The organism is Microbispora triticiradicis, assembly GCF_005864065.1.
GTDB lineage: Bacteria > Actinomycetota > Actinomycetes > Streptosporangiales > Streptosporangiaceae > Microbispora > Microbispora triticiradicis.
This window is the reverse complement of the sequence record NZ_VANP01000001.1, coordinates 675,252-787,140: the sequence shown is the minus strand read 5'-3', so window position 1 is coordinate 787,140 and position 111,889 is coordinate 675,252. Positions and strand designations below refer to the sequence as shown.

General features: G+C 69.3%; 116 protein-coding genes, 1 tRNA gene and 1 pseudogene (2 of these 118 only partly in view). 60 read left to right on the top strand and 58 right to left on the bottom strand.

The annotated features are described in order from the left end of the window. The 4 genes in view from FED44_RS03810 to FED44_RS03795 are tightly spaced (at most 46 nt apart) and all read right to left on the bottom strand, a layout consistent with a single transcriptional unit that may run on beyond the window. Positions 1–1,952 carry the 5' portion of a penicillin acylase family protein gene (locus FED44_RS03810; RefSeq protein ID WP_138459745.1) on the bottom strand. Its footprint begins 550 nt before the window's first position, so the window shows 1,952 of its 2,502 coding nt (coding positions 1–1,952); its start codon is at positions 1,950–1,952; its stop codon lies off the left edge, out of view. Beyond that, positions 1,949–2,788, bottom strand: coding sequence for an ABC transporter ATP-binding protein (locus FED44_RS03805; protein WP_244301690.1), 840 nt, complete (start codon positions 2,786–2,788; stop codon positions 1,949–1,951). Before FED44_RS03805 ends, FED44_RS03810 begins: the two co-directional genes overlap by 4 nt. A gap of 28 nt (positions 2,789–2,816) precedes the next feature. Further along, entirely contained in the window at positions 2,817–3,860 is a 1,044-nt protein-coding gene (locus FED44_RS03800) for a FecCD family ABC transporter permease (RefSeq protein WP_244301689.1), read from the bottom strand. A 46-nt stretch (positions 3,861–3,906) separates the two neighbouring features. Continuing rightward, positions 3,907–4,959, bottom strand: a complete 1,053-nt coding sequence (locus FED44_RS03795) for a FecCD family ABC transporter permease (protein ID WP_244301688.1) — start codon at positions 4,957–4,959, stop codon at positions 3,907–3,909. 252 nt (positions 4,960–5,211) lie between these two features. Between FED44_RS03795 and FED44_RS03790 the strand changes: the two genes are divergently transcribed. The 5 genes from FED44_RS03790 (at position 5,212) to FED44_RS03770 (ending at position 11,499) form a co-directional block, all read left to right on the top strand. Beyond that, positions 5,212–6,141, top strand: coding sequence for an ABC transporter substrate-binding protein (locus tag FED44_RS03790; protein ID WP_244301687.1), 930 nt, complete (start codon positions 5,212–5,214; stop codon positions 6,139–6,141). 84 nt (positions 6,142–6,225) lie between these two features. Next, positions 6,226–7,710, top strand: coding sequence for a pyridoxal phosphate-dependent decarboxylase family protein (locus FED44_RS03785; protein WP_208758811.1), 1,485 nt, complete (start codon positions 6,226–6,228; stop codon positions 7,708–7,710). Positions 7,711–7,727: 17 nt separating this feature from the next. Beyond that, positions 7,728–9,023 carry a lysine N(6)-hydroxylase/L-ornithine N(5)-oxygenase family protein gene (locus FED44_RS03780; protein WP_111697452.1) on the top strand — a complete coding sequence of 432 codons (1,296 nt, stop codon included), beginning with the start codon at positions 7,728–7,730 and terminating at the stop codon, positions 9,021–9,023. Beyond that, positions 9,020–9,613: a GNAT family N-acetyltransferase gene (locus FED44_RS03775; RefSeq protein WP_111697453.1), complete on the top strand. Its 594-nt coding sequence runs from the start codon at positions 9,020–9,022 to the stop codon at positions 9,611–9,613. Before FED44_RS03780 ends, FED44_RS03775 begins: the two co-directional genes overlap by 4 nt. Continuing rightward, on the top strand, positions 9,610–11,499 hold the full coding sequence (locus tag FED44_RS03770; RefSeq protein ID WP_138459744.1) for an IucA/IucC family protein: 1,890 nt from the start codon (positions 9,610–9,612) through the stop codon (positions 11,497–11,499). The genes FED44_RS03775 and FED44_RS03770 overlap by 4 nt, the downstream gene beginning before the upstream one ends. 41 nt (positions 11,500–11,540) lie before the next feature. Here FED44_RS03770 and FED44_RS03765 read toward each other — a convergent pair whose 3' ends face one another. From FED44_RS03765 to FED44_RS03750, 4 genes are all read right to left on the bottom strand, one after another. Further along, complete coding sequence (locus FED44_RS03765; protein WP_111697455.1) at positions 11,541–11,825, bottom strand: DUF1540 domain-containing protein; 285 nt, start codon at positions 11,823–11,825, stop codon at positions 11,541–11,543. Positions 11,826–11,939: 114 nt separating this feature from the next. Then, positions 11,940–12,566 (bottom strand): GAF domain-containing protein, encoded by a 627-nt coding sequence (locus FED44_RS03760; RefSeq protein ID WP_138459743.1) that lies wholly within the window; start codon positions 12,564–12,566, stop codon positions 11,940–11,942. Next, positions 12,553–13,440 (bottom strand): S8 family peptidase, encoded by an 888-nt coding sequence (locus tag FED44_RS03755; protein WP_111697457.1) that lies wholly within the window; start codon positions 13,438–13,440, stop codon positions 12,553–12,555. The genes FED44_RS03760 and FED44_RS03755 overlap by 14 nt, the downstream gene beginning before the upstream one ends. Continuing rightward, positions 13,437–16,511 carry an AAA family ATPase gene (locus FED44_RS03750; RefSeq protein ID WP_138459742.1) on the bottom strand — a complete coding sequence of 1,025 codons (3,075 nt, stop codon included), beginning with the start codon at positions 16,509–16,511 and terminating at the stop codon, positions 13,437–13,439. Before FED44_RS03750 ends, FED44_RS03755 begins: the two co-directional genes overlap by 4 nt. Positions 16,512–16,660: 149 nt before the next feature. Here FED44_RS03750 and FED44_RS03745 point away from each other — a divergent pair. Next, positions 16,661–17,878, top strand: a pseudogene (locus FED44_RS03745) (RNA-guided endonuclease InsQ/TnpB family protein); the annotation flags it as partial. A 34-nt stretch (positions 17,879–17,912) separates the two neighbouring features. Here the strand turns inward: FED44_RS03745 and FED44_RS03740 are convergent. The 3 genes from FED44_RS03740 to FED44_RS03730 form a co-directional block, all read right to left on the bottom strand. Further along, complete coding sequence (locus FED44_RS03740) at positions 17,913–18,125, bottom strand: aroma-sacti cluster domain-containing protein (RefSeq protein WP_111697459.1); 213 nt, start codon at positions 18,123–18,125, stop codon at positions 17,913–17,915. 189 nt (positions 18,126–18,314) lie between these two features. Then, on the bottom strand, positions 18,315–20,123 hold the full coding sequence (locus tag FED44_RS03735; RefSeq protein WP_138459740.1) for an AfsR/SARP family transcriptional regulator: 1,809 nt from the start codon (positions 20,121–20,123) through the stop codon (positions 18,315–18,317). 38 nt (positions 20,124–20,161) lie between these two features. Next, positions 20,162–21,391: an ATP-grasp domain-containing protein gene (locus tag FED44_RS03730; protein ID WP_138459739.1), complete on the bottom strand. Its 1,230-nt coding sequence runs from the start codon at positions 21,389–21,391 to the stop codon at positions 20,162–20,164. Positions 21,392–21,864: 473 nt separating this feature from the next. Between FED44_RS03730 and crcB (FED44_RS03725) the strand changes: the two genes are divergently transcribed. The 3 genes from crcB (FED44_RS03725) to crcB (FED44_RS03715) are packed head-to-tail and all read left to right on the top strand — an operon-like array spanning position 21,865 to position 23,110. Beyond that, complete coding sequence (crcB, locus tag FED44_RS03725; protein WP_244301686.1) at positions 21,865–22,392, top strand: fluoride efflux transporter CrcB; 528 nt, start codon at positions 21,865–21,867, stop codon at positions 22,390–22,392. Next, the gene (locus tag FED44_RS03720; RefSeq protein WP_111697463.1) at positions 22,389–22,742 is read left to right on the top strand and encodes a DUF190 domain-containing protein; all 354 of its coding nucleotides are present in this window, start codon (positions 22,389–22,391) and stop codon (positions 22,740–22,742) included. Before crcB (FED44_RS03725) ends, FED44_RS03720 begins: the two co-directional genes overlap by 4 nt. After that, positions 22,739–23,110 carry a fluoride efflux transporter CrcB gene (gene crcB, locus FED44_RS03715; protein ID WP_138459737.1) on the top strand — a complete coding sequence of 124 codons (372 nt, stop codon included), beginning with the start codon at positions 22,739–22,741 and terminating at the stop codon, positions 23,108–23,110. The genes FED44_RS03720 and crcB (FED44_RS03715) overlap by 4 nt, the downstream gene beginning before the upstream one ends. Positions 23,111–23,242: 132 nt before the next feature. Here crcB (FED44_RS03715) and FED44_RS03710 read toward each other — a convergent pair whose 3' ends face one another. The 6 genes from FED44_RS03710 to FED44_RS03685 all read right to left on the bottom strand — a co-directional run bounded on the left by FED44_RS03710 (position 23,243) and on the right by FED44_RS03685 (position 29,921). Then, positions 23,243–24,670 carry an alkaline phosphatase PhoX gene (locus tag FED44_RS03710; RefSeq protein WP_244301685.1) on the bottom strand — a complete coding sequence of 476 codons (1,428 nt, stop codon included), beginning with the start codon at positions 24,668–24,670 and terminating at the stop codon, positions 23,243–23,245. Positions 24,671–24,801: 131 nt separating this feature from the next. Further along, entirely contained in the window at positions 24,802–25,401 is a 600-nt protein-coding gene (locus FED44_RS03705) for a hypothetical protein (protein WP_138459736.1), read from the bottom strand. Then, positions 25,398–26,456, bottom strand: coding sequence for a PASTA domain-containing protein (locus tag FED44_RS37985; protein WP_138459735.1), 1,059 nt, complete (start codon positions 26,454–26,456; stop codon positions 25,398–25,400). Before FED44_RS37985 ends, FED44_RS03705 begins: the two co-directional genes overlap by 4 nt. Positions 26,457–26,764: 308 nt before the next feature. Then, the gene (locus FED44_RS03695) at positions 26,765–28,051 is read right to left on the bottom strand and encodes an ArsB/NhaD family transporter (protein WP_138459734.1); all 1,287 of its coding nucleotides are present in this window, start codon (positions 28,049–28,051) and stop codon (positions 26,765–26,767) included. Continuing rightward, positions 28,048–28,485 carry a CBS domain-containing protein gene (locus FED44_RS03690; protein ID WP_111697468.1) on the bottom strand — a complete coding sequence of 146 codons (438 nt, stop codon included), beginning with the start codon at positions 28,483–28,485 and terminating at the stop codon, positions 28,048–28,050. The genes FED44_RS03695 and FED44_RS03690 overlap by 4 nt, the downstream gene beginning before the upstream one ends. Before the next feature lie 119 nt (positions 28,486–28,604). Continuing rightward, on the bottom strand, positions 28,605–29,921 hold the full coding sequence (locus tag FED44_RS03685) for an NUDIX domain-containing protein (protein ID WP_167521384.1): 1,317 nt from the start codon (positions 29,919–29,921) through the stop codon (positions 28,605–28,607). A 126-nt stretch (positions 29,922–30,047) separates the two neighbouring features. On the opposite strand from FED44_RS03685, the gene FED44_RS03680 reads away from it, so the two are divergent. The 3 genes from FED44_RS03680 to FED44_RS03670 are packed head-to-tail and all read left to right on the top strand — an operon-like array spanning position 30,048 to position 32,273. Further along, positions 30,048–30,983 carry an aldo/keto reductase gene (locus FED44_RS03680; protein WP_208758810.1) on the top strand — a complete coding sequence of 312 codons (936 nt, stop codon included), beginning with the start codon at positions 30,048–30,050 and terminating at the stop codon, positions 30,981–30,983. Between the two features lie 46 nt (positions 30,984–31,029). Then, positions 31,030–31,359: an ArsR/SmtB family transcription factor gene (locus tag FED44_RS03675; protein ID WP_111697521.1), complete on the top strand. Its 330-nt coding sequence runs from the start codon at positions 31,030–31,032 to the stop codon at positions 31,357–31,359. Then, positions 31,356–32,273 (top strand): SRPBCC family protein, encoded by a 918-nt coding sequence (locus FED44_RS03670; RefSeq protein WP_138459733.1) that lies wholly within the window; start codon positions 31,356–31,358, stop codon positions 32,271–32,273. Before FED44_RS03675 ends, FED44_RS03670 begins: the two co-directional genes overlap by 4 nt. A gap of 35 nt (positions 32,274–32,308) precedes the next feature. Here FED44_RS03670 and FED44_RS03665 read toward each other — a convergent pair whose 3' ends face one another. From FED44_RS03665 to FED44_RS03655, 3 genes are all read right to left on the bottom strand, one after another. After that, positions 32,309–32,542 carry an STAS domain-containing protein gene (locus tag FED44_RS03665; RefSeq protein WP_165900431.1) on the bottom strand — a complete coding sequence of 78 codons (234 nt, stop codon included), beginning with the start codon at positions 32,540–32,542 and terminating at the stop codon, positions 32,309–32,311. Positions 32,543–32,828: 286 nt separating this feature from the next. Next, positions 32,829–33,650 (bottom strand): SAM-dependent methyltransferase, encoded by an 822-nt coding sequence (locus FED44_RS03660; RefSeq protein WP_138459732.1) that lies wholly within the window; start codon positions 33,648–33,650, stop codon positions 32,829–32,831. Positions 33,651–33,754: 104 nt separating this feature from the next. After that, the gene (locus tag FED44_RS03655) at positions 33,755–34,162 is read right to left on the bottom strand and encodes an ATP-binding protein (RefSeq protein WP_244301684.1); all 408 of its coding nucleotides are present in this window, start codon (positions 34,160–34,162) and stop codon (positions 33,755–33,757) included. A 295-nt stretch (positions 34,163–34,457) separates the two neighbouring features. Here FED44_RS03655 and FED44_RS03650 point away from each other — a divergent pair, with 295 nt between their 5' ends. The 6 genes from FED44_RS03650 (at position 34,458) to FED44_RS03630 (ending at position 37,588) form a co-directional block, all read left to right on the top strand. Further along, the gene (locus tag FED44_RS03650; RefSeq protein ID WP_111697472.1) at positions 34,458–34,697 is read left to right on the top strand and encodes a DUF397 domain-containing protein; all 240 of its coding nucleotides are present in this window, start codon (positions 34,458–34,460) and stop codon (positions 34,695–34,697) included. 77 nt (positions 34,698–34,774) lie between these two features. Further along, entirely contained in the window at positions 34,775–35,680 is a 906-nt protein-coding gene (locus FED44_RS03645; protein WP_111697473.1) for a helix-turn-helix domain-containing protein, read from the top strand. Between the two features lie 145 nt (positions 35,681–35,825). Further along, positions 35,826–36,212: an ATP-binding protein gene (locus FED44_RS03640; protein WP_167521383.1), complete on the top strand. Its 387-nt coding sequence runs from the start codon at positions 35,826–35,828 to the stop codon at positions 36,210–36,212. Positions 36,213–36,518: 306 nt separating this feature from the next. Further along, a complete protein-coding gene (locus FED44_RS37070) occupies positions 36,519–36,638 on the top strand; it encodes a DLW-39 family protein (protein ID WP_208802288.1) in 120 nt (39 codons plus the stop codon). A gap of 40 nt (positions 36,639–36,678) precedes the next feature. Beyond that, positions 36,679–37,395: an HAD family hydrolase gene (locus FED44_RS03635; RefSeq protein WP_111697475.1), complete on the top strand. Its 717-nt coding sequence runs from the start codon at positions 36,679–36,681 to the stop codon at positions 37,393–37,395. A 117-nt stretch (positions 37,396–37,512) separates the two neighbouring features. Further along, positions 37,513–37,588, top strand: a tRNA-Ala gene (locus tag FED44_RS03630). 56 nt (positions 37,589–37,644) lie between these two features. On the opposite strand, the gene FED44_RS03625 is transcribed toward FED44_RS03630, so the two are convergent. From FED44_RS03625 to FED44_RS03595, 8 genes are all read right to left on the bottom strand, one after another. Next, positions 37,645–38,781, bottom strand: coding sequence for a tyrosine-type recombinase/integrase (locus FED44_RS03625; RefSeq protein ID WP_138459730.1), 1,137 nt, complete (start codon positions 38,779–38,781; stop codon positions 37,645–37,647). After that, complete coding sequence (locus FED44_RS03620) at positions 38,781–39,026, bottom strand: helix-turn-helix domain-containing protein (RefSeq protein ID WP_138459729.1); 246 nt, start codon at positions 39,024–39,026, stop codon at positions 38,781–38,783. The genes FED44_RS03625 and FED44_RS03620 overlap by 1 nt, the downstream gene beginning before the upstream one ends. Continuing rightward, a complete protein-coding gene (locus FED44_RS03615) occupies positions 39,023–40,597 on the bottom strand; it encodes a replication initiator (RefSeq protein WP_138459921.1) in 1,575 nt (524 codons plus the stop codon). The genes FED44_RS03620 and FED44_RS03615 overlap by 4 nt, the downstream gene beginning before the upstream one ends. A gap of 89 nt (positions 40,598–40,686) precedes the next feature. Further along, entirely contained in the window at positions 40,687–40,842 is a 156-nt protein-coding gene (locus tag FED44_RS35630; RefSeq protein ID WP_167521382.1) for a hypothetical protein, read from the bottom strand. Beyond that, complete coding sequence (locus FED44_RS03610) at positions 40,839–42,266, bottom strand: FtsK/SpoIIIE domain-containing protein (RefSeq protein WP_138459728.1); 1,428 nt, start codon at positions 42,264–42,266, stop codon at positions 40,839–40,841. Before FED44_RS03610 ends, FED44_RS35630 begins: the two co-directional genes overlap by 4 nt. Before the next feature lie 87 nt (positions 42,267–42,353). Beyond that, complete coding sequence (locus FED44_RS03605; protein WP_138459727.1) at positions 42,354–42,683, bottom strand: hypothetical protein; 330 nt, start codon at positions 42,681–42,683, stop codon at positions 42,354–42,356. Then, entirely contained in the window at positions 42,683–42,952 is a 270-nt protein-coding gene (locus FED44_RS03600) for a hypothetical protein (RefSeq protein WP_138459726.1), read from the bottom strand. The genes FED44_RS03605 and FED44_RS03600 overlap by 1 nt, the downstream gene beginning before the upstream one ends. Then, the gene (locus tag FED44_RS03595; protein WP_138459725.1) at positions 42,952–43,365 is read right to left on the bottom strand and encodes a plasmid replication, integration and excision activator; all 414 of its coding nucleotides are present in this window, start codon (positions 43,363–43,365) and stop codon (positions 42,952–42,954) included. Before FED44_RS03595 ends, FED44_RS03600 begins: the two co-directional genes overlap by 1 nt. A 372-nt stretch (positions 43,366–43,737) precedes the next feature. On the opposite strand from FED44_RS03595, the gene FED44_RS03590 reads away from it, so the two are divergent. Both FED44_RS03590 and FED44_RS03585 read left to right on the top strand, forming a co-directional pair. After that, complete coding sequence (locus tag FED44_RS03590) at positions 43,738–44,934, top strand: DUF262 domain-containing protein (protein WP_138459724.1); 1,197 nt, start codon at positions 43,738–43,740, stop codon at positions 44,932–44,934. Beyond that, entirely contained in the window at positions 44,931–45,764 is an 834-nt protein-coding gene (locus FED44_RS03585) for a HEPN domain-containing protein (protein WP_138459723.1), read from the top strand. The genes FED44_RS03590 and FED44_RS03585 overlap by 4 nt, the downstream gene beginning before the upstream one ends. Before the next feature lie 88 nt (positions 45,765–45,852). Here the strand turns inward: FED44_RS03585 and FED44_RS03580 are convergent, their stop codons facing one another. From FED44_RS03580 to FED44_RS35625, 6 genes are all read right to left on the bottom strand, one after another. Next, complete coding sequence (locus FED44_RS03580; protein WP_138459722.1) at positions 45,853–46,674, bottom strand: NUDIX hydrolase; 822 nt, start codon at positions 46,672–46,674, stop codon at positions 45,853–45,855. Then, positions 46,674–47,516: a sigma factor-like helix-turn-helix DNA-binding protein gene (locus tag FED44_RS03575; protein WP_244301682.1), complete on the bottom strand. Its 843-nt coding sequence runs from the start codon at positions 47,514–47,516 to the stop codon at positions 46,674–46,676. Before FED44_RS03575 ends, FED44_RS03580 begins: the two co-directional genes overlap by 1 nt. A gap of 146 nt (positions 47,517–47,662) precedes the next feature. Next, positions 47,663–47,938 (bottom strand): hypothetical protein, encoded by a 276-nt coding sequence (locus tag FED44_RS03570; RefSeq protein WP_138459721.1) that lies wholly within the window; start codon positions 47,936–47,938, stop codon positions 47,663–47,665. After that, a complete protein-coding gene (locus tag FED44_RS03565; RefSeq protein ID WP_167521381.1) occupies positions 47,938–48,351 on the bottom strand; it encodes an ATP-binding protein in 414 nt (137 codons plus the stop codon). The genes FED44_RS03570 and FED44_RS03565 overlap by 1 nt, the downstream gene beginning before the upstream one ends. 97 nt (positions 48,352–48,448) lie before the next feature. Then, positions 48,449–49,291 (bottom strand): helix-turn-helix domain-containing protein, encoded by an 843-nt coding sequence (locus FED44_RS03560; protein WP_138459719.1) that lies wholly within the window; start codon positions 49,289–49,291, stop codon positions 48,449–48,451. Positions 49,292–49,303: 12 nt separating this feature from the next. Further along, positions 49,304–49,477, bottom strand: a complete 174-nt coding sequence (locus FED44_RS35625; RefSeq protein WP_167521380.1) for a hypothetical protein — start codon at positions 49,475–49,477, stop codon at positions 49,304–49,306. Positions 49,478–50,058: 581 nt separating this feature from the next. On the opposite strand from FED44_RS35625, the gene FED44_RS03555 reads away from it, so the two are divergent. Both FED44_RS03555 and FED44_RS03550 read left to right on the top strand, forming a co-directional pair. Further along, the gene (locus tag FED44_RS03555; RefSeq protein ID WP_138459718.1) at positions 50,059–50,889 is read left to right on the top strand and encodes a DUF4231 domain-containing protein; all 831 of its coding nucleotides are present in this window, start codon (positions 50,059–50,061) and stop codon (positions 50,887–50,889) included. A 924-nt stretch (positions 50,890–51,813) separates the two neighbouring features. Beyond that, positions 51,814–52,560, top strand: a complete 747-nt coding sequence (locus tag FED44_RS03550; protein ID WP_138459717.1) for a PDZ domain-containing protein — start codon at positions 51,814–51,816, stop codon at positions 52,558–52,560. 835 nt (positions 52,561–53,395) lie between these two features. Here FED44_RS03550 and FED44_RS03545 read toward each other — a convergent pair. Together FED44_RS03545 and FED44_RS03540 are read right to left on the bottom strand one after the other, a co-directional pair. Beyond that, positions 53,396–54,576, bottom strand: a protein-coding gene (locus FED44_RS03545; RefSeq protein WP_396700708.1) for an IS3 family transposase whose coding sequence is annotated in 2 segments (ribosomal slippage) — positions 53,396–54,327 and positions 54,327–54,576 — 1,182 coding nt in all. Because the reading frame shifts where the segments join, the coding sequence is not laid out codon by codon here. Between the two features lie 63 nt (positions 54,577–54,639). Beyond that, on the bottom strand, positions 54,640–55,209 hold the full coding sequence (locus FED44_RS03540) for a hypothetical protein (protein ID WP_138459716.1): 570 nt from the start codon (positions 55,207–55,209) through the stop codon (positions 54,640–54,642). A gap of 654 nt (positions 55,210–55,863) precedes the next feature. Between FED44_RS03540 and FED44_RS03535 the strand changes: the two genes are divergently transcribed. Next, positions 55,864–57,039: a helix-turn-helix domain-containing protein gene (locus tag FED44_RS03535; RefSeq protein WP_138459715.1), complete on the top strand. Its 1,176-nt coding sequence runs from the start codon at positions 55,864–55,866 to the stop codon at positions 57,037–57,039. Between the two features lie 286 nt (positions 57,040–57,325). Here the strand turns inward: FED44_RS03535 and FED44_RS37980 are convergent, their stop codons facing one another. Together FED44_RS37980 and FED44_RS35620 are read right to left on the bottom strand one after the other, a co-directional pair. Further along, entirely contained in the window at positions 57,326–57,457 is a 132-nt protein-coding gene (locus FED44_RS37980; RefSeq protein ID WP_279633845.1) for a hypothetical protein, read from the bottom strand. A 637-nt stretch (positions 57,458–58,094) separates the two neighbouring features. After that, entirely contained in the window at positions 58,095–58,586 is a 492-nt protein-coding gene (locus FED44_RS35620; protein ID WP_167521340.1) for a hypothetical protein, read from the bottom strand. Positions 58,587–58,703: 117 nt separating this feature from the next. Between FED44_RS35620 and FED44_RS03525 the strand changes: the two genes are divergently transcribed. Beyond that, a complete protein-coding gene (locus tag FED44_RS03525) occupies positions 58,704–59,060 on the top strand; it encodes a hypothetical protein (RefSeq protein WP_138459714.1) in 357 nt (118 codons plus the stop codon). A gap of 229 nt (positions 59,061–59,289) precedes the next feature. Here FED44_RS03525 and FED44_RS03520 read toward each other — a convergent pair whose 3' ends face one another. Next, positions 59,290–60,054 (bottom strand): hypothetical protein, encoded by a 765-nt coding sequence (locus FED44_RS03520; protein WP_138459713.1) that lies wholly within the window; start codon positions 60,052–60,054, stop codon positions 59,290–59,292. A 705-nt stretch (positions 60,055–60,759) separates the two neighbouring features. Between FED44_RS03520 and FED44_RS03515 the strand changes: the two genes are divergently transcribed. From FED44_RS03515 to FED44_RS03505, 3 genes are all read left to right on the top strand, one after another. Next, on the top strand, positions 60,760–61,578 hold the full coding sequence (locus FED44_RS03515; protein ID WP_138459712.1) for a Crp/Fnr family transcriptional regulator: 819 nt from the start codon (positions 60,760–60,762) through the stop codon (positions 61,576–61,578). A 189-nt stretch (positions 61,579–61,767) separates the two neighbouring features. Next, positions 61,768–62,883 (top strand): tyrosine-type recombinase/integrase, encoded by a 1,116-nt coding sequence (locus FED44_RS03510; protein ID WP_167521379.1) that lies wholly within the window; start codon positions 61,768–61,770, stop codon positions 62,881–62,883. A 456-nt stretch (positions 62,884–63,339) separates the two neighbouring features. Next, entirely contained in the window at positions 63,340–63,900 is a 561-nt protein-coding gene (locus tag FED44_RS03505; protein WP_138459710.1) for a hypothetical protein, read from the top strand. Positions 63,901–63,957: 57 nt separating this feature from the next. Here the strand turns inward: FED44_RS03505 and FED44_RS03500 are convergent, their stop codons facing one another. Then, positions 63,958–65,049, bottom strand: coding sequence for a CU044_5270 family protein (locus FED44_RS03500; protein ID WP_138459709.1), 1,092 nt, complete (start codon positions 65,047–65,049; stop codon positions 63,958–63,960). Then, positions 65,042–65,611, bottom strand: coding sequence for an RNA polymerase sigma factor (locus tag FED44_RS03495; protein WP_138459708.1), 570 nt, complete (start codon positions 65,609–65,611; stop codon positions 65,042–65,044). The genes FED44_RS03500 and FED44_RS03495 overlap by 8 nt, the downstream gene beginning before the upstream one ends. Positions 65,612–65,902: 291 nt before the next feature. Here FED44_RS03495 and FED44_RS03490 point away from each other — a divergent pair, with 291 nt between their 5' ends. The 3 genes from FED44_RS03490 to FED44_RS03480 all read left to right on the top strand — a co-directional run bounded on the left by FED44_RS03490 (position 65,903) and on the right by FED44_RS03480 (position 68,502). Next, positions 65,903–66,442 (top strand): hypothetical protein, encoded by a 540-nt coding sequence (locus tag FED44_RS03490; protein ID WP_138459707.1) that lies wholly within the window; start codon positions 65,903–65,905, stop codon positions 66,440–66,442. Positions 66,443–66,934: 492 nt separating this feature from the next. Next, a complete protein-coding gene (locus FED44_RS35615; RefSeq protein WP_167521378.1) occupies positions 66,935–67,159 on the top strand; it encodes a hypothetical protein in 225 nt (74 codons plus the stop codon). A 683-nt stretch (positions 67,160–67,842) separates the two neighbouring features. Beyond that, entirely contained in the window at positions 67,843–68,502 is a 660-nt protein-coding gene (locus tag FED44_RS03480) for a recombinase family protein (protein ID WP_208758807.1), read from the top strand. Between the two features lie 568 nt (positions 68,503–69,070). Here FED44_RS03480 and FED44_RS03475 read toward each other — a convergent pair. Further along, entirely contained in the window at positions 69,071–69,622 is a 552-nt protein-coding gene (locus FED44_RS03475) for a hypothetical protein (RefSeq protein WP_138459705.1), read from the bottom strand. 357 nt (positions 69,623–69,979) lie between these two features. On the opposite strand from FED44_RS03475, the gene FED44_RS03470 reads away from it, so the two are divergent. The 3 genes from FED44_RS03470 (at position 69,980) to FED44_RS03460 (ending at position 71,450) form a co-directional block, all read left to right on the top strand. Next, the gene (locus tag FED44_RS03470; RefSeq protein ID WP_138459704.1) at positions 69,980–70,195 is read left to right on the top strand and encodes a hypothetical protein; all 216 of its coding nucleotides are present in this window, start codon (positions 69,980–69,982) and stop codon (positions 70,193–70,195) included. Then, positions 70,192–70,902 (top strand): ParA family protein, encoded by a 711-nt coding sequence (locus tag FED44_RS03465; RefSeq protein WP_138459703.1) that lies wholly within the window; start codon positions 70,192–70,194, stop codon positions 70,900–70,902. Before FED44_RS03470 ends, FED44_RS03465 begins: the two co-directional genes overlap by 4 nt. Positions 70,903–71,207: 305 nt before the next feature. Beyond that, positions 71,208–71,450 (top strand): hypothetical protein, encoded by a 243-nt coding sequence (locus tag FED44_RS03460; protein WP_138459702.1) that lies wholly within the window; start codon positions 71,208–71,210, stop codon positions 71,448–71,450. Between the two features lie 126 nt (positions 71,451–71,576). Here FED44_RS03460 and FED44_RS03455 read toward each other — a convergent pair whose 3' ends face one another. Further along, positions 71,577–72,299, bottom strand: coding sequence for a PP2C family protein-serine/threonine phosphatase (locus FED44_RS03455; protein WP_138459701.1), 723 nt, complete (start codon positions 72,297–72,299; stop codon positions 71,577–71,579). 3 nt (positions 72,300–72,302) lie between these two features. After that, entirely contained in the window at positions 72,303–73,133 is an 831-nt protein-coding gene (locus FED44_RS03450) for a GntR family transcriptional regulator (protein ID WP_138459700.1), read from the bottom strand. Positions 73,134–73,406: 273 nt separating this feature from the next. On the opposite strand from FED44_RS03450, the gene FED44_RS03445 reads away from it, so the two are divergent. The 14 genes from FED44_RS03445 (at position 73,407) to FED44_RS03385 (ending at position 84,752) form a co-directional block, all read left to right on the top strand. Then, on the top strand, positions 73,407–73,625 hold the full coding sequence (locus FED44_RS03445) for a BldC family transcriptional regulator (RefSeq protein WP_138459699.1): 219 nt from the start codon (positions 73,407–73,409) through the stop codon (positions 73,623–73,625). After that, positions 73,625–75,004, top strand: a complete 1,380-nt coding sequence (locus FED44_RS03440) for a DUF2637 domain-containing protein (RefSeq protein WP_138459698.1) — start codon at positions 73,625–73,627, stop codon at positions 75,002–75,004. The genes FED44_RS03445 and FED44_RS03440 overlap by 1 nt, the downstream gene beginning before the upstream one ends. Beyond that, positions 75,001–75,426: an SsgA family sporulation/cell division regulator gene (locus FED44_RS03435; protein WP_138459697.1), complete on the top strand. Its 426-nt coding sequence runs from the start codon at positions 75,001–75,003 to the stop codon at positions 75,424–75,426. Before FED44_RS03440 ends, FED44_RS03435 begins: the two co-directional genes overlap by 4 nt. Continuing rightward, positions 75,423–75,845, top strand: coding sequence for an ATP-binding protein (locus FED44_RS03430; RefSeq protein WP_138459696.1), 423 nt, complete (start codon positions 75,423–75,425; stop codon positions 75,843–75,845). The genes FED44_RS03435 and FED44_RS03430 overlap by 4 nt, the downstream gene beginning before the upstream one ends. Beyond that, the gene (locus FED44_RS03425; protein WP_138459695.1) at positions 75,842–76,063 is read left to right on the top strand and encodes a hypothetical protein; all 222 of its coding nucleotides are present in this window, start codon (positions 75,842–75,844) and stop codon (positions 76,061–76,063) included. The genes FED44_RS03430 and FED44_RS03425 overlap by 4 nt, the downstream gene beginning before the upstream one ends. 5 nt (positions 76,064–76,068) lie before the next feature. Further along, positions 76,069–77,793: a TFIIB-type zinc ribbon-containing protein gene (locus FED44_RS03420; protein WP_138459694.1), complete on the top strand. Its 1,725-nt coding sequence runs from the start codon at positions 76,069–76,071 to the stop codon at positions 77,791–77,793. Between the two features lie 101 nt (positions 77,794–77,894). Beyond that, positions 77,895–80,051, top strand: coding sequence for a hypothetical protein (locus FED44_RS03415; RefSeq protein ID WP_138459693.1), 2,157 nt, complete (start codon positions 77,895–77,897; stop codon positions 80,049–80,051). Positions 80,052–80,270: 219 nt separating this feature from the next. Then, complete coding sequence (locus tag FED44_RS03410; RefSeq protein WP_138459692.1) at positions 80,271–80,540, top strand: hypothetical protein; 270 nt, start codon at positions 80,271–80,273, stop codon at positions 80,538–80,540. Positions 80,541–80,564: 24 nt separating this feature from the next. Beyond that, positions 80,565–80,951, top strand: a complete 387-nt coding sequence (locus FED44_RS03405) for a RapZ C-terminal domain-containing protein (RefSeq protein WP_138459691.1) — start codon at positions 80,565–80,567, stop codon at positions 80,949–80,951. An 88-nt stretch (positions 80,952–81,039) separates the two neighbouring features. Beyond that, positions 81,040–81,315: a hypothetical protein gene (locus FED44_RS03400; RefSeq protein WP_138459690.1), complete on the top strand. Its 276-nt coding sequence runs from the start codon at positions 81,040–81,042 to the stop codon at positions 81,313–81,315. A 107-nt stretch (positions 81,316–81,422) separates the two neighbouring features. Next, positions 81,423–81,923 (top strand): Pycsar system effector family protein, encoded by a 501-nt coding sequence (locus tag FED44_RS03395; protein WP_138459689.1) that lies wholly within the window; start codon positions 81,423–81,425, stop codon positions 81,921–81,923. Beyond that, the gene (locus tag FED44_RS35610; protein ID WP_167521377.1) at positions 81,920–82,183 is read left to right on the top strand and encodes a hypothetical protein; all 264 of its coding nucleotides are present in this window, start codon (positions 81,920–81,922) and stop codon (positions 82,181–82,183) included. Before FED44_RS03395 ends, FED44_RS35610 begins: the two co-directional genes overlap by 4 nt. Positions 82,184–82,613: 430 nt before the next feature. Beyond that, entirely contained in the window at positions 82,614–83,828 is a 1,215-nt protein-coding gene (locus FED44_RS03390) for a helix-turn-helix domain-containing protein (protein ID WP_138459688.1), read from the top strand. A gap of 723 nt (positions 83,829–84,551) precedes the next feature. Further along, the gene (locus tag FED44_RS03385; protein ID WP_167521376.1) at positions 84,552–84,752 is read left to right on the top strand and encodes a hypothetical protein; all 201 of its coding nucleotides are present in this window, start codon (positions 84,552–84,554) and stop codon (positions 84,750–84,752) included. A gap of 1,410 nt (positions 84,753–86,162) precedes the next feature. Here FED44_RS03385 and FED44_RS03380 read toward each other — a convergent pair. From FED44_RS03380 to FED44_RS03370, 3 genes are all read right to left on the bottom strand, one after another. Then, positions 86,163–86,738, bottom strand: a complete 576-nt coding sequence (locus FED44_RS03380) for a pentapeptide repeat-containing protein (RefSeq protein ID WP_138459686.1) — start codon at positions 86,736–86,738, stop codon at positions 86,163–86,165. A 79-nt stretch (positions 86,739–86,817) separates the two neighbouring features. Beyond that, a protein-coding gene (locus FED44_RS03375; protein WP_396700708.1) for an IS3 family transposase occupies positions 86,818–87,998 on the bottom strand; the annotation gives its coding sequence in 2 pieces (ribosomal slippage) (positions 86,818–87,749 and positions 87,749–87,998; 1,182 coding nt in all). Between the two features lie 89 nt (positions 87,999–88,087). Continuing rightward, positions 88,088–88,579 (bottom strand): winged helix-turn-helix transcriptional regulator, encoded by a 492-nt coding sequence (locus FED44_RS03370; protein ID WP_138459684.1) that lies wholly within the window; start codon positions 88,577–88,579, stop codon positions 88,088–88,090. A gap of 94 nt (positions 88,580–88,673) precedes the next feature. On the opposite strand from FED44_RS03370, the gene FED44_RS35605 reads away from it, so the two are divergent. Continuing rightward, positions 88,674–89,171: a tautomerase family protein gene (locus tag FED44_RS35605; protein WP_167521339.1), complete on the top strand. Its 498-nt coding sequence runs from the start codon at positions 88,674–88,676 to the stop codon at positions 89,169–89,171. 96 nt (positions 89,172–89,267) lie between these two features. Here the strand turns inward: FED44_RS35605 and FED44_RS37060 are convergent, their stop codons facing one another. From FED44_RS37060 to FED44_RS03355, 3 genes are all read right to left on the bottom strand, one after another. Next, the gene (locus tag FED44_RS37060; protein ID WP_244301681.1) at positions 89,268–89,999 is read right to left on the bottom strand and encodes a helix-turn-helix domain-containing protein; all 732 of its coding nucleotides are present in this window, start codon (positions 89,997–89,999) and stop codon (positions 89,268–89,270) included. Between the two features lie 58 nt (positions 90,000–90,057). Beyond that, entirely contained in the window at positions 90,058–90,393 is a 336-nt protein-coding gene (locus FED44_RS38375) for a response regulator (protein WP_396697195.1), read from the bottom strand. 547 nt (positions 90,394–90,940) lie between these two features. Then, positions 90,941–91,579, bottom strand: coding sequence for a FadR/GntR family transcriptional regulator (locus FED44_RS03355; RefSeq protein ID WP_279633844.1), 639 nt, complete (start codon positions 91,577–91,579; stop codon positions 90,941–90,943). An 84-nt stretch (positions 91,580–91,663) separates the two neighbouring features. Here FED44_RS03355 and FED44_RS03350 point away from each other — a divergent pair, with 84 nt between their 5' ends. Continuing rightward, positions 91,664–92,917 carry an MFS transporter gene (locus tag FED44_RS03350; RefSeq protein ID WP_167521375.1) on the top strand — a complete coding sequence of 418 codons (1,254 nt, stop codon included), beginning with the start codon at positions 91,664–91,666 and terminating at the stop codon, positions 92,915–92,917. A 109-nt stretch (positions 92,918–93,026) separates the two neighbouring features. Here the strand turns inward: FED44_RS03350 and FED44_RS37055 are convergent, their stop codons facing one another. After that, positions 93,027–94,334, bottom strand: a complete 1,308-nt coding sequence (locus FED44_RS37055; RefSeq protein WP_244301680.1) for a ricin-type beta-trefoil lectin domain protein — start codon at positions 94,332–94,334, stop codon at positions 93,027–93,029. 843 nt (positions 94,335–95,177) lie between these two features. On the opposite strand from FED44_RS37055, the gene FED44_RS03335 reads away from it, so the two are divergent. Then, positions 95,178–95,483 carry a hypothetical protein gene (locus FED44_RS03335; protein WP_111697479.1) on the top strand — a complete coding sequence of 102 codons (306 nt, stop codon included), beginning with the start codon at positions 95,178–95,180 and terminating at the stop codon, positions 95,481–95,483. Between the two features lie 111 nt (positions 95,484–95,594). Here the strand turns inward: FED44_RS03335 and FED44_RS03330 are convergent, their stop codons facing one another. Next, positions 95,595–96,008: a hypothetical protein gene (locus FED44_RS03330; protein WP_133305862.1), complete on the bottom strand. Its 414-nt coding sequence runs from the start codon at positions 96,006–96,008 to the stop codon at positions 95,595–95,597. 805 nt (positions 96,009–96,813) lie between these two features. Here FED44_RS03330 and FED44_RS03325 point away from each other — a divergent pair. The 3 genes from FED44_RS03325 to FED44_RS03315 all read left to right on the top strand — a co-directional run bounded on the left by FED44_RS03325 (position 96,814) and on the right by FED44_RS03315 (position 99,974). After that, a complete protein-coding gene (locus tag FED44_RS03325) occupies positions 96,814–98,091 on the top strand; it encodes an ABC transporter substrate-binding protein (RefSeq protein ID WP_244301679.1) in 1,278 nt (425 codons plus the stop codon). Between the two features lie 73 nt (positions 98,092–98,164). Continuing rightward, entirely contained in the window at positions 98,165–99,121 is a 957-nt protein-coding gene (locus tag FED44_RS03320; protein WP_138459681.1) for a carbohydrate ABC transporter permease, read from the top strand. Between the two features lie 10 nt (positions 99,122–99,131). Next, positions 99,132–99,974: a carbohydrate ABC transporter permease gene (locus tag FED44_RS03315; RefSeq protein ID WP_165900434.1), complete on the top strand. Its 843-nt coding sequence runs from the start codon at positions 99,132–99,134 to the stop codon at positions 99,972–99,974. A gap of 22 nt (positions 99,975–99,996) precedes the next feature. Here FED44_RS03315 and FED44_RS03310 read toward each other — a convergent pair whose 3' ends face one another. Then, positions 99,997–100,539: a TIGR03086 family metal-binding protein gene (locus FED44_RS03310; RefSeq protein WP_138459680.1), complete on the bottom strand. Its 543-nt coding sequence runs from the start codon at positions 100,537–100,539 to the stop codon at positions 99,997–99,999. Between FED44_RS03310 and FED44_RS03305 the strand changes: the two genes are divergently transcribed. Beyond that, complete coding sequence (locus tag FED44_RS03305) at positions 100,538–101,365, top strand: helix-turn-helix domain-containing protein (RefSeq protein ID WP_167521374.1); 828 nt, start codon at positions 100,538–100,540, stop codon at positions 101,363–101,365. The genes FED44_RS03310 and FED44_RS03305 overlap by 2 nt on opposite strands. 140 nt (positions 101,366–101,505) lie before the next feature. Here FED44_RS03305 and FED44_RS03300 read toward each other — a convergent pair whose 3' ends face one another. The 3 genes from FED44_RS03300 to FED44_RS03290 form a co-directional block, all read right to left on the bottom strand. Further along, entirely contained in the window at positions 101,506–102,036 is a 531-nt protein-coding gene (locus FED44_RS03300; protein ID WP_111697485.1) for an RICIN domain-containing protein, read from the bottom strand. A gap of 185 nt (positions 102,037–102,221) precedes the next feature. After that, positions 102,222–103,133: a helix-turn-helix domain-containing protein gene (locus FED44_RS03295; RefSeq protein WP_138459678.1), complete on the bottom strand. Its 912-nt coding sequence runs from the start codon at positions 103,131–103,133 to the stop codon at positions 102,222–102,224. A gap of 237 nt (positions 103,134–103,370) precedes the next feature. Then, positions 103,371–104,210, bottom strand: coding sequence for an SMP-30/gluconolactonase/LRE family protein (locus FED44_RS03290; protein WP_111697487.1), 840 nt, complete (start codon positions 104,208–104,210; stop codon positions 103,371–103,373). Between the two features lie 201 nt (positions 104,211–104,411). On the opposite strand from FED44_RS03290, the gene FED44_RS03285 reads away from it, so the two are divergent. After that, positions 104,412–105,641: a cytochrome P450 family protein gene (locus FED44_RS03285; protein WP_138459677.1), complete on the top strand. Its 1,230-nt coding sequence runs from the start codon at positions 104,412–104,414 to the stop codon at positions 105,639–105,641. A gap of 101 nt (positions 105,642–105,742) precedes the next feature. Here FED44_RS03285 and FED44_RS03280 read toward each other — a convergent pair whose 3' ends face one another. Then, a complete protein-coding gene (locus FED44_RS03280; RefSeq protein WP_138459676.1) occupies positions 105,743–107,527 on the bottom strand; it encodes a glycoside hydrolase family 27 protein in 1,785 nt (594 codons plus the stop codon). A 751-nt stretch (positions 107,528–108,278) separates the two neighbouring features. Between FED44_RS03280 and FED44_RS03275 the strand changes: the two genes are divergently transcribed. Together FED44_RS03275 and FED44_RS03270 are read left to right on the top strand one after the other, a co-directional pair. Continuing rightward, positions 108,279–108,980 carry a helix-turn-helix domain-containing protein gene (locus FED44_RS03275; RefSeq protein WP_138459675.1) on the top strand — a complete coding sequence of 234 codons (702 nt, stop codon included), beginning with the start codon at positions 108,279–108,281 and terminating at the stop codon, positions 108,978–108,980. Positions 108,981–109,118: 138 nt separating this feature from the next. Further along, positions 109,119–109,667, top strand: a complete 549-nt coding sequence (locus FED44_RS03270) for a dihydrofolate reductase family protein (RefSeq protein ID WP_138459674.1) — start codon at positions 109,119–109,121, stop codon at positions 109,665–109,667. Between the two features lie 119 nt (positions 109,668–109,786). On the opposite strand, the gene FED44_RS03265 is transcribed toward FED44_RS03270, so the two are convergent. Further along, complete coding sequence (locus tag FED44_RS03265; protein ID WP_111697492.1) at positions 109,787–110,233, bottom strand: Lrp/AsnC family transcriptional regulator; 447 nt, start codon at positions 110,231–110,233, stop codon at positions 109,787–109,789. A gap of 92 nt (positions 110,234–110,325) precedes the next feature. On the opposite strand from FED44_RS03265, the gene FED44_RS03260 reads away from it, so the two are divergent. The 3 genes in view from FED44_RS03260 to FED44_RS03250 are tightly spaced (at most 33 nt apart) and all read left to right on the top strand, a layout consistent with a single transcriptional unit that may run on beyond the window. Continuing rightward, positions 110,326–111,177, top strand: a complete 852-nt coding sequence (locus FED44_RS03260; RefSeq protein WP_111697493.1) for an LLM class flavin-dependent oxidoreductase — start codon at positions 110,326–110,328, stop codon at positions 111,175–111,177. Then, on the top strand, positions 111,174–111,599 hold the full coding sequence (locus FED44_RS03255) for a nucleoside deaminase (protein ID WP_111697494.1): 426 nt from the start codon (positions 111,174–111,176) through the stop codon (positions 111,597–111,599). The genes FED44_RS03260 and FED44_RS03255 overlap by 4 nt, the downstream gene beginning before the upstream one ends. 33 nt (positions 111,600–111,632) lie before the next feature. Then, positions 111,633–111,889, top strand: the 5' end (the start) of a protein-coding gene (locus FED44_RS03250) for a DUF72 domain-containing protein (protein ID WP_138459673.1). 619 nt of this gene lie beyond the right edge of the window; only the first 257 of its 876 coding nucleotides appear in the window; its start codon is at positions 111,633–111,635; its stop codon lies off the right edge, out of view.

Genomic DNA, 111,889 nt, shown 5'->3' with positions numbered 1-111,889 from the left:
TCACCGTCAACGGGCGGCCCGCCGTCGGCCTGTGCGGGACGAGCCTCCGCGGGAGTGCCCGTATCCGGGCTGTGCGCCTGTTCGGGCTGGAGCGGGTGCGACAGATCGGCCAGCGGCGCGAGCGCGGGATGGGCCGCCAGGCGCCGCACCACCTCGGCACGCACGGCCGCGTACGCCGCGGCGCCGGCGCTGTCCGCGTCCATCCGCCGGTCCCAGCCGGTGAGCCGGTCCCGGAGGCGTACGGCGCCGGGACTGAGCCCGGTCAGCCCGGCCAGCAGCCCCAGCAGCGGCCGCGCGCCGGGCAGGAGCGTGTCGGTGTGGATCGCCGCCATGTCCCCGGCGGACCAGACGGGGGCGGCCTCCAGGAGGGCCCTGATCCGATCGGCCCGGTACGGCGGGGCGAACTCGACGCCGAACGGAGCCGAGATTCCTCGTTCGTTGGCCATCACCGCGATCCCGGTGACCTCCCGGCGGGGCATCGGCGCGTGCCTGCCGCGCCACTCGTGGCCGGGCTCCCAGGCGGGCACGACCCGCTGCGAGTTGCCCGGGTGGCGGACGGGCACCAGACCGGCGACGCGGTGCAGCAGGCCGCCGCCGGTGTCCGCGGCGAGCACGACGTTCACGGGCTCCACCCACCGGTCGAACGCCCGGTCGACGTCGGCCACGGTCCTGGCCCGCAGCAGGGCGGGAAGCGTCGCGAATCCCAGGTCGTGGAACACCCGCGGCGGGTACCGCAGGCTCACCCCCTCCCACTCGCCCGCGCGCTCGTCCTCGCGTCCGGCATCCAGCTCGTCCTCGCGCCCGGTGTCCTGCCCGGTGTCCTGCCCGGTGTCCGGGCCGTCCTCCCACTCGCCCGCGTGGCCGGTCGGCGACCCGGCGTCCCGCCCGCCTTCCCGCCCGGCGTCCCGGTCGCGAGGAGCGCGTCCCTTCGTCTCCTGCCGCGCGCGCCCGTACGGCAGGGGAGACTCGCCCATGACGACCGGGCCGCGTTCGGTCTCGATCACCTCCACCTCGACGGGCTCGCCTCCGGCGACCTCGACGACCTCGGTATAGGCCGTGGCGGGCCGCCAGCCGGCCGGGCCGAGCGCCTCGACGCGGCCGTCCCGGCGCCGGAGGCGTTCGCGGAAGAGGTCCTGGTAGTCGGCCATGGCGTTGGTGATCGCCCAGGCGACCGTCCCCGCGTGCCCGAAGTGGGCGATGCCCGGAACTCCCGGCACGGCCAGCCCGGCCACGTCGAACTCCGGGCAGGCCAGGTGGATCTGCTGGTAGAAGCCGGGGTCCTCGATGATCCGGTGCGGGTCTCCGGCGATGATCGGCGCCCCCGTGCGGGTGCGGTCGCCGGGGACCAGCCAGCCGTTGCTTCCGGAGGTGCCCGGCCCGTCGGTGGCGAACAGCGCCACGGCCTCCGCGCCGAGCCGGGCGGTGACGGCCTCACGCCACAGTTTCGCCGGGACGTGCGCGAACAGGACGTGGTGCGACAGCCAGACCGCCAGCGGCGTCCACGGCTCCCACCGGCCCGGCACGAGCGCGGCCGCGCCGTCTCCTGCCGCGCCGTCGTCCCCGGCGGGGCCGGGCCCTGTCTCGTCGTGACCGGCCGCGTCCGACGCCTGCCCTGCCGTCCGGAACTCCGGGGTGCGGCGGGCTCCCTCGGGCAGGCCCGCGTTGACGCCGTCCACGTACGCGCCCACCCATGCCGCGGTGTCCGCGTCGAGTGCCCGGAGGCAGCGCCGGGCGGTGTCGTCCAGCCGGACCTGCCGTACGAACCGGTCCCACGGGACGGCGTCCGCGCCGAGGACGGCCGCCGAGGTGCCGGCCCCACGGAGCCGCTCGACCTCGAGCTGCCAGGCCCGGTCCACCGCGGTGACGAACCCCTGGGCGTAGGCCAGTTCACGGGCGTCGCCCGCGCGCAGGTGGGGGATGCCCCACCGATCGCGGTAGATCTGCACGCTCACGACTCCTTCTCCCCCGTACGGCGGCGGGCGGCGGGGACGACCAGCGGAGTGCCGGTCTCCGGGTCGTCGATCACGCGGCAGGGGAGGCCGAAGACCTCCTCCACCAGGCCGGCGGTCATCACCTCGGCGGGAGCGCCGGAGGCCACGACGCGCCCGCCGCGCATCGCGATCAGATGGGTGGCGTAGCGCGCGGCGTGGTTGAGGTCGTGGAGCACGGCCACGAGCGTGCGCCCCCGCTCCTCGTGCAGCCGGGCGCACAGGTCGAGGATCTCGATCTGGTGGGCGATGTCGAGGTAGGTCGTCGGCTCGTCCAGCAGCAGCAGCGGCGTCTCCTGCGCCAGCGCCATCGCGATCCACACCCGTTGCCGCTGGCCGCCGGACAACTCGTCGACCAGGCGCCCGGCGAGGTCGGCGACCCCGGTGGCGGCCATCGACTCCCCCACGACCCGTTCGTCGTCCGCCGACCACTGGCGCAGCAGCCGTTGGTGGGGATACCGGCCGCGGCCGATCAACTCGGCGACCGTGATCCCGTCCGGCGCGACCGACGACTGCGGCAGCAGGCCGAGGGTGCGCGCGACCTTCCTCGCGGGCAGCGAGGTGACGTCCCGTCCGTCGAGCAGCACCGCCCCGGCGGACGGCCTGAGCGTGCGTGCCAGCGCCCGCAGCAGGGTGGACTTGCCGCAGGCGTTGGGCCCCACGACGACCGTGAAGGACCGGTCCGGGATGGCGACGTCCAGCCCTTCCACCACGACCCGCCCGTCGTACGCGAGGGTCAGCGCGTCGCCGCGCAACCGGGGCCCGTCGCCCCGCACGGCCTCCACCGCGCCGCTCACCACGTCATCACTCCGTTTCCGTTCGTCCTGGTCAAATCCGGCCCGCCTTCCGCTGGGCGGCGAGCAGCCAGACGAGGTACCCGCCGCCGAGCACGCCCGTCACCACTCCCACCGGCAACTGGTGGTCTCCGAACAGTCGTTGCGCCGCGAGGTCGGCGCCGGTCAGCAGCGCGGCGCCCACGCAGGCCGCGGTGAGCAGGTTCGGCCCGGGGGTCCGGGTCATCCGCCGGGCCAGATGCGGCGCGGTGAGCGCCACGAACGACACCGGCCCGGCGGCCGCCGCCGCGAGGGAGGCGAGCAGCACGGCCGCCGCCGTCAGGACGAGTCGCAGTCCCTGCACCCGCACACCGAGGCCGCGGGCCAGGTCGTCGCCCATCTCGGTGATCGCCAGGGGCCGCGCGCAGCCGAGCAGCACCACCGGAACCAGCACCGCCGTCGCGGCGAGCAGGGGGAGGGCGTCCTCCCAGCCGCGGCCGTCCAGACTGCCGGTGAGCCACAGCATGGCGCGGGCCGCCTCCATGAGCCTTCCGCGGGTCAGCAGATAGCCGTTGACTCCTGTGAGGACCGCGGTGGCGCCGATGCCCACCAGCACGAGGCGGTGCCCGTGCAGGCCCCCGCGCCAGGCCAGGAGGTAGATCACGACTCCGGTGACGACGCCGCCGAGCACCGCGCCGCCCGCGAGGGCCGCGCTGCCGCCGCCCGCGACCACCACCAGGAGCGCGCCCGTCGCCGCGCCCTGGGTGAAGCCGAGCAGGTCGGGGCTGCCGAGCGGATTGCGCACGAGCGACTGGAAGATCGCGCCGGCCAGCGCGAGGGCCGCGCCCACGACCAGCGCGGTCACCACCCGGGGCAGCCGGAGTTCGCGTACGACGAAGTCCTCGGCCGGGCCGCCGCCGCCCGCGAGGGTGCGCAGCACGTCCGCCGGGCTCATAGGGTAGTCGCCGCCGCCGACCGTGAGCACGCCGAAGACGAGGGCCAGCAGCAGGCAGCCGATCCCCACGGCCACGGCCCGGGGGCGTACGGCGACGATCCCGGCCACGACGGGCCGCCCGGTGGCGGCGCGGACCACGCTCACCGGCCGCACCTCTCCCACGCCGCCCGCCCGCGCGCGGATCCCGGCCTCACGCCCGCACCTTCCTTCGCACGAAGTACAGGAACAGCGGGCCGCCGAGCACCGCCGTGACGATGCCCGCCTGCAACTCGCCGGGCCGGGCCACGATGCGCCCGAGCACGTCCGCGCCGAGCAGCAGCGCGGGCGCGAGCACCGCGCAGCAGGGGAGCAGCCGGCGCAGGTCGGGGCCGGTCAGCGTCTTCACGAGGTGAGGCACCATGAGCCCGACGAAGACGATCGGCCCGCAGGCCGCCGTCGCCGCCCCGCAGAGCAGCGTCACGGCCACGATGGCGGCCGTACGGATCACGGCGGGACGCGCGCCGAGCGACCGGGCGGAGTCGTCGCCGAGGGCGAGCGCGTTGAGCGGCCGGGCCAGGGCCAGGGCCAGCAGCAGCCCCGCCGCGACGAACGGCGCGACCATGGCCACCGTCCCGCTCTGCGCGCCCGCCAGCGAGCCGACCGTCCAGAAGCGCATCGTCTCCAGCGAGGCCGCGTCGAGCAGCATCGTCCCGTTCACGTACGAGTAGAGCGCGGCGTTGATCGCGGCTCCCGCGAGCGCCAGCCGCGCCGGGGTGGCCGCCCGCCCGCCGCCCACGCCGTACACGAGCACGGACACGGCCGCCGCGCCGGCCAGCGCGAACCAGACGTAGCCCTGGAACGTCGCGACGCCCAGCAGTCCGGCGGCCGTCGCCACCGCGGCGGAGGCCCCCGCGTTGATGCCCAGCAGGCCGGGGTCGGCGAGCGGGTTGCGGGTCAGCGCCTGCATGACCCCGCCCGCCACGCCCAGCGCCGCGCCCGCGAGCAGCCCGAGCAGGGTGCGGGGCAGCCGCATCTCGTGCACCACCGTGTACGCGCCGGATCCGGTGTCCACGAGCCCCTGCCAGACCTCGGCCGGGGACATCGGCCGGGCGCCGAGCCCGAGGCTCAGCACGAGGACGGCGAGCAGGGCGAGCACCGGCCCGACCACTGTGCCGAGCAACGCGGCCACCGGACGGGCTCTCGCCGGATGTTTTCGCGGCACCCGCGCGGGCCCGCTGATCTGCGAGGACTCGGTGACGACCACGGCCGGCTCCATCGGGGCGGGGGACGAATTCCGATCGCCCCTCTGGACAAGAACTTAGGTAAGGGTAACCTAACAATCGATCTGTCCCAAGGGGATGACTGTGCGAGAGAAAGACGAACCGTGCGAAACCTGAACACCACCATGTCCCGTCGCGGGCTCTTCGCCGCGGGCGGAGCCGCCGCTCTCACGCTGGCGCTGGCAGCCTGCGGATCGGGCGGTTCCGCCCCCTCCTCCGCAGGTCAGAGTGCCGGTGTGAGCCAGGGTGCCGCCGCCGGTGAGAGCGCCGGGGCGTGGTCCTTCACCGACGACAGGAAGGAGACGGTCACGGCGGCGGGGGTCCCGGCGCGGGTGGTGGCGTTCACCGGCACGGCGGCGGCCCTCGCCGACTACGGGTTGCAGGACAAGCTGGTCGGCGTGTTCGGCGAGACCAAGCGCGCCGACGGCTCGCCGGAGCCGCAGGCGGGCGACCTGGACGTGGACAAGGTGACGATCCTCGGCAACGTCTGGGGCGAGTTCAACATCGAGAAGTACGCGGCGCTGCGCCCCGACCTGCTCGTCACCCACATGTACGACCCCGGCGCGCTGTGGTACGTGCCGGACGAGAGCAAGGACAAGATCGTCAAGCTCGCCCCCACGGTCGCCGTCAGCGCCGCCCGGGTGCCGATGACCGAGACGATCGAGCGTTACGCCGCCCTCGCCGAGACCCTCGGCGCCGACCTGAAGGCCCCCGGCATCGCCCAGGCCAAGGCGAGGTTCGAGGCCGCGGCCGACAGCGTGCGCAAGGCGGTCGCCGAGAACCCCGGGATCAAGGTGATGGCCGCCTCGGGCAGCCCCGACGTGCTGTACGTCTCCAATCCGAAGGTCAACACCGACCTCATGTACTTCGCCGAGCTGGGGGTCGAGGTCGTCCAGCCCGAGAAGCCCGGCGACGGCGGCTACTACGAGAACCTCAGCTGGGAGAACGCCGGCAAGTACGACGCCGACCTGATCCTGCTCGACAACCGGCCCACCGCGCTGCAGCCCAAGGACCTTGAGGCCAAGCCCGCCTGGCCCAAGCTTCCGGCGGTCAAGGCCGGCCAGGTCGCCGCCTGGGACCCGGTGCCGCGCTTCTCGTACGCGGGCGCCGCGCCGATCCTGGAGAACCTGGCGACGGCGATCCGGAACGCCAAGAAGCTCGGCTGACCCGTACCTCACCGGAAATCACCCGGGCCCCCGTCTGCGCTCCACCGACTTAGGTTTGCCTAGCCTAACTAACTAAGGATGACCATGACCCATCCCCGCGCCGGAGACGCGCGGTCGTATCTGCTCAACGACCACACCGTGGAGGGATACCGGAGCGCGATGGCCGCCGGGACCACCCGCGTGGCCGGCCGGGTCGGCCGGACCGAACGGCCGTTCAGCGGCGTCGCCCCGGCGCGGCTCGCGCCGGAGATCGCCGCGATCGACCTCGAACGGCCGTTGCACGACCACGCCGCCGCGCTCGACGAGCTCGAACGGGTCTATCTGCGCGACGCCGTCTACTTCCACCACCCCCGCTATCTCGCCCACCTCAACTGCCCGGTGGTGCTCCCCGCGCTGCTGGGCGAGGTGGTCCTGTCGGCGGTCAACTCCTCGCTCGACACCTGGGACCAGAGCGCGGGAGGCACGCTCATCGAGCGCCGCCTGGTGGAGTGGACGGCCGGCCGCATCGGCTTCGGCCCGGCCGCCGACGGCGTCTTCACCAGCGGCGGCACCCAGTCGAACCTCCAGGCGCTGTTCCTCGCCCGCGAGGAGGCCCGCGCCGCCGGGGTGCCGCTGTCCCGGCTGCGGGTGATCACGTCGGAGGCGGGTCACTTCAGCGTGCGCAAGGCGGCGACCCTGCTGGGCCTCGGGCCGGAGGCGGTCGTCGCCGTGGAGACCGACGCGGAGCGGCGCATGCGGCCCGGCGGGCTCGCCCGCGAACTCGACCGCTGCCGCCGCGCCGGGCTGACGGTCATGGCCGTCGCCGCCACCGCGGGCACCACCGACTTCGGCTCGATCGACCCGCTGCCGGAGATCTCCCGGCTGTGCGCGGCGGCCGGGGTGTGGCTGCACGTGGACGCGGCGTACGGCTGCGGGCTGCTGGTCTCCCGCAGACGGCGGCACCTGCTCGACGGGATCGAGCGGGCCGACTCGGTCACGGTCGACTTCCACAAGTCCTTCTTCCAGCCGGTCAGCTCGAGCGCGCTGCTGGTGCGGGACGGCGCGGTGCTGCGGCACGCGGCCCACCACGCCGACTACCTCAACCCGCTGCGGATGGCCGAGCGGGGGATCCCCAACCAGGTGGACAAGAGCCTGCAGACCACCCGCCGCTTCGACGCGCTGAAGCTCTGGCTGACCCTGCGCGTGATGGGCGCGGACGCGGTCGGCGAGCTGTTCGACCAGGTGGTGGACCTCGCGGGCGAGGCATACGACATGGTCGCCGCGGACCCGCGCTTCGAGGTCGTCACGCGGTCGCCGCTCAGCACACTGGTCTTCCGCTACCTGCCGCCGGAGGGCCCGGGCCGCGAACTGGCCGACGACGCCAACCTGTACGCCCGGGAGGCGCTGGCCGCCTCCGGCGAGGCCGTCGTCGCGGGGACGACCGTCGACGGCCGCCACTACCTGAAGTTCACCCTGCTCAACCCGGAGACCACGCGGGACGACGTCGCGTACGTCCTCGATCTCCTCGCCGGTCACGCCCAGCGCCACGTGGACGACCTCGTGCCGCTCGCCGCCCCGTCCAGTAGCTGACCACCAGGGAGAAACGCATGTCCGCCCATGATTTCGTCGCCATCGGGCTGGGGCCGTTCAACCTGGGCCTCGCCTGCCTGGCCGAGCCGGTCGCCGGGCTCGACGGGCTGTTCCTGGAGGCGAGGCCCGGCTTCGCCTGGCATCCGGGGATGATGCTCGACTCGGTCACGCTGCAGACGCCGTTCATCGCCGACCTCGTCACGCTGGCCGACCCGACCTCGCCGTACTCCTTCCTGAACTACCTCAAGGAGACCGGCAGGCTCTACCCCTTCTACATCCGGGAGAACTTCTACCAGCTCCGCGCGGAGTACGACGCGTACTGCAGGTGGGCCGCCGGTCGGCTGCGGAGCGTCCGCTTCGGCCACCGGGTGACCTCCGTGACGTACGACGAGGCGGACGGGTGCTACGTCGTCCACGCGCTGACGGACACCGGCGAGCGGACCGAGCACCGCGCCCCGCACCTCGTGCTCGGCACCGGCACCCCGCCGTACGTGCCCGAGCCCTGTCGCGGCCTCGGCGGCGGCGTCGTCCACAACAGCGACTACCTCGCCCGCAAGGAGGACCTGCTGGCCAAGGAGAGCATCACGGTCGTCGGCAGCGGGCAGAGCGCCGCCGAGATCTACCGCGACCTGCTGGCCGGCATCGACACCCACGGCTACCGGTTGAACTGGGTCACGAGGTCGCCGCGGTTCTTCCCGCTGGAGTACACCAAGCTGACCCTGGAGATGACTTCCCCGGACTACGTGGACTACTTCCACGCGCTGCCCGAGGACACCCGCTACCGCCTCGAAGCCGAGCAGAAGTGCCTGCACAAGGGCATCGACGCGGCGCTGATCAACGAGATCTACGACCTGCTGTACACCAAGACCGTCGGCGGGCCGGTCCCGGCGCGACTGCTGACCTGCACCGAACTGCGCGAGGCGGGCTACGACGCGGCCCGGGGCGAGTACACGCTCGGCCTGCGCCACCTGGAGCAGGAGCGCGACTTCACGCTCGTCACGCAGGGCCTCGTGCTGGCCACCGGCTACCGCTACGAGCCGCCCGCCTTCCTCGATCCCGTACGGGACCGCATCCGGTGGGACCGGCGCGGCCGGTTCGACGTGGCCAGGAACTACAGCGTCGACGTCACCGGCCGGGGGATCTTCGTGCAGAACGGCGCGACCCACGCGCACAGCGTCACCTCTCCCGACCTGGGCATGGGCCCGTACCGCAACTCGTGGATCATCGCCCAGATCCTCGGCCGCGAGCACTACCCCATCGAGAAGGCGATCGCCTTCCAGGAGTTCGGCGCCCCCGAGGGGGTGGTCGCGTGAGCGGGATCGTCTTCCGCGGCGTCCACGAAGGGGTCGGCGAACTGGCCCTGCGCCGGCTCGACCCCGACGCCGACGCCGAGATCGTGCACGCCTGGGTGACCCACCCCAAGGCCGTGTTCTGGATGATGGGGGACGCCGACGTCGCCGACGTCGCCGAGGAGTACCGCCGGATCGTGGCGCACCCGCACCGCGACGCCTACCTCGGGCTGGTGGACGGGCGTCCGGCCTTCCTGGCCGAGCGGTACGACCCCGCCCGGGTCGAGCTGGCGGGCCGGTACGACGCGCGGGACGGCGACGTGGGCATGCACTTCCTCTGCGCGCCCACCGGCGCCCCGGTCCACGGCTTCTCCCGCGCCGTGATCACCACCGTGCTGGAGATGCTGTTCGCCGACCCGGCGGTGCGGCGGGTGGTCGTCGAGCCCGACGTGCGCAACACCGCCGTCCACGCGCTGAACGCGGCCGTCGGCTTCGAGGTCGTCGGCGTGATCGCCAAACCGGAGAAGGAGGCCCTGCTGAGCGTGTGCACGCGCGAGCGATTCCACGCCGCCACCGTCGCGGCCGGTGTGCGGGGGGAGGGGACGTACCGGTGACCGGCCCCGGAGACCGCGCCGCCGATCCGGCCGGAACCCCCACCGGAGACGCCGCCGAGCACTCTGCCGAGAAATCCGCCGGGAGCCTCGCCGGAGATCCTGCCGGCGATCCTGTCGCGGCGGTCGCCCACCTCACCCCGGCGACCTGGGAGAAGGCCAACCGGCGGCTGGTCCGCAAGGCGCTCGCCGAGTTCGCCCACGAGCGGCTGCTCGTCCCGCGCCCGCTCGGCGACGGCCGGTACGCCGTACGGTCCGACGACGGCACCGTGGAATACCGCTTCACCGCCACGGTGATGTCGCTCGACCACTGGCACATCGGCGAGATCACCCGGCACCGCACGACGGGCGAGGCCCTGCCTCTCGACGCACTGGATCTCGTCGTGGAGATGCGCGGCTCCCTCGGGCTGACCGACGAGATCCTCCCCGTCTACCTGGAGGAGATCTCCTCCACGCTGGCGAGCCTCGCGTACAAGCTGACCAGGCGTACGGCCGGCGCGGACGAACTGGCGAAGGCCGGCTTCCAGGAGATCGAGGCCGCGATGACCGAGGGACATCCGTGCTTCGTGGCCAACAGCGGCCGGATCGGCTACGGGATCGACGACCACCACCGGTACGCCCCCGAGGCCGCCGCCCCCGTACGCCTGATCTGGCTGGCCGCCCACCGGGACCACTGCGTGTTCTCCTGCTCCGGCGACATCGACTACGAGCGGCTGACGCGCGGCGAACTCGGCGAGGAGACCCTCGCCCGCTTCGCGGGCACGCTCACCGGCCTCGGCCTCGACATGACCGACTATCTGCTCCTTCCGGTGCACCCGTGGCAGTGGTGGAACAAGCTGTCGGTCACCTTCGCCGCGGCGGTCGCCACACGGCGCCTGGTCTGCCTGGGCCCCGGCGACGACGACTACCTCCCCCAGCAGTCGGTGCGCACGTTCTTCAACGCCGGCGCGCCGTCGAAGCACTACGTGAAGACCGCGTTGTCGGTGCTCAACATGGGCTTCATGCGCGGCCTGTCCGCGGCGTACATGGAGGCCACCCCGGCGATCAACGACTGGCTCGCCGGCCTGCTGCGGGACGACGAGGTCTTCCGCGCGACCCGCCTGACGATCATCCGCGAACGGGCCGCCGCCGGCTACCGCGACCGCCTGTACGAGTCGGCCACCCGTCCCCATTCGCCGTACCGGAAGATGCTCGCGGCGCTCTGGCGGGAGAGCCCGGTGGCGGGCCTGGAGCCGGGCAGGCGCCTGGCCACCATGGCCTCCCTCCTGCACGTCGACGAGGCGGGCCGGTCGTTCGTGGCGGCGCTGATCGAGCAGTCGGGCCTGCCGCCCGAGGTGTGGCTGCGGCGCTACCTCGACGCCTATCTCACCCCGCTGCTGCACGCCTTCTACGCGTACGGCCTCGCGTTCATGCCGCACGGCGAGAACGTGATCCTGGTGCTCGACGGCGGCGCGGTGGAGCGGGTGATCTTCAAGGACATCGCCGAGGAGATCGTGGTGATGGACCCGGACACGGACCTGCCGCCCGGCGTGCGGCGGATCCGCGCCGAGGTGCCCGAGGACATGCGCCTACTGTCGATCTTCACCGACGTGTTCGACTGCTTCCTGCGCTTTCTCAACGCGATCCTGGCCACGGGCGGCGTGCTCGGCGAGGAGGCGTTCTGGCGGACGGTCGCCGAGTGCGCGGCGGACTACCGCCGGTCGGCGCCCCATCTCGCCGAGCGGTTCCGGCGCCACGACCTGTTCGCGGAGACGTTCGCGCTCTCGTGCCTCAACCGCCTGCAACTGCGCGACAACCGGCAGATGGTGGACCTCGCCGACCCGTCGGCCGCGCTCCAGACGGCCGGCGACCTGGTCAACCCGATCGCCCGGTACGCACCGCCCGCCTGAGCGGCGTCCGCCTGAGCACCGGCCGCCTCGCGGCGGGCGGCTCAGGCGGGCGCGTACGTCATGCAGTCGGCCTCGTCCTGCACGGGACCGATGTCGATTCCGGGCGCCTGGCACTCCAGCGCCACGTTGTGCCGGCAGTCGAACATCTTGCACGCGCCCACGCGGCCCACGGTCTGCTGGTCACCGCCCGGCCCCCCGGTGGTGAAGAAGGTGTCGCAGTGCGCGTGGGACAGGTCGCCGACCGTGATGGCGGTCGCGTGGCACCTGCGGTCACGGTTGTACGCGCACGAGGTGGCCTCGCAACGGTTGACAACGGGCATCTCCATGAGCGGCGTCCCCCCTGGCAGTCACGGCTTTCGCCCGGCTCATACCGCTGTTGACCAGGTCGGCAATCTCCCCGACGCCACCAGACTCGGCCAAGCCATGCCAGGGGAGCAGCACTAGTGCAGCAGTTCCTCGGCGACGGCGAGGAGCTTCAGGGCGGTGGGGTCGGCGGCCCCGGCGCCCCTGGGCACCCGGTCGGAGATCCGCTGCAGCAGGAGGTGGACGTCGTCCCCGCCGGCCGCGGCCGGGAGCGCCGCCTCCGACCGCCGCAGCCGCAGCAGCAGCTCCAGGCCGTACGCGGCCTGGGCGGCGAGCATCGCGAGGAGGTCCACGTCGGCGAGCTCGCCCCGCCAGTCGGAGGACCTGTCGAGCACCTCCAGAACGCCGATGCAGCTCTCCTCCCGGATGACCGGCGCCGCCATGATGCTGTGCGGGACGTATCCCGTGGACTCGGCGGCGTCGTGGGCGAACTGCGGCACGGCGGTCACCTCGTCGGCGATCATGGGCTGGCCGCTCGCCGCGACCCAGCCCGCGATGCCCGTGCCGGACGGGAAGCGCGTGCCGACGAGGTGCTTCTCCCCCTCGCCCGACACGGCCTCGAAGACCAGCTCGCCGGTCTCCTGGTCCACCAGGAAGACCGACGCCGCGGCGGAGGCGAACACGTGCCGGGCGACCTCGACGGTCGACTGCAGCAGCCTGCGCTCGGTGATTTCGCTCTCGGAGCGCCGTTCAGGCACGGACATGCGCGTCTCCCTTGGATACGACGACGTTGCTGGCGGCCAGGTAGAGCACGGACTTGAGCTGGAAGGGGGTCATCCACCGGTGCCTGCTCAGGGCGAGCGCGCACATCCCGGTGATGTGCGGCGCGGCGAAGCTGTTCCCGGTGCTGCGGATCTCCCTGCCGCCACGCCAGGCCACCCGCACCCGGACGCCCCTCGCGTAGAACTCGGCCGGCGGCGCGGGGTTGTAGTAGTAGGTCATCGGGTCGGGCTCGTCGTGGCTGGCCACGGAGATGACCGAGGAGAACGTCCAGGGGAAGCTGACCACCGGCATGTTGTGCGCCGCGGCCACGAGCAGGCAGCGCCGGAAGTACGCGCGGTCGGCCAGCTCGTGCAGCTCGGGCAGGAACTGGCTCCTGGTGGTGGACAGGCTGAGGTTGACGAGGTCGAACCCCTCCTCGACGGCCCAGCGCAGACCGGCGAGGAGGGCGGCGCCGCTGCCGGACCGGCCGTCGGTCAGCACCCGCACCGAGGTCAGCGAGACGGCCGGGGCGATCGAGCGGATCACACCGGCGCACGCGGTGCCGTGCCCCACCGGGTCGGCCGGGTCGCAGTCGACGACCGTGAGGTCCCCGCCGTCGTCGGCGACCACCAGCGAACGGTCCAGGTGGCCGACCCGCGGGTGGGAGGCGTCCACCCCGGTGTCGAGCACGCAGACGCGCACCCCCGCCCCGTCGGCGGGCCCCGTGCCGTCGTCGCCCCACGCCCATTCCCTGGTGACCTCCTCCAGGCGGCTCACGCCGAACTCCTCCGGCGCCAGCCGTGAGGTCGCCAGGCTCCAGGCCGGCACGCCCGGGAACTGCTCACGCCGCTCGCGGCGCCAGGGGGGCTGTGTCACGGTAGCCTCTCCTCCTCGATCCACCGGCGTACCCGCCGGGCGGGCAGCTCCGCGCCCTTGGCCGCGTACCCCCGCAGCGCGCGGGCCGCGGCCTCGGCCGCCGGGCCGGTGCGCCCGGCCGCGTGGTGGACCTTCGCCAGGTCGGCCAGCACGTCCCCGCGCAGGCAGGGGTCGTCGGTCCGGGCGAGCAGCTCCTCCGCGCGGGCGGCGAGAGCGCCCGCCGCGCCGTGGTCGCCGTCGAGGGACGCGACCCAGGCGCTCAGCGCGAGAAGGGTCAGCTCACCGCGGGCCTGCAGTCGCGTGCCCGTCGCGCGGAGCCGCGCCAGCTCTCCCGCGGCCTCGGCGTGACGGCCCAGCCGCAGCAGCTCGCGCGCCGCGTACAGCTCCAGCGTCCTGGCCGGCTCGGACTGGCCCACCCGGTGGAGGTCGGCCGCCGCCCGGCGGAACAGCGCCTCGGCCTCGGCGTGCCGCCCGACGAGCGACTCCACCAGCCCGCGCACCTGGAGGACCGCGGCCGCGGCCAGGTCGAGGTGGAGGTCCCGGGCGTGCCGGTCGGCGGCGTGGAGGACGGCCCACGCCTCGGCGACGTCACCGGCCAGCGCGAGCAGGCGCGCCTCGGTGACCAGGACGGGCAGGAGCATCGCCCGGTCGGCGCAGAACCTGGCCGACAGACCGGCGCACAGGGAAAGCCCCTCCGCCAGCGGGGTGGGGGACCACTGCGCCAGCTCGCACAACCCGCTGAGCAGGCGGCTCTCCTCGTATCTGTCGCCGAGGGAGCGGGCCCGGTCCAGAGCCTCGCGCAGCGCGGCCTCGGCCGCCCCGAAGCGGCCCTCGCCGATGCGCAGCAGCGCCTCCAGGTGGTGGAACCGGCACCAGCCGAGATCGTCGCCTGGGTCGGCGGCCAGCAGGTCCCGGAACGGCTTGGCCGAGGCTGGCCGGGTGCCGAAGCGCACCGCCAGCGTCTCGCGCTGGACCGCGCACGTGAGCCGGGTGCGCGGGTCGCCCGGCAGCATCCGCTCGGCCATGTCCAGCGCGGCGTACGGCCGGTCGGCCTCGCCCCGGGCCAGGCCGGCGTCGCAGATGCGTACGGCGAGCGGCCGGTGCTCGGGGTGCCCGGCCGGCAGCAGGTCGCGCCCCCGCTCCAGCAGGGCGATGGCCGCGGGCAGGTCCTTGCGGTGCAGGGCCCGGGTGCCCTCGCCGACGAGGGCGCGGGCGGCCCGCTCGGTCAGCGCCGGCAGCAGCGGGTCGTCCGGCCGCACCTCGCGCTTGAGCAGGCAGGCGGTCTCCAGATGGTGGGTCAGGTCGCCGTGCGACGACTCCTCCCCGGACGAGGACGAGACGGCGGCCTCAGCCCGCCCCGAGCGCCCGGAGATCCGGTCGGCGAGGGCCAGATGCCATGTGGCCCGCAGGTCCTTGCGGGTCATGGCGTAGACCGTGTCGCGGGTCAGCGTCTGGGTGAAGTGGAACGACCCCGCCGCCTCCCCGCGCCGGACCAGGCGCCTGCGGATCAGGAGCCCGACCGTCTCGTCGACGTCGAACCGGGTCTCCGGCTGCGCCGCGCAGAGGACGCCGAGCTGGTCGAGGGTGAAGACGTGGCCGATCGTCGCGGCCCGTTCGAGCACGTCGCGCTCCCCGTCGTCGAGCAGGTCGAGCCGCGCGCCGAGCAGCGCCTGGATGGTGCGCGGCAGCGGGGCGTCCTCCCCCTCCTCGGCCAGCGTCTCCAGCAGCAGTTCGGCGAACAGCGGGTTGCCGTCGGAGCTCTCCGCGACCCGCCGGAACAGGGCCGGGCCGGTGGCCACGGCGTGGGCGACCACCTCGCCCTCCGGCGACCGGAGCTCGGCGAGCCCGGCGACCAGCCGCTCCATCTGCGCCATGTCCAGCGCGCCGAGCTCGAACGCGACGGCGCGGCCGACGTCGATCCCCCAGGAGGGCCGCGCCTCCAGCAGCTCGGGGCGGGCCACCCGTACGACCAGGACCGGCACGTCGACCAGCCACGTCGTGAGGTCGTCGATCAGGTCGAGGAGGGTCGGCTCGGCCCAGTGGAGGTCCTCCCAGACCACCACCAGCGGCTCGCGCCGGGCCAGCGCCTCGAACAACGCGCACACCGCCCGTGCGATCTCCTCGACGCCCGCGTCCTCTCCCGTACGCGGCGGGCGTGCGGCGTGCGCGGTCACCAGGCCGCGAAGGGCGGCGCCGCTCGCCGCCTCCAGCGTGTCCGGCCAGTCGTCGCCGAGGGACTCGATCATCTCCGCGATGGGGCGATAGGTGATTCCGGCGCCGTACGAGCGGCACCTCCCGGTGAGCACGGTGACCTCGGCGGGCAGTTCGTGGACGAAGTCGCGTACGAGCCGGGACTTGCCGATGCCCGGCACGCCGAACACGGTCACCACCCGGCACCGGTGGTCCCGCACCGCCTCCCGGTACGCCGTGCGGAGCCGCGCGGTCTCCGCGGCGCGGCCGATGAGCGGGACCTGGTCGTCGTCGTCCCCGGCGTCCGGCTCCACCGAGGTCACCCGCCAGGCCCGCACGGGGTTGCTCTTGCCCTTCAGGGTGAGCGGCGGCACGGGCTCCAGCCGCGCCTGGGCGCGGACCAGGCGCGCGACCTCGTCCCCGACGAGGATCTCGCCGATGCCCGCGGCGGACTGCAGGCGGGCGGCCGTGTTGACGGTGTCGCCGATGACGCGCAGGTCCGCTCCCGGGGTGGGGATGACCACCGCCTCCCCGGCGCTGACGCCGCAGTGCACGTCGAGCCGGATGCCGTGCGTGGGAGCGAGGCCGTCGCTCAGCTCCCGCACCCCCTGCAGCGCGGCGTGGGCGGCGCGGACCGCCCGGAGCGCGTCGTCCTCACGGCCGGCGGGGATGCCGAAGACCGCCATGATCGCGTCCCCGATGTACTTCTCCACCACGCCGCCGTGCTCGCTGATCCCGGAGGTGCACGCCTGGTAGTAGCGGTCGAGGACGTCCCGGAGAAGCTCGGGATCGAGCCGTTCGGCCAGCTCCGTCGAGCCCACCAGGTCGATGAAGACGACCACGACGTTCCGGCGCGCAGGGCGGGCCGCCCCGGCGGTCATCAAGATCCTCCGTGGCAACCCCCGCCTTCGGGCGGGGGAGGAATCGGGCTCGCCGCGAAGCGGGGCAGGGGTCGGCGGTTCACTGCCAGTTGGAGTTCCATGCGAACAAACATGCGATTCTCGGCCGGGCGGGTGGCATGATGTGCGGCATGGCGCAGACGGTGAAGCGGGCCTACCGGTACCGCTTCTACCCGACCCCCGAGCAGGCGTGCGAGCTTGCCCGGACGTTCGGGTGCGTGCGCCTGGTCTACAACAAGGCGCTGGAGGAACGCACCCGCGCCTACGCCCTGGAAGGCCGCCGGGTCTCCTACGCGGAGTCCTCGGCCATGCTCACGGTCTGGAAGCGTAGCGAGGAGCTGGCGTTCCTGGCTGAGGTGTCCAGTGTGCCGTTGCAGCAGGCGCTGCGGCACCTGCAGGCCGCCTTCGCGAACTTCTTCGCCAAGCGGGCCAGGCATCCGGTGTTCAAGTCGCGCAAGAAGTCGCGGGCGTCGGCCGAATACACCCGCTCGGCGTTCCGCTACCGGGACGGCCGGCTCACGCTGGCGAAGATGCACGACCCGCTGGACATCGTGTGGTCGCGTCCGCTCCCGCAGGGGGCGGAGCCGTCCACGGTGACCGTGAGCAGGGACCCGGCCGGGCGGTGGTTCGTGTCCCTCCTGGTCGAGGAGACGATCCGCCCCCTCGCCCCCGCAGGGGACATGGTCGGGGTGGACGCGGGGATCACCAGCCTGGTGACCCTGTCCCGCCCGATCCCCGATCTGACCGACCAGGACGGCAAGGTCGCCAATCCCCGGCATGAGCGGGCCGGCCGCAGGCGCCTGGCCAAGGCCCAGCGCTCGCTGGCGCGTAAAGCGGCGGACAGCGCGAACCGGGCCAGGGCCCGGCTGAAGGTCGCCCGCGCCCACGCCCGGATCGCCGACCGGCGCCGGGACTTCCTGCACAAGCTGTCGACTCGGCTCGTCCGCGAGAACCAAGCGGTCGTGATCGAGGACCTCACCGTCCGCGCCATGGTCAAGAACCACTCGCTGGCCCGCGCCATCTCCGATGCCGGATGGTGGCAACTGCGGTCGATGCTGGAGTACAAAGCCGGATGGTACGGGCGGGAACTCGTCGTGATCGACCGGTGGTTTCCCTCCTCCAAGCTGTGCTCGGCCTGCGGGGCACTGCAGAAGTCGATGCCGCTGAACGTCCGGGTCTGGGAGTGCACCTGCGGCGCGATCCATGACCGGGACGTCAACGCCGCCAGGAACATCCTCGCCGCCGGGCTGGCGGAGAGGTGAAACGCCTGTGGAGCTGGTGTAAGACCTCAACGAGAGCCCTCTCGGACGAGGCGACCGGCGGTGAAGCAGGAGACCCGACCGGCGACGGTCGGAATCCCCTCCCTTCAGGAAGGGGAGGATGTCAAACGAGCTTTAGCTCCTGGCCCTCGACCTCGCCCGCGGCCTCGTCCAGGCGGGTCTTGATCGAGTTCAGCAGCTCGACCTCCGGCCTGCTCAGTTCGGCGAACACCTGCCGCTGCCGCTCGTTGAGCAGGTCCACCGGATGCCCCGCCTCGCGCAGGGCCGTCAGCGGGTCGAACGGCGCCGGCCCGGTCTGAACGTCGTGGCTGTTCAACGGCCCACCTCCTGGTCGTGCCTGGCCTGCCGGCCACTGTGGTACGCCGCCAACGGTAGGGACGAGGGGTTCAGGGCCAGTATGGCGACGCCATGCCGCCGCCATACTGGCCGCGCGTTCGCCTCGCTCGGCCCCGCCCTGAGAAGCCATGGCGTGCCCACCGGTCCCGGTCCGGATGATCCCGGTCCGTCAGCGCTCCCGGTTTCCGTGCAGTTCGGCCGCGAACCGGTGGGCGAGCGGTGACATCGCGTACGCCAGGGAGTGGGCGACCACCTCGGCGTCGGCCGGGGTCTGCGAGATCGACAGGACGCCGGCCTCCAGGAGGGACTCGACGACCCGCTCGCCCGGTTCGCCGGCGCGGTCCAGGGCCTCGACGAGTTCCTCGTGCCCGAAGACCGGGCCGCCGAGCGCGCCCAGGGCGAGGAACGCGGTGCGGTGCGGCCACGACGGGTGGGCGTAGGACTCCTCGAACCGCCGGCGCAGCGACACGTCCCCGGCGACGAACTCGTCCAGCACGTTCGCGGTCCGGTCCAGCCGCTCGGCCAGCAGACTGAGCGGCAGGTGCCACAGCCCGGCGAGCCGGGCCCCCAGCAGGCGCAGGACCAGGGGCGACAGCCCGTACCTCCGGAAGATCCGCAGGACGGCGGGCAGGTCCCCGGCCACCCGGTCACGGCCGATCACCCGGCTCAGGAACTCGACGCCCTCGCTCGCGGACAGGTCTCCGAGACCGATCCGGGCCACCGACTCCAGCCCGCTGAGCCTGCTCCGGCTCGTCACCAGGACCCGGCTCGACGTGGTGCCGGGAAGCAGCACGCGTACGCTCGCCTCGTCCGGCGCGTCGTCGAGGACCAGCAGGATCTTCCGGTCGGCGAGCCAGGACCGCCAGACGGACGCCAGCGCGTCGTCCTCGCGCACGCCGGTGACATCCAGGCCCACGCTCTCCAGGATCTCCCGCTGGACGCCGGCGGCCGGCCGGGGGACGCCGTCGCGCCGCAGCGGGATCACCACGGCGCCGTCCGGATAGCGGAGGGCCAGCAGGTGCGCGACGTGTACGGCGAGGGCGGTCTTGCCGGCGCCCAGCCCGCCGGTGATCACCGTCACGTGGGCGGGCTCCTCGAGGACGCGCCGCACCTCCGTCTCCCGGCCGACGAAGTCGTCGACGTCGCGGGGCAGCCGGTTCGCCAGGGCCCGTACGGCCCGGGGGCGGGCGGCGGCGCCGGCCAGGCCGGGAAGCCGCGGGGGCGGAGGCCCGTCACCGCGGAGGATGGTCTGGTAGAGCTGCCTGATCAGCGGGCTGGGGTCGATGCCCATCTCGGCGGCGAGGTGCCGCCGCAGGCCCTCGAAATGGGACAAGGCCTCGGCGGCCCGCCCGCACCGCGACAGCGCCGTCATCCTCGCCGCGGCGACGCGCTCGCGGGCGGGGAACCGCGCGGCGACGACGTCGAGGGAGCCCAGGGCCTCGACGTGGTGGCCGAGCTCGATCTCCAGTTCCACCCAGTCCTCGTAGACCGACAGGAAGAGCTCGGTGAAGCGGCCCACCTCGGCGGCGACGAGCGGGACGTGGCGGAACTCGACCAGCGGCCGTTCGTGCCACATGCTGACGGCGTCGCCCAGCAGCGTGGCGGCGGACGGGAGGTCTCCGCTCCGGACGGCGGCGCGGCCCGACCTGCTCAGTTCCAGGAAGCGCAGCAGGTCGAGTTCCTCGCGGTCGGCGCGCATCCGGTAGCCCCACCCCTGGAAGCTGATCCGGTCGCCCACGATCTTGCGCAGCGCGGACACGTAGACCTGCAGGTTCTTGCGCGCAGTGCGTGGCGGGGTCTCGCCCCACAGACAGTCGATCAACTGCTCCGACGGGATGACCGCGTTCGCGTGGCACAGCAGGATCGCCAGGAGCAGTCGTTGTTTCGGAGCGCCGATGACCGCGCGGTGATCCGCCACTTGGACCTCCAGCGGACCGAGAATCGAGCAGTGCAGTCGCGGTGAGATCGCGTCACCCATGGTGCGTTCCTTGGTCCCGGTCTCCGCGGCGACCCCGGTCACCGGACGGAACCGGCTGTCCGGGCGCCCAGCAGGAGGAAGTCGACGAGGTCGAGCGGCGCCGGGGGCACGGCGTTGCCCAGGGCCGCCAGATGGAGCGTTCGTGTCGCGAGCGCGGCCGCCGTGGAGACCGCGTGTCCCCCGGCCTTCGCCTCGAACCAGCGCCAGTCGCCGTCCGCGTTCACTTCCAGGAACACCACCTCGTCCTTCCTGAGAAGCAGGTCGAAGGCGCCGTACGTCATCCCCCACAGGCCCGCGAGCCGCCGTACGGCGTCGGCGGCCGCGGGCGGGACGGCGACCGGGGTGACCGTCACCTCGCCCTCCTCGCGCCACGGCGAGTCAGGGGACCGCTTGCCCACGGCGTACGCGTGCAGGGCGCCGGCGACGTGGTAGACCCGCAGCTCGGTGTCGTGTTCGACGTACTCCTGCACGATGACGGGGTAGTCGAGGGCGGGCCGGCGCAGCACCTCCTCGCGGGCCGCGACCTCGGGGAAGACCCCGGTCAGGAGCCCGGGCTCGGTCTCGACGAAGTGCTCCTCGACGACCTTGACGACGACTCTGGGCCCGTCCATGGCGGCCGCGGCCTTCGCCGGGCTGGTGGTGACGACCGTACGGGGGACGCGGACACCGGCCCTCGCCGCACCGGCGAGCTGTTCCAGCCTGCCGGGCCGGTTGCCGGGCAGCCTCGCCGGGGCCAGCGAGCAGAGCTGGCGGACCAGCGCGTGCCAGGACTCGGCGCGGAGGAGGGTCTCCACGGCGTCCGCCGTCGCGGGCATGGCCCGGGGCGAGAAGTGGCGCGCCCACACGACGGTCGGCGCGATGCGGCGGCCGTCCAGGTCGAGCACACCGCACATCCCGCCGCCGGTCGCCCCGCCGGTCGTGCCGCCCGCGACACCGTTCGCGTCGCCGGCGCCGACCGTGGCGCCGACTGTGGCGGACAGCCGCAGCGAGGCGATGGTCTCGGCGTCGACGCGCACGCTCGGCACGCCGAGGTGGTGCAGGGCGTCCTGGAGGACGGCGAACTCGGCGCAGCCCGCGCGGTCGGCCAGCACGACGCAGGGCAGGGCCTCCGCGTCCGGCTCGCTGCCCGGCTGAATGTCCACCGGCCGCCACGACACCGATCCCGGCGTTCCGCGCAGGTCGACGGTGAGGGGAGGGCCGTACGACCGGGCGGGGCCGGCCGTGCCGGAGACGCCGGAGACGCCGGAGACGCCGGCGGCGCTCAGCAAGGCGTGACCGTAGTCGTGTGCGGGCCGGATCCGGCGGATCGTCCCGGCGGCACCCCCGCCGGTTTCGTCTTCATGATCACGCCCATACTTAACAAGTCAACGGCGACCGCGGTTTAATGTCAATAGAACCATATATGGCCGATTGTTTAAGTAATTGCCATATGTCGGTTTTCTGGGTTTGGCCAGGTCGGAGGGGATTGACTTCCGGAAAGTGGCGGCTTTCGGATGTCCCGCTCATCCACTCTCTGTAACATGATATTTGTGGTCCGAAAAAATTCCCGATTAGGGACAGAGTCCGCTGATCCGCCGCTCGCCTGCGGCCACGGCGGCCGGTGGCCGCCACGGGCCGGTTCGTAGACTGGGACCCACTCGTGTGGACCGGCTCCCTTCGCACCCCCTCCGCGACCGGCGTACGGGATCCACGGATGGGCGACGAACCCGGAAGGCCGGGTAACCAGGACGAGGAGGACGGCGTGAGCCGGCGCGTACACGGCGATCGGGAAGAGGCCGGCCTGCCGATCGACCCCGACGTGGACCTCCGGCACGAGCGGGACGTGTTCCGCCCGGCGGCCCCCGCACGCCGCCGCGGCTGGGACGTCCTCGCGGTGATCGCGCTCGGCGGCGGAGCCGGCGCCGTGGCCAGGTTTCTGCTCGGCCGGGCCTTCCCCGCGCCGCCCACCGGATTCCCCTGGGGGACGTTCCTCGCGAACGTCACCGGCTGCTTCGCGCTCGGAGCCCTGATGGTCTTCGTCCTCGACGTCTGGCCGCCGCGCCGCTACGTCCGTCCGTTCCTCGGGGTCGGCGTCCTCGGCGGATTCACGACGTTCTCCACCTTCACCACGGAGATCGTGGACAGGTCGTCGCACGGCGCGTGGCCGATGGCCGGTGCGTACGCCGCTGCAAGCATGGTCGCCGGGCTGATCGCGGTCTGGTGCGGCGTCGTCCTCGCCCGCGCCCTGGCGGGCCTCCCCGTACGGCGGCGCGGGAGGAGGGGCGAATGAGACTGCACGGCCCCGCGCAGCGGTTGACGATCCTGATAGGCGAGAGCGACCGGTACCGGCACCGGCCGCTGTACACCGAGATCGTCCATCGGGCGCACGAGATGGGCCTGGCGGGAGCGAGCGTGTTCCGGGGCATCGAGGGCTTCGGCGCCTCCTCGCGCATCCACACCAGCCGCCTGCTGTCACTCAGTGAGGACCTGCCCATCGCCGTCGTCATCGTGGACGTCCCGGAGAGGATCAGCGCGTTCGTGGCGGAACTGGACGAACTGGTGACCGAGGGCCTGGTGATCGTCGATTCCGTGGAGGTCTACCGCTACGTGGGGCGTGAGCCGGGGCGGGCGGAGCCGTGACCCTGCTGCTCGTCTTCCTCGGTGGCATCGTCGGAGCTCCCGCCCGTTATCTGGCCGACCGCCTGGTGCAGCGCCTGCACGACAGCGTGTTCCCCTGGGGCACGCTGGCGGTCAACGTGTCCGGGTCGCTCGTGCTCGGGCTGCTGCTCGGCGCCCGGGACGATCTCGGGCTGCCCGCCGCGATGGTCACCCTGCTCGGCACCGGCTTCTGCGGCGCGTTCACGACGTTCAGCACGTTCGGTTTCGAGACCGTACGGCTGCTGGAGGAGGGTGCGGTCCTGGAGGCCGGGCTCAACGCGCTCGGCAGCCTGGTCCTCGGCGTCCTCGCCGCCGCCGCCGGGCTCGGCCTCGCCCACCTCCTCGCCTGAGCCGTGCCGGTCACCCGGCGCGGTGCTCCCCGGAAACACGGCGCTGCCCGGAAACGCGGTGCTGCCTGGAACACGGTGCCCCCGGAAACACGTCCACCCCACCCGGGGGGTGGGGTGGACGCCTCAGGTAGGTCAGTGGTGTCCGTGCCCGTGCCCGTCGTGCTTCTGGGTCCAGGGGCCGGTGATCGCGAAGACGTAGCCCGGGGTCTGGATGTTGGCGAACAGGATGCGCCCGTCCGCGCTGAACGTCGGGCCGGTGAACTCGCTGTCGTTGAGTTCGTTGCGGGCCATCGGGTAGGGCGTGCCCTTGTCGGTCACGCCGACCAGGTGCGACAGGCCCTCGCCGTCCTCGGCCAGGATGACCCCGCCGTACGGCGAGACGGTGATGTTGTCCGGCCCGTCGTAGTGGGTGTCCTGCTCCGGGTCGGGGTTGACACCGAAGATCGTCTTGAGCGTGACGGTCTCCGACTCGGGGTCGTAGAACCAGACCTGGCCGTCGTGCTCGTTCCTGCTGCCGTCGTCGTGCCGGGCGTAGCTGGCGACGAAGTACGCGCCGCCGTCGCCCCACCAGGCGCCCTCCAGCTTGCGGCTGCGGGTGACCTGGTCGTCGGTGAACTGCTTGCGCACCGAGGTCGTCTTGGCGTCCCGGTCCGGCACGTCGACCCACTCGACCTTGTAGCGGGTGCCCGGCTGGGTCGCCTCGGACAGGTCGGCGATGTGCTTGCCGCCCTTGCGGCACCGCATGGCCTGCAGCTTCCCGGCGGTGTCGCCGCCGGGGCCGAGCGCCAGCGCGCGCAGCGCGCCCTTGCGGGCGTGGAAGTGCTTCGGCGGGACCCACCGGAAGTAGAGCCCGTTCGGACCGCTCGCGTCCTCGGTCAGGTAGATCTCCGAGTTGCGGGGGTTCACCGCGACGGCCTCGTGGGAGTAGCGGCCGAGGAACTTCAGCGGGACCGGGTCGCGGTTGGCCGCCCGGTCGAACGGGTCCACCTCGAAGACGTAGCCGTGGTCCTTCTGGAACGCGCCCCCGGCCCGCTGCTCGGTCTCCTCGCAGGTCAGCCAGGTGTTCCACGGCGTGATGCCGCCCGCGCAGTTGTTGTGCGTGCCCGCGACGCTGACGTACTCGCGCACCCGGTTGCCGTTCCGGTCCACCTCGATGTTCGTGGTGCCGCCCTTGGCGCCGGGGTCGTAGGTCAGGCCGGGCAGGGCGGGCACGCCGTACGGCTCGCTGCCGCCGATCTCGTGGTTGTTCACCAGGACCCAGCCGTCGCGGCCGGCGAAGCACCCGGTGCCGTCGGCGTCGCTCGGGGTCGGCTCGCCGGACTCCAGCTTCGTCGTCCCGGCCTGAGCGACGATCTTGTAGGAGAAGCCCTTCGGCAGGGCGAGCAGACCGGCGGGGTCGGGGACGACGGGCCCGTACCCGGTCGTCTTGCCGACCCCGGCCTGGACGGCCTGGGCGGCCGCGGGACCGGCGATGGCCTCGATGCTGCCCGCGACGGCGATGCCGAGGCCGCCGGCGGCGGCCGAGCGCATGAGATCACGGCGGGAGAGGGAGGAGCTCACAGACGTACCTTTCGTGCATACAGCAGGCGATACGATCAAATTCCGCCAGGCTGAACATTTCCTTTCGTCATCGGTACGCAGGGGTGAGCAGTGCCTGACGATCGCGTCCGGAAGTTGAACGCGGGACGTGGTCAGGAGGGTGGCCGGGCCAGCAGGATTCCGGCGCCGAGGGGAACGGCGACGGCTGGGATGCGGATCGGCACCTTCTTCTCACCGATCTTGAATCCCTCCATCCCCCAACTCACCGCGACCTCGCAGTCCCCGCCGGGGTGGAGAGTCACCAGCCGCCCGTCGCGGATACCCGCGTACAGCAGCCCGATCGTGAACGTCAGATCGACGGAGAACGTGATCGTGAGCACCTTGCGCTCGTCGGTGTAGACCTCGACGTACGGGCGGTGCTCCGAGGTGATCGAGTGCGCGGCCAGACGGGTCTGGTTGGTCTTCCCACGGAAGCCCTCCTCGTGACTGCGCACCGCGGCGGCCCGCAGTTCGCCGGACTTCTGCCACCCGGCCGCGAGGACCGTCCCGAGAGTGATCCCGTGGAGCAGGCCGGCGCCGGCCTCGGGCAGCTGAGCGACGAGTTGTCCGGCGAGGTCCGGGGCGTCGCGGCAGATCGTGCTCATCACCTGGGGGTCGCGGACGAGGCGTGCCGCCGCGGCCACCGCGCCGCGCGCGCCGTCATAGAGCGCGAGGGCGGCCGTGCCCGGATTCGGGTTGATGGTCAGGTTCATGACAGGCCTTCCCGGATCTCCTGCCGACCCGGGTCCGCGACCGCGTGGAGGCGTACGGCCGGGCGGGAGTCGCGGCTCTCGTGGATTCGCACGTTCGGGGACGGGTCGGCGCGGGAGACGAGTCGCACCTCCCGGCGGCGGTCGTGGTCCCGGTCGGGCGCGCGCCGGCCGTCCCGCGCCTTCCATCCGGCGAGGCCGAGGAGCGCGGCGGCGACCACGACGACGGCGAGCCACGGTTGCACACCGAAGTCAGAGCCCGTCTCCTCGCCGGAGAACGCGACCGTCGGCACCGGCTCAGGGCTCGCCTCGGGCGACTCCTCCGGCTGCGGCGACTCCGGGGGACTCGGCGAGGGACTGTCGTCCGGGCTCGCCGGTGGACTCACAGGTGGGCTTACCGGTGGGCTCACGGAGGGGCTCACCGGGGACACTTCGCTCAGGACGACGTCGATGGCGTCGCCGATGGTCAGCTCGTCTCCGCCGGGAGGGTTCTGGTCCTCGACGATCTGGTCGTCGCGCGCGTCGTCCGCCCCTCTGAGCGTCAGCCCCCGGTCCGCCGCCATCTGCCGCGCCTCCGCGACTGTACGGCCGATGAGGTACGGCACCTCGGTCGAGCCGTCGAGGAGCAGGCTGACGGCCTGCCCGTAGGCGAGCCGCCCGCCGGGCGCGGGAGTCTGCTGGGCGACCTTCCACTCGCCGGTGGCCTCCGGCTGCCCGGTGGTCACGCCGAATCCGGCCTTCTCCGCTTCGGCGGTGGCCGCGGTCAGCGTCATCCCGGTCAGGTCGGGCACCTGCCCTTCCAGGTAAACCCGGACACCCGTGATTTTGAATTCGATGCACGACAACGTCTCCGCGCTGCTCACGAAACTCGTCCCGGGAGGCACGGGATCGGGCACGGTCACGACCCCATAGCCGAAATGGCCGTTGAGCGTCGCGTACGCCTGCTCGTACGTCTGACCGGTCACGTTGGGCGGGGGTGGGCAGCTCGTGGCCCGCGCCGGCGTGGCCCAGAACGCGGCGGCGGCCACGGCGAGGGCCACGATCAGGCGTACCGGCATGATCGTCTCCGGAACGAGTCGAGGGTGTCCGAGGGGGACGGGTCGGGGTCGCCCGGACGGGACGGGCCGGGTCGTCCGAAGGGAACGGGGGCGGGCTTCCCGAATAACGGGCTCCTCGAAGAAACGTTACGAAGAATCGCGGTCGGCTGGCGTAAGTATCCCCCTACTCATATTCGCGAGCGCAATTCCCCGGTCCGATGAGCGGACCGGGGACGCGGATTCCCGAAATCAGGCCGAAATGCGCATACGGGCAAAATCGCTGGAGCTGTCGGGCGATCGCCCGGCACTCCGGCTCCACTGAGCCGGACTCAGAGCAGGTAGCGCAGCCAGAGGTACGGCGTGGCCAGGGCCACGGTGACGACGGTGACGATCAGACCGTACTTGGTGAACTCCCAGAAGCTGATGCGCGCGCCGTTGCGCTCGGCGATGCCGAGGATGACGACGTTGGCGGAGGCGCCGACGGCGGTGGCGTTCCCGCCGAGGTCCGCGCCCAGCGCGAGGGCCCACCACAGGACGTCGTGGTCGCCGGGCACGTGCTGGGCGAGGTCGGCCACGATCGGGCTCATCGTGGCGACGTAGGGGATGTTGTCCACGATCGCCGACAGCCCGGCCGAGGCCCAGAGCAGGACCATGGCCGTCACGCCCGGCCGCCCTGCGGTCGCCTCCGCCGCGGCCTGCGACACCTGGGCGATCACGCCGGTCTCGACGAGAGCGCCGACCATCACGAACAGCCCGGCGAAGAACACCAGCGTCGGCCACTCCACCTCGCGCAGGGCCTCGTCCGTGGTGATCTTGGTGACCAGCACGAGCAGCCCCGCGCCGAGCAGCGCCACGACGGACGGTTCGTAGTGCAGCACCGGGTGCAGCACGAACGCGGCGACGACCACCCCGAGCACCGACAGGCTCTGCACGAGCATGACCCGGTCCTCGATGGCCGCCTTCTCGTCGAGTTGCATGATCTCGGCGGCCCGTTCCGGGTCGTACCGGAAGGCGCCGCGGAACAGCACCCGGCACAGCCCGATGAACACCGCCGTCAGCACGATCACCAGCGGCGCCAGGTGGACGAGGAAGTCGTTGAAGGTCAGCCCGGCGCGGGAGGCGATGATGATGTTCGGCGGGTCGCCGACGAGCGTCGCGGTGCCGCCGATGTTGGACGCCATCGCCTCGGCGATCAGGAACGGCGCGACCGGCAGGGCGAGGCGCTCGCAGACGAGGAACGTCACCGGCGCGATCAGCAGCACGGTCGTGACGTTGTCCAGCAGCGCCGACGCCAGGGCCGTGATCACCAGGAGCAGGACCATGAGCCGGAACGGCCGTCCCCTGGCGCGTTTGGCGGCCCAGATCGCCAGGTATTCGAACACGCCGGTCTGCCGCAGCACGCCGACGATGATCATCATGCCGAGCAGCAGGAAGACGACGTTCCAGTCCACGCCGGACTCCTGCGAGAAGAACGCGGAGCCGGCCGCCGTCGCGTGGACCAGCAGCATGATCGCGGCGCCGCCCAGGGCGGCCTTGACCCGGTGGATCTTCTCGGTCGCGATGAGGACGTATGTGGCGGCGAAGACGATCGCCGCCACCCAGGCCGTCACCGTCATGCGAGCCGCTTGAGCAGCGCGGAGAGCGTGACCGCGCCCAGCAGCCGGCCGCCGTCCAGCACCGCGACCAGGGGACTGCGGGTGCGCGCCATCAGCGCGCCGATCTCCAGGAGAGTGGCGTCCGGGTCGGTGACCGGCAGCTCGCGCGGACGCTCCGGCAACGCCTGCCGGACCGTGCGCCCGCCCAGGGCGCGTACGAACGCGTCGGCGTGCGCCTCGTCGATCACCCGGGCCAGCGCCGGATCGTCCTGGCAGTAGCGGGGCACGGCCAGGCGCAGCACCTGCGTACCGGGCAGGATCGACACCGGCGTGCCGTGCTCGTCCAGCACGATCAGCCCCGGCAGTTCGCGTTCGGCCATGAGACGCGCGGCCTCGGCGACGGGGGAATCGAGCCCCACCGTGGGGAACGGCACTAGGAGATCACGGGCACGCATGATCTCACCTGCCCAGGACGTACGGCTGTGCTCACGGCTGCCTTCCGGTCGGCGGTCCGGCCTCCCGGGTATGGGAGACCCCTTCGCCGACCAGACTTCCCGGCACGCCCCGGACCAGGCTATCGGCCGGACACGCCGTACAGAAGTCCCGAAGAGCGGACGAACGCCCGCTCGGCGTACGGGAGACGGCCGAGCGACCCCGCCGGCAGCGGCACCACGCCCTCAGGCGGGGTGGTCAGGCGGGCGGCGAAGGCCAGCCGCCGCCCGAGGCGTCCGGCCGGCGAGACGTAGTCGTCCGCGCCCGCGAACCACGTCTCCCCGATCGCCCCGGCCGCCGCGATCCGCGCCAGCGCCGCCTCGACGTCCTCCCCCGGCCGTACGACCGTCGAGGGCAGGCGGTCGGTCTCCTCGTCGGACCGCACGAGCGGCGTGCCGTCGAGCCAGCCGACGAGACAGACCGTGACCTCCTCGAACCCGGACCGCGCCGCCTCGGCCGCCGCCTCCGCCGCGCCCGGCGTCTCCCACCCGTGCAGGGAGAAGACCGGCGGGCGGGACCCGTTCGACTCGACGGCCGTCCGGCCGTGGGCGAGCGCGCGGCGCACGGCCTCGACGCCCGCCCGCGCGTACGGCACCGTCCGCTCGGGCAGCCGGTCCATCGGGAACCAGCCCAGCTCCGCGCACTTGTGCGGCTCGGCGTTGACCGGCGTGCCGGTGTATCCCCTGGGCACGAGGAACAACCCGACGCGGGCCGTGCCGCCCGGGTTGCGATGGTGCATCACGTGGACCACCTCGCAGCCGTACGGCTCGATGCCCAGCTCCTCGCGCGCCTCGCGGACCGTGGCGTCGACGGCCGTCTCCCCGTCCTCCAGGTGCCCGGACGGCATGATCTGCCACTCCCCGTCGGCGTACCCGGTGCCGTGGCGGCGGCCGAGCAGCACCCTGTCCCCGTCCGTCAGCAGCAGATGCACGTCCACGACCGGCCGGTACCGGCCCGGGGCGTACGTCGCGGCGTCGAGCAGCGCGGGCAGCGTGGCGGCGCTCGCCGAGATGAACTCCCCCAGCTCCGGCGGCACCATGTTCAGCGTGCGCACCTCCGCGGGGCGGACCCGCCGGACCTGGTGCAGGCCGACGTCCGGTTCGAGGAACTCCGGGCCGCTGCGGCGCGACAGGTCGAGCGAGACGAGCCGGCAGGCGAAGACGGTGCTCAGGCGGCCCGGCTCGGCGAGGGTGAACACGTGCAGCGCCGGTCCCGCCGTGGCGCCCAGCTCCTCGTCGAGCTCGCGGCGCAGCGCCGCGTCCAGGGAGACGTCGCCCGGCTCCACCCCGCCGCCCGGCGTGACCCAGTAAGGCTCACGCTCGGGCCGTACCCGGCGGAACAGGACGACGTCGTCCCCGTCGAACAGGATGGCCCGGACAGCGTGCCGCACGGTGGTCATGCCCGGCATCCTCTCGCGGGCGTCCGCCGTGCGCCCCCCGGACGGCCTCTCCGATGGCGCGAAATACGGTGAGGTGATGCTTCCGCCGCCGGCGAGGCGGACGGTGAGGGGACTGTGAGGGGAACCATGACGGAGATGACCTATCGGCGGCTGGGGGACTCGGGGCTCGTCGTCTCGGCCGTCGGCCTCGGCGGCAACAACTTCGGCCGCAGGATCGACCTCGACGCCACGCGCGCCGTGGTCGACGCCGCGCTCGACGCCGGCGTCACGCTGATCGACACCGCGGACATCTACGGGGAGTCGGAGGCCCTGCTCGGCGAGGTGCTGAAGGGGCGGCGCGACCAGGTCGTCCTCGCGACCAAGTTCGGCGGGGACGTGCACGGCGCCAACGGGCCCGACTGGGGCGCGCGGGCCTCGCGGCGCTACGTCCGCCTGGCGGTCGAACGGTCGCTGCGCCGGCTCGGGACCGACTGGATCGACCTCTACCAGTTGCACTTCCCCGATCCGTCCACACCGGTCGAGGAGACCCTGTCGGTCCTGACGGACCTGGTGCGGGAGGGGAAGGTCCGCTACCTGGGCTCGTCCAACTTCGCCGCCTGGCAGGTCACCGACGCGGACTGGATCGCCCGCACCGGTGGTCTGGAGCGCTTCGTCAGCGCCCAGAACGAGTACAGCCTGCTGGACCGCCGGGTGGAGCAGGAGCTCGTCCCGGCGCTGACGTACCACGGCATCGGCCTGCTGCCGTACTTCCCGCTCGCCAACGGCCTGCTGACCGGCAAGTATCGGCGGGGGGAGCAGCCGCCGGAGGGCAGCCGCCTCGCCGGCCGTCCGCAGTATCTGACCGGCGAGCGGTTCGACGTGGTGGAGAGGCTGCGGGAGTTCGCCGAGCGGCAGGGCGTGACCCTGCTGGACGTGGCCATCGGGGGACTGCTCGCGCGGCCCGCCGTGTCGTCGGTGATCGCGGGCGCGACCCGGCCGGAGCAGGTCGCGGCCAACGCGGCGGCGGCCGGATGGCGGCCGGACGACGCGGCCCTGAAGGAGCTCGACGAGATCCTCAGCTGACTACATAACCTTGCGGGAATATAGCCGAGCGGGTATGTTCGGGGTCGTGCCAGCGACCTTCGACGTACTCGCCGAGCCCGTGCGGCGGCGGATCCTCGACCTGCTGCTCGAACGCCCCCGCCTCGTCGGGGAGCTCACCGAGCGGCTCGGCCTGACCCAGCCCGGCACCTCCAAGCACCTCAAGGTGCTGCGCGAGGCCGGGCTGGTCCGCGTGCGCAGGGACGCCCAGCGCCGGTGGTACGAGCTCCGCCCCGAGCCGCTCGCCGAGATCGACGCGTGGCTCGCGCCGTACCGGAGGCTGTGGTCGGCGAGCTTCGACGCGCTGGAGAGGCATCTGGACGAGACGCCCGACGACGACCCGGAGGAGATGACGTGAAGGCGACGCTCGACGAGCTCGACGGACGGCCGGTGCTGCGGATGGAGCGCAGGCTGTCCCACCCGAGGGAGAAGGTCTGGCGGGCGATCACCGAGCCCGAGCGGCTCGGCCTGTGGTTCCCGTTCACGGTCGCCGAGATGGACCTGCGGGTGGGCGGGAAGATCGTGTTCGGTGGCGGCATGACGCTGGACGCCGAGATCACCGAGCTGGACCCGCCCCGCGTGTTCGCCTTCGTCCAGCGCTCCACCCCGGAGATGCCCCGCGAGGGCGACAACCTGCTGCGCTTCGAGCTTTCGCCGGAGGAGGGCGGCGGCTGCCTGCTCGTCTTCACGCAGGTCTTCGACGACCGCCCGGCCGCGGCGAGCTACGCCTCCGGGTGGCAGGTCTGCCTCGGCGCGTTGGACGCGGTCGTCGCCGGACGGTCACCCGAGTGGCCGGAGGGGAACTTCCCGGAGCTCCATCAGGCGTACGTGGAGGCGTTCGGGCTCACCGAGGCGGTGGCCGGACGAGCGGACGGGCCGGGCGGCCGGCAGGTGCGGTTCGAGCGGCAGCTCACGCGGCCGGTGGAGGAGGTCTGGAACGCCGTGGGGGCCGCCGCGGCGACGATCGGCGCCCCGGTGCCGGACCGCCTCGGCGAGGGGACCGTCACGGCCGTCCGTACGCCGGGGGCTCCGGGCGCGGGGCCTGGCGCGGAGACGCCGGCGTACGTGGAGTTCACGGTCGCACCGGCGGGGCCGGAGCGGCCCGGGGCCATTCATGCCGAAGATGGGCGACGGGTGCGCTGGGAGCTGTCCAGGGGCACCGGACACGGCGCGCGGCTGGTCGTCACGGACACCGGCGCGACCGGCCACACCTCCGTGCTGGAGGAGTGGCGGGACCGGATAGAGACGCTGGCGCGCGACCTCGTCGGCTGAGCTCCTCGGCAGTCCTTCGTAGTCCTCGGTGGTCGTCAGTAGTCGAGCATCCTCAGCAGACGGCCCAGGTACGGCGGCACGTTCCGCAGCCGTACGGCGTCGTGCGTGACGAAGGAGGCGGGAGCCAGCAGGGCCCGCAGCCCCGCGAGATCGATGAACCGCAGGTCGCCCGTGTCGATGACGATCTCGCCGCTCGCCTTCCTCGCCCTGGCGAGCGCGCTCGCCAGGGCCTCACTGTTGGAGACGTCGACCTCGCCATCGATGATCACCGACGCGTCCGCCGGGGACCACCTGACGCTGAGATAAGTGTCTGTGTAGAGAACTCCGCACTGATCCGCGGCGGAGGTCACGAAGTGCACCGGCTGAGCACGCCGGTGGTCCATCCACCGCTCGCCGCGCACGGGCGGGCGGTCATGGAGCAGGACATGGCGATGATCATCGCTGTCCCACCTCCCTAGGGAAGCTGGAGTATTCACTGAGCGTCGTCGTCTGACGCTACTTCTGTCAATGGTTAGGCACGTTAATATTCAACGAAGATCTAACAAGGGTGCCGCGTCAGGATTTGCGGCCGACGCCGCCGACCGACCACACCGTGTTCTTCGGCGGCCGCAGCCTGCCCGGCTCAGGGCGCCAGTCCGGCAGCAGGACGAGGCCGGGTTCCACCAGCTCAAGGTCTCCGAACAGCCGAGGAATTTCCGCCCGTGTGGGCAGGCGCATGCGGCCGTCGTCCTTGGCGGCCCACTCGTTGGCGAACAGGAGGGACAGCTTGTCCGTCACCTCCGGCCGGATGTCGGAGACGGCATGACTGATGACGATGTAACTGCCGGGGGCGATCACCTGGCGTAACCGCCGGGTGATGGAGAGCGTCAGATCGTCGTCGTTCATGGTGGAGAGGACGCCGACGAGCAGGACGGCCACGGGCTCGCCGAGATCCACGAGCCCGCGCAGCCGCGGGTGCGCGAACAGCCCGTCGGGGTCGCGCACGTCGCCGTGGATCACCACCACGCGCTCGTCGTCCTCGACCAGCGCCTGCCCGTGGTTCACCACGACGGGGTCGTAGTCCACGTACACCACCCGGGCGTCGGGGGCGTACCTCTGCGCGATCTCGTGGACGTTGCCCTGGGTCGGCAGGCCGCACCCGATGTCGACGAACTGCCGGATCCCCGCCTCCGCCAGGAACCGTACGGTCCTGCGCATGAACTTGCGTCCCTCGCGGCACATCATCGGCAGCTCGGGCGCGATCTGCAGCGCCATCTCCGCGGCTTTGCGGTCCGCGGCGAAGTTGTTCTTCCCGCCGAGCCAGTAGTCGTAGACCCGGGCCTCGTTCGGGATGGACGGGTCGAAACCCACTGGCTCGACCGGGGGGAAACCCGGCATGATCCTCCGTTCAGCCCAGACGGCGATACTACCGAGGAAAATCGGGCTGAAGAGAGGGGAAGGGCCGGGTGGGTGCCTGACGGGGGCGGGGAGGGCCCGGTGGGTCAGCGGAGCGAGCCGGAGCGCTCGGCCGTGAAGCCGGCCCAGACCGCCTTGCCCACGGGACGCAGGGGCGTCCAGCCCCACATGCGGCTGACCCCCGCCACGACCTGGAGGCCGCGTCCCGTCTCCGACACGTAGTCGGGCTCACGCAGCACCGGGGCGGCGCTGCTGGGGTCGGTGACCATGCACAGCAGCGCCCGGGTCGAGCGGAACATCAGCAGGCGTACCGGGACGGGGTGGATCGCCTGGTGGCGCAGACCATGCCGCAGGGCGTTCGTGACCAGTTCGCAGACCGCGAGCGCGGCGTCGTCGGAGACGTCGTCCATCGACCAGGTGCGCAGCACGCCCGTCGTGAAGTGGCGCGCGGTGCGCGCGGCGAGACTTTCGCGGTGGAATTCGTGCACCGCCACCTGGGGTGCGCCGTCGGGCTCCGTTCCATTGGTCCACGGCCACCGCACGCCGTCCGGAAAGACCTGCTCAAGCGTACCCAGCCAGGGATCACGGGCACCGCTATCGGCTTCTGCGAGTGAAGCGCGGTCTGTCCGATAACCAGTCATTGAGAGCCTTATGAGGTTGATGTCGACCGTGTGGCGGGATGACTCAGTAAGTCATACTGCTCCCATTGGTGCTGCTGTGCAAGTACAGATGCACGTGCAAGCGCTTGAAAGTCCTTGCATGAGCGGGGAATCCGAAACGAGGCCCCACATGTCCGTGATCTACAACGGGATGCCCTCATCTCATCTGGGCCGGGTGGGCTGGCGCAAGAGCCGGCACAGCAATCCGAGCGGCAACTGCGTCGAGATCGCCGCGCTTCCCCAGGGTCTGGTGGCGCTGCGCAACTCCCGGCACCCGTCCGGCCCCGCCCTGATCATGCCCGTCCAGGACATCGCCGCTTTCGTCCGCTCCGCCAAAGAGGGCGAATTCGACGATCTGCTGCAGAACTGATCGCACCGCTTGCGCGAGACGACGGGGAGAGTATCGTTAACAGGGCGTAAACATCGGTGCACCTCAAAGGACCTCATATGACTGCGGCCCCTGCGGAGGGTGTGCCTCAACTCCCTGACCTGGCGTCACAGTCACGCCGTAGTCCCACCGTTCTGCGTCTCCTCCTCGGCACCCAGCTGCGCCGCCTGCGGGAAAGCAAGCACATCCGGCTGGAGGAGGCGGGGCACGCCATCCGCGCCTCGCATTCGAAGATCAGCCGGATGGAACTCGGGCGCGTCGGTTTCCGCCGCCGCGACGTCGCCGATCTCCTCACCCTGTACGGCGTCAGCGACGAGGCGGAGCGCGAGGCGTTGCTGTCCCTCGTCGCCCAGGCCAACGCGCCGGGGTGGTGGCACAAGTACGACGACGTCCTGCCCTCCTGGTTCGAGGCGTACGTCGGCCTGGAGCAGGCCGCGAGCACCATCCGCTGCTACGAGGTGCAGTTCGTCCCCGGGCTGCTGCAGACCCCCGAGTACGCCGCGGCGGTGGTGCGGCTCGGACATCCGGACGCTCCGGCGGAGGAGATCGAGCGCCGCGTACGGCTGCGGATGGACCGCCAGGAACTGCTGGCCCGGCCGGACGCCCCGAACCTGTGGGCGGTGATCGACGAGGCGGTGCTGCGCCGCCCGGTCGGCGGCCCGGAGGTGATGCGGGCCCAGATCGAGCACCTGCTCGAAATGGTCAACCTGCCCCGTGTGACGCTCCAGGTCATCCCGTTCAGCGCCGGAGGGCACGCGGCCGCGGGCGGGCCGTTCAGCATCCTGCGCTTCGCGGGCGTCGGCCTGCCCGACGTCGTCTATCTCGAACAGCTGACAAGCGCCATCTACCTTGAGAAACGCGAAGACATCGACCGCTATCTCGCGGTCATGGAACGCCTGTGCATCCAGGCCAGACCGTTTGCCGACACCAAGCGGATGCTGAGCCTGCTCCTGACGGAGCTGTGACGATGCGCTAGCGTCACGTGCGCGACCTCCGCTGCCGCGGCCCGCTGGAACGGTGGCGCAAGCCGTACCGGAAAATACGTGTCAGGTCCGTATGGGCGGTAAGTGGTGTAGTAGCTCGGGGGAAGCAGAAGGGTGGTGGAGAACCGTGGCGGGCAGCCTGCTCAGCCTGGAGTTCGACCGAAGTTCGGTCACCCGGGTACGACATCTGGTCATGGTGTCCGCGCAGGAGGCCGGTCTGGAGGGCATCGTCCTGGAGGACTTCGTCCTCGCGGTGCACGAGGCCGTCGCCAACGCCATCCGTTACGGCTCGCCCCCGCGGGGCATCGCCATGTGGAGCGAGGCCGGCTCCCTCGTATGCGAGATAACGGACAAGGGTCCCGGCATCCCGGCCGAGGTCCTGGAGCGTGAGGAGCCCGCGACGAAATTCGACTTCGGCGGGCGTGGGCTCTGGCTGATGAACCGCCTGGCCGACCTCGCCGTGCGCACCGGGGCCGACGGAACGACGATCCGTCTCTGCGTGACCCTTCCCTGAGTGGTTTGAGTGGCTTCCGCTGAGAGCGGAGCGCCCCCCGCCTGTCCGAAACCACGTGTCCTCCAACAGCCCATAGCCCCGGCCGTCAGGGTTAGCGCCGGTGGGAGCTGGGCAGTTCTGATCTCGTCGTCCTGTCGTCGCGGTCGTACGACGGACTCGGCAGGAAATCCGAAACCAGTATTCAGGTTCACCGAAATTACCGGCAGGCCGAGCCGGACGCCGAAGCCTTGCTAGGCTGCAGGGAACCGTAGAACCGGGCGTTGTCTCACCCGGCAGGTGAGACCGTCGAAGAAGTGGGGTCACACCGTGAAGAAGCTGCTTGTTCTCGCTCTGGTCGCCGTCGGCGGGCTCCTTGTCTGGCGCAAGGTGCAGGCCGACCGGGCCGAGCTCGATCTGTGGACCGAGGCGACCGGCAGCGAGAACTGACCACCAGGGATGGTGCTTGATCGTGGCAGAGGTGCGGGGAATGACTCCCGTGAAGCTGGCCTGTCTGGACCTGGCCGGGACCACGATCGGTGACACCGCCATGGTGGAACGGGCGTTCGCCGAGGCGATCGCCACGCAGGGCATCGTCCCCGGGACCAGCGCCTATGCCCGCGCGATGGTGCATGTGCACAGGTCTCGGGGATGCCCGAAGATCGAAGTCTTCCGCGGCATCTTCCCCGGCAACGAGGCACAGGCGCAGGCCGCCAACCTCACCTTCGAGCGTTCGTACGAGGGAGCCATCGAGCGGGCCGGCCTGGTCCCGATCCCCGGCACAATCGAGGCGATCGAGAAGCTGCGTGAGGCCGGCCTGAAGATCGCCCTGATCACCGGCTTCAGCCGGGCCACCCTGGGACGGGTGCTGAGCTCCCTCAGCTGGGTCGACATGCTGGACCTCGCGCTGTGCCCGGAGGACGCCGGACGTGGCCGTCCGTACCCGGACATGGTGCTCACCGCCGTCCTGCGCTCCGGCGTCGACGACGTACGGCAGGTGGCCGTGGCGGGCGACTCCGAGAGCGACATGCTCTGCGGCCGGCGCGCGGGCGCCTCCATCGTCGCCGGGGTGCTCACCGGGGTCCACACCAGGGAGCGCCTGCTCGGCGGCGGCGCCACCCACATCCTCGACTCCATCGCCGAGTTCCCCGGCCTCGTCCTGGGCAACGAGGTCGGCGCCCCCTCGGTGGTCACCTCCGCCTCCTGACCCCCCCGCAACCATGCCCCGTGCGCTGCCGAGTGGCGCTCGCACACGGGCTGTTGCTACGGTGTACGCACCGGAGGGCTCGAAGATCTGCCTGTCTTCGCAGTTCGCGCCCGCCCAGGGGCCTTAGCTCAGCTGGCAGAGCGCCTGCTTTGCAAGCAGGAAGTCAGGGGTTCGAATCCCCTAGGCTCCACCAGCCAAAACGCCGCTTCCACGATCATGGGAAGCGGCGTTCGTGCCATTAACGTGCCATTAGCTCTTGCCGGCATCGCGCTCCGCCTCGACTCGCGCGCTCAGCGCATCGGCGATCTTCCGGTCGGCGTCACGCGTGGCGTGCTGGTAGATCAGCGCGGCCCGGTCGCTGTCGTGGCCCATCCGCGCCTTGAGGTCGGCCAGGCTCGCGCCCGACTGCGCGGCGAGCGTGTTGCCGGTGTGCCGTAGGTCGTGGAAGTGCAGGCCCTTGACGCCCATCTCCTTGAGCGCTTCCGCCCACTTGGCCTCACGCCGGAAGTTGCCACCGCGGAGGAACGCGCCGCGCTTGCCGAGAAAGACGAACGCGTCCTCGACCGTGCCGGTGAACTGGTCGAGGTGGTCGACGAGCATCGGGACAATCGCCGAGGGGATGCTGACCGTCCGCTTGCCGGCCCGCGACTTGGGCGGCGCGAGCACCATGTCTCCGCCGTCCAGCTCGATGAGCTGTTCCCGCACGCGGACCGTACGTGCCTCGATGTCGATGTCCGAGCGCCGCAGCGCGATGACCTCGCCCCATCGCAGGCTCGCGAAGGTGGTCAGCAGGATCAGCGCGCGGAATCGCCGGTCCGCCATCCGGTCTGCCAGCTCGAAGACCTGGGCGACGGTGAGAATGGGCCGCTCCGGCGTCTGCTCGTTGTCGGCGCCCTTGATCCGGCACGGGTTCTGGCTGATCAGCTTGTCCTCTTCGACCGCCGTCATGAGAACGGCCCGCAGCAGCCGGTACGCCTTGGCAGCGGTGGACACGGATACACCTTTATCTATGAGGGCGGCACGCCAGGAGCGGACAAGCGCTGTGGTGAGTTTGCCGACCGGCACTTCGCCGAGGCCGGGAGCGACGTGCCGCTCAAGGAGCCAGGTGTAGAGCTCGACCGTCTTGGGCCGCAGGCCCGGTCGCTCTTTGATCCAGGTTTGCGCGTAGTCGCCGAGCAGGACCTTTCCACGGTGGGGGTCCGTCCACTCTCCAGAGATCATCTGCGCTTCCAACAGCGTGAGCGCACGGTCCGCGTCCGTCTTCGTGGCGTAGGTCGTGGAGCCCGTGTGGATGCGCCCATCGGGGCCGGGATAGCGAATCTGAAAGCGGCCGGAGGGAAGCTTGCGAATGTTGCCGAAACGCCGGTGACCGTCTCTGTTCGCCATCAGGCCGCCCGCCCTTTCGGCGCCCTGACCGGCTCGACGAGCCCGGCCGCGATGAACGCTTCAAGTGCGGCTTCGGGAATGCGAACGCCCCGGCCGACGCGGACGAAGAAGATACGGCGTTCGGCGATCAGCCGACGAGGAAAGCGAACGGAGGTGTTCAGCCGTTCGGCCGCCTCTTCGACACGGAGCAGGCGACCTTGGGCCTCTGGCGGGAGTGGCGTGGTCGGTGAAATCGGTTTCGTCATGCCGCCCTCCCTTCAGTTGCCGAAAGAACTCGTCCGTCTGCCTCGGCTTCGAGCCGGTCGAGGTGATTGCGCCAGCGCTGGCGTTCGTGGACCGAGCGGAGCAGCCGGACGCCGATCGGGGCCAGGTCGGGGTCACCGGGCTTGACCGGTCGCCAGATGTAGCGGTGAGGGTCGACCGGCTCGTCTTCGACGCCGAGGGCTTCCAGGACCCAGGTACGGCGGTCCTGCTTGTGCTCCGTCAGCGTCTTGTTCGACCACTTCCGCGAGACCAGGACGCGCCGCCCCGCGTAGCCGAGGTGATCCGGCTTGTGTGCCTTGCCCTTGCACCGCCCAGGGGCCATGCCGGGTTTGGCGCCTTTGGGCTGCACGCCGTAGCGGAGCCAGTTTGGGCAGGTCGGCGAGCATGGCTCAAAGCGGAGTGCGTCGAGGAGCCGTTCGGCGTGAGCTTTCCGGCGCGGGTCGCCGGTGCCGAGGGCGTCGCCGAGGCTCTTGGTGAGGTACTTCGACAGGTACCCGATGAGCTGGTCAGCGTCCGGGGTCCCGGCGAGCACGCCTTTGACGTCCATCTGGTCGCCGAAGCGGAGCACGTGCAGGGGTTCGGCGTCGTCGTCCTGGTCGAGGGCGTCGAGGGCTTGTTCCCAGGTGGGCAGGACTTCCCCCGTGGTGGGGTCGAGGTAGCCGGCCCCGTCCTCCCAGACGGGCAGGTGCTCCCCCTCGAACCGCACGTCGTTGGTCGAGGGCCACCACACCTGGTGATACGTGGCTGCGATGATCTGCCGCAGCTCCGCACGCGGGAGCGTGCCGCGGATCGCCATGTGCAGATGCGGGGCGAGCCGCTTCTGTGGCTCGACGCTGGCGAAGTACTGCACGTCGTACCCGGCGACCCGGCGGAGGTTCTGCACGAACCGGTCGACGAGCTTGGAGAAGTGAAGCGCATCCCGCGCCGCACGGACGTAGTCGTAGGCGTCCGGGTTCAGCGGCGCGCCCTCCAGCACTCGTCCGTAGGAGGGCAGGGTGAGGGTGACGAACATCGACGGCCGGTAGACCTTGCCGTCCGAGCCGGTGAAGGTCCGCCCGAGGGTGGTCTTGGTCATCTGCCGCTTGGGCAGGTCCGGGGCGTCCTGCCGCCGCTTCGTGGACCGCGACCGTTTGCCGGAGGTGCGGCCGAGGACGTTGCCCCGCATGCCCGCGGCGTTGATCTCCTCGTCCAGCTCGACGATCGCGGCGTCCAGGTCGGTGGTGTCGCCGCCGGCCTTTTCGGTCTCGTCCCGCCAGGCGTGGACGTCGGCCCGCAGCTCCACGAGGTGACGCTGATACTCGTCGGCGTTGTCGGGGAGGTTGATCGGCTCGTGGTCGAGGTGCCAGCCCTCCCGGCACTGCGCCCGCCGAAGCTGCCGGTTGCGCTTGGCGCACGGCGGGCACTTGCTCTCCAAGGTGGCCCCGCAGGGGACGTCGATGACCTCGGTCTGTCCGGTGAGGATGTCCTGCCGCCGCAGCGGGACCGGGCGGATGCACACCCCGTACTGCTTGGCGATCTCCTCCACGACTTCACGGGCCAGCGGTTGAGCCATCCGCACGGCCCGAGGTGTGGACCGGTCGTTGGATCGGGCGGGGGAGATCGGCTGGTCTCCCCCGGCCTGGTGGGCGTCGGTAAGGTCGGTCAACTGTCCTCCCTTCCGGGCTCGGGGATGGTGAGGGCGGTCTGGCCGCATTCCTGGCACTCGACCAGGCCGCGGATGGGGTCGAGCCACAGGACGTTGAGCGCGCCACAGACCGAGCAGCGCAGCCCGTCGAGCAAGTGCGCCACCCCGTTCATGCGACCTCGCTTCGACCGCTGTACTCGGCGACCATCTCGCGGATATCGACGTCGGAGACGTAGGCCGCCCGGACCCGCACCGGATCGGGGGAGGTCTCCAGCCGGACATAGCCGACGCCCGCGCCGCGTTCGGGGACGGGTGAGATGTGGTCGGCCAGCGCTCCCCGGTCGCGCGCCCCATCACCGAGCACCATGTCCACCTGCTCGGACTCGTCCAGCCGGAGGGCGATCTTGTCAGGGAACAGGTTGCGGATGTTCATGACCTCCTTGCGGGGGTCCTGGAGAGCAGCCATGACCCCGACGCCGACTGCCCGGCCTTGCGTGGTGAGCGTGGCGAGGGCCGCCGTGATGCGCTGGCGGAGTTGTTTGTCTGACTGGTAGGCGGTGAGGAAGGCGACCTCGTCGACGAGCACCAGGACGAACGGGTCCGCGACGGTTGGTGTGTGGGAGCGCTGGAGGCCGGCGAACCGGTCGGCCCGCTCCTGCATCACGCTCACGGCGTCATCGAGCAGGTCGGCGCACTCCTTCGGATCGGCCGCGTACCGGGCGCCGAACAGGGCGCGGCCGAAGGACAGTTCCATGCGCTTGGGGTCGAGCGCCCAGACCTGCACCAGGCCCGCCCGCATCGCGGGGAGCAGGCCGCGGATGGTCGACCACAGCCACGAGCCCTTACCGGCCCCGGTCGCCCCGGCGATCAGGACGTGCGTGCCGTGGACCTTGAGCCGGTACGGTGTGCCGTCTTCGCACTGACCGATCTCCACCGCCCCGACATCTGCCGTCTCGGGAATGGGTACGGCGGGCAGGGGTTCGGCGAGCGGGTCACGCCTGGGGAAGGTGAGCACGAGCCGTCCGGCCTTGGCGACGGTGACACGGCAGGAGGGGGAGCCGAAGCCGTGGGCGAGGTGGTCGGTGCGGTTGGCCCAGTCGGTGACGGCCTGCCCGGACAGCATGCGCACGGTGACGCGGTCGGCCCAGCCGTCGCACTCGACGCAGACGAGCCGGGGCAGGTAGTCACGGCCTTGGAGGTGACGGCCGAGCCCGGACACGATCATCACGGGTTGCCAGTGCCGCCGGTAGATCCACACTCGGCGCCAGAAGGCGAGTAGCCGCCAGCCGATCAGGCGCAGGAACGAGGCCCGGTCCAGCAGCGCCCAGGACAGTCCGGCCGAGGGCAGGAACCCGGTAAGGACGAGAGCTTGGCGCCAGCCGTACAGGGTCCACACGACGCCGAAGGCGACCAGCAGCGCTACTGCGACCGGATGCCGGACGACCAGGCGGGCCAGGCCCGCGAACAGGCGGGACAGCCAGATCACGATGGTGACGATGGCGGGCGTCTTGACGACGGCCGGGCGGAAGACCACGGCCGTGTCCGGGGTGGTGGAGACGAGGTTACGCGTCTCGTCGCCAGGCAGTTTTCGGAACATTAGACTTCGTGTCCTCTCGTGATTTCGCAGTCAGGGAGAGTTGAGGGGCCGCTGGAAGTTGCCGCTTCCTGCGGCCCCGCTTGCATCTCAGGCCGCCGTCTCGCCGACGACGGACGGGGTGATCTGGTCGGAGTCGGCCGACTGGTCGGCGTGCAGGCGCTCGCAGTCGGCCAGGTACCGCGCGGCGGCGTTGAAGATCTGCCGCGCGACCTCCACGTCCTTGGAGGTGACCGGTCCGGCCCCGGTGGTCGAGACCGTCACGTTCGCCTCGTCGGACTCCAGCGACAGGAAGGGACGCCCGGACTCCAGCACCCGTGCCCCCGCCCTCAGGACCGGCGTGTAGAGCGAGACGCCGATGCGGGGACGGCGTCCGGGGTCGATCGACATCGACACGTGGGTGTAGGGACTGTGTGCCATCAGGCCACCCCGCGACCGTTGGCCAGGCCGTGAAACCGCCGCTCGACCGACCGGGCGAACGAGGCCGCCTCACGGGCGAGCTGCCGGGCGAACTCGACATCGGCCGGGCTCACCTGGTCACTGTCGGAGGTGGTCACCAGGACAGAGGTCGCGCCGAAGTCCAGCGCCAGCACCGGGGTACGGGCCGGGTACGGCAGGGCCTTGGCCGAGGCGCCGCCCCCGGTGTTGAAGCTGATCACGGCAGAGGGCCGCGCCGTACGCCGCCCCATCACGCCGCGTCCTTCGCAGCGTTGCCGGTCTTGCCGGCGGTGCCGGTGCGGGGAGCCCGCATCACCCGCGCCGAGATCGAGTAGGCGAGCCGCCCCGTCGCCTGATGGACGTACGGCTTGACCTCCAGCCCGTCGAACTCGGCCGGGGCCAGCGGGAGACCCGGCAGCGATGGCGGGACGACCGGCTGAACCTCGGCGAGGATCTTCACGGTCACCGTCTTCTGCGCGGCCTTGAGCGAGGGGTCGGCGTCCATCACCGGGACCTGCCACACCGGAAGGCCGGTCAGCTTGTCCTTAGCTTGGGTGTCCCGCTTGGCGTCGAAGTCCTTCGCCGCGGTCACCTCACCCACGATGTAGCAGCCGTGCGGGAACAGCAGCTCAAAGCTGATCGGGATGGGTCCTTGCAGTGCCATCGTTCACCACCTTCTTGTCCACCCCCCTAGACATGCACGGGCGGTCCGTCACGAGAACTGTCTAGAGGGCTATGCGGATGACGATAGTCTCCGCGACGCAGTCTGTCTAGGGGGCTCTACATCGACCTTCACTGAACGATCCGCGCGACATGGACCACCGCAACCCCGGCCTTGCCCCTTGGTCGCCTCAGTTCCTTCTCCCGGTCTTCTGTGCTGACAAACTCGCTAAAAACGATACATATCAGGCATATCGCCTCAACTTATTCAACCTTGCACGTGGGTCGGCCGTGAGGGCGTCATCCGCCGACTCGATAAAAAATTGTTAGCCGTCGGGGCTGTCGTATCAAGGCGATCGTTTCTAGTATTGATGCTATGACAGCAGATCCTCAGATTTGGCAGGAAGAGATCGATGAGTGGTACGAAGAGGAAGTCGCAGCAGCGAGTCCAGTTCATCAAACCCCTGTAGTCGATTTCGCCGAGAAGTATGCTCGCAGTCAGTTGCGTGTAGTTCGAGAAACGAAAGACTATCAACTCGATTATCTGCAGCATGCACTGCGGCCTGGCCGAGAGTTGATAGATATTTCGCCTGCTTATCAGAGGCGCCTCAGATGGACTACTAAGAAGAAGTCCCTTCTTATTGAATCCTTCCTTCTGAACATACCTGTACCGCCGATCTTTCTCTTCGAGCGGGACTATAATGAGTATGAAGTAATAGACGGACGACAGCGGTTGGAATCAATCCGAGGTTTCCTCGGTAACGAGTTCGCACTTGCAGGGCTAGAGTATTGGCCCGAACTCAACCGGCAGAAGTTCAAGGATCTTCCTCATATTTTGCAGAGAGGCCTTCTTCGCAGAAGTCTATCGGCCGTCGTATTGCTTGCGGAGACCCGTGAGGCGGCGCAGGATGATCTCGATGTTCGACGCGTTCTTTTCGATCGCCTAAATACGGGCGGTGTCCGCCTGAACCCGCAGGAACTGCGAAATGCCCTCTACCCGGGCTCTCTCAATAAGATGCTAATCGAGCTAGCGCGGAGTGCTCCGTTCACTCAAGTTTGGGGTATACCTCCCTACGATGAGAGTGAAGAAGAGAACCCGTCGGAGGCGCTACTGAAGAATGCCCTATTCTCATCGCTGGCCGATGCGGAGCTGGTACTTAGATTCTTCGCCCTCCGTGACGCCGTCCAGAAGGGCAAACAAGGGTCTCTTCGGGCCATCATGGACCGATACATGGAAAAGAACATGCATATTGACCCTGAGAGGGCCGACGGGCTAAAGCGTGAATTTATAACGCAGTTGTACCGGTTCCTCGAAGTCTTCAAAGGGGTGCCCTTCCGTCTCCCGACCACTCATCGCCCTAGTCGCCCCCTCTACGATGCCCTCATGATCGCCCTTAGCCAGAAGCCTGGTCTTGATATTGAGGCGCGCGCAGTCCAGATTCGCGAGGAACTCGATAACGCTCTTGCCGACGAACACTCCTATGACGTGCTAGTGGGGCGCGGAAATACTATCGAAGCCGTGCATGAAAGGGTGAGTCTGGCCGGTTCGATTCTGCGAGCTGGTTTACAATGAGTGCTCTCGACGAGGTATTCAACGAATTTGTTTCGGACCTGAGGCGTGTACAGGATCTACTGGGACTAATCAAGAGCTTTCGCGAGTTCGGCTCTAGTTCGGCGCCAGAGGAAATCCAAAGTCAGTCGATCGTATGGAAGGAGGCGGTGGATCTAAAAGAGGCGGCACCGGGGCTCCGAACAGATCTTCCGCTACTTTCGGGCTCCATGGTCCTTTACATGTGCGGCAGGTTCGAGTACTTCGTGCGCCAACTCGTTGAGTTGATGGGCGATGAGATTGCAAGTAATTCCGCCGACTATATGGCATTGCCAGATAGCCTGCGGAACGAGCTCAAGCGACGTACGTTGGAAATATTTCAGACTCCCAAAAAATATCGCTATAGCCAAACAGAGGCTGAAGCGCTCCTTCTTGACTTAGCCCGTAACCTGGATGGCCAGGCTGGGGCTGGCCCCATTGTAATCCAATCCAAGATTCTGGCTATCACTGAGTTGAACATGCGCCCCGAGGTGCTAGCCGAGTTGTTTAAGCGGCTGGGCATTAAAGACCTATGGAGGGAACTGGGGAAGCAGGCTAGGTTAAAAATACTCCTGCATAAGCAAGACGACGCTGAATGTACCAAGGCTGCCCAGGCGGAGTTGGATGAGTTGATGGATCTGCGGAACCAGATTGCTCATCCCACGGGCGGAACGGCCTTCCCTGATCCTGACCAGGTGGTGCAGATGACTCGCTACCTAGAAGCATTAGGGAGAGTCCTAGCAGACCACTGTCACGTCTATCTGTCCGGCTTTACTGCGGCTGACGATGATACGGCGCTTGGTGCTTCGGCCTGAACGCAGATTTCCTCTGTATGTCTGCAGATAGCCTATTCTGCCGCGCCGTTTCGCTGCACCGTTGCGCTCTTCTATGCCACGATTTCGATCACTCGAAACGCAGCCAGACTACTGTTGCGTCGTCGTAAACCTTGCTGCGCGGCCACCGTTTGCCATGGGGGTCGAGACTTTCGGCCTCGCGGACCTGGCGGATCGGTTCGGCCGGACCGTGGTAGGCCAGTCTGTCAAGGAGCCGTCGCCAGTTAGTGAGGTGGTAGCGGTTGACGGCGTCAGCTGCCCCGTCCGTAAGCAGAACTGCGGCGTGTACCTGGTCGGCGGGGATCGTCCCGGTGAGGGCTTGGTCGGCGGCGAGGGGGTCGGTGGAGGCGACCCAGAAGCCGCCGTCGCGGTTGCGGTAGTGGCCGAGGGTTTCGACGTACTCGCGGCGGGCTTCGGCGTGTTCGGGGGTGCCGCCGGGGAGGCTGTCGAGTCGTGTGCGGTGGGGTGCGGCGACCTGTTCTAGCCGGTCGTCGCAGATCACTTCCGGCTCGGGTGTGCCGGTGTCGAGGATGAGTGTGCTGTCGCCGAGGACGAGCCAGTCGAGGTGGTCGGTGGTTTGGCGGAGCATGATGACGGTGGCGGAGGGGGAGCCGCCGTGGGCCAGGTCGCAGGTGAAGTCGTGCAGTGAAGTGATGTGCTTGATGCCCTGGGCGAGGAGTCCGGGCAGGGGGCCGGCGCTTTGGGTCATCTCAGTGAGCAGAGTCGAGCCGAGAATGTGGGAGTACCAGCGCACGCTGTGCGAGCAGGCCGAGGTGACCCCGGGTGGGATGCTGGCGCCGTCGAGCAGGACGACGGCGTCGGCGGTGGCGCCGATGAAGTCTTCGTTTGGCCGGTCGGGGTAGGCGGGTTCGCTGGCGAAGGCGACGCGCATCAGGTGTCCTCGTGCCGGTAGAGCGGGCTGGCCAGTTCCGCCCGCACTGGTTCCCCGGTTTGCGGGTCGTATTCGACGCCGACCACGCAGGAGAAGCGGCGGTCGCCGACCTGCCCCCACAACGTGGCGATCTCATTGGCGAGCAGGTGGATGACGCCGAGAGAGCCGTTGGGGTGGATACCGGCGATGGCCAGGAACGACCCGTTGCCGTCCGGGCGGGGCAGGCGGCCGAGGAAGGCTGAGTCGGTCGGCTGAGCCGGGTCGAGCTGGGAGCCGGACCGGTACTCGCGGCCGGTGCGGGTGTCGACGAGCTTCCAGCCGGTCTCTTCGCGCTCCCAGTGAATGACCGGGTCGGCGTCGTACGCCTGGCGCATAGCTTCGGACATGCGGGGGCCGCAGATGGCGAGCAGGCCGGGCCGGTTGAGGTCGATCTGCCCGTCGACAGTGACGTTGTCGGTGGCGACGTTCAGCCCGAAGGTTCGGGCGAGGTCTTCCAGGCGCTTGCCTGCGCGCATGTCGTCCAGGGCGACCATGGAGCGGCCGGTTGCGGCGTCGTGCCGCAGCGGGGTCACGACGGTGACGGTGCCGACGCCGAGGAATGCGCCTTCGGGGGCGGGGCCGGTGTGGCGGATCTGGTGGATACGCCCGCGGGAAAGGCCGGCCTTCTCGGCGATCTGTGCATACGACATGCCTTGGGCGTGGAGTTCCTGAATGACGCGGCGGCGGAGCCGGGCCAGTTCGGTGACTTCTTGCTGGGCGGCGTTGAGTCGTTCGGTGGCGACCCGGAGCAGCAGATAGGGATCGTCGATGGCGGCGATCTTGTCCAGGTCACTCGGTGGCACGGTTCCTCCTCGGTGGCGCGCACCCGAGTCTAGGGCTCTAGACGAAATGTCGTCTATCCCTCTTGACAGTACGATTTTGGCGGGTTTGCCGGTTGTTGGGTCCACGGCCCGGATCGCCGAACGCCGGTTGGGGACACCGCGCGGGCTCACCGCGCACTCCCCGCCAGCAGAGCCGCCCAGACGTCACGGGCCTGCGGGATGGGCCAGCGGTGGGTCTCGCGGATCTCGGGTGAGTCCTCGTTCTGGAGGGTACGCCGGATGAACCCCTGCCCGCCCGCCTGGCACAGCTCATAGACCATGGCCAGGCAGTCGCACGTCCAGGCGACGACCCGCACCCGCGCCCCCTCCGAGGGTTCGAACCATGCGAGTTCCTTGCACCCGGGCTGCCGGCGGTCGGGCACGTGCGGGCTTAGGCAGCTCATCACCGGCAGGCCGCCTGCGCGGCTGCGATGGGGTCGACCTTGAGCAGGGCCCAGACGGTACGGCCGGTGTGGTTGCCGTACACGCCCCAGTTGTCGGCCAGGTTGGCGACCAGCAGCAGGCCGCGGCCACCTTCGTCGTCGTTGGGCCGCACCAGCCGGGGCACTTCGGGGCCGCCCTCGTCGACGACGCCGAGCCAGACCTGATCGGGTTCGGCCTGGATGCTGACGGTGAACTTGCCGCCGAACCGGGCCGAGGCGGTGTGGCGGACGGCGTTGGTCGCCAGTTCGCTCACGATGAGTTCGGCCGACTCGACGACCGGCCAGGTGCCGAGGGTGGTGGTGATGAAGCGGCGGGCTTCGGTGACCGAGGCGGGACGGCCGAGGAAGTGCCGGGACAGGCGCCATGCGGGCATGGGACACGCTCCGTCGTATAGGGGGCTAGACATGCCTACGAGCAGGAGCGTATGCCCAGTGCTAGAAGCATCTCAAGGAATAGGACGCATAAATGCGTCAGTCGCCGAGCTGTTTCGCGAGCTTCCGGAAGTCCGCCCCGATTTCACCCAGCAGCGCCCGCAGGTCATCCCCGTACACGGCCCCGTCTGCGAACGCCCCGAACGCTTCCTCATGCGCGCTGAGTTCCCCCGCCTCGGTTAACGTGAGATCCCCGGTCAGGCTCTCGACCACGCTCACGGATCCGTCGAAGACGGTGAACCCGTGCAGCGGGAAGGCCGGCGCCTCCACCTTCCACGGCACCACTCCGAGCCGGACATGCGGCAACGTCGACACCTGGGCTAACCGATCGAGCTGCGCCAGCATCAACGACGGCGACCCCGGCCACGTACGCACCGCACCCTCAGTCAGCACGAAGGCGAACCGCCGGCCCTCCTCAAACAGCACCGCCTGAGCATCAACCCTTATAGCCGCCGCCTTGGCCGCATCGTCCTCGTCCACATCCCGGCCGATCGCCACCGCCAGCCGCGCATACTCCGCAGTCTGCAATAGGGCAGGGATCATTGCCGAGGAGAAGACCGCTATCCACTTCGACGAGCGCACCCGCGCAGCGTTCGCCGCCTCCCGGCCAGCTAACCCACCTCTCAGGCGGGATACCTCATCACGCAGCCGCGCGAGCAAGGTGTCCAACTCCCGCCGCGCGTCCTGGTCAAGCTGGAGGGCCGCGGCCACCCGCTCAACCGTCTCCGGCGTCGGCAACAGCTGGCCCGTCTCCATCCGCGAGATCGTCGGCTGCGCCACCCCAGCCCGCTCCGCCAGCTCCTTGCCCGTCAGCCCCACACCCTTGCGCAGCCGCCGCAACAGCTCACCCAGCTCCCGCAACCGATCTCGCCGCTCCTCCATGCTGGCGTTTTATCACCGGCACTCGACCAGGTGACCCACGATCACGCGGAACTCTGCTGAATTGTGCTCATAGGGATCAAGGGCGGCGCTGCGCGCCGCCTCGCGGCCCTGCGCCCGCTCGGCGGCCGGGCATGCGGCCTGGGGGCCGGTCCCGGCCGCCGACAGCTCGGGCCGCTTGTCGCACACTCACCGCGCCGCACTCCACTTCGAGGTCACCTTGACAGGGGACCGCTGTCGTCGCCCTGGCAAACCAAATAGATCAGGGTCATAAGGCCACAGGCGGCACGACAGCGACGGGTACGACCACATTGGTCAGATGTATGCACTACGAATACGACACCTATGTGATGGTGACAGTCCAACGCCCCCGCATAGGTGCAGGTTTTTTTTAAAATCCATCCCGGCCATACCAGCCGCCATCATGGCGGTCAAGACCAGCGCGAGGCGTAAGGGAACGGGGAGATTTTCCCCGGCACCGATCGAAGCTCCAGCCCCAAGGGCAAGGAGCAAGCAGCGAAACCAACCGATATCAAGCACGAACTTAGAGTAGATGCTTTCTCCGTGAGAGGGGAGGCTAGAGGAATGAGGCGGTACACAGACCAGGTCATAAGGGACTCGAGGGATCGGCGCATGGCCGCAGCCAAGAGGTTGCTGCAGCCAGCAGCGCAACAGCACACGTGATCTTGAATTCAGCTCGACCCTGGCCACTTGCGTCCTATCGCTCTAGAATTGTGCATCGAACTGACCTCTAGGAATAAGGACAGTCCATGAGCGATCTCGTGCCAGTCCCTAATGGGGAGACTCAGGACGAGCGTCTCGACGAGGAGCGGCGGGAAGCTGCCAAAGCGATTGTTCAGCAGCAATCCAAGCTGCGTGATCTGACGACAACGCGGCTCCTGCAGGCCATATGGCTACTTGCGAGCCTAGGAGCTGCCGGCTTCCTTGGCAGTGCGATGTTCATAGGGGTCTGGACTAATTACCGAACGCCTTTCACGATCGTTGGTTTCGCGGCTGCTGCGGTATCCACGGCCTATGCTGCGTGGCATCTAATCAGCATCCGCCCCAAGATCTCGGAGCACGTCTACGATCTGCGGAACTTAGAGACGGCGCAACTACATCTAGCGGCCAAGGAAAAGGCCGATCCTATCTCCGCCTTGCGCATTTATAGGCTTATAGCGTCAAATGATATCGAAGAGCTCAGTCGGTATGCTCGCCGAAATGGCCGATATGCAAATATCTTGCAATGGATTGTGATCCTCGGCTCGGTTACGGCGACCAGCCTCTCAGGTATAACGGTTGGTGGTGTAGACCTGCCTGCGGTGCGGCTCGTAACGGCTATTGCTAGTGGGTTGGTAAGCGTGGCTGCAGGAGTATCTGGGTTTTTTAAATTTCGAGAGCGGCGCACTACTCAGCAGCAAACCGCAGACGCTATGCGGCGGCACCTTAAAGCCGTCGAATTGAGAATCAATGAATATGATAATGAAGACGAAAAATTGGTACTTAAGGCGTTCGCTCAAAATATGGAAGAACTCAAGGATGAGCAACGCAAGCGCGAATTGCAACTAGAGGAGTCGACCAATAAGAACCCCACTCAATAGAGAGGCCACTCCTTAAGCCGTTTGCTGGCGGATCTTAGCAACGGCTACCCGAAGGTTGCGACCGTGCTTCTGGCTCGGTGGCGTTCGTCCTCCTCGCTGCCCTGAGTGTCCCGGCCGTGCCCGCCGAGTCAAGGGCGCCTACGGCGTCGCTTCGCGATCAGCTTCGCTGACCCTTGACACGGCGGTCACGTCCTGGGGGCGGCAGCTACAAGGAGGACGGGGGCGGTCCAGGAGACGGGCCGCGTCGGCCCCTGTCTGGGCAGGTCGGATCGCGTGATCGTCGTGCCATTAGCGGGCCATTAAGGGCGGTCAACAGGGGGCACTCACGGTCACTCGCGGGCGGCTTCTCGCCCAGGTCGGGGCCGTTGTCCCTGGAGATCAGGCCGATTTGCAAGCAGGAAGTCAGGGGTTCGAATCCCCTAGGCTCCACTCACTCAAAAGCCCAGGCCAGGGAACCTTTTCCCCGCCTGGGCTTTGATCATTAATCGCCCTTCGCGCTCTTCCGTGCCCGTTGCGTGCCCGATCCGCTCTTGAGTTGTCCTCGCGCGAGGCTGTCAAGCGCGGCGGCGCGGCGCGCCGCCGCACGGCCCGCCGCCCGAACGCCGCCCGAGCGTGCGGCGTGGGCGCCGGTCTCGGCCGGCGGCGGGACCACGGGCCGCCCACCGCACCACCCGCCCGCCGTACCCGACCATCGGCCGCTGCCGTGGGCCGCACCGCCGCCCGCCTGAGATTCACTCTCCGCCTTGATAGTGAACGTGTCGACTTGCCGAGAGTGCTGCCGTCATTGAACGCGGACTGCTCGCTCACCAGTCAATGATCCCACTCGGGCTTACTTGGTCTGCCTCTCACGCGGCCCGTCATCACGACTTTCCGCAACTTAACTGCCACAATGCGTCACGACATCCGTGCTAGCAAGGAGTACCCATGACAAACAAAGGGATAAAGCTGTATGCCGCCGTCGCTGTGGCAGCGAGCCTGTTTACCGGCGGAACCGCCTTCGCGGCCACTGCGGAAGGCGCGCCGTCGAACTTTGCACGTCCGGCGCGGTCACTGCCCCCGCAGCAGAGCGTTCCCGACCTGGACACGGGCGGCCCAGCCAAGGATGTCGTCTACAAGGCTGACAGCCTGATCCGCAACCAGCCAGGTCGGTTCGTCGCGCAGGCCCCGCCGTACACCCGCATCGTCAGTATCAACACGACAGCCTGCCTCGGCAGCGTCATCTGTACGGCCACGGTCGCACCGGACGGCAAATCGGCCACCATGACCATGCAGCACAACAACTGGATATGGGGTGGAGAACTCAGCGTCACACTCAAAGCGGAGGACAATGCCCCGATGGCCGGCGGCCAGTTCAGCAGCACGATGACCTTCGATGGCACCACGCAGCCCCTCACGGTCAACATCGTCCCAGGCACGCAAGGGGTCATTGATGGCTATCTGAGAAACACCGCCAGCGGAGTCAACGTGCTGTTCGTTGCCCCGGGAAGCAACAGCCAGTCCTCCGGCCTCATGGCCGGTGACATCATCAGGTCCTTCGACGGCACCCCGGTCACCACCACTGCCGCCCTCAACCAGGCAATGGCAGGCAAGCGGGCCGGAGCGACGTTCCCTGTGATCGTGGAACGCGGCGGTGCCTGGGTCACTGTCCAGCTGAAACTGGACCGGCAGTAACGGAGGTCAGAGGCGGGCAGACCCACACCCGGAAAACACTGGCGAAGCCTGCCTCTGACCCGCCATGCGCATCCAAAATCCCCCCGAACCCCCTGCCCCGGAGACGTGGACAAGATACCCGATCAGCTGCGGCACATCGCTGACTGACCAGCCGCTCACCAGCCCATTGCCCCTTTCAGGCTTACACGGTCTGCCTCCGATAGCTACTGCCCGTATCGTCGATGATGCCCAGGTCCAGGTAGAGCAACCCGCGCGGAGCGAGAGACGACTACCTGCAGGTGGGGCGAGCGACGGCTCATCACAAGAAATGATCAGAAGTGGCTATCTCCCCTATCGCTCTCACGATCGCCTGATGGTGGTTGAGCCCGTACGTGGCCGGGGGCGATCGACGGTCTGGGACTTCGTTCCTCAGCCCCAGCCCACCGAGCGACGGGGTTGCACTTGGGTTGTAATGCAGCAGGGTTCAGGGTCGTTCAAAGCGGACCGCACATGCCCTATGACCTGCATTGAACCGTCCGGAACAGCACGAGGCCGATCTTTTAATCCGTGGGATCTTGATTCGCAAGGCAGAGCGTCCACGGGCCTCCAACGGCAAGGGTCTTTCATGCCCCGCGCGTGGTGAGCAAGCCTGTCCGGGTTGCAGTTTGGGTTGCAGTTCACCGTCGTACCAACCCGTTCCAGGAAGACCGCCGAGGGGCGTTGGTCCAGGTGGGACTGTCCTGAACGGTGGTGCCCCGAGCTGCTAATGCGGTTTGGTCGCAAAGCGAGCCGCACGGAACGGCCCTCACGATCGCCTGAAGTTGCCCCGGTTGTGTGGACAGATCGGGGTTTGCGGCTATGCGGCAGCGTAGCGGTCTTGTTCGGCGTCGTAACGGCGTTCGTATTCAGCGGGGCTGAGCATGCCCAGGGTCGAGTGGCGGCGGCGGAGGTTGTAGAACCCTTCGATGAAGTCGAAGCAGGCGGCCTTGGCCTGGGCGCGGGTGGCGAAGTGATGCCGGTCGAGCAACTCGGTCTCCAAGGTCGCGAAGAAGCTCTCGGTGACGGCGTTGTCAAAGCAGTCGGCGACCGTCCCGGTCGACGTGCGAATGCCCGCTGACCTGCACCGCTGGCTGAACGACAGCGACATGTACTGACTTCCTTGATCGCTATGGTGGATCAGACCGGGTGCGGGCCTGCGGTTCCAGATCGCCATCTCCAGGGCGTCGATGACCAACTCGGTGCGCATGTGATCGGCCATCGCCCAGCCCACGATCCGCCGGGAGAACACATCCAGCACCACGGCCAGATACAGCCACCCCTCGCCGGTCGGCACGTAGGTGATGTCGGCCGTCCAGGTCCGGTTCGGTCCCGGCGCGGTGAAGTCCCGCTTCACCAGATCCTCAGCCGGACTCGCCGCGGGGTCGCGGCGGGTCAGCCCGCGCCGGCGGCGTCGATGCACCCCTTCAAGCCGGGCGGCGCGCATCAGCCGGGCCACCCGCTTGCGCCCGATACGCACTCCGAACTCTTGGCGCAGCTCGGCGTGCACGCGCGGAGAACCATAGGTTCCCCGCGATCCCGCGTGGATCTTCGTGATCGTGTCCGTCAGTGCCTCGTCCTGCCGGGCCCGCGCCGAGGGGCCGCGGTTCTTCCAGGCGTAGTAGCCCTGGCGCGACACACCCAGCACCCGGGCCAGCAGGGAGACGCCGTGGTGTGTCTTCTCCGCGTCGATCAGCCGGTACCTCATCTCGGCCGATCCGTCTCCCGAGCGAAGAAAACCGCGGCCTTCTTCAGGATCTCCCGCTCTTCGCGCAGTTGACGGACCTCCCGCCGCAGCCGGGCCAGCTCCTGCTTCTCCGCGCTGGTCAGGCCGTCCTCGCGGCGGCCCTCATCGCGCTCAGCCTGGACCACCCAGTTACGAATGGACTGCGCGGTCGGCTCGAACTCCTTGGCCAGTTCCTCCGGCGTCCGGCCGGCGCGGACCAGCTCCACCATCTGCCGCCGGAACTCCGGCGGGTACGGCGGACGTGACATCGGCACTTGTGAACTCCTCCCGGGACACATCGTCCCAAGCGCTCAGGTGTCCACAAGACCGGAGCAACATCAGACGATGGTGTGCCGGACCTCGCGCAGCCCGACAAACAGCAGCCGCTCCGCTTCGGGTGCTCCGTCCGGCGGCTTGGGACTGTAGGGCATGCGCAGGTAGGCGCACAGCACATCGATGCAGGTCTGACGCAGCTCCCGCGTGGGCGCGTCATCGGCGAGGCCGGCCAGGGCATGCGCGCCAGCCAGCTGTACCGCGGGGGAGTCGTGCCCGAGCTGACCGGCCGCGGTGGCGAACCGGTCGTTGTGCAGCTTGGTCGCCTCCCGCTGCTCGCCGCGCTGCGCGCGCAGTTCCGCCAAGTGGGCGCGCTGCTCGGCCTGCTCGGCCAGCACTTGGGCGGCCTCGGCGACCTTCTGCCGCCGGTAGGCCACTACCAAGGCGACCAGACCTCCGACACCAGCCACTACCGCGAACGCGATCTTCAGCAGCTCAAACAGCGTGGCTGCGCTCACCTGCGCCTCAGGCTTCAGGCCCTGCACGCCGAACAGCAACAGCCCGCCGACGATCACCACGCCGAGCAGCGCCACCGCAATGGTCGACACCAGCGCCAGCGCCGGGCCGATCCCCATCAACCGCAACCCCGGCAATTGCTCCGGAACCCCCGACGTCGCCCGTTCCGGCGACCCGCTCGAGCCGGACTCCTCTACCTCGCCCATATCGGGCCATACCGCCAGATCATGAGCGTGTTACACCGCCTGGTCGCATGGAGTGCGACTTGGTCCGCGAGCCCATCGGCGTGATGCCGAAGTTCTTGACGATTTGCGGTCGGGCTCCGGGTCCGGACATGCTGAAGGTCACCATCAAGTTGATGGTGACCTTCAGCCCGGGTGTCCTGGCGGGCGGGTACCGGAGGCACACCGGTAGAAGAACCCGAACCCGTCACCACGCCTCGTGAAGCCCCTTCTCCGGGGGACGACCGACGGTATGGCTCCCATGTCCGGGCCAGGTAACCCGTAACTCCTTGCCTCGAGGTCGGTCGTCTTCCCGGGGAGCACCCCCGGGGGCAACTAGTGTCCGCGGTGCCGGAGCTACGTTCACTTTACCCCCCCTTGACCCGCCCGCTACCACCCTTTTATGCGGCTTGAGCGGATACACCCCTACGCTTGCGCCGTTCAGGGCATACTTGTACCGAGCTTTGGCCCTACGCTTGCACCGGTTTTACCGACACCTTCTTGGCCGATACTATGTAACTAGTAAATACTTCTCCATACTAGGAATAACTGATGGATACGGAGACCGCTCCGGCGCAAGCGACACGTCCTTCTCGCGGGAGCGCCGAACCGCTCCCGGAGATGCCCTCGGCGGCCGCACTCGACCAGGCACAGAAGGCCTCCCACCGCGCCCGCCGCCGCGCACAGCTCCGCCTGTCATTCATCGCCCATCCCGACACCGAGGCCGGCAGTAGCGAAGCGCCGCCGCTCGCCCGGATGCTGCGCGGCGGCCGTGGCGGCCAGGTCCGTCTCAAACTGTTCCTCAGCTACCTGTGGATGCAGACCACCGACCGGACCACCGCGCTCGCCTTCCCGGCCCAGTCCTGGGCCCAACTGCTCGACCTCCCCCAACCAGCCACCACCGGCGCCCGCCGCGTCAACGAGGCACAGGCCTGGCTGGAACGGCACGGCTTCATCACCGTCAAGGCCAACCCTGGGCACGCCAACGCCGTCACCGTCCTGAACGAAACCGCCGACGGCAGCCCCTACATCGCCCCCGGTGCCGCGGCCAAGGCCCACCGCAACACCCCTGAAGGCCTGCGACACCTGTACGTCCAGCTCCCCGCCACCCTGTGGACCAACGGCTACATCCAGCTCATGACTGGAGCCGGCCTGGCTATGTACCTGATCCTTCTTGATCAGTACTGGCCCACCGAACTCGTCGAACCGCTCCACCACGTATGGGTCAGCCCCAAAGCCTTCGCTGACCGCTACGACCTCAGCCCCGACACCCGCACCAAGGGCATCAACGACCTGCGCGACCTCGGCCTGCTGACCTTCAGCCGCAAGCCCATCAACCCCGACGACTTCGACATCGAGCGCTTGCGCAACGTCTACACCCTGCATCCCGGCCAGCTCGACAAACCGGCCCACCGACGCCCCCAGCAGATCAAGACCATGTCCACGCGCGACCTCAAGCCTGACCCCCTGAGCGCCAACACCCCCGCGGAACTGGTTGACCAGATGCGGCGCTACCGGATCTGGGCCGGGGATCTATCGCTGAGGGAGCTGGCTCGGCGTTCCAACAATGCCTTCACGCTGAAGACTCTGGACATGACCCTTATGCGGACCAGACTGCCGAGACTGGAAGTGCTTCAGGCGTTCGTCCGAGCCTGCGGTGGCAGTGACGACGACGTAGAGCGTTGGGCCACCGCCTGGCGCGAGCTGCGCATGCAGCAAGTCCCCTAACCACGCGCCGCCACGCGTGCATGCGGCTGGACGTACGGCGATAAGACCGGCTAGCCGCGCCCGAAGAAGGTCGACGCCCACAGTCGGCCGGGCGTGGTCCGTGCGGCCACCGCCGGCGGCCCCGCGAGCGGGACCGCCGGCCGACCATGGGGATACAGAATTTGAATTCTGTCTGGTAAGACCTCGTGGCCGGTCACGCAGCGCAGCGGGGTAACCGAAGGTGTGGCGGAGCACGCGAAGGCCCGGACCCCCACCAGGGATCCGGGCCTTCATGCCGTTGCCCCGATCAGGCGAGCAGCGCGGCCGGCAGGTCGTACTTCACCAGGAGGATGACCAGGATCACGAGAATGATCCGGTGGTCCCACGGGCGGGCCTGCGGCGACTGCCTGGGCAAAGTCACGGTGAGCGTAGCTTTCAAGTTGGTCCTCCACAGCGCGCTAAGGCTGCGGACCCAGGGAGGAAATAATTAATCGCGCTACACTCATGACTGTCACGTACAAGAGGGCAAGCGCTTGGACCCCGGGTCCTATAGCTCCTTCTTTTCGGGCCCAGATCCCGTTGTCGCGGGGTCTGGGCCTTTGTCGTCTTGCAACACCAGATCGTAGTGGAACGACGCCTTCTCGGAAGCGCTCGTAGTTGCACATAGGTTGATACCGCAGGTCAGGCCGTATGGCCCACCGGAAAATACGTGAGTGGCAACGCCCTTCGACGCTTTCCCAGCCCCAGGACAAATATCCCGGATGGCCATGTTGTCCGATTTCAGGCGGTGATCTCGGTGTCGACACTACGACCCAACGAGCACCCTGGATACGCAGCGTCGATCCCGAGGTCTTCCTCGTCGCCAAGCCGTCCGTCGACTACGACGAGCTGGCCCGCTACCTGCGGGAAGTCGGCGGGAGAGCTGGCTGGAGCGCGTCGAGTTCGACGCGCAGGACCTCGCTGCCGATCCAGGGCTGCTGAACGCCAACGTTGTTCGGGACCGGACCGAGCTGCTGATATGCCGCCCGAACTCGGCCATCACTCCGGGAGATGGCGAAGCGACCCGCCCCGGCCGGTCAGCCGCGCCGTCCGGCCGCCTCCAGCGCGTCGGCCTGCTCGCGCACGAGCCGGTCGTGCTCGTCCAGGCTCAGCAGGTTCCCGCACGACCGGTACCGGTAGTAGTGCAACTCCTCATCCCACGCCACCCTGCGCTCCCCGCAGGCGCAGCAGATCGGCGAGCTCGACGAGGGCCGGTCGTCCTTCGTCAGGCGCCGCAACACGGTGTCCCAGTTCTGCAGCTTCCGCGGCAGGCCGGCCATGTCGGGGTGAGCGAGGATGTCCTCCAGGCGCTCCGCCAGCCACCCGATGGTGCGGGAGCGGGGGTGCGCGCCGCGCACCTGCCGCCACTCGTCCTCAACGTCGAACAAGTCGCCCACCAGCCGGTCGAGCACGTCGGCCACCAGGGAGACGCTCGGCCGGGTCCTGGTGCCCGAAACGCGGCCGTCGCCGGCGGACGAGGCGTTCCAGGCGCTCGCCGACCGGACGGTGAAGCTGCTGACCGGCGACACAAGCCGCCGAGACCGCCGCGCGGCACCCAGCATCCAGCTTTGAAGAACACAAGCAGGGCCGGGCTGTCTGCCGGTTCCGCCCCATCCGCGCGAGGCGATGCAACAGGATGAGGGGCTATGTCCTACTCCCTTGAGTTCCAGTTCGATGAGCCGCTGACGGTCGGGAGCGTCACCCGGTACCTCGAACTCCTGCGCTCCGCCGGCGCAACCGATAACACGATCCTGGAAGAGGTGCACCCCTACCAGGACGACTCGATCCTGATCGGGTGGACGTACAAGACCGAGAACCTGCCCGCCGCCTCGGACCGCGCCGAGCTGACGTTGCCGGCGCACGTCGTCCGCGACGCCATCGACATGCTCGACACGGTCGCCGACTCCAATGGCGATGTCCGCTCTCTGCTGGGCGCCGTGGACGACGTGCGGTCGGCGCTGCGCAAGGCGATCATGTCAGAGGTCGGCTTCCCGGAGGCCTGACAGCGATCCTGCAGCCAGAAGACCCGTACGGCCACCACCACCGCCGTCACAAACATCAGCACCACCCGAACCGAGTCCATGGCCCCGTGCCCCGCACCAGCGCGCGGTGGAGCCCGAAGAGGTCTTCGCCCGGGAGTTCGGTAGCCGTCACAACGAAACCTTGTGATCCCGGTCATGGCCACCAAGGAGCCCGGGGTCAGGTGGGATTTTTCGCCAAAGATGAGCTCTACTACTCCAACATCTTTTGGAAGACCTCCCCGGCCCCGGTCTCAATCACCTTGAGCCCGACTGCGCCAAGCATGGTCGCTACCAGCCTTTTCGCCTTGTCTTTCCAGGTTGTAGCAGCGTTGGAGTCCCGCTCCTCCAGCGTCTCGGCACGAGTGAACATCACCCCTGCGAGCTCAAAGGTCAGGCGGCGGACTCCGGCAGCCCCGAATAGCTCAATCTCGTCCAGGCACTGCCGCATCTCCCACACCAGGCTGAGCATGTAGTGCCGGATCGAGTCATCTAGTTCGGTACTGGCCTTAATGAGCTCTTCGACATCGCCGAGCGCGGCCTTCATCTCGTCGATAGAGCCCGGGACGACCTGAGGCGCGATCGTGGCGTACTGCAAGAAGGTGCCGAGCATCCTCAACATGTCCATATGCAGGGGAGACAACGCGGGTCGTCTCTCACCGAGACCGTTCTTCCATGGAAGCTCGTAGTTGAAGACCGCGCGGTACCAGCGAGGAACGGCATTCCACCAGCTGCGCACGTCGTGCCCAGCTGCTTCAAGGCCGCCCAAGGAACGTTCGATTTCCAGCAGCAGACCGACGGCGCGTCCGTGCCGCTGCCAGTAGAGCAGGTCAGTGTCACCATCTGAACGACGAGCGTCCTCAGGGGAGCTCCCCGAGGGAACCGCCCAAGCTTCGAGCTGCTCGGCGAGCAGAGTAGCCGGATTTGTCATGGCCGGACTGTACTGCTCACTGCCGACACAAAGGGTGTCGTCGAGCACGATAGTTGCCGGTCCCGCCGTCGATGCTGAGTACCGGGCGGCTCACAGACAGTTTCGTGCTCGACGGCACCGTGCTCGACGGTCAACTGCTTCATCGCTGGTCAGAGAAGGACGGAGGTGCTATCTCTCTGCCACCTTGAACGCAAGCTGCCTCCGTAATTTGTCGGAGGAGTTTAAAACTAAGTACCCGTACATTGAGAGGTGGCACGGTCGAGACCCTTGGTCCGAGTCCGATCTCATTGCCGCAGGTAGGAGCCTCCGGGGGTGGTAGCCCGGAGGCCCTGCCTCTTTCTCTTTCCGGCGCCCGACGGGAACGCAATCAGCCGGCCTGGAGCCGACGCGGGCGACGCACCTTACTTTGGGTCGCATTACTGTTGGCGACACAAGCCCACGATCATCGCGCGCTTTCTTCTCCTACCAAGAGGATCGACGCGCCCTGTAAGGCCCTACAGCAGGGGATCGAGGGGCTTACCAGGTCGGACTCGGACCACAGGATTAGAAGGGTCTTCGATCGATCATGAAAGTGAACGATTGGCCGATGATCTGTGTCGGAGCGGTAGTCGCTCTGGCGGTCATCGCGCTGGCCGGGTATGCCGTAGCCCGGCTCGGTTCAGCAGAGCCGACTGTCGTCGGAGGCGCGTTCGCTGGCGCGGCCGCGCTCCTCGCTGCAGTTCCCCCGATCATCAAGGCCATCAGGGGGAAGCAATGATGGCCGCCAGGGCGACGGGCAGCGTCGCACGCTATAAGGACTGGCGGTACCAGCTGGCTCTGGAGGCTCGATTTGCTCGTCACAGCAGCTTCTGGGCCGAACTCGATAAGGCCGGGCGGCGCAAGCTGCTGTCACTAGGCCGAACAAAGCTATATCGGGAAGACGGTCACTCCTTCCTGTATCTCAACGGAGCGATCGACGACCGCGTGATCGTGCTGCTATCCGGGCACGTGAAAGTGACAAGTGACGTACTTCATCGGTCGTCCCGTCAGCCAGCTCCGATGAGCCTTCGCTATCCAGGCCAGCTGATCGGAGAACAGGAAGCGCTGCAGCGAAGCGGAACGGCAATCCGCAAGGTGACGGCAAGCGTGTTGGGGGTTGTCGAAGGGCTCGTGATCGAGGCCCGGGCCTTCCAGGGCTTCCTCGATGGCCACCCCACAGGATGGCCAGCTTTGACCACTGAGCTGAGCGGCCGACTGTTCGAAGCAGAAACGCGACTCGATGCGATGTCGGACTCGGCGAACGAGCGACTCGCCCGGACGTTGGCCTCTCTGATCGACCCCAGTGAGGCTCTGCGAGAGGGCTCCAGCTCCATCATGCTTCCGCTGACGCAGGCGGATCTGGCCGCCTTAATCGGTACCTCCCGAGAGACGGTGGAGCGGACTCTTCGTACCTGGCGAGCACGCAGCATCGTGCAAACCGCCCAGAGGTCGATCACTGTGCTGCGTCCTGATCAGCTCATGCGAATCGCCGGTATCCGATCGGTATTTCGGCCCTCCCAGCCTTCCGACCAACGGCGCGCTCTGCCTGCCTGATAGCTGAGTGAGGCCCCGGCCGGCCTACAGCTGTAGCGTCAATGTCTCGTCAGGCCGGTCGTGTCGGTGCCCGGCGGGTCCGCCGGGCACCGACATAGAGACCAACCAATGAGCGCGCGCTCCTCCGGTGCCCGAACTCATCTCACACAATGCTATTTATGTGAGATCAACAGTGCGATCACCGAGGGCGTGACCGAGATCGTCTCCACGGCCGTCGTCCGTCCCGCCGTCTCCCCCGCCCCGGCCGATCGCCCCGGCACTGTGGCGCTCCCCCGGCCGATGGTCGGCACCGTCGGCGACATCCCCGGCCTCGCGCCGCGCCGGCGCCGCGGCGACGGCGGGGAGGTGCCCGGCGCCGACGTCGACACCGTCGACGCCCTGCCGGAGACCGAGTGGCGGACCGCGGCCGCGTGGCTGTCGGCGGCCAAGGCCGCGACCACCCGCCGCGCCCGCCTTGCCGACATCGCCGCCTTCATGCGGTGGCTGGAGGCCGAGCTGCCCGGCGTCGCCCTGCTTCAGGTCACCGAGGACCACCTGACGCACTACCGGGACACCATCGCCACCGGCCGCGCCCGCGCCGGCCTTTCCCGCCCCGGCGTCCCGCTGGCCCCCTCCACCGTCGCCCGCCGCCTGTCGACCCTGTCCAGCCTGTTCGCCTACGCCGTGCGCCGGCGGGTGCTCGCGGCCAACCCCGCCGACCCGGTCGAGCGGCCCGAGGTGTCCACCGTGGGCGTCACCCCGGCCCGGACCGTGACCGAGCAGACCGCGCTCGTCGACGGCGCCGAGCAGATCGCCGACCGTCACCCGGTCGACGCCGCGGCCGTCGCGCTGCTGGCCGTCTGCGCGGTGCGCGTCGGCGAGCTGGTCGCGCTCACCGTCGGCCAGGTCGCCGCCGACGCCGGGCACCGCGTCATCGTCTTCCGGCGCAAGGGCGGCAAGACCGACCGCGTCCCGGTGCCGCCGCGGGTATGCGCGCTGCTGGAGCCGCTGCTGGACGGCCGGGCCGCGGGCGAGGTGCTGTTCACCCGCGCCGACGGCCGGCCGTTCGACCGGTGGCGGATGACCACCGCGCTGCGCCGCGCCGCCACCGCCACCGGCGTCGACCACAAGGGCCTGACCCCGCACACCGCCCGCGCGACCGCCGCCACCGCGCTGCTTGACGAAGGCGTGCCGCTGGCCGACGTGCAGGAGCTGCTCGGGCACGCCTCCCCCGTCACCACCCAGCGCTACAACCGCGGCCGCCGAAAACTCGACCGGCACGCCGCCTACCGGATGGCCGCCATCCTGGCCGGCGGAGCCTCCTGACCCGTTCCCCGCGTGCGTGAAGCACTGGAAAAACTGAAACTTCCGCCGCGAGGTCGTGCCGCAGTCTCACCCGGGCGCCCGAGGGCGTCGGTGTGGGTGTTCACCGAAGTTCGGCTTGGCGCCCTGCTGGCCACTTCCGAGGCTATATGACTTGCCAGGGGAATTACGTAAGGGAAATGTATCTAGATTTGATCTAAATAGCTGTGTGAACTCTAGGTGTGACGCTAGGTGAATTTTCACATTTGGAGTTGACGGGCCTGACAATGAGTTGCTTTGATCACTGATGTCGTCGAAGCGCTCCAATAGCCGCAGGAGCGCGCTACCCAGAGAGGAGGAGGGGCGTAATAGATCAGGGCTAGAGCCACCCGTCAACGTTATAGCCACGGACAGGAATGCTTGCCGGCCCCTATCCGTGGCACATCTAACGATGCATGAAGGAGTCTACACATCATGGGCGTGAAGAGGAGTTCACCTCTGCGTCGCATCACCACCGGCATCGGCGCTCTCACACTGATGCTTGCCGCTCTCGTCGGCACCACCGTCCTGAGCGGTTCCGCTCAGGCGAGCACTGCCAAGGACCGCTGTCAGGAGCAGCTCCAGTCCGCCATCAACAAGCAGCTGTCCCGGGCCCCCGGTGGGACGGTGCGGGACAACACCATCACCTACGACGGCGGAAACGTCATCGTCACCGTCCCCTACCCCGACTCGTGCGGGGTACTGACCACCTTTGCGAAGACGGACTGCCCCAGCAACTTCGTCTGCCTGTGGAAGAAGGCGAGTTTCGCCGACGTCCGGTGGCAGTTCCGTGACGAAGGCTACTGGCAGAACCTCGAGGCGTACGGTGCCACGCCCTTCTTGAGCTTCTACAACAACCGGGGTCACAACTTCATGCTGAAGGTGGCCAGTACCGACAGCCCGCAGTGCTACTCCCCGTATTCGAGTTCCTCGAACCTCGGGAGCAGCTACTACCGGTACAGCGAGTACATCTACCTCAACCAGACAGCCAACAACTGCTGACTCTGCCCGTCCTGTGCCCGGTCGTGCGACCGGGCACAGGCTTTTCCGTTTCTAGGTTCACCGCACCGCCGTCTTGTTATCCGGCGTCCACCCTCGATGTAGGAAGAGCGTGTAGCCGATGACAGCAGGGATGGTGACGTTGAGCTTTCCGGCGTCTTTTGTAAGGATTTCCTCGCTGGAATTCAGGTGACCCGTTTTCGGGTCGATGATGAAAACCAACCTCTTGGGTAGCCCTCTGACCAAGTCCAGGGCGATCGCCTGCCCGGCCCGACCGGCCCTGTCCGTCGTATCACCCAGAGCCCTCAAGCCCGGCTCGTCGGCGAGCATCCGCCAAAGGGCGGCAGCAAGCCGCGGTGGCACGTTCCGCTCGCTGTAGAGGTTCAAGACGGCCTCTACGAGTTGGTCCACCTCGGAAACGTCGGCGGGAACGCGCTCCGTCGGCAGCAGGGCCCGGCGAAGGGCTGCCGCCTCCAACGGCAACTCATCCGGCGACGGGCTCATCAGTACGGCGCCTGGGGGAAACTCCTCATCCGACATGCGCGCCCCAGTTACGGCGGCTGCCGTTTCCGCGCTGCCGTAGCCGGTGACGATGGGCGTGCCGGGGCGTTGGACCCGCCGGACCATGTCCGTAGCCGAGATCGGGGTCCATAGCTCCGTGACTGTGGGAACGATGGAAGTACTGACGTGTCCGCCAGCAACCGCGACGTTGAGATGCCACTCGTTAAGTTGCAGATAGGTATATCTGGCATCGGCTGGTTTGGTTACATTCGGCTGCTGCTCGGCCGCCTCCGCCAGTTTCAGCAGAATCGAACGCGCGGGTGGCAGGCTCCCTGGCATCAGGGATTCACCTTTCATCTGCTGGTAGGCCAGCATCGCGACGGTCGGGATACGGGCGGCGGGTTGGTCACCGGGAAGCATCCGTGCGATCCCCGCGATGGAAGCGGCCGCCACAGCACCACCCGCCACCGCCAGGACGCGCCGGCGGCTAAGCTGGGACCTTGGCGTAGAGGCCGCCGCCGCAGATGAAGAAAGGATGCGCTGCAGTGTCGCACGCGCCTGCGGATCGCGAGCGGCTCCGGCAAACGTCTGTGGCGATACGGGGTCGACCGGCGCCATCAAGCGCCGGACATCGGTGAATTCTTCATTCATAACCTGTCTCCTCCCCTGCGGACCCATACGTCGGCGCATCTGAGCGGGTGATTGTCACCCCGTGATCCTTCAAGGCGGCAAGAAAACGTTGCCGAGCGCGGCGAGCACGAACGGCCATCGTTGCGGGAGAGCAGTTGAAGACCACGGCGGCTTGGGAGACGGACAGGTCCTCCCAGCCGATCAGCCGTAAAATCTCCTGATCCCCAGGGGACATACGGCCTAGGACCGTTTCCAACGCTGTCGTCCCCACCACGTCCTCGCCGTGGTCCCCGGCGGCCGCCCGGCCCGACCACGACAGGTGCATCAAACGTGCGACGAGCCGCCCGCTTCGCCGTTCCCGACGTTCCTCATTGGCGATGAGGTGCCGTGCAACTCCGTACAACCAGGGCAGGACGTTGTTGTCGTCCTGCGGCATGTCCTCCACTCTGCGCCAGGCGACGGAGAAGGTCTCCCCGGCGATGTCACCGGCGGTGTCCTTTCCCACCCGGCGTGCGGCATAGCGCAGCACGCTCTCGTAGCAGGTGTCGAAAATCCGGGTGAACCTGATCACCTGCTCTGACATTCATTCCCGCCCTCCACCTATCCAGCTGCACCTGTCTATGTCCGGCACAGCCACCCGGATGACAGCCTGCGGGTCACGGGCCGTCTGCGGAGGCGGCCGACGCCGAGATCCTGCCCCGCGCTTGAGGCGGTTGCGGGCCACGACGAGCAGGTCGACGGTGACTGCCTTCGGGCGGCCGCCCTTGCGGCCGTCGGCGAGCGGGACGTGGGCCGAACCGCTTGCAGACTGTCAGGGTTCCCTGACACTCTAGGGAGTGTCAGGGAACCCTGACATCCCAGAAAGGAGACGCCCATGAGCTGGCAGACCGACGACGGCGAGCACGAAGGATGGGACAGCACGGAGTTTCCCGGCGACCGGTTCTCGGTCGGGGGGCAGGCCGACGCCGTCCTGGTGCGCCACTTCCCCCCGCGTCCCGGTCCGCTCCCCGACCGCAAGGGTGAACCCGAGATCATCGACCGTCGGCAGGCGCCCCTCGGCTGGCGCGGCCTGTGTGAGTGCGGCTGGCGTGGCCCGCTCTGGGAACGGGCCGACTCCCCTGGCGAGCACGACTTCGCCACCCGCCGGATCTGGTCGTCAGACCAGTACGCCCCCGAAGACGTCGCCGACGCCATCCGGGAGGAGTGGCGGGCGCACCTGGAGCCGGAGACCTTGACCGAGGTCCGCCGCCAGGCGCAGGAGGCCGCCGCTGCCCAGGACCGGCTCGCCAGGGCCGTCCGCGCCGCCCGGGCTGACGGCCGGTCGTGGGCGGAGATCGGCGCGGCCGCCGGCATCACCCGCCAGTCCGCGCACGAGCGGTGGACCAGGACCACCGAGGACGCTCGCGGGCGCTGAGCGGCATGCTCGGGGCCCCGGGCCGGGATGGTCATGATCGGATGCAAATTTTCTACGAGATCAAGGCGGCCTGCTCCCCTGCCGGAAGACTCAGCCGATGATCCACGACGAGTCACAGCCGGTCCCGGCCCGCGCTGGCCTACTCGTCGTCGGTGAGCAACTCCTGGAAGGCTGGACAGTCGACGGCGTGCCACTCTCGGACGAACAGTTCGTCATCCTCGCGGACCACTTCGGCATGCTAGGGCAGCACTGGCCGTTGTCGCCGAACGCCGTTAGGTCGATCGAGCCGACCGGCGCGGGTGTCAGGGCCGGAGCACCCGGACACGTTGACCGCCCGGGCCAACTTCGACTACTCGAGGAAACAGGCGAGAGGGTACCGGTGAATGCGTCGCTATAGCTGAGCGCGCGTGTTCACGGGCTGGTGGCCGACCCGTAGCTCGCGCAGGTCGGGGATGTGGTTGTACAGCGTCCCTGGACGCACCCCCCAGGGGCTTGGCGATCGACGTGATCGAGTCCCCTACGTCCGACGCCGCCGCCGTCGTGAACATCGGCACCACCCGAACCGCGGTCGTGCCCTCGGGGCCGCGTCAAGGCGCGGTGGAGCCCGAGGAGGTATTCCGCCAGGAGGTTCTTGAGTGGCACGCACTGCCCGCGCTGCCCAAGCCGGTGCTGACCGAGCCCGAAGAGATCTTCGCTCGCACCCGGGGCCGGCGTTGACGCTTCCCGCCAGCCGCACCACGTGCCTTCAAATAGAGGTCTGCCCCTCTTGGAGTTGTAAATACCTATGCCGGGAGGACAGGACTGATCCTTAGCTATTCCTCCGGACCCCTCCGGACCCTTCGAACGCTGCTGTGATGCGGCACCATCGTCTCGATGGGCTCGCTTCGTCCGCCTCCGCAGGAGCCGTACGGCCGGATCCGCCGGATGGACCGGCGGAGGAAGGGACGGCCATATGAAGCCGGCTCGTCGCGAGGGTGATCGCTACCAGAAGGTCCGCGTGGTCCTGGCCGCCGCCAGATTCATGATCTGGCTGGCCTGGATCGTCTGGATTCGCGACCACCTGCGCCCCTAGGGCGCCGGGCCTCCTACCGGCCACGCTGTCGAGGGCAGGCCAGGTAGGAGGCCCGTCACTGCTGAGATTACGGTGTACTGTCCGCAGTGCCGAGGCGGGAGCGATTCTTCCCCTCGCCGGTATGTCGTTCCTCACTTTCAGGCGGGCAATCGCCTGCCCCGAGGTAGGACGAGCCCCTCCTGTCGGGTCCCTTAAACGGTGGTTTTCGGGACCGCCTACGAATAGCTCTCCGCCGTCGCGTTTCCCCAGGAACGACGGTCCCGAAACTCATCCCGAAACCCGACCGATGGGCATTGAGTTCCGGGACCGTTTTCGGGACGATCCTTGGGTGAACACCCCCACCACCGACTCGGCCGTCCCCGCCGGCACCACACCGGCCACGCCGGGCAACGTCATCCGGATCGGCTACGCCCGCATCTCCACCCGCACCCAGGATCACGCCTCACAGATGCAGGCCCTGGCCGCCGCGGACTGCCGAGAGATCGTTGAGGAGACCGTCAGCACCCGCAAGGACCGCCCGAAGCTGCGAGCCGCCGTGGCGAGCATGAAGCCGGGCGACACGCTGGTCATCTACAAGCCCGACCGCGTGGCCCGATCGGTGAAGGAACTGCTGGTCTTCCTCGAAGAGGAGCTCGCCCCGCGCGGGATCAACCTGCACATCCTGTCGGGGATCTGCGTCGGCCTGCACCGGCCCGGCGGGCAGAGCGTCGCCGACAAGATGCTGTTCATGGTCGCCGCGATGGCCGCCGAGATGGAACGTGACCTGATCCGCGAGCGCACGCTGGACGGCCTGGCGGCCGCCGCCGCCCACGGCCGCAAGGGCGGCCGCCCGAAGGCGGTCACCGTCGACCTGCTCGTCGTGGCCCGCGACCGCCTCAAGCGCGGGCAGACCGTCCCCGAGATCGCCAAGGCTCTCGGCGTCGGCCGCTCTACGCTGTATCGGGCCCTGGAAGACGGCCGTCCCTCCTCCCCCGCGGACGGCCCGTGACCGCCGGTGAGCGGGACGTGGGCCGATCAACGCGGACGCAGGTCATGATCGAATGCAAATTTTCTCTACGAGATCAAGCCGCGAGGCCGCCCCGCGCGCTCGCCGGCCGGCCGGCCGGGCATGCGGCCCTGGCGGCCGGTCCCGCCCGGCGCGGCCCGCGCGCCGTGCCCACCCCTCAGAACCGCCGGCGAGCACCCCGCCCAATAGCCCGGCCAATGCCCTACCAGTAGCCCATCGGCTTAGGCGACCACCCGTGACCACGCGCTCCCCCAGCTCAGGACCCTCATAGCCCGGCCATTCGCCACCCCGACTCATAGGCCCTCAGGCTAGTTGCCGAAAGACGAAGCACTCGCGCCGACGCGCGCCCTCGGGGTCCCGACTCTCTCCGGCGGCCGCCAGGCCGTCAACCGGCTCCCGTCCGCACATCCCGTCTCAACCCGGCACCACCCTTTGCAGTTGCCGAACGTGTGACCCACTCCCGCTGATTGAGCGCACCACGCGAAGGCCGTGACGATCGCTCACTCCGGCGCCCGCCGTACCAGGCCGGGTGCGCGCCTGGGGGTGCGGGTCAGCTGATGTGGTTGACCCAGATGCCGATGGGCACGGACGCCGCGGCGGACGCGGCGAAGCCGAGGAGGAAGAACAGCCACTCGCGCCGACGTTCGGCGCGGATGGTCTCCTTGGTCTCGTTCGTGAGGATCTGGCGGATCTTCTCGGCTTCCTCCTCGTTTATGGCGAGGAGTTGTTGCTGTCGTTCAGCTTCGGCGAGCAGCGCTTCGCGGGTGGCCTGCTGGGCTTCGAGGTCGCGCCGCAGTTCATCCATGAGGGTGGTGGCTTTTGCGAAGGCGTCGTTCACGCGGGAAATCCGGCGCCGAAGGCGTTCGACGGGATCTTCTTTGGCAGCTCGGACACGCTTCCGGTAGTCGAGCATGGTGTAGATCGCGACGCCTGCGCCTGCGAGGATCGAGAATCCGGCGGGACCTAAGGACCAGAGGAGTATGGAGGAGGGGCCAGGCCAACGACCGCTCAGTGCGATGAATAGGATCATCCCTAGGGGTCCGAGGACTGCGATGCCTGCAAGGGTCTGCCAAATCAGATCTTTCCGGTTGGCGCGCTTCATGCCGGTATTGCAGCGCGCCTAGGACTTGTTCCCCAGCGGAGTGATCGAATCGCTATCTACCGGGTCCCTCCGGCAGTGCAGCGGTCGTGTTTGCTCGCGATAAATGATCTTACATGTCAATGTCCCTCATCATGTCCTTAAACATCCCAGCGCCGCAGTTTCAAGGTGGAGCCCCGAGAGCTGAGACGAGCACTGTCGATGGAGGCTCGTGAGGGATCCAACGATCTCGTGGCGGTTTTCACCTGCGGGACCGCCGCTCCGCATTAGCTAGTTCATGACGTCACGACTTCATGACGCCGTGACGGCAGGTGCGACATGTGCGAGCCATCGTGACCTGGCGCCGATACGGTGCCCGGCATGAAGCAACCGACAGCCCCCGCGTCACCGAACCATGTCGCCGTACGCCGATCGTGGTACATGTCCGCCGCCACGGCCGACGCCCTGGCTACCGCCGTCGATGACCTCCACTTCACCACCCGCCGACCGAAGCACGAGGTCCTCGCGGCGCTCATCGACGCCGCCCTCGCATCCCGCGACCAGGTCGCCGACCGCCTCACTAGGAGTGCGTCGTGACCGCTCAGCTCGCCGCAGACGGCGCAGCCGCCGGAGTGTCGGACCCATGGGTCATCGCCGTCGCCAACCAGAAGGGAGGCGTCGGCAAGAGCCTCCTGTCCATGGGTCTGGCCGCCGTCACCGCAGACGCGAGCGGACGCGCGTTCCTGGTCGACATCGACCCGCAGTCGACCACGGCCGAGGTCGCCGACCGCGCGGAGCGCGCCGGCGAGAGCCTCCCCTTCGACTACACCGCCGACACCGACCCGACCCACCTGGCCAAGCTGCGCAAGGTCCGGGGCGTCGATCTGATCCTGGTGGACTGCCCCGGCAGCCTGGAGGGGCATGACGTGCTGAGCGCCGTGCTCGATCAGGCCGACTTCGTCGTCATCCCCTACGTCCATGACCCGTTCTACGTGACGCCCACCAGGCGCACCGCCGCCCTCTGCGCGGACCGCGGCGTGCCGTACCGGGTGCTGATCAACCGCGTCGACCCGCGGCGCGGCACCGGCCCCTTGGAGGACGCACAGGCCACGCTGGACAAGCTCGGCCTGCCCCGGTTTCGCTCGTTCGTCCGGGAATACAGCGCGCACTCCCAGGCCCACGTGGAAGGCGTGATGATCACGCAGTACAGGGGCGGTAGGAATGCGGTGAACGCACGCGAGGACATCCGCCGCATCCACACGGAGATGCTGATGCAGCTCGGACAGATCCGGCCTGGAGGGTGAGCATGGCCCGTAAGAGCATCGCTGACCTCATCGCTGACGACGTCCCACCGGAGCCCCCAGCGATCCCGAGACGCGCACCAGATCAAGCACCAGCCGAGACACAGCCGAAAGCTGAAACAGCTGGTCCGGCGACCCATGATGACGTCGTGACGTCACGGGCTCATGAAGCTGTGACGCCAGTACGTCATGAAGCCATGGCGCCACGAGCCCACGACGCCATGCCATCGCGAGACCATGAAGCCGTGACGCCAGGAAGTCATGACGCCACGACGCCACGGCCTCGCGACGCCGTGGCGTCGCAGAAGGTGGCACGGCAACGCACCTCTGCGAGGCCTCGGCGTGGTGCGCCGGCGGCCGCTGACGCGGTCGCGCTCACCGTCAGGTTCGCCCCGGACGAGTACACCGACATCGATGAGTGGTTGCTGTCGCTGCGCCGGGAGCTGGGCCGGACCAAGCTCGACAAGTCCGAAGTCGTGCGCGCGCTCCTCCAGGCCGCTCGCGAGCGGGCCGACGTCCGCCGAGCACTCCTCGCCATCCTGAAGTCATGAGGCCGTGGCGTCGTGACGTCACGACGCCACACTGCCGAAGCAAGATATGCGTAAGCAGGGCTTACACCGGGGGCCACACATGCGAACGGCCCGGTGGGTGAACTCCCGCCAGGCCGTTCGTGTTGCTCAGGCCAGCTCCTGGCCGTCCCGTACGTCGATGACGATCACGCTGATGTTGTCCGGGCCGCCGTGCTCGGTGGCCGCCACTATGAGACGGTCCACGGCCTCCGCTGGCCCTGTGGACTCGCGCAGGATGTCGCGCAGCAGCTCGCGCGAGATGACTCCGCTCAGGCCGTCCGAGCACAGCAGGAACCGATCACCCGGCTGCAGGGTCCTTGCAGTGAGGTCGGGAGACCTGCCGTCTGCCCGGCCGTCGAGGAACCGGGAGATGCGCTCGGGCAGGTGCGGGACGTCGGCGGCGTCGGCGACCAAGTTGCCGTAGGTGTGGTCCTCGGTGAGCTGGACGAGACGAGGGCCCCCGCGGCGCAGCACGTACACCCGCGAGTCGCCCACGTTCGCCACGACCGCCGAGCTCCCCGACCACAGCAGCGCGACCAGGGTCGTGCCCATGCCCTCCAGGCCCGGATCGGCGTCGACCTTGCGGCGCAACGCCTCGTTGGCGGCGTGAACCGCACGTCCGAGGGCGGCGGGTAGGTCCGCCGGGTCGGCCTGGCGGTCGTACGGCTTCAGGGCGTCGACTGCCGTGGTGCTGGCGATGTCGCCGGCGACGTGGCCGCCGAGACCGTCAGCGACCGCGAACAGGTTCCGCCCTGCGTAGACGGTGTCCTCGTTGCGCCGACGTACGAGGCCGACGTCTGTACGGGCGGCCGCGTCAACACTGATGGGCATAGTTCACCTGCCCGTCTCTGGCTCAGACGGACCTGCGGCGACGTCGGGCCATGGCTCTTGCGCGGACTCGTCGCGGTGCAGGACGTGCACTGTCTCGACTCGGTCGCTGGCCACGATGTACTCCGTGACCTCGATGGGCTGGCCATCGCCCCCTGAGGTGCCCACGCGGACGATCTCCAGCACCGGCAGACTGGTCGGGATCTCCAGCAGAGCGGCCTCATCCTTGGTCGGCATCCGGGCTCGGTGGATCTCCATCCAGCTGATAGGCCAGTGGCCGGCCTTCTCCAGCCGGTACAGCCAGTCGCCCGGCCCTGGGGCTGCTGAGTCGACCTCGGGAGCGTCCTCTACTCCTCGCGGGTGAATCCACGAGATGTTGATCTGAAAGGGCGGTTCCGACTCTGGCCCGGTGACCCGAAACCTGCGCATGCACGGTGTGCCCACCGGGACGCCCAGCAGCTTCGCAATGCGGGGGTTGGTCAGCGGCTCAACGGATGCCACCCGAGGGACGTGGTGCTTCCATACCTCTTGCCCAGATGCGGACGGAAACGAGTAGCCCGGGTTGTCGGTCGCCACGTTCCGCTTCACTAGGTTCCCGCGAGGCCTGCGCAGGCGCATCATGCCGTGGCGGACGATGATTCCCCGCCCTTGGACAGCCCAGACGAAGCCCTCCGCCTCCAGCACGCCGATCGCGCGGCCGATCGTGTCGCGGTTCGCGTCGTACTGCTTCGCAAAGTCGTCCAGGCGTGGAAGCCTGGCGCCGGGTTCCCACTCCCCGGCCTCGATGCGTGCCCTGATCTGGGCGGCGATGTCCAGATAGCGGGAGTGCACGGCCATCGCACAACACCCCCTTCCGTCAGAAATTGTCTTGGGACAATTGACAGGATGCCACCGACCGGCGACTATGACGATTGTCCCAAGACTATCGCCCCCAAAATGATCTGCTCGGCGCTGGAGTGACCAGAGTCCGATTTGCAGGAAGGGAGGAAGAAGCGGCCGGTGGCCTGTCCACCCACCGGGCCGTAGGCAAGACCCCCGTACAGCAGTGCGGCCCCGGTGTGTCCAGCACCGAGGCCGCGTGAGTCGACACCGTTGAGAGGAAGACGACTCATGCGCATTGTCGCTGATGCACGCTCGATCACGGAACGCCTGCTCACCTCCGACGAGGTGGCGGCTGTGTTCCGTGTCGACCCCAAGACCGTCGTCCGCTGGGCCCGCGAGGGCCGTATCGCGGGTATCCGCACCCCTGGCGGCCGGCTGATCCGCTACCGCGAGTCGGACGTCCGCGCCGCGCTCGAGGTGCCCGCCGTCGAGGCGGTGAGCGCCTGATGACGACCTACTACGACCCCAGGGCCGCGCGTACGGTCGCCGGCGCCGAGGCGGAGACCCGCCGCGCCCAAGCCGAAGCGCTCCGCGCCGAGACCGCCCTGCGCCTCCAGCGCGAGCGCCGCGAGATGGAGCGCGAGGACCTCCAGGAGCGGCGGCGGGACAAGGCCCAGCGGCGAGCTGCCAAGGCCCACCGCCGCGCCGAGCGCCGTACCGCTATCCGCAGCACCGTGACCGGCCTGGCGTCCGCCGCACGGTCCCGGGCGCACTCGTTCGTCGCGGCCGCCGCGATGGGCTCGCCCATGTTCATCGCCTGGGGCGGGCAGCTCGCCTTCGCCACCGAGGTCATGCACCTGGGGGCGGCCGCGCCGACGCTGCCGGTCGCGATGGAGGGTTCGGTTCTCTACACCGCCTACCTGACCCACCAGGCGATCGACCGCGGTCTGCCCACCGGTCGGTACCGGCTGCTGACGTGGACCATGGCCGGCAACGCCGCCGGGATGAACCTGTGGCACCAGGTCGACAAGCTCGCCACCGCGGCCGACCCGCTGGCCGGGTTGCAGGTCGGCGCGATCTACGCGGTCTCCTCGCTGCTGGGCATCGTGCTGTGGGAGCTGAACGCCGGCCTCAAGCGCCAGGTCGCTTCCCGGCGCAGCGGGGCGGAGATCCGCGGGGCCGCCTGGCGGCGGCTGCGCTACCCGCGGCTGTCGTGGGCGGCCGCGTCGATCCGGGCCGCGCAGGGCTGCTCGATCGATGAGGCGTGGTCGGCCGCGTGGATCGACCGTTACGGCGTCGGCCCCGACGCCCCGCGGCGGGACCGCAGGGTCGCCCGGCGGGTGCTGCGGCACCAGTCGCGGGCCGATCGAGCCGCCGCGAAGGACGGTCTCCTGTCGATCGTGGACGGGTCGATCGTGCGGGCCGATGCCGCGCCGATGCCCCCGGCCGCACGCGAGGCGGGGGAGCGGGCGATCGCCGAGTTCCGTGCCTGGCAGGCGGGTGGCCACTTGCCGGTGCCGCCTCCGGTCGAGTCGATCGAGCCGCCTCGCCTCGACGTCCCGCGCATCCCGTGGCCGGCGGCCACGAGCGAGGTTGTGTCGATCGAGCCCGGTCCGATCGATCGGGACACCGAGACGAGCGCGCCGCGCCCGGCTCCGGCGGCGGCCGGTCGATCGAGCCGCCCGCAGGGTGAGGCCCGGTCGATCGAGGCCGCGCCCGTCCGTCGATCGATCGATGAGCACCGGGCCGCGCTGGCGGCGGCGATCGAGGCCGGGTCGATCGAGGCGCAGCCGAGCGCGGAGGCGATCCGCAAGACCCTGCGGTGCTCGCCGTCGACCGCCCGGCAGCTTCGCGACGAGCTCGCGGAGGGGGGTGCTGCGGCGTGATCCGCTACACCTCGACGCCGGTCACGATGTGGCCCGGTGACCTCGATGCCCCCGCGGTGCCGATCACGGCCCGGCTGCACTACGACGCCAGCGACCCGTACGCGGTGCTGCTGGCCTTTCCCGGCCCGTCCGGGACCTGCACGGACGGCATCAGCTGGATGTTCGCCCGGGCGCTGCTGTTCGACGGCATGGACAAGCCGTCCGGTGACTGTGACATCCGGATCGAGCCCGCTGAGGACGAGGACTGGATCACTTTCATCCTGCACCCGCTGGTGGAGGGTGCCGGGCTGGCCCTGCACGCCCCCCGCGAGACCCTGGCGCGCTTCCTGGCCCGCACGTTCGAGGCGGTGCCGATGGGCGGCGAGGCCTCCCGGATCGACTGGGCCGCCGAGCTGGCCGCGGTGCTGGGAGGTGCGGCATGACGCCCGCCACCCGTACCCGCGCGCAAGCCCTGGCGCTGCCCGGCGAGCCGGAGAGCGTGAGCGCCGCCCGGGCGTTCGCGACCGGGTGCCTGCCCGCCGGGTGCCCCCGGGCCGATGACGTCGCCCTGGTGGTGTCGGAGCTGGCCACCAACGCCGTTCTCCACTCGCGCTCCGGAGACGACGGCGGGACGTTCGTGGTCCTGATCGACGTCGAGCCGGGTGCGGTCGCCGTGGCGGTGGCCGACGCCGGGCCCGCGCTGGTCCCCGGCATGCGCCCGGAAGGCGAGGACGAGCACGGCCGGGGCCTGGCCCTGGTCGCCGATCTGGCCGACGCCTACGAGGTCACCACCACCGAGACCGGGCGTACGGCCTGGGTCCGGCTGGACTGGGACACCACCACTACGGGGGTGACGTCGTGAGCCGCCCCGCCACGCGCTCCGAGAGCGTGGTCGGCCCCCTGGTCGGCACGGGCCTGTTGTCGGCCCTGGCCTGGTGGGGCCTGTCGTTCACCAGCCTTCCCGACCTCGCGGTGGCGTGGCTGTCCGGCCTGGTGGCCGGGCTGTCGGCGCTGCGCGCGATCCACGCCGCCGCCCGCACCCTCGCGGGCCCGGCCGCCACCCCCCGCAAGCGCAGGTGATTGCGATGACCGACACGACGAACGAGACGCAGCCCGCCGACGTCGACCCCGGCGCCGCTGCTGCTGAGGCGCCGCCGGTCGACATCCCGGCCGACGTCGACCAGGACGACGCCGCGGCGTACGACGAGCACCAGGACGACGACGGCGAGGGCCCCTCGGGCATCCCAGCCGGTCACCTGGCCGCCGGGGGTGCCACCACCGGGACGATCCTGCTGGGGCTGCTGTACCAGCTCACCGGGGTTCCGGGCCTGGTCGCCGGTGGTGTGGCGGCCGGCGGCGGGGTGGTGGCGTACGTGCGTCACCGCCGCAGCAACGCCTCTGGGACGGGCTGGGGGCGCGGCTCGGACCGGAGCCGGATCACGACCGCCTCGCGCTCGCTCGGCACGAGCTCGGGCGGCAGCCTGTTCGGCGGCGGGAAGGCCCGCAAGAGCTCGGGTGGCCTGTTCGGGAGCGGTTCCGGTTCGCGGGCGGCGGGCCGCTCGTCCGGGCTGCTGGGCGGAGCGAGCACGGGACGCGCGGGCCGTACAGCGGCCGGGCAGGGCTCGGCAGGCACGTCCACCTCGGGCGGCAAGCGCGGCCGCGGCGCTGTTGGCACCGATGCCGCGCACGGCTCGGCCGGGCCGGTCCGCCGGGGCGCTCGCGCGTTCGGCCGCTTCGCGGGTGCCACCCGCCGTAGCGTCGGCCGAGTCGGTGAGGCGACCAGCCGGACAGTGGAGGCCACCGGCCGCGGTATCGGCCGCGCCACCCTCGCCGCCGGGCGTACCGCCCGCCGCGCCCGGACCTGGGTCAACGAACGGACCGGCGGCCGGGCAGGGCACGCGGCCCGGGCCGCCGGTGCGCGCAAGGCCGCGGTCTGGGCCGACCGGGCGACCGGCCGCCGCGTGAGCACCGCCTACCGGGCCGCCACGACCGGCAAAGTCGCATCCTTCCGCGCCCGGCGACGGCGGGCCGCCGCCATCTTGGGCTGGCACGGGCCGCTGACGGGGCCGGTGGTGGCTCTGGTCGCGGTCCTGGCCGGGGCGTGGCGTCGCCGTAAGGCCCGCAAGGCCAAGGCGGCGGAGGCCGAGGGCGCCGAGGAGGCCAGCACCGGCAGCGAGGCGACCTCGCAGGAGACGCCGGCCGACGAGGCGGCGACCGGACGTAGCCAGGTCATCGACGAGCCGACGACCGCCACGTGCCCCCGCTGCGGCCGCACGCACACCGTCACGCTCACCGCCGACGAGGACGAGCGCGTCGTGACGTGCCCGTGCGGCCACCGCATCCGGTTCCACCGGGACCCCGGCGCGTTCGACCCGCCGGACGACCCGGCCACCACGAAGACCACGGCGGACACCGGACCCCGGCACCGCCGCCCCTCCACCACATCAACCCCGTACACCAGGAGGTCACGCACCATGTCCGCATTCCCGCTCGCCGCGATCGCGGCCGAGATGAACGCCGCTGCCGCCGCCCACACACCGGCCGACATGTGGCAGGTCGCCCGCGAGCTCGACCAGCTGCCGGAGGTCCCGGCCAACGTCGGCATGTCGGTGAGGACCTACACCGAGCGCATGCAGGGCGACTACCCCGTCCACCCGATGGTCGTGGAGGCCATGGCCGAGTTCTACATGGACCACGCCCGGCTCGTGGAAAAGGCCCAGGAGATCAGCGCGCTGTTCCGCCGGCTGCACGCCGAAGACCTCAAGCGCGAGGAAGCGCCGCGCACCAACGAGGCCGCCTGGAACGTCTGAGCCGGCTGCGTACGGTGCCCCGGCTGATCCGGGCCGGGGCACCGGGCGGAACCGACCCAACACCCCTTTGAGCTGCACGACCTGATGACTGGGAGACGATGATGGCCACCACCAAGGCAAGCGCCCGCAAGGCTGAGGCCCGCCGGGCTGACTGGTCGCTGGCGCCGCGCGGCCCGGTGTCGGGCACCGCGCAGGGCGCTCTCGCGCTGGCCGCCGTCGCGGTCGCCGGGGATCTGGCCACGGTCTCCCCGTTGTGGGGCGGCGCGGTCACGGCCGCCGGCGCGGTGGCCACCGTGGTCCGCTCGGCTCACTTGGCCCATCCGCCCGCAGGGTTGCTGTACCGGCTTGGCTGCTGGCTGGGGGCCGGGTCGTGGTTGACCTACACGCTGACGGCTGGGCTGTGGTCGCAGGGTGCCTGGGTCGCGCTCGGGATCGGCGCGCTGACCGCCGGCCTGCTGTCCCCGCTCGGCCGCCCTGTGTCCCGCCGTGCCAGCGGGGCTGGGACCGGCCGGGCGCTGGTGCTCGGCCGCACGGCCCGGGTCGGGGAGGAGTGGGAGCGCCGCGTGCAGCGGGTCTGCCGTGTCCGGGTGAGCGTGACCGACGTCCGCGAGTGGCCGACCCGGACCGGCTACGACGTCCACGCCGACCTGCCCGGCGCCGGATCGACCCGCGCTCACCTGGTGACCGCGGCCGACGCCCTGGCCGTCGACGCCCGCCTGCCGCAGGGCTGCGGGGTGGAGATCGCCCCCGGCGCGCATCGCGGCGCGGTCGTGCTGCGTGTGGCCACGGTCAACCGGCTGACGCAGAACATCGACTACCCGGCCGACCACCGGGCCCGCTCGATCCTGGACCCGATCGCGCTGGGCGAGTACCGGGACGGCAGCACGGCCGCGGTGCTGCTGCGGGAGTCGTCCGCCCTGGTCACCGGTCAGAAGGGGTCGGGCAAGACGACGACGTTGCACGCGCTGACCGCCGGGATCGGCCTGTGCCGGGACGCGATCGTGTGGCACATCGACCTCAACGGCGGCGGCATGAGCCAGGCCTGGCTGCACCCGTGGCTGGAAGGCGACTCGCCGCGCCCGGCGGTGGACTGGGCGGCCGCCACCCCCGGCGAGGCCCTGGAGCTCGCGGAGACCGCCCTGGCCATCGCCAAGGACCGCAAGAAGTCCACCCGGGCCTTGAAGATCAAGGCGAACGCCTCGCTGATGCCCGTCTCGCCTGAGCTTCCCGAGATCGTCGTCATCGTCGACGAAGGCGGCGAAGCGCTCGCCCCGACCAACCGGGACGCCCGCGAGCTGCGGGAAGCGCTGGAGGAGATCCAGCGCATCGGCCGGAACGAGGCCGTCAACGTCATCGTGTCCAGCCTGCGCGCGACCCAGGACATGATCAGCGCCAACGTCCGCAAACAGTCCGCGGTCCGGGTCGGCATGTATGTGCAGGATGAGGAAGAGCTGGCGTTCCTGTTCGGCTGGAACAAGGGGCTGAGCCTCGCGGACCTGCCCGGGAAGGGCTGCGGATTCGTCCAGGACGGGCAGGCCGCCCCCCGCCCGTTCCGCGGCTACTTCATGCGACCGGGGGACGTGGTCGACGCCGCTCACGCCGTCGCCCGCAACCGCCCCGAGCTGGATGCGGCCGCCCGGCAGGTCGCCGGCCAGGCGTACGCCACCCGCTACGGCCGGATGCGCGCCGCGTTCACCGACCTCGACGGCGAGCACCAGGAGGAGCTGCCCGCGCGGTACGCCGCCCCCGCCCCGGCGGCGCCGGTCCGGCCGCGTCTGGCCGCTGTGCCGTGCGGCCCGGACGCCTCCGCCTGGCCCGACCTGCGCGACCTGGTCAAGCCCGCCACCCCCGCCCCGGCCGCGCCGTCGATGGCACGCGCGGCCGACTGGCCCGACCTGCTGCCCCGTCAGCGTCAGCCCGAGGTTGTGCGGGCCGAGCGGGTGTCCGCCGTCGCAGCGGCCCCGGCCTCCGCGAGGCCGCTGCCGGAGATCCTGGCCCGCGCCCTGGAGGCGTTCGAGGTCGCCGGCGACGACCGGATGCATTCGGCGGCCCTCGCCGAGGCCCTCGGCACCGCTGACGCCCTGGCCCTGGCGGCGCTGCTGCGGCCCCTCGGCGTGACGACCCTGCCCCGGGCGTTCATCCGTGCCGGGACCGAGGCCCGCGGCTATGCCCTGGCCGACCTCCAGGCCGCCGCCGAGCGCGTCCGCTCGGGCGAGCTGGAGGTGCCCGACGAGGTGGCCAAGTGGCCCGCCGCCTGACCGCCTGACCCGGACGTCCGGGCCGGACATCCGGCCCCGGACGACCACCGCCCCCGGACATCCGCCCCGGACGGCCGCTCACCAGGGGAAACGGCCACCCGTCCGGGGTGTCCGGGGGGAGGAGAGGCCCCCTCCTAAGCCCTCCAGGCCCCGGCAGACCCCATCCCTACGGCCCCCGGACACCCGGACAACCCACCTCAGCGAAAGGACACCCCGCCCATGGCCGAGAACACCCTCGCCGTCCTCGCCGCAGGCCTTGCCGTCCTGGCCGCCACCGCCTGCGAGCCGCCAGCGGAGAAGGCGTGGGGGCCGCCGGCCGGGCCCACCGGACGAGTCACCGAGGTCCGGAACCTGCACGTGCTGACCGTCCAGCCGCCGCACGGCCCCGCCGAGAAGGTCGTGGTCAACAAGCGGCAGGCCCGCGCCTGCCACGTCGGCACCGCCTACCCCGCGTGCCTGCCCTCCGGCATCGACCCCGACAACACCTGACCCCGACCACCAAGGAGACCCACGATGCCCAGTCCCACCGTCGACATCGTCTCGTTCGGCTACCTGCACGCGGCACCGCCCCCGGCACACCTGACGATCGACCTCCGCGCGCACTTCCGCGACCCGCACATCTCCCCAGAACTGCGGCACATGACCGCCCACGACGAGCCGGTCCGCACCACCGTGCTCGCCACCCCCGGCATCGAGCAGCTGCTGGAGGCGACCGCGGCGGCAGTGGCCGCGCTGCTGTCCGGCCCGTCCGCCGACGGCGCGACCATCGCCCCCGGGTGTGCCGGCGGCCGCCACCGCGCCCCCGTCTTCGCCCAGCACCTCGCCAACCGGCTCCGCGGCCGCGGCATCAGGGTCGCCCTGGCCCACCGCGACCTCGACAAGCCCGTCGTGCAGCGCTGACCGTTGCGGGCCCCCGCCCGCTCGTACGGGCGGGGGCTGCCGGAGCAGTCAGGCTCCACGCAATCCAACCAACGCGAAAGGACAGACGGTGAACGAGGCCACCATCACCATCCCAGCCGACGTGCTGGACGCCGGTTTCATCACGAACAACAGCGAGATCGGCCGCGGGATGCTCTGGCACCTGCCCCGCACCACGGAGACCACCGAGAAGCGCACCGCCTGCGGCGAGTCGATCACCTGGCGGATCAGCGGCCACCGCTTCGGCCACAAGATGTCCCGGAAGCTCCTGTGCCAGAAGTGCCTGGACCTTTTCGAGGCCGCTGGCCGGGCCTACCCCGCCACCTGCACGTGCGGCCACTGCTGACCCTGTCTGGCACTGACACACGACGGGCGCGTACCAGCGTGACCAATCCGCCAAGACCAACTCACGCCGGCCGCGCCCGCAACCCCCAACCAGGAGGTACCTCCATCATGACCGATGTCGTCTCCGTCTCCCTGTGCGGGCCCGACGCGCTCGACCACCTGCGTGCCGAGGCCGACGCCGCACGCGCCGAGCTGGCCCGCATCGACGGCAAGAGCGCCGCCCTGATCGGCTGGTCCGGCACGGGGTTCGCCGTCATCTCGGCGGCCGCCACCCTCACCACCCTCCCGCCGGTAGCCACCGGCACTGTCGTCGCCGGCGCCTGTCTGCTCGCGGCCGCCGTCGCGGTGCTGCTGACTGTCATCCGGCCGCGTATCCCCCGCCACGGCGGGACCGGGTTCGTCGCCCTCGCCGCCCTGCGCGACGGGGCCGAGCTGCTGGAGACCGTGAGCGCCGACCTAGGCACCCAGCCCGGCCAGGCCGCCGCGCACGTGCTGATGCTGTCCCGGATCGCGCTGGCCAAGTACCGCCGCCTGCGCCTGGCCGTCGACCTGCTGCTGGCCGCCCTGGTCGTCCTCGCCGCCGCGCTGCCGCTGGCGGTGCTGGCATGACCGCCGTCCCGGAGCTGACCGAGGCCGAGGCGATCAGCCGCCTGCTGGCCTACCTCCCGCACGCCGGCGTCGGCGGGCTACTGGAGCTGGGCCGCACCTGCCCCGCCGACGACACCCGCGAGGCCGCGCTGGAGGACCTGCGCGAGCGCCTGGTCGACGTCGTGGGCCGGGCGCACGCCGAGGCTGTGGCCGCCGAGCAGTGGGTCGCCTCCCTGGAGGACTCTGCCGGCGGCGAGACGAGCACGGAGACGGCAGCATGACGCGGACGCCGGCGCTGCGGGTCCCCTCCCGGCCGTACGAGCCGGGAGGGGTGCCCGGAACGCCCGCGCCTGAGGCGTTGTCCGGTATCGCCCGCCCTGCGTACGGGTGCGCCCACGCACCGCGACACGCCCACCTCAGCGCAGCCGACAACCGGGCGCGACACGCCGCGATCGTGGAATGCTGTACGGCGAACTACACCCGTGTCATTGCCGCCAGGAGGCGACCAAGACAAACGAAAACGCCCCGCCTGAGCGGGGCGCTTCCAAAACTTCATATTCGTTCCGTTCAGGACTCTGCTCCCCACACCCTGCCAAGGTCTGAGCCGAGTCCCGGACCGACCGCGCTTTCGCGCGCCCGGAGACGTCTGAGATGACGATAGCAGTCAGCCAGGCGGTTAGCCGAGTACGCCCTCATTCCGACACGCCGGAGGTGCCAGGGCGTCGGCCCACCGCTTCCCAAAGCCCCGGCGGCCGCCGCACCACCGGCCGTGCCGCGGCCGCCGTACCGCCGTGGGCCTCGCCCCGGAAGCTGGCCATCTTCGGCGCCCTGCCCAAGGGGTCGCGCCGGGCACCCTCGCAGGCGGCATGGGTCCGCGCGGTCCAGGCGCATCCCGAAGTCGCCGCGCTGCGTGCCGACGCTCACCGCAACGTGATGCGGGTCGTGTGGGTGCTGGCCCGGCATGCCGACTGGACCGAGCTGGTGACCCGGCCGACGTGGGCGGTGCTGATGGCCCGGACCGGGCTGTCCCGCTCGACCGTCGCCGCGTGGCTGGCCTGGCTCCGCCGTGCTGGGCTGCTGGGCACTGTCACCCCGGGCACCACCGTGAAGTACCGCCGTGGCACCGCCTGCGGCCTCCGGGATGACGGGCGCGGCAACGAGGCCGCCGAGTACGTCCTCGCCGTCCTGGCACCCGCTGAGGGCCGTGCAGACGCCGCTGGAGGCTGCGGAAAGCCTGCGGAAACCCTTGCACTCGCGGTCACGGGCAGCGAGGGCAAGGGCCCCGCGTCTGACCCTGTGGAGGAAACTCGGACCCCCTCATGTCCCCCGGAGGGGGGCATGAGTTCTCGCCTTTCGCGCGCGCGGGAGGCAGTGCCCGGTTTGTCCGATACCGGCTGGTGGTGGCCGCGCGCCGTCACGCCAGCAACCCGGAGAGACGCACTGGCTGCCGCGTACCGGGCCACGGCCGAGGACGTGACGCTGCGGGCGCTCTCGCCCCGGCACGTCCGGAGCCTGCTGCGGCCCGTATGGCAGCTAGGGGGAACCCTCGCCGACGCCCTGTTCATGATCAACCACCGGCCGGACGGTACCCCGTGGCCGTACGCCGGGACGCCCCGGTACCTGCCGGGATGGGTCCGCCACCGGCTCGCCGCCTGGCTCACCGAGGACGGGCGCCTACGGCCCGGCGTGGAGCTGCCCAGCCGCCAGAAGGCGGCGGCCGCCGCGAAGGTCGCCGACGAGCTCGCCGCCCGCCGAGCCGAGCGGGCCGAGCTGGAGGCGCAGCGCGCGGTTGACGTCGCCGACCACGCCGCCCGGGCCCGGGCGCTGCTGGCGGCGAGCCCGGCCGCAGCCGCAGCGATGCGGCGCCGCTCGCTGGGCATCGCCCCGCGCTCGAGGTGGCTCCCCCCCTCCGGATCTACAGCGTAAAGAGCTTCGGCCTTTACAACGTAGATCCAAGCTGTGCCGGACGAGACCGCGGCCCACCAGGCGGCCGCAGAGGCCCGTCTGGAGCGGCGGTCGCGGCGGGAGCCCCGCACGGCCACCACAAACGCCGTCACGAACATCGGCACCATCCGAACCGACCCCTGGCCCTGCACCCCAGCCAGCACGCGGTGGCGCCCGAAGGGACGATTGTCCGGATAGTTGTCCGGAGTTTGGGGAAAGACAACGGCCCCCCCGGGGCAAAACGGGAGGGCCGTGAGATGGTCTCCGCAGCGCTCGTCCGGACCAACGAACTGACGCCTCGGGCCTAGCGACCAGGAAAAAAGCCCTGAACGGGGCGCTTCCGAATCGCTATCGGTAGCCAGTCTCGCCTGCCGGAGGGATGTCCGCCGCTGTGTCGGAAGGCTTCGTGCTAAATAGAAGTAACTTCGGACCTCCTCGGACCGCGACTGGAGGCACCTCAGCTTCCCCAACCGTCGATTACCAGGCCAAACGGTGGCCACAGCGGCGTGGCCCGCCCTTAAATTGTCCGCAGGCAGGCGCGTCTGCCGACTCTGTACGCGGTTTATCTCTGCAGGGGTCATGATGCGCGTAATGACGTCACCACGCGCCTGGCGGAGGGCAAACCGCCGGGATCCCCTGCGGGGACGGCGTCACCGACACGCTCGTCCGGACCACACGACAGACCTTGGAGCCGCCATGCCTCCCATGCCGCGCATCACCGTGCTGCCTTGCCTGCAGCCCACCGCGATCCGCGTTCGGATCGTCATCTGGGTGTTGACGCTGGCCTTCGTCGCCATCCTGGTCTCGCTGGGCAGCGAGCCCGCGCTCGCCCTGGGCGTGGCGCTGGCCGCGTTGATGGCGACGGTCGGGGACCTGGTGCCCGGCCGACTCGGCGACAACCGCTGACCTGCCCAACGGACCGCCGTACCGAGGGCACCTGCCGATGCCACGCCCCGAGAATCCGATCGTCGGTGACGGCCCCGTCGCCGACCTAGCCCGCGAGCTCCGTCGTCTGCGTGAGCTCGCGGGACGCCCCACCTACAGCAACCTTGCTGCGACCGCGCATAACTCGCAGTCCACGCTGGCCGATGCCGCTGCGGGTCACCGCTGCCCTACCTGGCAAGTCACCCGCGATTTCGGGCCGTGACGAGCATCGGAGCGAGAAGTCCCGTTTGCGGACCTCAACCTGCTCCGTTGCCGTGACTTTTCGTTCGAATGCGCTTCGGAGGTTAGGCCTGCGTCTCAGGGATGCGGCCGCAGGGCAAGGCACTGACCGGACAGAATCCGGGTACAGTCCCGTTTCCCGCATCACGAATCCCCAGATCACAGCAAGGGCGCTGCCCCAGGTGCCAATCTGGACCTCTGCCGGACCCGGCTGTCCACAGCCGAAACCCCGCCTCCCGCTGCGCCCTCCCGCGGATCACGGGACGGTTACATCCCCAGGTGATCGGCGAGACTTCGCGCTCGGATGCTCGTCATGCCCCATTTCGTCCTTGCCTGTGGCGGAATCCCAGACGACATCAGGCCGCTGTGGGAACTGGCCAACCACGCCGACCGCATCAGACGCGCCTCTCCAAAGCGGCAGCGCCGACAGGAGCGACCGCCTAAAGGAGCCGGCCAGGCGAAGGCCTCGGACCCCACGGAGGCGCCGCAGGCCTTGGGTCCACCGGATCCATGGCTCGCGAAGACACCCCAGGGGTATCGGTACCAGTTGCACGTCTTGTGGGTTTGGGCCGACAGGCCAGCCAGCAAGGTTGCCTGGAACATGATGCGACCGGATGGTCCGAAGCTCCCGCCGAGCACCATGTACGACGCGCTCAATACCAAAAAGCGAGGGCTGCCCAAACTTCGATCTGTCCGGGCCATCGTGGAAGGGTGCGGCGCAGACGTCGACCAATGGGTCGGTGCTTGGCGGGCCATCCAACAAAGCATGTTCGTCCACGAGAACCCGCCCCCCTCTGACCTTGCTCCTGCCTACCAGGCATCTCCATAGCCCTGGGATGGGACGGCCCGCGCCTTTGCCCGGGCCGCTCCCGCCTGTGGCGTCCGGCTCTTCGTGCGCGTGGGCACCTCCCCGCCGAGACTTCCAAGTACACCGTGCTCTACGGTGTCGGCGGCCCCGCGAGTGGGGCCGCCGACCGACCATGGGGATGGGGCAGTTACTGCTGGTCCTCGGCGGGAGGAATCATCCCGTTGATGACGGGCAGCCCAACACCAAACGCCCTCCACCTCCCACCAATCAGGCCCGGATATTGACGGGTAGCGCCAATGGCTGTTCTTGGGTTCCCCGACTCCGATACCGCCAGCAGGCCCGGCCTACTCCTTCGGCAGCAGCAGCCCGGCCGGTGTCGGCTCCGGCAAGCCGGTCGGCGGCACGTCCCAGCGGCCGGGGCTGCTTAGGTCCACCGTGCCGTCATTGGAGAACATCACGCCGTCGAGCTTGACCGTGGCACCGGTGAACGTCGCGTCGGCGAAGTCGATCTCCCCGCCCGACAACCTTGCGTCGGTGAAGTCGACCGTGGCACCCGAGAACGTCGCAGCGACGAAGTCGATCTCCCCGCCCGACAACCTTGCCTCGCTGAAGTCGACCGTGCCGCCCGACAATCTCGCGGCGATGAAGTCGACTGTGCCGCCGGAGAACGTCGCGCCGTCGAAGTTGACGGTGCCGCCGGAGAACGTCGCCAAGGCGAAGAAGACCCTGCCGCCCGAGAACCTTGCGTCGGTGAAGTTGACCGTGGCACCGGTGAACGTCGCGTCGGTGAAGTCGACCGTGCCGCCGGTGAACGTCGTTCCAATGAAGGAAACCATGCCGGCGGAGAAGACTGATCGGGAGAAGTCGCCACCGTCGAACATCACCCCTGTGAAGTCCAGGTCATGGCCCTGCCAGGACACCGGGGCACCCTCGCGCAAGTGCGCGCCGATCAGACGGACTGAAGTTGCCCCGGTTGTGTGGACAGATCGGGGTTTGCGGCTATGCGGCAGCGTAGCGGTCTTGTTCGGCGTCGTAACGGCGTTCGTATTCAGCGGGGCTGAGCATGCCCAGGGTCGAGTGGCGGCGGCGGAGGTTGTAGAACCCTTCGATGAAGTCGAAGCAGGCGGCCTTGGCCTGGGCGCGGGTGGCGAAGTGATGCCGGTCGAGCAACTCGGTCTCCAAGGTCGCGAAGAAGCTCTCGGTGACGGCGTTGTCAAAGCAGTCGGCGACCGTCCCGGTCGACGTGCGAATGCCCGCTGACCTGCACCGCTGGCTGAACGACAGCGACATGTACTGACTTCCTTGATCGCTATGGTGGATCAGACCGGGTGCGGGCCTGCGGTTCCAGATCGCCATCTCCAGGGCGTCGATGACCAACTCGGTGCGCATGTGATCGGCCATCGCCCAGCCCACGATCCGCCGGGAGAACACATCCAGCACCACGGCCAGATACAGCCACCCCTCGCCGGTCGGCACGTAGGTGATGTCGGCCGTCCAGGTCCGGTTCGGTCCCGGCGCGGTGAAGTCCCGCTTCACCAGATCCTCAGCCGGACTCGCCGCGGGGTCGCGGCGGGTCAGCCCGCGCCGGCGGCGTCGATGCACCCCTTCAAGCCGGGCGGCGCGCATCAGCCGGGCCACCCGCTTGCGCCCGATACGCACTCCGAACTCTTGGCGCAGCTCGGCGTGCACGCGCGGAGAACCATAGGTTCCCCGCGATCCCGCGTGGATCTTCGTGATCGTGTCCGTCAGTGCCTCGTCCTGCCGGGCCCGCGCCGAGGGGCCGCGGTTCTTCCAGGCGTAGTAGCCCTGGCGCGACACACCCAGCACCCGGGCCAGCAGGGAGACGCCGTGGTGTGTCTTCTCCGCGTCGATCAGCCGGTACCTCATCTCGGCCGATCCGTCTCCCGAGCGAAGAAAACCGCGGCCTTCTTCAGGATCTCCCGCTCTTCGCGCAGTTGACGGACCTCCCGCCGCAGCCGGGCCAGCTCCTGCTTCTCCGCGCTGGTCAGGCCGTCCTCGCGGCGGCCCTCATCGCGCTCAGCCTGGACCACCCAGTTACGAATGGACTGCGCGGTCGGCTCGAACTCCTTGGCCAGTTCCTCCGGCGTCCGGCCGGCGCGGACCAGCTCCACCATCTGCCGCCGGAACTCCGGCGGGTACGGCGGACGTGACATCGGCACTTGTGAACTCCTCCCGGGACACATCGTCCCAAGCGCTCAGGTGTCCACAAGACCGGGGCAACATCACTGCTCAGTACGATCCTGGGATCTCAGGAGCTTTCCAGGAAGCGCGCGCCCGGCCCGGGCGTGCGGCAGACGTCTTCCGGGGCGAGGTGGCTGTGCCCCGCAGCGCACTCGAGGACGACCTTGACCGGCTCGTCGCAGGAGCGCGCATCGTCGACGGGCCGGTGCCGGACGATGACCGACGGGCCCTGCGGGTCGGCGAGGTACGTGTTGCCCCATTCCAGGAGCGCCACGAGCGTGGGCCGCAACGCCCGGCCCTGCTCGGTGAGCTCGTAGGCGAAGCGCTGCCGATCCCCGGGCTCCTGATAGGGCACGCGGCGCATCACTCCCGCGGTAACCAAGGTCTCGAGCCGAGTCGCCAGGAGATTTCTGGCGATCCCGAGGCGGGAGTGGAACTCTCCGAACCGGCGCGCGCCGTCCAGCGCTTCACGAACGATCAGCAGCGACCAGCGCTCCCCCACCACCGAGAGGGCGCGCGCCACCGAGCAGTTCACTGGGTCGATTCGCCGCGTCTCCATGGGACGAGTGTACCCATCTGGGTTTACAAGCTGTACTTAGCCCTCGTAGACTCCGGCCTGAGTTGAAGAACTAAACTCATGAAGGAGATCGACCATGCCCATGCTCGACGTGTACATTCCCGACGGCGCGCTCCAGCCGGACGCCGAGGCGGCCCTGCTGAACCGCATCACCGAGATCCTCGTCCGCAACGAGGGATTCGACCCCGCCGACCCGGTGAGCCGTTCCGTCTCCTGGCTCTGGCTGCACCGACCGGCCGGCATCTACGTCGGCGGAGAACCCGCGGACGCACCTCGCTACAAGGTCGTTCCGTCCGTCCCCGAGGGCCAGCTCGACGAGCGGAAGCGTGCGAGCGTCATCGCCGAGGTCACCGAGGCAATCCTCGACGCCGAGAACGGCGCCTGGCCGCGTGACGCCGGCCGGATCTGGGTATTCCCCACCGAGATCCCCGAGGGTCACTGGGGCGGCTGGGGCCAAATCAGGCCGCTCGCAACGATCCTCGCCCGGCTCACCGGCGACGACACCAAGCGGGCCCGTACGCTCGCGCGTGAGCGGATCGCTGCCACCCGAGCCGCACACGCCCGCCTGCCCTGATGAGCGGCGAACGAAGTGGGGATCGATGCGGCCGGCTAGGAACTTGGTCCGGTGCTTCCTCGGCTTGATGTGGCCGTAGAGCTTGTCTTGCCCAGGTCAGGCGGCGAACAGGTGTCTGACCCCGTGCGGGCGGGTGCAGGTCGCCCGTCGGCGGGGCCTCGGTTCCCGGCCGGGGTCCTTGTGCCGCCCACCGCGCTCGGCCCACTGCCGCCCAGGGTGGGGCTGGAGGTTCAGCGGGCCGAACTCGTCCAGGCAGAAGACGACTTCAGGCTCACCCTCCTCTGGCATGACCTCGCGGTCGGCGATCGCGTAGAGGTGCTCGACGCGGGCCTTCTTCGTGGCGTAGTCCGGGTCGCGGGAGGTCTTCCAGGTCTTTATGCGTTGAACCGACACGCCCTCCTCTCGGAGCAGGACCCGCAGGCCCTTGTGGCTGATGTCGTCGACCACCCCCTCGGCGACCAGGAAGTCAGTCAGCTTGGCCAGGCTCCAGGTCGAGAACGGCAGGCCGTGCTCGGCCGGCTTGGACTTGGCGATCTTCTTGATCTCGCGCCGCTCGGGCAGCGTGAACGTCCTGGGCCGCCCGCCCATGTACCTCGGGTAGAGCGCCTCGAAGCCATCGACCTTGAAGTTGGGGAGCACGTCCCGGACCCGGTCCGCGCTGGTGCACGTCACCTCGGCGATCTTCCCAACCGGCATGCCCTGCGCGGACAGCAGCACCATCTGGGCCCGCCGCCAGGTCACCACCGACCCGGTGCTTCTGCGGACAATCCGTAGCAGGCGCCGGCCCTCGTCGTCATCGATTTCGCGGACGCGTACCCGTTCTGCCACCCGGGCAGCCTGGCGACACCGGCCGCACGGACCAGCATCCGAACGGCGCGTCACGTCACTACGGGGCAAAGGTTCTCTGATGCGGCACTAGCTCTTGCCGGCATCGCGCTCCGCCTCGGCTCGCGCGCTGAGTACATCGGCGATCTTCCGGTCGGCGTCGCGCGTCAAATCTTGCTGCATGGATTATGACCGGCAGGCTGATACCTCTGAACCGGAAGGCGCGAAGCATTTCGATCCCAGCTTGACTATCCGTCCCCCTGTGAATATCACTGATCACGATGTCGTACGTGTGTTGATCGAGGCGTGTCAACGCCTTATCTGTCGAGGTAACCTCGTCCACCACCATGCCCAACTGCCTGAACAGCGCGGTTAGAGACGAATTACCTTTTGGCATCCACCCAGAGCATCCGGCCGCCCTTAAGGTACACGGCCGCGTGGTCCAGTTGCGGATGACCGCCCGACGATCCGCACGACTGATCAGCGGTCCTGTCTCCTGCTGGCCGCTGCTTTCGACAGCCTTGGTCAGTAGTCGCTCAACCTCCGTGAACTCGACCTCGACGACGCCTAACGCCACGATTCTCGTCATTCTCGGTATGGCTTCCTTGAGCGGTTTCCGTAGGCTGAGATACACCACGAACGCAAAGCTGAGCGGCAGGAACCATGTCGATCAGCTTGCTCCACAACGTTTCGGGCACGAGACCTCCGGAAAACTCGACGCAGACCTTCTGCTCCCAGGGATAGCACCCCAAGTAAAGGGTGTATCGAGTCATTGAGATCCGTTACAGCACTGTGCCTGCGGCGGGGTGGGGCCAGCTCCTGGCCGAGTGCGGACCTTTCCGCGCAGGTCATAGGTGGCTGAGGCTGCACCAGCCAAAATGCCACTTCGCGTTGCGGGGCGTCGTCAGAGACGCCTCGCCCGAGCGGGGAGGCGATTGCGTGGTTCAGCGCATGAAGGGTTTGAAGATAGAACCCACCTTCGTGGCAGCACGGTCGGCGTCCCCGTCCGCGATGGCCTCGACCAGCTCGTGGTGGTGGCGGTGTGCCGCGTCCTCGTCCTCGCTCTTCTCGTCGCGCATGTGGGCAGCGAAGATGTCGAGCATGCTGGAGTACAGCTTGACGTAGAGAGGGTTGTGCGTCGCTGCCACGATTGCGCGGTGCAGGGCGAGGTCCGCGCTTGCTCGCAGGTCGAGATCGTCGGTCGACCAGCTCGCTTCTCGACGGTCGCGCAGCTCGCGCAGCAGCTCGACGTCGGCGTCTGAGCGGTTCATCGCGGCCAGTGACGCCGCAGCGCTGTCGAGGGCAAGGCGTAGTTCCAGGTAGTGGCGACGGGTGCCACCGCCGAGCTGACGTTCAAGAGTGCCTGTCAGCTCGGAGCTGGAGATGACGAAGGTGCCGCGGCCCTGCTCACGGCGCAGCAGGCCTGCATGCACCAGCGACTGCAGCGCCTCGCGCACCGTGTTCCGACCGACCCCGAACTCCGACACCAGTGCGGCCTCGGTCGGTATCTGCTCACCGACCGGCCAGCGTCCGGAGACCACCTCCTCGCGGAAGCGCTCGGCAGCCTGGTCGATGAGTCCCACTCGACGCATGGGCTGTCGCGTGCCAGACTCTTCGGAACTCATCCCATAATCCCATCATCTGCTGACCTTACACTGGAGTATAACGTGACATCGCTCTCATCGCTCGTTCCGTTGCACCGCGGGCGTTTAACCTTGTGGGCCGGGCTCGCCATCGCTCTGACAGCGCTCAACCTGCGAACGGCCGTGACCGGGTTCACTCCGCTCCTGGAGATCATCGGATCCGATCTCGGCTTCGGGGTGACGTTGGCCGGCCTGCTCGGCACTGTGCCGGCGGTGTCCTTCGGCATCTTCGGGTTTCTCGCCCCAGCGGTGACGAGGAAGTTCGGACTCGAGCGCACGGCCACTGTGGCGTTGGGCCTGACGGCTCTGTCGCTCCTGGTGCGCGCCTTCTCTCCAACACCCTCGCTGCTGGTGCTTTCGACCGTGCTGGCACTGGCCGGAATCGGAGCCGCGAACGTCGTGGTCGTTCCGCTGGTGAAGGCCTGGTCCGCCGATCGTCTGGCCCTGTGGACCTCGCTTTACCTGATCCTCATGCAGGCGGGCCAGTTCATCGCCCCGCTCCTCGCGGTCCCGGTGGCAGAAGCGGGGACGTGGCGGCTCTCGGTAGGTATCTGGGCGGGACCAGTTGCCGTGGCTGCTGTGGTCTGGCTCGTCCTGGCAGTCAGGCTGCCCGCCGATCACCACGCGCCCGCGGCGGTGACGGTGACCGACGCGAGACCGAGGATCAGCCGATCATCAACCGTCTGGGGCCTGGTGACCCTCTTCGCGATGATTTCGCTGTCCAACTACGGGATCATCACCTGGGTCCCGGCAGTGCTCACCGACGCAGGAGGCAGCGCGGTCCTGGGCGGCTCCATGGTCGCGCTCTACTCGGCATGGGGCATGCTCGCGGCCTTGGTGGTTCCACACCTGGCCACGCGCATGAAGAACCCGTTCATCGTGGTCGTCGGGTGCGCGATCTTCCTGGTAGCGGGATACCTGGGCCTGCTTCTGTCCCCGCTCGACGGCACGCTGGTGTGGATGTGCGCGCTGGGAATCGGGGTGAGCACCTTCCCGCTCTGCATGACCCTCATCAACCGTCGAACCAAGAGCCCGCAGACAGCCTCTGCCGTGTCGGGCTTCGTGCAAGGCATCGGCTATGGGCTGGCCTGCTTCGGCCCGATCGGTCTGGGCCTTCTGCGCGAGGCGACCGGATCATGGTCGATCCCGCTCCTGGTTCTCGCTGCGACCGCCATCCCAGGGGTGATCGCCGGCTGGTTCGCTTGCCGTCCTCGCTTCGTGGAGGACTCTGCGCCACAGCCGACGAAGCGCGACGCCGACCAGCAGCTGCGACGATAAGAGCCTCGCACCTGTGCCTCGCCACCAGGATGCCCAGGCGGGGCGAGGGACTGCCGGGCGTGGCCTGCGGTGCGGCCGAGTGTTGCGCGCCGCAGGCCACAGGTGCGGGCTAGCTGTTCCAGGTCCACTTCTGGTTGGTGCCGCCGTGGCAGCTGTAGAGCTGGAGCTTGGTGCCGTTGGCGGTGGCGGCTCCGGCGGCGTCGATGCACAGGCCGGACTGGACGCCGGTGATGCTGCCGTCGGAGTTGACGCGCCACTTCTGGTTGGTGCCGCCGTGGCAGGAGTAGATCTGGATCTTGGCGCCGTTGCCGGTGCCGCCGGCGTCGAGGCACTTGTTGCCGTAGACGCGGATCTCATCGGCCGAGGTGGACGACCAGGTCTGGTTGGTCTGGCCGTTGCAGTCCCACAGCTGCACCTGGGTGCCGTCGGTCTGGCTGGCACCGGTCACGTCCACGCAGCGGCCGGAGGCCACACCCTTGATCGCCCCGCTACCGCCACCGGAGGTCGGAGTCACGGTCGGGCTGGCGGACGGGCTGTTGCTGGGTGAGGGGGACGGGGAGGGGGACGGGTCGCCGCCGAGGGTGAGGTTCTTCTGCTGGACCTGCCATTGGGTGTTGCACAGGCCGCAGTTGGCGCCGACGAAGTTGGTGCCGGCGGTGGTGTCGTTCTTCAGCCGCCATTTGAGGTAGAGCACCGCGACGCGGCCGAATTCGCCGCCGTTGGTCTGGGTGTAGGTGCCGCCGTGTCCGACGTTGAGGTTGCCCATGAACGCGGGCAGCCCGGCGGGGAGTTTGGCCCAGTCGTCGATGGCGTTGGGGTAGGCGATGTCGCTGGGCCCGCCGATGAAGTAGGCGATGGGCTTGGTGAGCCGGCGGAGCTGGTAGTCGTCGGAGTCGTTGAGCAGGCCGCTGCTGAAGATGGTGGTCGTGGTGATACGGGAGTCGTTGGAGACGGCGTAGGCTTCCAGCCCTCCGCAGGACCAGCCTCCTACCGCGATTTTGGCGGTGTCGAGTTTGCCGTTGTATTTGCTGCCCTGGCGGCTGTTTTCGGCGACCGCCCAGTCGATGGACTGGGTGAGCATCTGGGAGGTCGTCGAGCCGGAGCCGTTGGGGCTGCCGCTGGCGATGACCAGGAATCCGTGGGAGGCGATCTCGCGGAGGAAGGGCAGTTGTCCTGTCCCGTTGGCCGAGCAGCCTCCGTTACCCCACACGAAGATGGGCATCTTCTCCGAGGGGAGGGTTCCGGGGCGGTAGATGGTGTGGTTGGGCAGGCTGGTGGAGGTTTCGTAGTCGGCTGGGTAGGGGCCCGAGCCCCCGACCGCCGCGGCGGCCGGTGTCGTGGTGAGTGCCACCGTTGCGGCGCAGAGCGGGGCGACCGCGGCCGCCAGTGCCACGCTGATGATCGAGCGTTTTCTCACTTCGCCCTCCGAAGGTGTCACGACGGCAGACCGATAGGGCGGGCCGTCGGCTGCACAATGCGCTCCTGTCAGGCGGAACAGGCCGATGAGAGCAATGTGCAGTTACTATCACCGCGGTCACGAAAAGTGTCAATCGATCGCAGTCGGTGCGCTGAGCGGTGCGCGCGCGGATCGGAAACGCCCCCACCCACTCCGAGCCGAACGCCGAGCGCCCGATCACATAAACGTTCGGAACAGGCGCCCGCCCGCCGCCGCCGGGGGAATGGGCCGCTGGGGGCGGCTGCGGTGCAGGTCACGATGCCTGACCGGCCTGGTGCTCGGGTGGGATCGGCAGCGTGCGGCGGCCGGCCAGGAAGCCGGCGCACCGCCGGGTTACGAGGCGTCCCTTGGCGGCCGGGCAGTCGCCCAGGTGGGTGAAAGTTTCTTGCGGCCGTCCCTGGCGGCCGGGACCGAGACACCGTTCTCCGACGCCTGGAAGTGGGTGATTCAGGACGCGGCGTCCGGCCAGTACGGGGTCGCCTGGATGAGCCGCACCACGACGCCCTCGCCGAACGAACTCCGGGCCTGCGCACGCGGCCCCTCGTACCTGCGTTCCGCATATTCGGTGGTTCTGGAGGTCTCGGCGAGTTCAACCCCGATTGCCTGAAGGCCGTTTATCTGGATCGCTGTGCCCGGCTGGAAACAATTCGGTGGATGGTCCCCCCAGAGTGCCTTCAATTATGTGCTCCACCGTGAGGGCAACGGCCGCCAGATTATTGTGACCAATTGGTTAATATCGCCGCTATATCGATCTGCGCTAAATCTCTATTGATCGATCAAATGCCCGTCCCTGTAAGGAGAAGCATGCGAAAAGTCACTTGGCTCCGCCGGCTCGGCCTCGTCTCAGCGGTGGTGGCGGCCGGCCTGGCAACCACGTCCGTGGCCGCGCACGCCGACGGCTATGACACTCCCCGCAGCGCCACTGCTGATGGGGCGGGCAGCACCTACGCGGCCGGGTTGGCGTCGGCCGAGCAGCGGGCCCGGCAGGCCGTCCTCGCGGTCGGCCACGACTGCACCCCTGGTACCTATTACACGTATATGATCTATTCCTCTCCAGGTGGCGGCACATGGGTCTTCCGGTCCACCCACTACGCGGTGTGCGTGGACTGATCAAGTTTCAGCGGATCGGCCTCCGCCTGGGCCGCCGGGGCAGGATAGCCCGGCTGCCCTCGGCGGAGGCCGTTCCGCAGTGTGGTGGTGCGCCCGCGGCTTTCCGGACGCTCAGTTGTAGGGGTTGTCGTAGGTCACGGATTTGGTGCGGCTGTTGTACGTGTTGCCGGGGTAGAACCAGCCGCCCGTCACATACAGGGTGACGTTCGCGAGGGTGGTGGAGTGGGTGTATTCACCGTCGTAGAGGAACAGGTACACCTGGCAGCCGGAGGGAGCGGGCGCCGTGCCTGTCTGGGCCGGATAGAGGTAGGTACTGCCGTTGACGGCGATGTAGAAGTTCGGCTGGGGGTAGGACCCGCTTCCCCAGCACAGCCGGAGCGAGTATTTGAACTTCGTGTTTCCGTTGTCGAAGGCCAGCGTGCCGGTCACCTGGGCGAGCATGATCGAGGGGCCGGCATTTGAGGTCACCGCGAGGTATACCGTCTGGTCTGGGCCGTAGGTGGCGTGCGCGGGAGTGACTGGCATCAGGATCGCCACGAGTGTTGCGATGACGACGGCGAAAGAGCTGACCGCATTACGTGCTTTGGAACGTGTCACTTCCAACTTCACCCTCTTCATGATGTCGGCGGAGCACACTGGACGTTATTGTCGGGGCCTCCAGGCGTCCAGACAGACGATTGAGAGCCGCTGATTCGGCCCGGCGTTAATTTATTGCCATTGCGGCTCTCGTGAGGGTGGGCCAGGCATGCCACCAGGTCGGGGATCGGTCCTGTAGAGCCGTAATACCGGTGTGGCGGGTGAGAGTTTCATTCCACCCAGGCATGGCCAACTCCGGCGCCGGAGACGGCTGATGATCACCGAGGCCGACGGGCCCGTCGTCGAACCGAGGAACCGGGCCGGCGCCGCTGTGACTGTCGCCCAGGGCGGAGCAAGCGCGTACCGCAGTGGCGGCGCCTCGCTGGGATGCATCACCGAAACATAAAACAGACAGGCCGATACTTTCAGACATCTGACCGTCAGAATATTGACGGTCAGGTTGGCAGGGGCCTACTGTCCCGGAGAAACGATCGACGTGACGTCGCCGAAAGTTTCAGGCTGCCACGAGTGAGGTCAGAAGGCTCTGCAGGTAAGACACCAGGTCGGCATGGCGGTGCCGAACCTGTCCGGCGCCCGCGGTCGGGAGCCTGGAGTAGCACGGCATCGTCGCCGTCCTACGTCTCGGGCACGCAGTGAGGACCGAAAGGTGCCAAATGCCCGGCGAGCGCAGCGCATCCTCTCGCGCCAGGCCGCACGTCACATCCCTGACCACAGCAAGCGAAAAGAGGTCGCCGTGAATTTCCGCAAGGTCTCAGCGGTCGTGTTCACCGCTACCGCGGTCCTCAGCATGGCAGCGTGCTCAGGCTCGTCGTCCGGGACCTCCTCCAGCGAGTCGAACGGCTCGTCGTTCGAGTTCTGGTCGTTCACCGGGATCGACGCGAAGGGGTCCGCCGCCGAGTACAAGGCGAAGAGGCCGGACGTCCAGATCAAGCTGACCGAGGTGGGGAACGCGCAGGAGACGGCGCAGGCGCTCACGACGGCGCTGGCCGGCGGCAAGGTGCCCGACCTGGTGCTGATCCAGGGCGACGACCTGCCGAAGTTCGTCCAGCAGCCGCAGAACTTCGTCGACCTGCGCACGATGGGCGCCGACAAGATCAAGGGTGACTACCTCGACTGGGTGATCAGCCAGCCCACGGCCAAGGACGGTTCGATCATCGGCATCCCGACCGACGTCGGCGGCATGGCCATCGCCTACCGCGCCGACCTGTTCAAAAAGGCCGGGCTGCCGACGGACCGCGAGGAGGTCAGCAAGCTCTGGCCCACCTGGGACGCCTTCATCGAGACCGGCAAGAAATACACGGCGGCCACCGGCAAGGCGTTCGTCGACAACGCCGGCGGGAGCGTGTACTCGCAGGTGGTCAACCAGGGGCAGGAGAAGTACTACGACCCCGCGGGCAATCTGGTGTACGAGCGGAGCCCCCAGGTCAAGGCCGCCTTCGACCTGGCGCTCAAGGCCGTGGCCGCCGGGATCACCGCCAAGCAGAGCACCTTCACCGAGGGCTGGAGCGCCGCGATGAAGAGGGGCGACTTCGCCGTCATCGCCGCACCGGTCTGGATGCTCGGCTCCATCCGCGACAACGCCCCCGACACCAAGGGCAAGTGGGACATCGCCACGATCCCCGGCGGCTCGGGCAACTGGGGCGGCAGCTTCCTCGCCATCCCCAAGGGCGCCAAGAACCCGAAGGCCGCCTGGGAATACATCGCCGCCACACAGTCGCCGCAGGGCCAGCTCGACCACTTCTCGAAGGCCAGGTCGCTGCCCGCGACCCCGTCGGTCTACAAGGACCCGAAGCTCACCTCGGCGAAGGACGAGTTCTTCACCGGCGCGCCGATCGGCACGATCTACACCAACTCCCTGCTCGGCCTGAAGCCGTTCCTCATCGGGCCGGACAGCACCACGATCGGTACGGAGTTCACGAACGCCATCACCAACGTCGAGCAGGGCAAGGGTGATCCCGCGAAGGCGTGGGACGCGGCGGTGACCAACATCAAGAACGCGATCGGCGGCTAGGACTTTTCACGAGCGCCACCGGCGCCGGGCCGTTCCCACGGCGCGGCGCCGGCGGCGGGGAAGCGAGCAGACCGTGACGACGAGCATCACCCCCACCAAGGCGGGCCTGCCCCCCGCCCCGCCGGTGGAGGCGGCGCGGCGCGGTTTCATCGAGATCATCGCCCCCTACGCCTACATCGCCCCGTTTTTCCTGCTCTTCGCGGTGTTCGGCCTCATCCCGCTGCTGTTCACCTTCTACGTGGCGCTGTTCGACTGGAACCCGATCGGCGAGCACGTGTTCGTCGGCCTGGGCAACTTCGACCGGCTGCTCGGGGACGTGCGGTTCTGGAACGCGGCGCGCAACACCGTGAGCATCTGGCTGCTGTCCACCGTGCCGCAGTTACTGGTCGCGCTGGTGCTCGCGCATCTGCTCAACCACGCGCGGCTGCGCCTCGCGGTGTTCTTCCGCATGACGATGCTCGTGCCGTACATCACCTCGGTGGCCGCCACCGCCATCGTGTTCGTCCAGATGTTCGACCGCGACTACGGGTTGCTGAACTGGCTGCTCGGTTTGGTGGGTTTCGAGCACATCGACTTCACCCAGTCGGTGACGGGCAGCCATGTGCTGATCGCGGTCATGGTGACCTGGCGGTGGTTCGGCTACACGACGCTCCTCTACCTGGCTTCCCTGCAGGCCGTTTCCCGGGAGATCTACGAGGCGGCCGCCGTCGACGGGGCCGGAAATGTGCGGCAGTTCCTGCACATCTCCCTCCCCGCGTTGCGGCCGGTCATCGTGTTCACGATCGTGACCTCGACGATCGGCGGGCTGCAGATCTTCACCGAGGCCCTGCTCGTGAACCGCGGCGCGGCCAACACCTGTGGGCCCATCCGTCAGTGCCAGACGCTCACTCTCTTCCTGTTCGAGCAGGGGTTCATCCAGTTCAAGTTCGGTTACGCCGCGGCGATCGGCGTGGCGCTGTTCGTGATGGTCGTCGGGTTCGCCGGCCTCAACTACTTCCTGTCCACCCGGATCCGCCCGGTCAAGGGCTGAGGGGGCGATCATGAGCATGACGAGACCACGCTCCGGCGATCGGGTCCGATGGTGGACCTACGCGCTGCTCGCGCTCGCCGCCTTCGCCTGCCTGTTCCCTCTGTACTGGATGTTCATCGTCGCCACCACCGACACGGCGACGGCGACGACGCTGCCGCCCGAGATCGTGCCGGGCGGCAACTTCTTCCACCTCGCCGGCCTGGTGTTCTCGACCGTGCCGTTCGTCCGGTCGGTCGTCAACAGCCTGGTCGTGGCCGGGACGATCGGAGTGGGTCAGGCGGTGCTGTGCGCGCTGGCCGGCTTCGCGTTCGCCAAACTGCGCTTCCGTGGCCGCGACGCGCTGTTCCTGCTCGTCGTCCTGACGATGACCGTGCCGACCCAGCTCGCCATCGTCCCCCAGTACATGATCACCTCGTTGCTGGGCTGGGTGGACACGCTCCAGGCGCTGATCGTCCCCGGCCTGGCCAACGCCTTCGGGATCTTCTGGATGCGCCAGCACATATCGTCCACCATCAGCGACGAAATCCTCCAGGCGGCCCGGATCGACGGGGCGTCGACCTGGCAGATCTTCTGGCGCGTCGCCTTTCCGCTGGTACGCCCCGCCGCCTTCGTGCTCGGCCTGCTGGGCTTCGTCACCGCGTGGAACGACTTCCTGTGGCCGTTCGTGGTGCTGAAGTCGCCGGAGATGTACACCGTTCAGATCGCGATCAAGGCGCTGCAGAACAGCTTCAACATCGACCTCGGGCTCGCCATGTCCGGTTCCTTCCTCGCCACCCTCCCGCTGCTCGTCCTGTTCGTCTTCGTCGGGCGGCGCATGGTGGCCGGGATCATGGACGGCGCCTTCAAGGGCTGAGGCCGCTCACCGGCGAAGCAGATCACGCTGTCCAGGCGGGATCCCGCCCGATGACGCCGAGCAGGCGGTCGAATGATGGGGCGTCGTCCGACACGGTCACCGGCGGCCCGAAGGCGCCGCGTTGCCTGCCCATCTCCACCATCCGGTCGGTGAAGTGCAGCGCCCGCGAGACGGTCTCGGGGTCCGGCTCGTACTCCTGATCGGTCGCTCTGGCCAGGTCCCAGCCGTGCACGACCATGTCGACGAGGTACATGTGGCCCAGCGTGGTCATCGGCAGGCCCATGGCGGGGCTGGTCCCCTCCCACACTCCGGGCCGCGACCAGGCGGCCAGCGTGGCCTTCGCTCTCTCGGGGAAGTCGCCCGCGTAAGGCCCCTGCTCGACGCGCGGCCCGTTGCGAGCCAGCGACTCGAACAACGCCGCCACCCACTCGAGGTGGCTGAGCAGGTCCTTGACGTCGAACTTCGCGCATGGCGTGGACAACCCGAGCTGCTCCTGCCGCACCGCGCGTACCAACTCCGCGGTCCGTTCGGTGGCCCGCGTCATCAGCGGCATCATGTCTTCCATGGCGACCACCCTGCCCCGCCTGCCCGCAGGGCGGCTTGTAGAAACGCGACAGCGCGGCTGGGTCGATCCGTACGCGGGGCTCGACGCCTTCGATTTCGTCCGGCAGGCGCCATCGCCCGGGATAGCGCCGTACGTGGACCATTTCTGGGTCGTGACGTGGACCGGCCTCGCCGAGCCGTACGAGCAGCGCATCGTCTCGCACCCGACCGTGAACATGACGATCGCCCAGGACTTCCGCCGGATCGCGGGAGTGATCAGAGGCGGGTTCTCCTACACGATGCGGGGCAGCGGCCGGGTGCTCGGCACGCGCTTCCGCCCGGGCGGCTTCCGGCCGTTCCTCGGTGGTCCGGTGTCCCGGCTGACCGGCCGGTTCGTGGAGATCAGAGAGATGTACGGCGCGGCCGGCGCGACCCTGGTCGAGCAGGTCCTGGCCGAGCCTGACGCCCAGGCCGCCATCGCGCTCGTCGAGGCGTTCCTGCTGAGCCTGGAACCGGACCAGGATCCGCTGTCGGAAGAGGTCGCCGCGTTGACGGCGATGGTGGAGAACGACGTGTCCGTGACCAGGGTCGACGAGTTGGCCGCCAGATCGGGGCGATCGGTGCGCTCGCTGCAGAGGCTGTTCCGGGACTATGTCGGCATCGGCCCCAAGTGGGTGATCCGCCGATTCCGGCTCCACGAGGCCGCGGAGAGGGTCTACCAGGGCCTCGACCTCGCCACGCTGGCCGCCGAGCTCGGCTACACCGATCAGGCTCACCTGACCCGGGACTTCACCGCTGCCGTCGGCATTCCTCCCGCGGCCTACGCCCGGCTCAGAGGCCGGGCCTGATCCTCGTAGCGCGGTTCGCGCGGGAGCGGAGGGTGTGGCGGCGCCGCGCGCCGCCACACCGCTGCCGGCGCCCTGCTGCGGGCAGGAGGTCACGCGGGATCGGGCCGATCGACGGTCCGGGACTCCGCGCGACACCGCGCTCAGAGGAGGGTGTCCCTGACCGCGATCTGGCCGTTGTCGATCACGAACTTCTGGTTGTTGTTGGGCAGGCACTGCCACAGGTAGACCGGCGAGAGGTTGGCGCGGCTGTTGGTGACGTCCAGGCAGATGCGGTTGCCCGAGTTGAGAGTGGACTTGAGGATGATCAGGCCCCTCTGGACGACCCAGAGCTGGTTGGCGTTTCCGAGGCACTGCCACTGGTACACCCGGGTGCCGTTGGCGCGGTTGTTGGAGGCGTCCAGACACATCTCCCGCCCCGTGCCGATGGTGTCCTCGACCTTGATGAGGCCGTCCTGGAAGACGAACTTCTGGTTGGGGTTGTTGTCCTGGCACTGCCACAGATACATCTGCGTACCGTTGCCGCGGCCGTTGCTCAGGTCGACGCACGCCGGGGTGCCGACCAGGGCCGTGCGGTCGGCGTGCGGGTCGGCGGAGGCCGAGGCGGGCAGAGTGGTGACCGCACCCACGGCGGCGGAGATGACGGCGACGGCCAGCAGACGGCGAGCGAGCATGGTTTGCCTCCCGAGGAAGTTGATCGAGTCGCAAGCACCATGTCACTACTCACAGTCACTGATCAATTACCTGACGTGCGTGTCCTGTCCTGCGCCGAAACCCGGGGCGGTCGGAGACGGCGGCGCCGGCAGGCGAGATCCACGCTCTGACGCGGCACCGGTGGGCTGCGATGCGGGCGGGCGGCTCAGCCGTGGGCGCGCAGAGCGGCGATCAGCCAGGTGAAGGCGGGTACGGCCGACGGAGCGGGCTCATGTCCGTTGAGCACGGCTATCAGGTGCCAATAGCGCTCCACCCGGGCGTCGGCGACGGTCTCAAGCCACCGAAGCAGTTCACTGCGTTCGCCGGCCGGCATGTCGGGCTTGATGATGCGATGGAGAACCGACCGGCCTTCGACCGAGTCCGGTGTGATCGATGCGGCTATCGCCCGGTTGGCGTGCTCCAGGGTCGGTGACCGGAGCTCATAGCCGTAGCGCGATGTCACCGATGCGGCACCGGCCAGCGCGATCCGCCGGAGCCGTTGCCGGAAGTCCTCGTAGGCGACCAGGTCGGCCAACTCGATCCAGGCGTCGACCTGATTCGGCGCCGGATCGTCCGGCAACTCATTGGGCAGCTCCCGCATCCAATCCGCGATCACCTTGGCGTCGTCGTCCAGCGGGATGTCCGAGAACGTGTTCTCGACGAACTCGTCGATGACCTGCTGCCGCTGCGCGGCGGACAGACGGGCGAGTCTGTGCGTCATCATCGTCTCCTCGGTTGTGCCGCCACGCGCTGCGATCGCGCGGAGTACGGCGCGGCGAAGCTTAAGAGCCCTGATCTCCGCGTCCAGCGCTCGGACGTGTACCTCGGCCACCTCCGCCACCGTGGCTTGGTGCGCGAGGATCTTCCGGACGGCCTCCAGTCCGATACCGAGCTCGCGCAGGGTGTGGACCAGGTCGAACCGGGCAACGGCGGCGGCGTCGTAGAGGCGGTACCCGCCGGCCGAGCGGCCCGTGGGGACTATCAGGCCGCCGTCGGACCAGAAGCGTATGGTGTGCACAGAAAGACCGGTACGCCGAGCGATTTGGCCTACGGTGTAGAACCCCGTTCCGTCACTCACAAGGACGAGCCTGCACCTTCGAGCCACTCGAAACTCAAGCTGGAAATCGTCCTCGGCTCATCCGCCAGGAAAAGGCACGACGGGTGAGCTGAGCCGTGCCGACTTCGATGGTCGTACGAGAAGGACGTTCCCGGTCATGCGGCATGGAGCCTGACCTTCCTCCGGGGGTAAGAGCCCGCTCCACCACTGCCTGAACGTAGAAGCCGGTGTGCCTGTGCCCGTCGTTGTGCCGGGGAGTCACCGCCAGGCTGCGCCGGGGACTTCGACCTGGGTCGAGAGCACCTGGCCGGTTCCGGGTGGCACCATCTCGGGCATGCGCCACTCGGCCGCCAGGATGAACAGGGTCTTTCCGTCATCGCCGCCGAGCGCGCAGGCGAAGCATCCCCGGTCAACGTCGACGGTCTGCAGGACCTCTCCGCCCTCCCGGATCCGGACGCAGCGCCTGTTGCCGACGTCGGCGTACCAGACGGCGCCCTCGGCGTCGACGCAGATGCCGTCGGGGTGGTCCTCGCCGGTATCGGCCCAGACCCGGCGGCCCGCCAGGCCGCCGTCGGCCTCGATGTCGAAGGCGGTGAGCCGGTTGCCGTACGAGTCGGCGACGATCAGCGTCGAGCCGTCCCGCGTCACGGCCATGCCGTTGGGAAAGGCGATGTCGCCGGCGACCTGGCGGGCCGCACCGCCGGGGCTGACGTGCACGACGGACCCGGGGGCGAACGCCCCGCCGCCGGCCATGTCGAAGCCGATCCGGTTGACGTAGGTGTTGCCGCGGCCGTCGACGACGATCTCGTTCCAGCCGCGCCCGAGACCGGTGAGGTCCGTCTCGGCCACCAGGGAGCCGTCGGGTTCCCGTCGTAGCAGCAGCCCCCGCGCGGAGTCGAGGATCATCAGCCGCCCGTCCGCTCGCCAGTCCGTGCAGAGGGGGAGCGAGTCCACCCGGGCCACCACCTCGTGCTTGCCGTCGAGGTCGAGCGCGATCACCTCGTGCGCGGTCCAGTCGGAGAAGTAGAGGCGGCCGTCGTGCCAGCGTGGCGACTCGACCAGCCCGAGACCGGTGAGCCACGTACGCAGTTCCGGCATTGACGGCTCCCTTCGCGATGTCCGCTCCGCCGCCGGGCGACGACTCTCAGGGACGGTACGCGATCCCTACGACAGTTTCGGGGGTACCGCCGGCACCGAGAAGACACCGGGAAGACACCGCGACCGCTTTCCACAGGTGTCACACACGGCCGGGCCGCCCGGTCGATGATGAGTATCCACAGCGCGATAAGGAGAAGTCACATGCCCGAGCTCCTCCCGTTCGTCATCGATCCCACCGGCGCCGACCGGCACGCCGAGTACCGGGCCCTGCGGGCTCGCGGCCCGGCCACCCCGGTGGACATCCTCGGCCTGCGCGCCTGGGCGGTCACCGACCCCGCCGTTCTCCGGACCCTTCTCACCAGCCCCGACGTCTCGAAGGACGGCCGTGCGCACTATCCGGCCTTCCAGGAGACGGCCGGCACGTGGCCGCTCGCCCTGTGGATACTGGTGGAGAACATGTTCACCGCGTACGGCGCGGATCACCGCAGGTTACGCCGGATGATCTCACCCGCGTTCAGCGCACGCCGCATCGCCGAGCTGAAGCCGATCATCCGGTCCATCGTCACCGGGCTGGTCGACGACCTCGCCGCGCTGCCCGCCGGCCAGGTGGTGGACCTGCGGGAGCGACTGGCGTTACCGCTGCCCATCGTGGTGATCGGCCACCTGATGGGCGTGCCGGAGGACCAGCGCGACGGGTTCCGGCAGATCGTCGACCGGGTCTTCGACAGCACGCTCACGCCCGAGCAGGCCCAGGCCAACACCGTGCGTCTCTACGAGCACATCGACCAGTTGATCGCGACCAAGCGCGCCGACCCCCGCGACGACCTGACCTCCTTCCTCATCGCCGCGCGTGACGAGGAGTCGGACGGCTCCGGATTCGCCGACCAGGAGTTGCGCGACACGCTGGGCCTGATGATCAACGCGGGGTACGAGACGACCGTCAACGTCGTCGACCAGGCCGTCTTCGCGATGCTGACGTCACCGGAACAGCTCCGTCTCGTCCGGACCGGCGAGGCCGCCTGGGAGGACGTGGTGGAGGAGACCCTTCGCCACGAGCCCGCCGTCAAGTACCTCCCGCTGCGCTTCGCCGTCACCGATCTCCGGCTGCCGGACGGCCAGGTCATCTCCGCGGGAGAGCCGATCCTCGCGGCGTACGGGGCCGCCAACCGGCACCCGGAGTGGCACGGGCCGGACGCCGACGCCTTCGACGTCACCCGCAGGGTCAAGGACCATCTGGCGTTCGGCTACGGCGTGCACTTCTGTCTCGGCGCGCCCCTGGCCCGGCTGGAGGTCGCGGAGGCCCTGCGTCAGCTTTTCGAGCGTTTCCCCGCCATGTCACTCGCGGTGCCGGCCGCCGAGTTGCGGCCGCTGCCCACCCTCATCAGCAACGGGCACAGGGAACTCCCCGTACGCCTGCGCGCCGCCGGATAGCCCGGCACAAGGGACACCCGGCCGTACGCCTTCGCCGGAACGGGGTCGTCTCCGGCGAAGGCGCGTCGGCGCGTGACCGCGTCACCGCGTCACCGCGTCGTTCAGACGCGGGTCCACTTCTGGTTGTTCTGGCCGTTGCACGACCAGATCTGCACCTTGGTGCCGTTGGCTGTGCCGCTGCCCGCCACGTCCAGGCACTTGTTCGCGCCGACGGCGGTGATGGTGCCGTCGGAGTTGAAGCGCCACTTCTGGTTGTTCTGCCCGTTGCAGTCCCAGATGATCACCGCGGTGCCGTCGGCGGTGCCGGCGTTGTTGACGTCCAGGCACTTGCTGCCGTACACGCGCAGTTCACCGGCGCTGGTCGTCGCCCACTTCTGGTTGTTCTGGCCGTTGCAGTCCCAGATCAGCACCGTAGCGCCGTTCGACTGCGAGGCGCCGTTGACATCCAGGCACCGGCCCGACGCCACACCCCTGATCGAACCCGTGGCCGGAGGCGTGGCGGTGGGCGTGGACGTGGGGGTGGCCGAAGGAGTCGCCGTGGGTGAGGCGGTGGTGCCGGTGACGGTGAGCAGGACCGCCTCGCGGGCGGGCACCGTGGTGGCGTAGCTGTTGGTGAAGGTCCCGGCGTCGGTCCCCGTCCACAGGTTCCGTACGGTGGCCGCTCCGCTCAGGCCGAGGTCCGACCAGCGGACGGTCATGGACGCGGACGAGGTGGTCCGGTTGAGCAGGAGCACGGCCCGGCGGCCGGTGCCGGAGAGCACCTTGCTGTAGACCTGGCGTCCGCTCTGGTCCTCGGCGACCTTCACGCCCTGCCGTCCGAGCGGGTCCTGGTCGACCGCGAGCACCTCCCGGTTGGTGAGGATCGCCCGGGTCTCCGCGCTCATCGTGGCGAGGTTGTTGCCGGCCAGCAACGGCGCCCCGGAGATCGCCCACAGGCCCATGTGCGTACGGTTCTGCGCGGCGGAGAAGCCGTTCATGCCGACGATGAGCATGTCGGGGTCGTTGTAGTGGCCGGGGCTCTGCGCGTTCGGGTGCTGGGCGGAGTCGAAGTTGGCCAGCATCCGGTCCATCGAGGCGTTCTCGCCCCAGTAGATGATGTCCCCGCTGGTGCGCCACATGGTGGAGATGGCCGGCGCCCAGTCCCACGGGCTCTGGGCGCCCCAGTTGCAGACCGACAGCACCATCGGCCGTCCGGTCTGCGCGGTGGCGCGGTCGATCGCGGCGCTGATCGCCTGGTAGGCGGTGCGGGCGTTGAGCCCCTCGGCCTGGCCGCCGCACCAGTCGACCTTCACGAAGTCGAAGCCCCAGCGGGAGAACTGGAGGAAGTCCTGGTCGTAGTGGCCCTCGCTGCCGCTGTTCGGGGCGGCCGGGCGGCCGGTCGGGTAGTAGTAACCGCAGCCGTTGCGGCCGGCGTCGGTGTAGATGCCCGCCTTGAGGCCCTTGCTGTGGATGTAGTCAGCGATCGCCTTCATTCCGCCGGGCCACTCGGCGGTGTCGACGGTGATGTTGCCGGAGGAGTCCCGCGTCCCCTGCCACCAGCCCTCGTCGATGTTGACGTACTCGTAGCCGGCGTCCTTCATCCCCGAGGACACCATCGCGTCCACCTGGGCCTTGATCACGTTGTAGTTGATCTGGGCGGCGAAGGTGTTCCAGGAGGCCCAGCCCAAGGGAGGCGTCGCCACGGCCGCGACGGCCGCGGCCGGCATGGCGACCGTTCGCGCCACGCCGTCCGGGACGGCCCATCCCGCCGACGCCAGGGCGAGGACCACGACCTGTACGGCGACGAGCAGCCGCGACAGGGGCCGGGTGAGAAACGGCGCCGGGGCCGGGTGATCACTCCCGGCGTCGTCGGAACTACGTCGCCGTACGGGTCCGCGTAGTCGCATCGTGCCTCCTCGTCTCTGAGGTGCTCGTGCCGGTGCGGCTCGGCGAGTGGGGAAGCGCGGCGTTCCACTCGCTCCGCGGCTGACCGGCTGAGCCAGAGTACGGTCTGGTGTTAGCGTTAACATTTCCGTGCCAGCACCTTCCCCCGATGGAGAGGCAGGTGGTGGTGGTGCCGAAGGGAGCGAATACGACATCTCAGGGGCCGTCAAGTCTCCTGCCGCCCTCCCCGCCCGACCTCCTGCCCGACCTCCTGCCGGAGTGAAACGTTCATCGGCGGTGGCACTCCCGGTGCCGCCCGCGGGGCGATCGGGGTACGCGCCGCGTGGTTCCTGGCCGCTTTCACGGCGTCATCTGCGAAATATCTGATGGATTAAACGGCGACAAATACCACCAGTAATACGTGGGGCCGCCAAGTTCGAGTTCTCATGCCTCCCGGCTCTCGCGGAATTGTCGGTCGGCCCGGCTAGCGTTCGTCGCTTCCCGAGGGGTGGGAGGGAGCCACCGATGTCTACCGCGGCGGCCGGACGACCGAGGGGCGCTGGCCTCCTACCTCGTGGCCCACTCTCCGGTGGAGGCGCCGCAGGGGGATCGTGTCACCATCAGGTGACGTCTGACTGACAGGAACCGAGGTGATCGCCGGGCGAGAGAATGTCGTCCGGCGATCCGGCCGGTTCTCTCGACGCCGACAGGACTGACACAGATAGAACTGACGCGGACAGAACAGATGCGGACAGAACAGGGGGAACGGGCAGGATGGCTCTGGAGATCGAGAGCCGGCCGTCCGACTCGCCGTACATCGAGCGGGTGTGGCGGAGCACCAGCCAGGACGTCAGCGAGATGACGTCCGTGGCGACGGCGCACTGGGACCTGGTCTTCTGGGAACACCGCGGGCAGGTCAGCGTGTCCGTGCAGGGCCCGGAGACGAGGGCGGCACGGGCATCCGTGCCCGAGGACGCGACGTTCTTCGGGATCGTCTTCGCGCTCGGCACCTCGATGCCGCATCTTCCGGCGAACCGTCTCGTCGACGCCTCGGCGGAGATACCCGACGCGACCCGCAGGACGTTCCACCTCAAGGGGTCCGCCTGGTGCCTTCCGGACTACGACAACGCCGAGATGTTCGTGCGCCGCATGGTCCGCGAGGACGTCCTGGCCTGTGACCCGGTCGTCGCCGCGGTGCTCGACGGCGCGTCGCCGGACCTGTCGGAGCGCACCCTCCAGCGGCGCTTCCTCGCGGCGACCGGCCTCACCCGCGGCGCGGTCCGGCAGATCGAGCGTGCCCGGCGGGCGGCCGTGCTGATCCGGGAGGGCGTGCCCGCGACCGAGGTGGTCCACCGGCTCGGCTACTTCGACCAGCCGCATCTGGCGAGGTCACTGGCCCGTTACGTCGGGCAGACCGCCACGCGGTTGGGCGAGCGCGATCCGGTGGAGCCGCTGTCGCTTCTGTACAAGACCTGATTGCCGCCGCTCTCCTAATCTTCCCTTCGCGGCCGTCGTAACGGCCGCGAAGGGTCTCGCGGCCGTCGTGACGGCGAAGGGTCTCGTGGCCGGCGTGAACGGGGCGCCGCCGAGGAAGAGGAAAAGGGGAGCAGAGCAATGGCGAAGATCGTTTCGAGTTTCTTCATCTCGCTGGACGGCGTGGTCGAGTCGCCGGACCAGTGGCACTTCCCGTACTGGAGCGACGAGATGGGCGCCGTCGTCCAGGCGGGCATGCAGAACGCCGCGGGCTTCCTGATGGGCCGCAGGCTGTACGACGAGTGGTCCGCCTACTGGACGACGACCGACCAGGACCCCGAGGTGGCGGCGGCGTTCAACAACGCCCGCAAGTGGGTCGTGTCGAACACCCTGGAGAAGGCGGACTGGTCCAACACGACCCTCGTCTCCGGTGACGTCGCGGGCAGGCTGCGCGAGCTCAAGGAAGAGACCACCGAAGGCGACATCCAGATGTCCGGCAGCGCGACGACCGTGCGATGGCTGCTGGCCAACGGGCTGCTCGACGAGCTGAACCTGCTGGTCCACCCGATCGTCGTCGGCCGCGGGCACCGGCTGTTCGAGGACACCCCGACGCACAAGCTGAAGCTGACCAGGTCCGAGACGTTCAAGACCGGGGTGCTGCACCTGACCTACGTCCCCGACGCCGGCTGACCGCCGTCCGCCGACCGGCGCGCACGCGCCGCCGTGGAGCGGATCTTTTGATCAGGGCGGCGCGCCGCAGACGGCCCGGGGTGTCCGTCGCGCCGGACTCGCCCGCCGCTGTGCCGTTTTCAGGTGGCGTGCGGGCCGCGGTACTGGAGCGTCTCGCTGTAGACGATGTTGGTGGTGGTGCTGCCGAACCGCGCCAGCTCGTCCACGACCTTCTCCAGGTGGGCCATGGAGGTGGCCGCGACCTTGAGCGTGTAGCAGTCATCGCCGGTGGTGCGCAGGCACTCCAGGATCTCCATGCGCTCGCCCAGCAGCCGGTGCAGCGGCTCGTGCCTGCTGCCCGGATACTTGAGCCGCACCACGGCGAGCACGGCGTATCCGGCCTGCCCCAGATCGACGACGGCGCGGTAACCCCTGATGACGCCGACCGCCTCCAGCCGGCGCACCCGCTCGGTCGTCGCGGAGGCGCTCAGGCTCACCCGCCGGGCCAGCTCGGTGAGCGGTACGCGGCCGTCGCGTTGCAGCTCGGCGAGGATGGACCAGTCCGTCGCGTCAAGACTCTCGGCCATTCGCCGAATCTACCGGGGAATCCACGGCGAAACCACCGTCAAGCAGGGAATTCTTCCTTCCCGATGGCGTGGCCGCACAATAGCCTGGACCGGTGAAACTAGGTGTCAACGTCCCGAACTTCGGGCCGGGCACCCGGCCGGACGTGCTGCGCGGCTGGGCGGAGACGGCGGAGGATCTCGGGTTCGACCTGCTCATGGTCTCCGATCATGTCGTCGTGACCCCCGATGTCGCCGGGCAGTATCCGGCGCCGTTCTACGAGCCGTTCACCACGCTGTCCTGGCTGGCCGGGATCACCACGAGGATCGGGCTCGGCACCACCGTGCTCATCGTGCCCTACCGGCACCCGCTGCTCACGGCCCGGATTGCGGCCAACCTCCAGCAGCTAAGCGGAGGCCGCCTGACCCTCGGGGTGGGCGTGGGCTGGGCGCGGCAGGAGTTCGAGGCGCTCGGCGTGCCGTACGAGCGGCGCGGCGCGCTGACCGACGAGCACCTGCGGGCGATCCGCCGGGCGTGGCGGGACGAGGAGGACTACCGGGCCGGGCACATCCCGATCTGGATCGGCGGCGGCAGCGACGCCGCCCTCCGCAGGGCGGTGCTCCTCGGCGACGCGTGGCACCCGCTGCGCTTCACCCTCCCGTGGCTGGACGAGCGGATGGACCGGCTGGCCGCCATCGCGGCGGGCCTCGGGCGTCCCGCCCCCGCGTTCGCCCCGCGCATCCTGCTGCGGCTCACCGACACCCCCGTGAAGGGCGCGGAACGCCGGGCCGGCGAGGGCACCGTCGGCCAGGTCCTCGACGACCTGGAACGGCTGCGCCTCCTCGGCGCCGAGACTGTCCTGCTCGATCCCTTCCGCGGGGACCCCGATGAGACAAACCATCCGGAGGCGGCCTGGCGCATGCTCGCGACGGTGGCCGCCGCCCGTACGAGAACGGAGCACCCGTGACACCGGACGAAGAAAATCTCCTCCGCAGGGCGATCGAGTTGGCCGCGGCGGCCCGGGAGGATGGGAACCCGCCGTTCGGCTCGCTGCTCGTGGGCCCGGACGGCGGCGTCCTCGCCGAGGAGTGCAACACCTCGCTCACGGATTCGGACATCACCGCCCATCCGGAGTTGAAACTCGCGCGCTGGGCCGCCCGCGAGCTCGACCCCGCCACCGCGGCCGGCACGACCATGTTCACGAGCTGCCAGCCGTGTGGCATGTGCGCGGGGGCCATCGAGCGCTCCGGGCTCGGCCGTGTCGTCTTCGCGCTCTCCACCGAGCAACTCGGCACGCTGAAGCCGCCGACCGGCCCGTCGTCCTTCCGTCAGGAGGGGCCGGCGTTGTTCGACGAGGCGCGGGTCCCCGTCGAGGGCTACTACACCTGACGATTTCCGGTGACGCTTCGATAGCGTCGGGGCATGCGGCTTCATGTGGGATGCGCGATGTGGACGCACAAGCCGTGGCAGGGGCGCCTCCTGCCGCACCCGCTCCCGCCCGGGGAGCGCCTGCGGGCCTACGCGACCTGGTGCAACGCGGTGGAGGGCAACACCACCTTCTACGCGACGCCCGCGCGGAGCACGGTGGAGACCTGGGCCGGGCAGACCGGCCCGGACTTCCGCTTCGTGGTCAAGCTGCCCAAGTCGATCACCCACGAACGCCGTCTCACCGGCGCCGA

Bases quoted from the DNA above. Each gene is read 5' to 3' on its own strand.
- FED44_RS03330 (WP_133305862.1), bottom strand. From the start codon at position 96,008: ATGCCAGTCACTCCCGCGCACGCCACCTACGGCCCAGACCAGACGGTA.
- FED44_RS03430 (WP_138459696.1), top strand. From the start codon at position 75,423: ATGACGCCCGCCACCCGTACCCGCGCGCAAGCCCTGGCGCTGCCCGGC.
- FED44_RS03540 (WP_138459716.1), bottom strand. From the start codon at position 55,209: ATGGGGATCGGCCCGGCGCTGGCGCTGGTGTCGACCATTGCGGTGGCG.
- FED44_RS03470 (WP_138459704.1), top strand. From the start codon at position 69,980: ATGAAGCAACCGACAGCCCCCGCGTCACCGAACCATGTCGCCGTACGC.
- FED44_RS03585 (WP_138459723.1), top strand. From the start codon at position 44,931: ATGAGTGCTCTCGACGAGGTATTCAACGAATTTGTTTCGGACCTGAGG.
- FED44_RS03620 (WP_138459729.1), bottom strand. From the start codon at position 39,026: ATGACGAAACCGATTTCACCGACCACGCCACTCCCGCCAGAGGCCCAA.
- FED44_RS03300 (WP_111697485.1), bottom strand. From the start codon at position 102,036: ATGCTCGCTCGCCGTCTGCTGGCCGTCGCCGTCATCTCCGCCGCCGTG.
- FED44_RS03570 (WP_138459721.1), bottom strand. From the start codon at position 47,938: ATGAGCTGCCTAAGCCCGCACGTGCCCGACCGCCGGCAGCCCGGGTGC.
- FED44_RS03395 (WP_138459689.1), top strand. From the start codon at position 81,423: ATGACCGATGTCGTCTCCGTCTCCCTGTGCGGGCCCGACGCGCTCGAC.
- FED44_RS03285 (WP_138459677.1), top strand. From the start codon at position 104,412: ATGCCCGAGCTCCTCCCGTTCGTCATCGATCCCACCGGCGCCGACCGG.
- FED44_RS03660 (WP_138459732.1), bottom strand. From the start codon at position 33,650: ATGCCGGGTTTCCCCCCGGTCGAGCCAGTGGGTTTCGACCCGTCCATC.
- FED44_RS03280 (WP_138459676.1), bottom strand. From the start codon at position 107,527: ATGCGACTACGCGGACCCGTACGGCGACGTAGTTCCGACGACGCCGGG.
- FED44_RS03600 (WP_138459726.1), bottom strand. From the start codon at position 42,952: ATGGGGCGGCGTACGGCGCGGCCCTCTGCCGTGATCAGCTTCAACACC.
- FED44_RS03720 (WP_111697463.1), top strand. From the start codon at position 22,389: ATGAGACTGCACGGCCCCGCGCAGCGGTTGACGATCCTGATAGGCGAG.
- FED44_RS03270 (WP_138459674.1), top strand. From the start codon at position 109,119: ATGGCGAAGATCGTTTCGAGTTTCTTCATCTCGCTGGACGGCGTGGTC.
- FED44_RS03780 (WP_111697452.1), top strand. From the start codon at position 7,728: ATGTCCGCCCATGATTTCGTCGCCATCGGGCTGGGGCCGTTCAACCTG.
- FED44_RS03415 (WP_138459693.1), top strand. From the start codon at position 77,895: ATGGCCACCACCAAGGCAAGCGCCCGCAAGGCTGAGGCCCGCCGGGCT.
- FED44_RS03565 (WP_167521381.1), bottom strand. From the start codon at position 48,351: ATGCCCGCATGGCGCCTGTCCCGGCACTTCCTCGGCCGTCCCGCCTCG.
- FED44_RS03315 (WP_165900434.1), top strand. From the start codon at position 99,132: ATGAGCATGACGAGACCACGCTCCGGCGATCGGGTCCGATGGTGGACC.
- FED44_RS03580 (WP_138459722.1), bottom strand. From the start codon at position 46,674: ATGCGCGTCGCCTTCGCCAGCGAACCCGCCTACCCCGACCGGCCAAAC.
- FED44_RS03490 (WP_138459707.1), top strand. From the start codon at position 65,903: ATGAGCTGGCAGACCGACGACGGCGAGCACGAAGGATGGGACAGCACG.
- FED44_RS03335 (WP_111697479.1), top strand. From the start codon at position 95,178: ATGCGAAAAGTCACTTGGCTCCGCCGGCTCGGCCTCGTCTCAGCGGTG.
- FED44_RS03625 (WP_138459730.1), bottom strand. From the start codon at position 38,781: ATGGCGAACAGAGACGGTCACCGGCGTTTCGGCAACATTCGCAAGCTT.
- FED44_RS03735 (WP_138459740.1), bottom strand. From the start codon at position 20,123: ATGGGTGACGCGATCTCACCGCGACTGCACTGCTCGATTCTCGGTCCG.
- FED44_RS35605 (WP_167521339.1), top strand. From the start codon at position 88,674: ATGCCCATGCTCGACGTGTACATTCCCGACGGCGCGCTCCAGCCGGAC.
- FED44_RS03590 (WP_138459724.1), top strand. From the start codon at position 43,738: ATGACAGCAGATCCTCAGATTTGGCAGGAAGAGATCGATGAGTGGTAC.
- FED44_RS03370 (WP_138459684.1), bottom strand. From the start codon at position 88,579: ATGGAGACGCGGCGAATCGACCCAGTGAACTGCTCGGTGGCGCGCGCC.
- FED44_RS03705 (WP_138459736.1), bottom strand. From the start codon at position 25,401: ATGAACCTGACCATCAACCCGAATCCGGGCACGGCCGCCCTCGCGCTC.
- FED44_RS03680 (WP_208758810.1), top strand. From the start codon at position 30,048: ATGACGGAGATGACCTATCGGCGGCTGGGGGACTCGGGGCTCGTCGTC.
- FED44_RS03605 (WP_138459727.1), bottom strand. From the start codon at position 42,683: ATGGCACACAGTCCCTACACCCACGTGTCGATGTCGATCGACCCCGGA.
- FED44_RS03785 (WP_208758811.1), top strand. From the start codon at position 6,226: ATGACCCATCCCCGCGCCGGAGACGCGCGGTCGTATCTGCTCAACGAC.
- FED44_RS03550 (WP_138459717.1), top strand. From the start codon at position 51,814: ATGACAAACAAAGGGATAAAGCTGTATGCCGCCGTCGCTGTGGCAGCG.
- FED44_RS03765 (WP_111697455.1), bottom strand. From the start codon at position 11,825: ATGGAGATGCCCGTTGTCAACCGTTGCGAGGCCACCTCGTGCGCGTAC.
- FED44_RS03525 (WP_138459714.1), top strand. From the start codon at position 58,704: ATGTCCTACTCCCTTGAGTTCCAGTTCGATGAGCCGCTGACGGTCGGG.
- FED44_RS03405 (WP_138459691.1), top strand. From the start codon at position 80,565: ATGCCCAGTCCCACCGTCGACATCGTCTCGTTCGGCTACCTGCACGCG.
- FED44_RS03650 (WP_111697472.1), top strand. From the start codon at position 34,458: ATGTCCGTGATCTACAACGGGATGCCCTCATCTCATCTGGGCCGGGTG.
- FED44_RS35610 (WP_167521377.1), top strand. From the start codon at position 81,920: ATGACCGCCGTCCCGGAGCTGACCGAGGCCGAGGCGATCAGCCGCCTG.
- FED44_RS03420 (WP_138459694.1), top strand. From the start codon at position 76,069: ATGACCGACACGACGAACGAGACGCAGCCCGCCGACGTCGACCCCGGC.
- FED44_RS03560 (WP_138459719.1), bottom strand. From the start codon at position 49,291: ATGGAGGAGCGGCGAGATCGGTTGCGGGAGCTGGGTGAGCTGTTGCGG.
- FED44_RS03555 (WP_138459718.1), top strand. From the start codon at position 50,059: ATGAGCGATCTCGTGCCAGTCCCTAATGGGGAGACTCAGGACGAGCGT.
- FED44_RS35630 (WP_167521382.1), bottom strand. From the start codon at position 40,842: ATGAACGGGGTGGCGCACTTGCTCGACGGGCTGCGCTGCTCGGTCTGT.
- FED44_RS03265 (WP_111697492.1), bottom strand. From the start codon at position 110,233: ATGGCCGAGAGTCTTGACGCGACGGACTGGTCCATCCTCGCCGAGCTG.
- FED44_RS03615 (WP_138459921.1), bottom strand. From the start codon at position 40,597: ATGGCTCAACCGCTGGCCCGTGAAGTCGTGGAGGAGATCGCCAAGCAG.
- FED44_RS03475 (WP_138459705.1), bottom strand. From the start codon at position 69,622: ATGAAGCGCGCCAACCGGAAAGATCTGATTTGGCAGACCCTTGCAGGC.
- FED44_RS03760 (WP_138459743.1), bottom strand. From the start codon at position 12,566: ATGTCCGTGCCTGAACGGCGCTCCGAGAGCGAAATCACCGAGCGCAGG.
- FED44_RS03595 (WP_138459725.1), bottom strand. From the start codon at position 43,365: ATGGCACTGCAAGGACCCATCCCGATCAGCTTTGAGCTGCTGTTCCCG.
- FED44_RS03690 (WP_111697468.1), bottom strand. From the start codon at position 28,485: ATGCGTGCCCGTGATCTCCTAGTGCCGTTCCCCACGGTGGGGCTCGAT.
- FED44_RS03445 (WP_138459699.1), top strand. From the start codon at position 73,407: ATGCGCATTGTCGCTGATGCACGCTCGATCACGGAACGCCTGCTCACC.
- FED44_RS38375 (WP_396697195.1), bottom strand. From the start codon at position 90,393: ATGCCAAAAGGTAATTCGTCTCTAACCGCGCTGTTCAGGCAGTTGGGC.
- FED44_RS03495 (WP_138459708.1), bottom strand. From the start codon at position 65,611: ATGTCAGAGCAGGTGATCAGGTTCACCCGGATTTTCGACACCTGCTAC.
- FED44_RS03440 (WP_138459698.1), top strand. From the start codon at position 73,625: ATGACGACCTACTACGACCCCAGGGCCGCGCGTACGGTCGCCGGCGCC.
- FED44_RS03635 (WP_111697475.1), top strand. From the start codon at position 36,679: ATGACTCCCGTGAAGCTGGCCTGTCTGGACCTGGCCGGGACCACGATC.
- FED44_RS37985 (WP_138459735.1), bottom strand. From the start codon at position 26,456: ATGCCGGTACGCCTGATCGTGGCCCTCGCCGTGGCCGCCGCCGCGTTC.
- FED44_RS03275 (WP_138459675.1), top strand. From the start codon at position 108,279: ATGGCTCTGGAGATCGAGAGCCGGCCGTCCGACTCGCCGTACATCGAG.
- FED44_RS03410 (WP_138459692.1), top strand. From the start codon at position 80,271: ATGGCCGAGAACACCCTCGCCGTCCTCGCCGCAGGCCTTGCCGTCCTG.
- FED44_RS03645 (WP_111697473.1), top strand. From the start codon at position 34,775: ATGACTGCGGCCCCTGCGGAGGGTGTGCCTCAACTCCCTGACCTGGCG.
- FED44_RS03455 (WP_138459701.1), bottom strand. From the start codon at position 72,299: ATGCCCATCAGTGTTGACGCGGCCGCCCGTACAGACGTCGGCCTCGTA.
- FED44_RS03685 (WP_167521384.1), bottom strand. From the start codon at position 29,921: ATGACCACCGTGCGGCACGCTGTCCGGGCCATCCTGTTCGACGGGGAC.
- FED44_RS03610 (WP_138459728.1), bottom strand. From the start codon at position 42,266: ATGTTCCGAAAACTGCCTGGCGACGAGACGCGTAACCTCGTCTCCACC.
- FED44_RS03450 (WP_138459700.1), bottom strand. From the start codon at position 73,133: ATGGCCGTGCACTCCCGCTATCTGGACATCGCCGCCCAGATCAGGGCA.
- FED44_RS03500 (WP_138459709.1), bottom strand. From the start codon at position 65,049: ATGAATGAAGAATTCACCGATGTCCGGCGCTTGATGGCGCCGGTCGAC.
- FED44_RS03535 (WP_138459715.1), top strand. From the start codon at position 55,864: ATGGATACGGAGACCGCTCCGGCGCAAGCGACACGTCCTTCTCGCGGG.
- FED44_RS03290 (WP_111697487.1), bottom strand. From the start codon at position 104,210: ATGCCGGAACTGCGTACGTGGCTCACCGGTCTCGGGCTGGTCGAGTCG.
- FED44_RS03695 (WP_138459734.1), bottom strand. From the start codon at position 28,051: ATGACGGTGACGGCCTGGGTGGCGGCGATCGTCTTCGCCGCCACATAC.
- FED44_RS03515 (WP_138459712.1), top strand. From the start codon at position 60,760: ATGATGGCCGCCAGGGCGACGGGCAGCGTCGCACGCTATAAGGACTGG.
- FED44_RS03385 (WP_167521376.1), top strand. From the start codon at position 84,552: ATGCCGCGCATCACCGTGCTGCCTTGCCTGCAGCCCACCGCGATCCGC.
- FED44_RS03750 (WP_138459742.1), bottom strand. From the start codon at position 16,511: ATGACCGCCGGGGCGGCCCGCCCTGCGCGCCGGAACGTCGTGGTCGTC.
- FED44_RS03310 (WP_138459680.1), bottom strand. From the start codon at position 100,539: ATGGAAGACATGATGCCGCTGATGACGCGGGCCACCGAACGGACCGCG.
- FED44_RS03305 (WP_167521374.1), top strand. From the start codon at position 100,538: ATGGCGACCACCCTGCCCCGCCTGCCCGCAGGGCGGCTTGTAGAAACG.